This is a genomic window from Streptomyces sp. NPDC008317 (genome assembly GCF_042955955.1).
GTDB lineage: Bacteria > Actinomycetota > Actinomycetes > Streptomycetales > Streptomycetaceae > Actinacidiphila.
This window is the reverse complement of sequence record NZ_JBIBFQ010000007.1, coordinates 1-114,744: the sequence shown is the minus strand read 5'-3', so window position 1 is coordinate 114,744 and position 114,744 is coordinate 1. Positions and strand designations below refer to the sequence as shown.

Annotated in this window: 98 protein-coding genes and 1 riboswitch; of the genes, 59 read left to right on the top strand and 39 right to left on the bottom strand. The window is 72.6% G+C overall.

Translation table 11 applies throughout. The features are described from left to right. Positions 1-214 precede the first annotated feature (214 nt). The 3 genes from ACFY9V_RS23140 to ACFY9V_RS23130 are packed head-to-tail and all read left to right on the top strand — an operon-like array spanning position 215 to position 5,308. Entirely contained in the window at positions 215-1,153 is a 939-nt protein-coding gene (locus ACFY9V_RS23140) for an ATP-binding cassette domain-containing protein (RefSeq protein ID WP_391162667.1), read from the top strand. Then, entirely contained in the window at positions 1,150-2,547 is a 1,398-nt protein-coding gene (locus ACFY9V_RS23135) for an ABC transporter permease (protein WP_391162666.1), read from the top strand. Before ACFY9V_RS23140 ends, ACFY9V_RS23135 begins: the two co-directional genes overlap by 4 nt. A 4-nt stretch (positions 2,548-2,551) precedes the next feature. Then, complete coding sequence (locus tag ACFY9V_RS23130) at positions 2,552-5,308, top strand: alkaline phosphatase family protein (protein WP_391162664.1); 2,757 nt, start codon at positions 2,552-2,554, stop codon at positions 5,306-5,308. Positions 5,309-5,394: 86 nt separating this feature from the next. On the opposite strand, the gene ACFY9V_RS23125 is transcribed toward ACFY9V_RS23130, so the two are convergent. Next, the gene (locus tag ACFY9V_RS23125; RefSeq protein WP_391162663.1) at positions 5,395-5,802 is read right to left on the bottom strand and encodes a PH domain-containing protein; all 408 of its coding nucleotides are present in this window, start codon (positions 5,800-5,802) and stop codon (positions 5,395-5,397) included. A gap of 231 nt (positions 5,803-6,033) precedes the next feature. Here ACFY9V_RS23125 and ACFY9V_RS23120 point away from each other — a divergent pair, with 231 nt between their 5' ends. Then, positions 6,034-6,705 (top strand): GDSL-type esterase/lipase family protein, encoded by a 672-nt coding sequence (locus tag ACFY9V_RS23120; protein WP_391162661.1) that lies wholly within the window; start codon positions 6,034-6,036, stop codon positions 6,703-6,705. A 43-nt stretch (positions 6,706-6,748) separates the two neighbouring features. On the opposite strand, the gene ACFY9V_RS23115 is transcribed toward ACFY9V_RS23120, so the two are convergent. Beyond that, complete coding sequence (locus ACFY9V_RS23115) at positions 6,749-7,612, bottom strand: LysR family transcriptional regulator (protein WP_391162660.1); 864 nt, start codon at positions 7,610-7,612, stop codon at positions 6,749-6,751. Between the two features lie 91 nt (positions 7,613-7,703). Between ACFY9V_RS23115 and ACFY9V_RS23110 the strand changes: the two genes are divergently transcribed. Beyond that, positions 7,704-8,441: an SDR family NAD(P)-dependent oxidoreductase gene (locus ACFY9V_RS23110; RefSeq protein WP_391162659.1), complete on the top strand. Its 738-nt coding sequence runs from the start codon at positions 7,704-7,706 to the stop codon at positions 8,439-8,441. Between the two features lie 35 nt (positions 8,442-8,476). Here ACFY9V_RS23110 and ACFY9V_RS23105 read toward each other — a convergent pair whose 3' ends face one another. Beyond that, positions 8,477-9,163 carry a TetR/AcrR family transcriptional regulator gene (locus tag ACFY9V_RS23105; RefSeq protein WP_355334974.1) on the bottom strand — a complete coding sequence of 229 codons (687 nt, stop codon included), beginning with the start codon at positions 9,161-9,163 and terminating at the stop codon, positions 8,477-8,479. Positions 9,164-9,357: 194 nt separating this feature from the next. Then, a riboswitch (guanidine-III (ykkC-III) riboswitch) is annotated at positions 9,358-9,428 on the top strand. Positions 9,429-9,460: 32 nt separating this feature from the next. Between ACFY9V_RS23105 and ACFY9V_RS23100 the strand changes: the two genes are divergently transcribed. Then, positions 9,461-9,781: a multidrug efflux SMR transporter gene (locus ACFY9V_RS23100; RefSeq protein ID WP_188280976.1), complete on the top strand. Its 321-nt coding sequence runs from the start codon at positions 9,461-9,463 to the stop codon at positions 9,779-9,781. A 17-nt stretch (positions 9,782-9,798) separates the two neighbouring features. On the opposite strand, the gene ACFY9V_RS23095 is transcribed toward ACFY9V_RS23100, so the two are convergent. After that, on the bottom strand, positions 9,799-10,575 hold the full coding sequence (locus ACFY9V_RS23095) for an SDR family NAD(P)-dependent oxidoreductase (protein ID WP_391162657.1): 777 nt from the start codon (positions 10,573-10,575) through the stop codon (positions 9,799-9,801). 205 nt (positions 10,576-10,780) lie between these two features. Between ACFY9V_RS23095 and ACFY9V_RS23090 the strand changes: the two genes are divergently transcribed. From ACFY9V_RS23090 to ACFY9V_RS23035, 12 genes are all read left to right on the top strand, one after another. Next, on the top strand, positions 10,781-11,683 hold the full coding sequence (locus ACFY9V_RS23090; protein ID WP_391047806.1) for a helix-turn-helix domain-containing protein: 903 nt from the start codon (positions 10,781-10,783) through the stop codon (positions 11,681-11,683). Positions 11,684-11,804: 121 nt separating this feature from the next. After that, positions 11,805-13,949, top strand: coding sequence for a glycoside hydrolase family 27 protein (locus ACFY9V_RS23085; protein WP_391162656.1), 2,145 nt, complete (start codon positions 11,805-11,807; stop codon positions 13,947-13,949). A gap of 173 nt (positions 13,950-14,122) precedes the next feature. Continuing rightward, entirely contained in the window at positions 14,123-15,415 is a 1,293-nt protein-coding gene (locus tag ACFY9V_RS23080; protein WP_355334962.1) for an ABC transporter substrate-binding protein, read from the top strand. A 1-nt stretch (position 15,416) separates the two neighbouring features. Continuing rightward, entirely contained in the window at positions 15,417-16,352 is a 936-nt protein-coding gene (locus tag ACFY9V_RS23075; RefSeq protein WP_355334961.1) for a sugar ABC transporter permease, read from the top strand. Next, complete coding sequence (locus tag ACFY9V_RS23070; protein WP_391162655.1) at positions 16,349-17,281, top strand: ABC transporter permease subunit; 933 nt, start codon at positions 16,349-16,351, stop codon at positions 17,279-17,281. The genes ACFY9V_RS23075 and ACFY9V_RS23070 overlap by 4 nt, the downstream gene beginning before the upstream one ends. Next, the gene (locus ACFY9V_RS23065) at positions 17,278-19,428 is read left to right on the top strand and encodes an alpha-galactosidase (RefSeq protein ID WP_391162654.1); all 2,151 of its coding nucleotides are present in this window, start codon (positions 17,278-17,280) and stop codon (positions 19,426-19,428) included. Before ACFY9V_RS23070 ends, ACFY9V_RS23065 begins: the two co-directional genes overlap by 4 nt. Before the next feature lie 97 nt (positions 19,429-19,525). After that, positions 19,526-20,284 carry an SDR family NAD(P)-dependent oxidoreductase gene (locus ACFY9V_RS23060; protein ID WP_355334955.1) on the top strand — a complete coding sequence of 253 codons (759 nt, stop codon included), beginning with the start codon at positions 19,526-19,528 and terminating at the stop codon, positions 20,282-20,284. Between the two features lie 69 nt (positions 20,285-20,353). Then, entirely contained in the window at positions 20,354-21,181 is an 828-nt protein-coding gene (locus ACFY9V_RS23055) for an FCD domain-containing protein (RefSeq protein WP_391162653.1), read from the top strand. Continuing rightward, positions 21,178-22,323: a galactonate dehydratase gene (gene dgoD / locus ACFY9V_RS23050; protein ID WP_391162652.1), complete on the top strand. Its 1,146-nt coding sequence runs from the start codon at positions 21,178-21,180 to the stop codon at positions 22,321-22,323. Before ACFY9V_RS23055 ends, dgoD begins: the two co-directional genes overlap by 4 nt. Continuing rightward, entirely contained in the window at positions 22,317-23,189 is an 873-nt protein-coding gene (locus ACFY9V_RS23045; protein WP_391162650.1) for a hypothetical protein, read from the top strand. The genes dgoD and ACFY9V_RS23045 overlap by 7 nt, the downstream gene beginning before the upstream one ends. A gap of 117 nt (positions 23,190-23,306) precedes the next feature. Then, a complete protein-coding gene (locus tag ACFY9V_RS23040) occupies positions 23,307-23,960 on the top strand; it encodes a bifunctional 4-hydroxy-2-oxoglutarate aldolase/2-dehydro-3-deoxy-phosphogluconate aldolase (protein WP_391047789.1) in 654 nt (217 codons plus the stop codon). A 91-nt stretch (positions 23,961-24,051) separates the two neighbouring features. Then, complete coding sequence (locus ACFY9V_RS23035) at positions 24,052-25,029, top strand: PfkB family carbohydrate kinase (protein WP_391162649.1); 978 nt, start codon at positions 24,052-24,054, stop codon at positions 25,027-25,029. Here the strand turns inward: ACFY9V_RS23035 and ACFY9V_RS23030 are convergent. The 3 genes from ACFY9V_RS23030 to ACFY9V_RS23020 form a co-directional block, all read right to left on the bottom strand. Continuing rightward, complete coding sequence (locus tag ACFY9V_RS23030; protein WP_391047784.1) at positions 25,016-25,165, bottom strand: hypothetical protein; 150 nt, start codon at positions 25,163-25,165, stop codon at positions 25,016-25,018. The two genes, ACFY9V_RS23035 and ACFY9V_RS23030, sit on opposite strands and share 14 nt — an antisense overlap. 525 nt (positions 25,166-25,690) lie before the next feature. Beyond that, complete coding sequence (locus tag ACFY9V_RS23025) at positions 25,691-27,025, bottom strand: MFS transporter (protein WP_391162648.1); 1,335 nt, start codon at positions 27,023-27,025, stop codon at positions 25,691-25,693. A 100-nt stretch (positions 27,026-27,125) separates the two neighbouring features. After that, entirely contained in the window at positions 27,126-27,788 is a 663-nt protein-coding gene (locus tag ACFY9V_RS23020; protein ID WP_391162647.1) for a class I SAM-dependent methyltransferase, read from the bottom strand. 75 nt (positions 27,789-27,863) lie between these two features. Between ACFY9V_RS23020 and ACFY9V_RS23015 the strand changes: the two genes are divergently transcribed. Next, the gene (locus ACFY9V_RS23015; RefSeq protein ID WP_391162645.1) at positions 27,864-28,589 is read left to right on the top strand and encodes a TetR/AcrR family transcriptional regulator C-terminal ligand-binding domain-containing protein; all 726 of its coding nucleotides are present in this window, start codon (positions 27,864-27,866) and stop codon (positions 28,587-28,589) included. 32 nt (positions 28,590-28,621) lie between these two features. On the opposite strand, the gene ACFY9V_RS23010 is transcribed toward ACFY9V_RS23015, so the two are convergent. From ACFY9V_RS23010 to ACFY9V_RS23000, 3 genes are all read right to left on the bottom strand, one after another. After that, positions 28,622-29,104, bottom strand: a complete 483-nt coding sequence (locus ACFY9V_RS23010) for a VOC family protein (RefSeq protein WP_391162643.1) — start codon at positions 29,102-29,104, stop codon at positions 28,622-28,624. Positions 29,105-29,209: 105 nt separating this feature from the next. Then, positions 29,210-30,613 carry a Si-specific NAD(P)(+) transhydrogenase gene (gene sthA / locus ACFY9V_RS23005; protein ID WP_355334926.1) on the bottom strand — a complete coding sequence of 468 codons (1,404 nt, stop codon included), beginning with the start codon at positions 30,611-30,613 and terminating at the stop codon, positions 29,210-29,212. 172 nt (positions 30,614-30,785) lie between these two features. Continuing rightward, complete coding sequence (locus ACFY9V_RS23000; RefSeq protein ID WP_391162642.1) at positions 30,786-31,940, bottom strand: ROK family protein; 1,155 nt, start codon at positions 31,938-31,940, stop codon at positions 30,786-30,788. A gap of 333 nt (positions 31,941-32,273) precedes the next feature. On the opposite strand from ACFY9V_RS23000, the gene ACFY9V_RS22995 reads away from it, so the two are divergent. The 3 genes from ACFY9V_RS22995 (at position 32,274) to ACFY9V_RS22985 (ending at position 37,992) form a co-directional block, all read left to right on the top strand. After that, on the top strand, positions 32,274-34,415 hold the full coding sequence (locus tag ACFY9V_RS22995; protein ID WP_391162641.1) for a fibronectin type III domain-containing protein: 2,142 nt from the start codon (positions 32,274-32,276) through the stop codon (positions 34,413-34,415). Between the two features lie 118 nt (positions 34,416-34,533). After that, positions 34,534-36,741, top strand: coding sequence for an alpha-galactosidase (locus ACFY9V_RS22990; RefSeq protein WP_391162640.1), 2,208 nt, complete (start codon positions 34,534-34,536; stop codon positions 36,739-36,741). A gap of 240 nt (positions 36,742-36,981) precedes the next feature. Next, positions 36,982-37,992, top strand: coding sequence for an alpha/beta hydrolase (locus tag ACFY9V_RS22985; protein WP_355334916.1), 1,011 nt, complete (start codon positions 36,982-36,984; stop codon positions 37,990-37,992). 79 nt (positions 37,993-38,071) lie between these two features. Here ACFY9V_RS22985 and ACFY9V_RS22980 read toward each other — a convergent pair whose 3' ends face one another. Together ACFY9V_RS22980 and ACFY9V_RS22975 are read right to left on the bottom strand one after the other, a co-directional pair. After that, positions 38,072-38,767, bottom strand: a complete 696-nt coding sequence (locus tag ACFY9V_RS22980) for a DUF2071 domain-containing protein (RefSeq protein WP_355335765.1) — start codon at positions 38,765-38,767, stop codon at positions 38,072-38,074. A 125-nt stretch (positions 38,768-38,892) separates the two neighbouring features. Continuing rightward, entirely contained in the window at positions 38,893-39,309 is a 417-nt protein-coding gene (locus tag ACFY9V_RS22975; protein WP_391047763.1) for a cupin domain-containing protein, read from the bottom strand. A gap of 22 nt (positions 39,310-39,331) precedes the next feature. Between ACFY9V_RS22975 and ACFY9V_RS22970 the strand changes: the two genes are divergently transcribed. After that, positions 39,332-39,862, top strand: a complete 531-nt coding sequence (locus ACFY9V_RS22970; RefSeq protein WP_391047761.1) for a GNAT family N-acetyltransferase — start codon at positions 39,332-39,334, stop codon at positions 39,860-39,862. A 214-nt stretch (positions 39,863-40,076) separates the two neighbouring features. After that, on the top strand, positions 40,077-41,261 hold the full coding sequence (locus ACFY9V_RS22965; RefSeq protein WP_391162639.1) for a SpoIIE family protein phosphatase: 1,185 nt from the start codon (positions 40,077-40,079) through the stop codon (positions 41,259-41,261). On the opposite strand, the gene ACFY9V_RS22960 is transcribed toward ACFY9V_RS22965, so the two are convergent. Then, complete coding sequence (locus ACFY9V_RS22960; protein ID WP_391162638.1) at positions 41,235-42,011, bottom strand: GNAT family N-acetyltransferase; 777 nt, start codon at positions 42,009-42,011, stop codon at positions 41,235-41,237. The two genes, ACFY9V_RS22965 and ACFY9V_RS22960, sit on opposite strands and share 27 nt — an antisense overlap. A 99-nt stretch (positions 42,012-42,110) precedes the next feature. Continuing rightward, the gene (locus tag ACFY9V_RS22955; protein ID WP_391162637.1) at positions 42,111-42,569 is read right to left on the bottom strand and encodes a deaminase; all 459 of its coding nucleotides are present in this window, start codon (positions 42,567-42,569) and stop codon (positions 42,111-42,113) included. A gap of 184 nt (positions 42,570-42,753) precedes the next feature. Between ACFY9V_RS22955 and ACFY9V_RS22950 the strand changes: the two genes are divergently transcribed. Both ACFY9V_RS22950 and ACFY9V_RS22945 read left to right on the top strand, forming a co-directional pair. Next, positions 42,754-45,372, top strand: coding sequence for a polysaccharide lyase family 8 super-sandwich domain-containing protein (locus ACFY9V_RS22950; RefSeq protein ID WP_391162636.1), 2,619 nt, complete (start codon positions 42,754-42,756; stop codon positions 45,370-45,372). 297 nt (positions 45,373-45,669) lie between these two features. After that, positions 45,670-46,488 (top strand): hypothetical protein, encoded by an 819-nt coding sequence (locus ACFY9V_RS22945; protein WP_391162935.1) that lies wholly within the window; start codon positions 45,670-45,672, stop codon positions 46,486-46,488. Here the strand turns inward: ACFY9V_RS22945 and ACFY9V_RS22940 are convergent. Both ACFY9V_RS22940 and ACFY9V_RS22935 read right to left on the bottom strand, forming a co-directional pair. Continuing rightward, the gene (locus ACFY9V_RS22940; RefSeq protein ID WP_391162635.1) at positions 46,451-47,581 is read right to left on the bottom strand and encodes a sodium-dependent transporter; all 1,131 of its coding nucleotides are present in this window, start codon (positions 47,579-47,581) and stop codon (positions 46,451-46,453) included. The two genes, ACFY9V_RS22945 and ACFY9V_RS22940, sit on opposite strands and share 38 nt — an antisense overlap. A 109-nt stretch (positions 47,582-47,690) precedes the next feature. Then, a complete protein-coding gene (locus tag ACFY9V_RS22935) occupies positions 47,691-48,536 on the bottom strand; it encodes a hypothetical protein (RefSeq protein ID WP_391162633.1) in 846 nt (281 codons plus the stop codon). 102 nt (positions 48,537-48,638) lie between these two features. On the opposite strand from ACFY9V_RS22935, the gene ACFY9V_RS22930 reads away from it, so the two are divergent. Continuing rightward, positions 48,639-49,307, top strand: a complete 669-nt coding sequence (locus tag ACFY9V_RS22930; protein ID WP_391124879.1) for a winged helix-turn-helix domain-containing protein — start codon at positions 48,639-48,641, stop codon at positions 49,305-49,307. Between the two features lie 14 nt (positions 49,308-49,321). Further along, entirely contained in the window at positions 49,322-50,746 is a 1,425-nt protein-coding gene (locus ACFY9V_RS22925) for an ATP-binding protein (RefSeq protein WP_391162632.1), read from the top strand. A 71-nt stretch (positions 50,747-50,817) separates the two neighbouring features. Here ACFY9V_RS22925 and ACFY9V_RS22920 read toward each other — a convergent pair whose 3' ends face one another. Both ACFY9V_RS22920 and ACFY9V_RS22915 read right to left on the bottom strand, forming a co-directional pair. Next, entirely contained in the window at positions 50,818-51,261 is a 444-nt protein-coding gene (locus ACFY9V_RS22920) for a BlaI/MecI/CopY family transcriptional regulator (RefSeq protein ID WP_355334889.1), read from the bottom strand. 33 nt (positions 51,262-51,294) lie between these two features. Continuing rightward, positions 51,295-52,071: a polysaccharide deacetylase family protein gene (locus ACFY9V_RS22915; RefSeq protein ID WP_355335760.1), complete on the bottom strand. Its 777-nt coding sequence runs from the start codon at positions 52,069-52,071 to the stop codon at positions 51,295-51,297. A 507-nt stretch (positions 52,072-52,578) separates the two neighbouring features. Between ACFY9V_RS22915 and ACFY9V_RS22910 the strand changes: the two genes are divergently transcribed. The 7 genes from ACFY9V_RS22910 (at position 52,579) to ACFY9V_RS22880 (ending at position 60,407) form a co-directional block, all read left to right on the top strand. Further along, positions 52,579-56,160 (top strand): choice-of-anchor D domain-containing protein, encoded by a 3,582-nt coding sequence (locus ACFY9V_RS22910; RefSeq protein ID WP_391047743.1) that lies wholly within the window; start codon positions 52,579-52,581, stop codon positions 56,158-56,160. A gap of 352 nt (positions 56,161-56,512) precedes the next feature. Then, entirely contained in the window at positions 56,513-56,935 is a 423-nt protein-coding gene (locus tag ACFY9V_RS22905) for a hypothetical protein (RefSeq protein WP_391162934.1), read from the top strand. Further along, positions 56,932-57,738, top strand: coding sequence for a transcriptional regulator (locus ACFY9V_RS22900; protein ID WP_391162630.1), 807 nt, complete (start codon positions 56,932-56,934; stop codon positions 57,736-57,738). Before ACFY9V_RS22905 ends, ACFY9V_RS22900 begins: the two co-directional genes overlap by 4 nt. 103 nt (positions 57,739-57,841) lie before the next feature. Beyond that, the gene (locus ACFY9V_RS22895) at positions 57,842-58,243 is read left to right on the top strand and encodes a roadblock/LC7 domain-containing protein (protein WP_391047738.1); all 402 of its coding nucleotides are present in this window, start codon (positions 57,842-57,844) and stop codon (positions 58,241-58,243) included. A 161-nt stretch (positions 58,244-58,404) separates the two neighbouring features. Further along, positions 58,405-58,779 carry a hypothetical protein gene (locus ACFY9V_RS22890; protein WP_355334877.1) on the top strand — a complete coding sequence of 125 codons (375 nt, stop codon included), beginning with the start codon at positions 58,405-58,407 and terminating at the stop codon, positions 58,777-58,779. A gap of 253 nt (positions 58,780-59,032) precedes the next feature. Further along, positions 59,033-59,479, top strand: a complete 447-nt coding sequence (locus ACFY9V_RS22885) for an ATP-binding protein (protein ID WP_391162628.1) — start codon at positions 59,033-59,035, stop codon at positions 59,477-59,479. A gap of 157 nt (positions 59,480-59,636) precedes the next feature. Continuing rightward, positions 59,637-60,407: a beta-glucanase gene (locus ACFY9V_RS22880; RefSeq protein WP_391162626.1), complete on the top strand. Its 771-nt coding sequence runs from the start codon at positions 59,637-59,639 to the stop codon at positions 60,405-60,407. Positions 60,408-60,422: 15 nt separating this feature from the next. Here the strand turns inward: ACFY9V_RS22880 and ACFY9V_RS22875 are convergent, their stop codons facing one another. Together ACFY9V_RS22875 and ACFY9V_RS22870 are read right to left on the bottom strand one after the other, a co-directional pair. Further along, positions 60,423-60,758: an STAS domain-containing protein gene (locus ACFY9V_RS22875; protein ID WP_355334871.1), complete on the bottom strand. Its 336-nt coding sequence runs from the start codon at positions 60,756-60,758 to the stop codon at positions 60,423-60,425. Between the two features lie 167 nt (positions 60,759-60,925). Continuing rightward, entirely contained in the window at positions 60,926-61,642 is a 717-nt protein-coding gene (locus ACFY9V_RS22870; protein WP_391047731.1) for an SDR family oxidoreductase, read from the bottom strand. 127 nt (positions 61,643-61,769) lie between these two features. On the opposite strand from ACFY9V_RS22870, the gene ACFY9V_RS22865 reads away from it, so the two are divergent. Next, positions 61,770-62,381: a TetR family transcriptional regulator gene (locus tag ACFY9V_RS22865; RefSeq protein WP_391162624.1), complete on the top strand. Its 612-nt coding sequence runs from the start codon at positions 61,770-61,772 to the stop codon at positions 62,379-62,381. A gap of 40 nt (positions 62,382-62,421) precedes the next feature. On the opposite strand, the gene ACFY9V_RS22860 is transcribed toward ACFY9V_RS22865, so the two are convergent. From ACFY9V_RS22860 to ACFY9V_RS22845, 4 genes are all read right to left on the bottom strand, one after another. Beyond that, complete coding sequence (locus ACFY9V_RS22860; RefSeq protein ID WP_355334863.1) at positions 62,422-63,258, bottom strand: carbohydrate ABC transporter permease; 837 nt, start codon at positions 63,256-63,258, stop codon at positions 62,422-62,424. 1 nt (position 63,259) lies between these two features. Beyond that, complete coding sequence (locus tag ACFY9V_RS22855) at positions 63,260-64,153, bottom strand: sugar ABC transporter permease (RefSeq protein ID WP_355334860.1); 894 nt, start codon at positions 64,151-64,153, stop codon at positions 63,260-63,262. Beyond that, a complete protein-coding gene (locus ACFY9V_RS22850; protein ID WP_391162622.1) occupies positions 64,150-65,409 on the bottom strand; it encodes an extracellular solute-binding protein in 1,260 nt (419 codons plus the stop codon). The genes ACFY9V_RS22855 and ACFY9V_RS22850 overlap by 4 nt, the downstream gene beginning before the upstream one ends. Positions 65,410-65,660: 251 nt before the next feature. Further along, positions 65,661-66,041: a MerR family transcriptional regulator gene (locus ACFY9V_RS22845; RefSeq protein WP_355334854.1), complete on the bottom strand. Its 381-nt coding sequence runs from the start codon at positions 66,039-66,041 to the stop codon at positions 65,661-65,663. Between the two features lie 189 nt (positions 66,042-66,230). Here ACFY9V_RS22845 and ACFY9V_RS22840 point away from each other — a divergent pair, with 189 nt between their 5' ends. Next, entirely contained in the window at positions 66,231-67,169 is a 939-nt protein-coding gene (locus ACFY9V_RS22840) for an alpha/beta hydrolase family protein (RefSeq protein WP_391162618.1), read from the top strand. A 143-nt stretch (positions 67,170-67,312) separates the two neighbouring features. Here ACFY9V_RS22840 and ACFY9V_RS22835 read toward each other — a convergent pair whose 3' ends face one another. After that, on the bottom strand, positions 67,313-67,906 hold the full coding sequence (locus ACFY9V_RS22835; protein WP_391162616.1) for a TetR family transcriptional regulator: 594 nt from the start codon (positions 67,904-67,906) through the stop codon (positions 67,313-67,315). A 122-nt stretch (positions 67,907-68,028) separates the two neighbouring features. On the opposite strand from ACFY9V_RS22835, the gene ACFY9V_RS22830 reads away from it, so the two are divergent. After that, positions 68,029-69,057, top strand: coding sequence for a zinc-binding dehydrogenase (locus ACFY9V_RS22830; RefSeq protein ID WP_391162933.1), 1,029 nt, complete (start codon positions 68,029-68,031; stop codon positions 69,055-69,057). Here the strand turns inward: ACFY9V_RS22830 and ACFY9V_RS22825 are convergent. Beyond that, entirely contained in the window at positions 69,041-69,715 is a 675-nt protein-coding gene (locus ACFY9V_RS22825) for a Type 1 glutamine amidotransferase-like domain-containing protein (protein ID WP_391162613.1), read from the bottom strand. The genes ACFY9V_RS22830 and ACFY9V_RS22825 overlap by 17 nt on opposite strands. Before the next feature lie 90 nt (positions 69,716-69,805). Next, a complete protein-coding gene (locus ACFY9V_RS22820) occupies positions 69,806-71,839 on the bottom strand; it encodes a heavy metal translocating P-type ATPase (RefSeq protein WP_391162610.1) in 2,034 nt (677 codons plus the stop codon). Positions 71,840-71,933: 94 nt separating this feature from the next. On the opposite strand from ACFY9V_RS22820, the gene ACFY9V_RS22815 reads away from it, so the two are divergent. Next, positions 71,934-72,320: a metalloregulator ArsR/SmtB family transcription factor gene (locus ACFY9V_RS22815; protein ID WP_391162608.1), complete on the top strand. Its 387-nt coding sequence runs from the start codon at positions 71,934-71,936 to the stop codon at positions 72,318-72,320. 53 nt (positions 72,321-72,373) lie between these two features. On the opposite strand, the gene ACFY9V_RS22810 is transcribed toward ACFY9V_RS22815, so the two are convergent. Beyond that, entirely contained in the window at positions 72,374-72,961 is a 588-nt protein-coding gene (locus ACFY9V_RS22810) for a DUF664 domain-containing protein (protein WP_391162606.1), read from the bottom strand. A 31-nt stretch (positions 72,962-72,992) separates the two neighbouring features. After that, complete coding sequence (locus ACFY9V_RS22805; protein WP_391162603.1) at positions 72,993-73,670, bottom strand: methyltransferase domain-containing protein; 678 nt, start codon at positions 73,668-73,670, stop codon at positions 72,993-72,995. A gap of 2 nt (positions 73,671-73,672) precedes the next feature. Between ACFY9V_RS22805 and ACFY9V_RS22800 the strand changes: the two genes are divergently transcribed. Continuing rightward, positions 73,673-74,005, top strand: coding sequence for a hypothetical protein (locus ACFY9V_RS22800; RefSeq protein ID WP_391162601.1), 333 nt, complete (start codon positions 73,673-73,675; stop codon positions 74,003-74,005). Between the two features lie 19 nt (positions 74,006-74,024). On the opposite strand, the gene ACFY9V_RS22795 is transcribed toward ACFY9V_RS22800, so the two are convergent. Next, entirely contained in the window at positions 74,025-74,426 is a 402-nt protein-coding gene (locus ACFY9V_RS22795; RefSeq protein WP_355334838.1) for an ATP-binding protein, read from the bottom strand. 406 nt (positions 74,427-74,832) lie between these two features. Here ACFY9V_RS22795 and ACFY9V_RS22790 point away from each other — a divergent pair, with 406 nt between their 5' ends. Further along, positions 74,833-75,324, top strand: a complete 492-nt coding sequence (locus ACFY9V_RS22790; RefSeq protein ID WP_355334835.1) for a peptidylprolyl isomerase — start codon at positions 74,833-74,835, stop codon at positions 75,322-75,324. A gap of 250 nt (positions 75,325-75,574) precedes the next feature. After that, positions 75,575-76,609 carry an alcohol dehydrogenase catalytic domain-containing protein gene (locus ACFY9V_RS22785; protein WP_391162599.1) on the top strand — a complete coding sequence of 345 codons (1,035 nt, stop codon included), beginning with the start codon at positions 75,575-75,577 and terminating at the stop codon, positions 76,607-76,609. A 77-nt stretch (positions 76,610-76,686) separates the two neighbouring features. Here the strand turns inward: ACFY9V_RS22785 and ACFY9V_RS22780 are convergent, their stop codons facing one another. Then, positions 76,687-78,180, bottom strand: coding sequence for an MFS transporter (locus tag ACFY9V_RS22780; RefSeq protein ID WP_391162932.1), 1,494 nt, complete (start codon positions 78,178-78,180; stop codon positions 76,687-76,689). Positions 78,181-78,406: 226 nt separating this feature from the next. Between ACFY9V_RS22780 and ACFY9V_RS22775 the strand changes: the two genes are divergently transcribed. Beyond that, positions 78,407-78,820, top strand: coding sequence for a MarR family transcriptional regulator (locus ACFY9V_RS22775; protein ID WP_391048211.1), 414 nt, complete (start codon positions 78,407-78,409; stop codon positions 78,818-78,820). A 43-nt stretch (positions 78,821-78,863) separates the two neighbouring features. Here ACFY9V_RS22775 and ACFY9V_RS22770 read toward each other — a convergent pair whose 3' ends face one another. Then, positions 78,864-79,697, bottom strand: coding sequence for a phosphotransferase (locus ACFY9V_RS22770; protein WP_391162597.1), 834 nt, complete (start codon positions 79,695-79,697; stop codon positions 78,864-78,866). 214 nt (positions 79,698-79,911) lie between these two features. Between ACFY9V_RS22770 and ACFY9V_RS22765 the strand changes: the two genes are divergently transcribed. From ACFY9V_RS22765 to ACFY9V_RS22750, 4 genes are all read left to right on the top strand, one after another. Beyond that, positions 79,912-80,658: a DUF4232 domain-containing protein gene (locus ACFY9V_RS22765; RefSeq protein ID WP_391162595.1), complete on the top strand. Its 747-nt coding sequence runs from the start codon at positions 79,912-79,914 to the stop codon at positions 80,656-80,658. A 3-nt stretch (positions 80,659-80,661) separates the two neighbouring features. Further along, positions 80,662-81,342 (top strand): class F sortase, encoded by a 681-nt coding sequence (locus tag ACFY9V_RS22760; protein ID WP_355334824.1) that lies wholly within the window; start codon positions 80,662-80,664, stop codon positions 81,340-81,342. A 183-nt stretch (positions 81,343-81,525) separates the two neighbouring features. Continuing rightward, on the top strand, positions 81,526-82,029 hold the full coding sequence (locus ACFY9V_RS22755) for an RNA polymerase sigma factor (protein ID WP_355334821.1): 504 nt from the start codon (positions 81,526-81,528) through the stop codon (positions 82,027-82,029). Further along, positions 82,013-82,867, top strand: a complete 855-nt coding sequence (locus ACFY9V_RS22750) for a DUF4232 domain-containing protein (RefSeq protein WP_391162592.1) — start codon at positions 82,013-82,015, stop codon at positions 82,865-82,867. The genes ACFY9V_RS22755 and ACFY9V_RS22750 overlap by 17 nt, the downstream gene beginning before the upstream one ends. Before the next feature lie 36 nt (positions 82,868-82,903). On the opposite strand, the gene ACFY9V_RS22745 is transcribed toward ACFY9V_RS22750, so the two are convergent. The 4 genes from ACFY9V_RS22745 to ACFY9V_RS22730 form a co-directional block, all read right to left on the bottom strand. Continuing rightward, a complete protein-coding gene (locus ACFY9V_RS22745; RefSeq protein WP_391047703.1) occupies positions 82,904-83,176 on the bottom strand; it encodes a hypothetical protein in 273 nt (90 codons plus the stop codon). After that, on the bottom strand, positions 83,173-84,879 hold the full coding sequence (locus ACFY9V_RS22740) for an FAD-dependent oxidoreductase (protein WP_391162590.1): 1,707 nt from the start codon (positions 84,877-84,879) through the stop codon (positions 83,173-83,175). The genes ACFY9V_RS22745 and ACFY9V_RS22740 overlap by 4 nt, the downstream gene beginning before the upstream one ends. Beyond that, on the bottom strand, positions 84,876-85,532 hold the full coding sequence (locus ACFY9V_RS22735) for a ferric reductase-like transmembrane domain-containing protein (protein WP_391162588.1): 657 nt from the start codon (positions 85,530-85,532) through the stop codon (positions 84,876-84,878). Before ACFY9V_RS22735 ends, ACFY9V_RS22740 begins: the two co-directional genes overlap by 4 nt. 479 nt (positions 85,533-86,011) lie before the next feature. Next, positions 86,012-86,647: a TetR family transcriptional regulator gene (locus ACFY9V_RS22730; protein ID WP_355334808.1), complete on the bottom strand. Its 636-nt coding sequence runs from the start codon at positions 86,645-86,647 to the stop codon at positions 86,012-86,014. A 494-nt stretch (positions 86,648-87,141) separates the two neighbouring features. On the opposite strand from ACFY9V_RS22730, the gene ACFY9V_RS22725 reads away from it, so the two are divergent. After that, entirely contained in the window at positions 87,142-87,807 is a 666-nt protein-coding gene (locus ACFY9V_RS22725; protein ID WP_355334806.1) for a response regulator transcription factor, read from the top strand. Here ACFY9V_RS22725 and ACFY9V_RS22720 read toward each other — a convergent pair. The 3 genes from ACFY9V_RS22720 to ACFY9V_RS22710 form a co-directional block, all read right to left on the bottom strand. Next, a complete protein-coding gene (locus ACFY9V_RS22720; protein ID WP_391162586.1) occupies positions 87,787-89,265 on the bottom strand; it encodes an amino acid adenylation domain-containing protein in 1,479 nt (492 codons plus the stop codon). The genes ACFY9V_RS22725 and ACFY9V_RS22720 overlap by 21 nt on opposite strands. Then, entirely contained in the window at positions 89,262-90,395 is a 1,134-nt protein-coding gene (locus ACFY9V_RS22715) for an acyl-CoA dehydrogenase family protein (RefSeq protein WP_391162584.1), read from the bottom strand. The genes ACFY9V_RS22720 and ACFY9V_RS22715 overlap by 4 nt, the downstream gene beginning before the upstream one ends. A gap of 122 nt (positions 90,396-90,517) precedes the next feature. Next, the gene (locus tag ACFY9V_RS22710) at positions 90,518-91,231 is read right to left on the bottom strand and encodes an alpha/beta fold hydrolase (RefSeq protein ID WP_355334797.1); all 714 of its coding nucleotides are present in this window, start codon (positions 91,229-91,231) and stop codon (positions 90,518-90,520) included. Positions 91,232-91,531: 300 nt separating this feature from the next. Here ACFY9V_RS22710 and ACFY9V_RS22705 point away from each other — a divergent pair, with 300 nt between their 5' ends. The 11 genes from ACFY9V_RS22705 to ACFY9V_RS22655 all read left to right on the top strand — a co-directional run. Beyond that, complete coding sequence (locus ACFY9V_RS22705; RefSeq protein ID WP_391162583.1) at positions 91,532-91,825, top strand: phosphopantetheine-binding protein; 294 nt, start codon at positions 91,532-91,534, stop codon at positions 91,823-91,825. Positions 91,826-91,941: 116 nt separating this feature from the next. Further along, positions 91,942-93,285, top strand: a complete 1,344-nt coding sequence (locus tag ACFY9V_RS22700) for an NAD(P)/FAD-dependent oxidoreductase (protein ID WP_355334791.1) — start codon at positions 91,942-91,944, stop codon at positions 93,283-93,285. Then, a complete protein-coding gene (locus tag ACFY9V_RS22695; protein ID WP_391162582.1) occupies positions 93,285-102,185 on the top strand; it encodes a beta-ketoacyl synthase N-terminal-like domain-containing protein in 8,901 nt (2,966 codons plus the stop codon). Before ACFY9V_RS22700 ends, ACFY9V_RS22695 begins: the two co-directional genes overlap by 1 nt. Next, entirely contained in the window at positions 102,182-106,894 is a 4,713-nt protein-coding gene (locus tag ACFY9V_RS22690; protein WP_391162581.1) for a beta-ketoacyl synthase N-terminal-like domain-containing protein, read from the top strand. The genes ACFY9V_RS22695 and ACFY9V_RS22690 overlap by 4 nt, the downstream gene beginning before the upstream one ends. Before the next feature lie 64 nt (positions 106,895-106,958). Then, a complete protein-coding gene (locus tag ACFY9V_RS22685) occupies positions 106,959-108,596 on the top strand; it encodes an FAD-dependent oxidoreductase (protein ID WP_355334782.1) in 1,638 nt (545 codons plus the stop codon). A 36-nt stretch (positions 108,597-108,632) separates the two neighbouring features. Continuing rightward, positions 108,633-110,285, top strand: a complete 1,653-nt coding sequence (locus tag ACFY9V_RS22680) for an NAD(P)/FAD-dependent oxidoreductase (RefSeq protein WP_391162580.1) — start codon at positions 108,633-108,635, stop codon at positions 110,283-110,285. Continuing rightward, positions 110,275-110,859, top strand: coding sequence for a flavin reductase (locus ACFY9V_RS22675; protein ID WP_391047680.1), 585 nt, complete (start codon positions 110,275-110,277; stop codon positions 110,857-110,859). Before ACFY9V_RS22680 ends, ACFY9V_RS22675 begins: the two co-directional genes overlap by 11 nt. Before the next feature lie 2 nt (positions 110,860-110,861). Continuing rightward, positions 110,862-112,691: an AMP-binding protein gene (locus ACFY9V_RS22670; protein ID WP_391162579.1), complete on the top strand. Its 1,830-nt coding sequence runs from the start codon at positions 110,862-110,864 to the stop codon at positions 112,689-112,691. Positions 112,692-112,725: 34 nt separating this feature from the next. Continuing rightward, entirely contained in the window at positions 112,726-114,327 is a 1,602-nt protein-coding gene (locus ACFY9V_RS22665; protein ID WP_391162578.1) for a carboxyl transferase domain-containing protein, read from the top strand. Beyond that, a complete protein-coding gene (locus tag ACFY9V_RS22660) occupies positions 114,324-114,554 on the top strand; it encodes an acyl-CoA carboxylase epsilon subunit (protein WP_391047672.1) in 231 nt (76 codons plus the stop codon). The genes ACFY9V_RS22665 and ACFY9V_RS22660 overlap by 4 nt, the downstream gene beginning before the upstream one ends. A gap of 106 nt (positions 114,555-114,660) precedes the next feature. Next, the coding region (locus ACFY9V_RS22655) for a biotin carboxylase N-terminal domain-containing protein (protein WP_355335748.1) at positions 114,661-114,744 on the top strand (84 nt) is incomplete at its 3' end.

The following is a 114,744-nucleotide window of genomic DNA, read 5'->3' as shown; positions in this document are numbered from 1 at the left end:
GTCGACCCGGCGGATCACGTTGTTGGCCGAGTCCGCGATGTAGTCGCGGAAGGCGCCGTCGCGGTCGTCGGCGCGGCGGCGTGCGGCGGCTCGGGGCGGGGCACGCGTGCACCGCGAGCGGGTCTCCTGTCGTTCTTCCAGCGTTCAACTCGTAGTCCATGACGGCGCATTGTGCTGTCCCTAGGGTCCCTGAGGGCTGTGAAAGAAGGGACTCATGGACACTCTCCTTGCTGTCCGGGCTCGTGGGATCACCAAGTGCTTCGGTGACGTCGTCGCCCTCGACGGCGTGGATCTGGATGTCGCGCAGGGGCGGATCCACGGCCTGGTCGGACCGAACGGCGCAGGCAAGACCACGTTGTTGGGCCTGCTCCTGGGCCTGGCCGTCGCCGACGCCGGGCACCTCGACATCCTGGGCACGCCGATCGGCCGGCTGCTCGCCGCTCCCGAGGGGGTGGCCGGATTCGTGGACGGGCCGGGGCTGTACCCCTCGCTCACCGCCCGGCAGAATCTGGCCGCGCTGGCCGCCCTGCGCGGACGCGCCGCGCGGACGGCGGGGATCGACGACGTACTCGACCAGGTCGGCCTCACCGACGTCGCCGACGACAAGGCGCGCGGGTTCTCCCTCGGCATGCGGCAGCGCCTCGGACTCGCCGCGGCCCTGCTCACCACACCCCGGCTGCTCGTCCTCGACGAACCGTCCAACGGCCTCGACCCGGCGGGGAAGAAGCACGTCCACGGTGTCCTCACCCGGCTCGCCGCCGAGGGCGCCGCCGTCGTGCTCTCCAGCCACCGCATGGACGACCTCGAAGCGCTGTGCTCCGACGTCACCATCCTCGCCACCGGAAGGACCGTCTTCTCCGGCCCGCTGGGCAAGCTGGCCGCCGAGAGCCGCGAACTCGACTACCGGCTGCTGACCTCGGACCAGCGGGCCGCCAGCCGGCTGGCCCATGACACGGCCGGTGTGCGTGTCGTGGACGAGGCCGCGACATGGCGCGGCGCCGACGTCCTCGTCGTCCGCGCGCCGACGCCGGCCCTGGACGACCTGGTGGCGCGGATCGTCCGTGACGGCGTCGCCGTACGAGAGGTGGGCCCGGTGCAATCGCCCCTCGAAGCCGCGTTCCTCGCCCTCACCGAGCAGGAGGCGGCCCGATGACCGCGACCGTGTCCGCGACCGACCGCCCGGCTGACGGCCATGACGCCCATGACGCCCACGACGACGGGGCCGGAGTCCGCCGCGTCTCGGTGGCCCGCGCCTACCGCTTCGAACTGGTCAAGCTGGTGTCGCAGTGGCGCATCCGCCTGCTGGTGCTCGCCTGCTGGATCGCGCCCGCGCTCTTCGTCGCCGCGGTGAGCCAGCAGAGCACGCTCCCCTCCGACACCCTCTTCGGCCGCTGGATGCATGCCACGGGGTGGGCCGGATCGCTGGTGGTGCTCGGCTTCTCCGGCACCTGGGCGCTCCCGCTGCTCACCTCGCTGGTCGCCGGGGACGTCTTCGCCTCCGAGGACCGGCTCGGCACCTGGCGGCACCTGCTGGTGGCGGTCAGGTCGCCCGGGCGGATCTTCGCCGCGAAGGCACTGGCCAGCCTCACCGTCATCCTGCTGCTCGTGGCCGGGCTGGCCGCCTCCGGCGTGGTCGGCGGGCTGCTGTCGGTCGGCAACCACCCGCTGGTCGGCCTCGACGGGCACCTGCTGGCGCCTTCCGACGCCGCGCGGGACGTCCTCCTCGCCTGGGCCTGTGTCGTCGCGCCGACCCTCGCCCTGGCCGCGATCGGACTCCTCGGGTCGATCGCGCTGGGACGGTCCCCGATGGGTCTGCTCCTGCCCGCGCTCGTCGCGCTCGCGATGCAGCTCGCCCAGATGCTGCCGCTGCCCGTCGCCCTGCGCCTGGCCCTGCCCGGCTACGCCTTCCTCTCGTGGAACGGTCTGTTCACCAGTCCGGGACAGCTCGAACCGCTGCTGATCGGCATCGCGGTGAGCGTGGTGTGGGCCGTGGTCGCGACGGGACTCGCGTGTCTGCTCTTCCTGCGCCGCGATTTCACCGACCTCACCTCCGACGGCTCGGGGCGCCGTGCCGTCACCGCCGGACTCCTGCCGCTGACCGGCCTGTTGGCCGCGACCTTCGCGGTCATCGCCGTGGCGACCCCGTCGACGGGCTCCGGAATCGACCAGGACAAGATCCAGCGGTCGGTGGCCACCGCGTTCGCCCACCTCTACCGCGTCCAGGCCGGCGACCTGAACCGCCCCGACGTGACGGAGGAGCACCTGCGCGTCACCGCGGCGTGCAACAGAGGCGGGGGCCAGGTCGCCGCCGAGGGTCCGGGCAACGACTGGCGCTGCGTCGTCACCTGGCATCTCCCCGACGTCACGGCCGCGGGGACGGCTGTCTACCAGCTCGACGTCACCGCGGACGGGCGGTTCGTGGCCGACGGCGACGGGCCGAAGGAAGTCAACGGCTACTTCCTCGTGCGCACCCCCGTCGGGGACGCGCCGAACCCGCTCTGGCAGTTCGACGGCAACGTCGAACTGCTCCACTCCTCGAAGGGATGACTCCATGCAGGTAGCTCGCCGCCGAAGGCGTACCGAGAAACCGGAGTTCAGCATTTTCGGCAAACGCGTCGGACGCCGGGCGGTCCTGGTGACGTCGGGCGTCAGCGCCCTCGCCCTCGCCGCCACCGGCACCGCGTTCGCCCAGACGCACCAGTTCGGCACCGAGCAGGTCGGGCAGACCACCGACCGGGGCCAGGTCATCTCCAGCGACCAGTACATCGCCCCGTACGGCGAGCGCCTCGTCGTCAACAACGGCAAGATCATGTCGTCCACCGTCAGCCCGGACGGCACCCACCTGGCGGCCGCGGTCACCGACGGCGGGATGGCGCTGTCCGTCGTGGACCTGAAGAGCTGGAAGGTGCAGCAGCTCATCGGCAACTCCGCCGCGGCCGATCTGCGGATCAGCGGCAATGACGTGGGACAGGAAAGCCCCGCGTACTCGCCCGACGGCTCGCAGTTGTGGCTCGGCCAGACCGACGGATACACCAAGTTCACCGTGAACGCGGACGGCAGCCTCGCCCACCCGACGGCCGTCAAGATCCCCGCCGACGGTCCCCGGCACGCGCTGGCGAGCGCGGCGGTCTTCTCGCCCGACGGCGCCACCGTGTACAGCGTGGTCAACGGCCAGAACCGCGTGGTCGCCATCAACGCCGCGACCGGATTCGTCCAGCGGAGCTGGCCCGTCGGCAACGCCCCGCGCGGCATCGCCCGGGTCGGCGACAAGCTGTACGTCAGCAACGAGGGCGGACGTCCGGCGCGTCCCGGCGAGACCACCATCAACTCGTACAACACCCAGGTGGCCGCCGACCCGGTGACCGCCGCCACCACGACCGGCACGGTCAGTGTCATCAACCTGGCCAAGCCCGACGCCGCGCCGGCCAGCATCACCGTCGGGCTGCACCCGACCGCGGTCTACGCCAAGAAGGGAGCGGTGTTCGTCACCAACACCGCGACCAACGACGTGTCGGTGATCAGGACGGCCAACGACAAGGTCGTGCAGACCATCGCCACCCGGCCGTGGCCCGAGGCGTCGGTGGGCTACGAACCCGACGCCGTGACCCTCACCGACGACGGGCACCTCCTGGTGACGCTCGGCCGCGCCAACGCCGTCGCCGTCTACCGCTACACGACCCCGCAGGAGCCGGTCAGTTACGTCGGACTGCTCCCGACGGACTACTTCCCCGCCGAGATCGCGACCGTCGGCAAGCAGGTGGTCGTCTCCAACACCCGTGGCGTGGACGCCCGTCGGCCCACCACCGCCGCCGGGCACGGCACCCACGACACCACGTCGAGCGTGCAGCACTTCACGCTGCCGAACGACCGTGTCATCGCGTCCCAGACGGCCAAGGTCTTCCGGCAGAACGGCTGGACCAACGGCTCGCTCAAGGAGGCCGCGTCCAAGGGCCACGCGAAGCCGGTGCCGGTCCCCGCGCGGCTCGGCGACCCCTCGACGATCAAGCACGTCTTCCTGATCGTCAAGGAGAACCGGACCTACGACCAGATCCTCGGCGACCTCCCGCAGGGCGACGGCGACCCGGCGCTGACCCAGTTCGGCGAGAACGTGACACCCAACCAGCACGCGCTGGCACGCCAGTTCGGGCTGTACGACAACACGTACGACATCGGCACCAACTCCGCCGAGGGCCACAACTGGCTGATGCAGGCGGACAATCCGGAGTACACCGAGTCCTCCGCCGGTGAGTACCTGCGCAGTTACGACACCGAGGACGACGCGCTCGGCCACCAGCGAAGCGGATTCCTGTGGACCGGCGCGCAGGCGGCGGGGAAATCGGTGCGGGACTTCGGCGAGTTCCAGCAGTTCCTGGCCAAACCCGCCGACGCGAGCTGGCAGAACCTGTACTGCGACGCCAAGACCATGGACGCCACCGGGAAGGACACCGCCTACCCGCTGGACTCCTCCTCGCCGATCCCGTCGCTCAACGCCGTGTCCGTGCCGGGCTTCCCGAAGTTCGACACCAGCGTCCCCGACGTCTACCGGTACCAGATCTGGAAGCAGGACTTCGAGAAGAACGGTCCGGCGAACCTGAACATGTTCTGGCTCTCCAGCGACCACACCGGCGGTCCCGCGAGCCCGGCCGCGCAGGTCGCCGACAACGACCTCGCGGTCGGCAAGATGGTCGACGAGATCTCGCACAGCCGGTACTGGAAGGACTCCGCCATCTTCGTGGTCGAGGACGACTCCCAGGCCGGTCTCGACCACATCGACGGCCACCGCGCCCCGATCCAGATCATCAGCCCGTACGCCCGGCACGGCGTCGTCGACAACCACTACTACTCGCAGATCACGATGATCCGCACCATCGAGCAGATCCTCGGGGTCCACCCGATGAACCAGAAGGACACGGCGGCCAGCCCGATGACCGCGGCCTTCACCAAGAAGCCCGACCTCGCGCCGTTCAACGCGCTGGCCAATCGCACCTCGCTTACCGACGGTCTGTCCACCCCGCCCTCCTGCGGCGTCGACACCCCGGCGGCGCAGGACCCCAACGCGGCGGCGGTGCCGGCGGCGGCGGTCCCGGCTGCCGAGAAGCGGCTCGCGGACCAGTGGGACACCTGGAAGTCCCAGCAGCGCCTGACCGGCCCCAACGCCGTGCCCGACTACGCCAACCCGGCGCAGATGAACCACCTCACCTGGTACCAGACGCACAACTGGACCAAGCCGTACCCCGGCGAGGCCAGGATCTTCGCGCCGGACGACGTACCGGGCGCGTACATCCCGTCGTCGGAGAACGACGGCTGACGGTCCGAGCCGGATCGATCGCGAGAGGGCCCCTGGCCGGTGTCACCGCCGCCCAGGGGCTCTCCAGTCGTCCTGCCGTCTTCCCGTCAGCGGGAACGCGAGATCCGCTCCTCGGCGCCGTAGCGGTGCTCCTGGTCGCCGTCCATCGCCTCGTAGATGGTCCTCTTCAGACCCTCGGGGTCGGGAATGTGCTTCAGGGTCAGCAGGCCCTGCTCGGAGGCCGACTCGATCTTGAGCGTCCCGCACCGGATGATCCGCTCCCACAGGGAGGCGGCGAACGAGATGTCGTTGATCCGGGCCAGCGGGATGCTGCGCCCGGTCTTGTTCACGAAGCCGACCCGCGTGTGGACCCGCTTGGTGGTCAGGATGTAGAGGGTGCCGCGCCACTTCATGAGCGGGATCAGCCAGAACCACAGCGACACGAGCGCGGCCACACCGAGCACCGCGTACCTGGCGGCGTCCGTCCAGCTCTTGCCGGAGGGCAGCACCCACATACGTTTCCGCCCCCCGCCGGCCACGTCGCGGCGCGGCCGGTGCCGCCGTGCTGTGTGTCGAACCCGCTGTCTACCGCCGTTGGTACCGGCAGGTGCGGACGGAATCCGGCTGGGCGGGCCGCTGGTCGGCGGGTGGCCGGTCGCGAACGGGCAGGTCGGGGACCGTACAGTGGGCGATCCGAACGGTGGTACGAACAGCGCAACGCGTGTCGGCACGGGAAAGGCCCGATCATGACGTCCCCTCTGAGCCCGCAGGTCAGCCCGAATCTCGTTCCGGACGACGGTGTCGTGCTCTTCATCGGCGACAGCATCACCGACTGCGGTCGTGACCTGGACGCGCCCGACTCCCTCGGCGACGGCTACGCGGCGATGGTGGCCGAGCGGTACGCGGCCGGGCACCCCGGCTCGGGGGTCCGATTCGTCAACCGTGGCATCAGCGGCAACCGCGCGGTCGATCTGCGGGGCCGCTGGGACCGGGACTGCCTGGCGGTCGGCGCCGACGTGGTGTCCGTGCTGGTCGGGATCAACGAGGTGTGGCGCCGCTTCGACAGCGACGACCCCACCTCCGACGAGGAGTACGAGGACCACTACCGCACCGTGCTCGGCCAGGCCGCCGACCGGGGCAGCGCGCTGGTGCTGATCGAGCCGTTCGTGATGCCCGTCAGCGAGGACCAACTGGCCTTCCGGGACGACCTGGACGGCAAGCTGGCGGTGGTACGGCGACTGGCCGCCGACTTCTCCGCCACCCTCGTCCCCGCCGACGCGCTGATGACGCGGGCCGCCGCCGACGCCGGTCCCCGCAAGTGGACCGACGACGGCATCCACCTGACCCCGGACGGTCACGCCCTGCTCGCCGACGCCTGGCTCACCGCGGTCGGAGCGGCGCTCCCCGAGCGGGCCTGACCTCCGCGCCCCGGCCGCTTGCCGGTCGCCAGGGCCACCCGGCTCACAGCCGGGTGGCCGTGCGGACCAGGGCGGCGAGGGGGAGGGAGCGGCTGTGGGCGGGCCAGGCGATGTGGGTGACGACGGGCGGAGCGTCGCTGAGCGGGACGGCGGTGTGCTCGGCCCACAGCCAGGCGCGGGCGGAGTCGGGGAAGACGGCCATGGTGCGGCCGAGGGCGATGAGCTGGGCCAGTTGCGTCTGGTCGTGGATCTCGGGGCCAGGGCCTGGGGGATATGTGCCGTCGTGGGCCCAGCGGGCGAGCGGGAGATCGGGGAGGTCGGTGACGTCGGCCAGCGACAGGACCTCGCGCGTGGCCAAGGGGTGCCCTGCGGGCAGGATGGCGATCTGGCCCTCGGTCATCAGTTCCTCGCTGTCGAATCCGGCGAGGGAGTTGAACGGCTTGTGCATGAGCGCCACGTCGGCGCGGCCGTCGCGCAGCATCTCGCCCTGCTCGCACGTGCCGCTCGGCAGCACCTCGATCTCGGCGGCGTCCGGCTCGGCCGCGTAGGCGTCCAGGAGCTTGTGCAGCAGCTCGTGGGACGCCGCGGCCTTCACCGCCAGGACCAGACGGTCGCGGGCCCCGCCCGCGCGGTCGGCGTCACCGGCCCGGCGGGTACGGCGCGCGGCGGCGGCCGTCGCGTCCAGGGCCGCGCGGCCCTCGTGCAGCAGCACCTGACCGGCGCCGGTCAGAGCGACCCCGCGGCGGTCGCGGATCAGCAGCGTGACGCCGAGCCGCCGTTCGAGCTGCTGGATCGCGCGGGACAGCGGTGGCTGGGCCATGCCGAGGCGCTCGGCGGCGCGGCCGAAGTGCAGTTCCTCGGCGACCGCCGTGAAGTACCGAAGCTCGCGGATCTCCAAGGTGTCCATGACCCCAGCGTATGTGTGATACCTGCCGGGTATGACAGAGCACCGTATCGGTGTTGGATGCGCGGCCCGGCCGCGGGCGAGCATCGACGGTATGAGCGAAACGAAGATCGCGCTGGTGACCGGCGCGAACAAGGGAATCGGCTACGAGATCGCGAGCGGCCTCGGCGCCCTCGGCTACCGGGTGGGCGTGGGAGCGCGTGACGGGGGCCGCCTCGAAGCCGCCGTCGACAAGCTGCGCGCCGCCGGGGTGGACGCCTTCGGGGTGCCGCTGGACGTGACCGGCGACCGCAGCGTCACCGACGCCGCGGAACTCGTCGAGCGGCGGGAGGGCCGCCTGGACGCCCTGGTCAACAACGCCGGTATCTCAGGACCGACGGGGCCGGGGGGGACGCAAGACCCGACGACGCTCGACCTCGACCTGGTCCGCACGGTCGTGGAGACCAACGTCCTCGGCGTCATCCGCGTGACCAACGCGATGCTGCCCCTTCTGCGGCGCTCCGCGTCGCCGCGCGTCGTCAACGTCTCCAGCAGCGTCGCCTCCCTGACCCGGCAGGCGGACCCGGACGTCGAGATCGGCCCGGTCATGGCGGCCTACTCGCCGACGAAGACGTTCCTCAACGCCGTCACCGTGCACTACGCCCGGCAGTTCGCCGGTACGAACATCCTGATCAACGCCGCCTGCCCCGGCCTGGTCGCGACCGACTTCACCGGCTTCCTCGGCCCCCGCACCCCCCAGCAGGGCGCGGCCACCCCCATCCGCCTCGCCACCCTGCCCGACGACGGCCCGACCGGCGGGTTCTTCGAGGACGCCGGCGTCGTCCCCTGGTAACGGCTTCCAGCACCGAGTCCCGAGGGTGCGCCGGGTCAGCCGGTGACGGCCTCGGCCGCGAGGGCGTCCTGCGCCGTGCCGCGCATGCCCGCGACGATCATGTCGACACCGCGCCGGTAGTACGCGTCGTTGCTCGCGCACGACAAGAGCGCGTCGGCGGCGGCCACGACGTGCGGGTACCGGTCGGGGGAGAGGTCGAGCAGGCTCGCCTTCTTCGCGCTGACGGCCTCCTCGCGGGACTCGGGGTCCAGGGCCGGATTGCTGCGGCCGGGCTCGGTGATGACCAGGGTCACCAGCGAGCACAGCGCCTGACCGGCGGTCTGCGCGCCCTGCTCGACCGGCAGACCGGCCGCGGAGAGCAGCGCGAGGGTGCGTTCGGTGACGACGAGACCGGGCTCCGAGGCGAAGATCCGGGTGATCACCAGACCGGCGGCGTTGGGGTGCGGGCGCAGCGCCGCGAGGAAACCGCTCAGCAGGTCGTTCATCTGCTCGTGCCACGGCCGCTCGTCCGGCTCCGGGACCCGGACGTCGGTCAGCAGCCGCTCGGTGACCGCGTCGAACAGCCCGTCCTTGTCCGGGAAGTGCCGGTACAGCGCCATCGGCGTCACGTCGTGCTGCTGGGCGACCCGCCGGATGGTGACGGCTTCGAGACCTTCGCTGTCGGCCACGGCGAGCGCGGTGGAAATCAGCTCGTCCCTGTTCAAGCGCTTGTGAGCCGCCACGGGTCCCGCCACCTCCTGGTCGACAGCCTGAGCGACACCGGATTCCTCGCCGCCGCCACTACGCAGCGTACTGCGTATACAGCCGCGAACGGTGCCGCCGAGGATCAAGGTATACGCCGTACGCATACGGGGTGTGCCTCCGGGACTGTCCCGGAAACGGCGGCCGGTCCGCACCTCGGCCGGTGGCCGTATTGCCGGAATTTGCTATGGTCGGATGAGTACCCGACGAGCGCGTCGTACCGGGACCCTGCAAAGACGGCGCACCCCCGTAAGCACGAAACCCACGGAGGTGCCCTCATGGCATGGGTCCTTGTTGTTGTCGCAGGTCTGCTCGAAGTGGCCTGGTCGATCGGAATGAAGTACACCGACGGCTTCACCCGTCCCGTCCCGAGTCTGCTGACCGGCGCGGGCATTGTGGCGAGCATGCTGATGCTCTCCCAGGCGGCGAAGACGCTGCCGATCGGTACGGCGTACGGCGTCTGGGTCGGCATCGGCGCGGCCGGTGCGGCCGTGGTCGGCATGGCGGTGCTCGGCGAGCCCACGACCGCCGCCCGGATCTTCTTCGTCTCGCTGCTGCTGGTCGCCGTGGTCGGTCTGAAGGCGACCTCCGGCCACTGACCGGCGCTGCCGACGGGTCAGCTCGGCTGGCCCGTCGGCATGACGGTGACCTGCTGGATGTTGACCCGCGGCGGCAGCGTCGCGATGAAACCGACGGTCCTGGCGATGTCCCCGGCCTCCAGGAACTCCATCGACCGCCGGGCGCCGTCCAGCCACTCCAGCGCGCCCGCGTCCGTGACGTGGGTCTGGAGTTCGGTGCCGACGATGCCCGGCTCCAGGGAGGTGACGCGCACGTTCTTCGGGCCGAGTTCGACCCGCAGATTCGTGGACAGATGCGTCACGAACGCCTTCGTCCCGCAGTAGACGGCGAAGGTCGGGAAGATGTTCCGCGCGCCGATGGACGAGGTGTTGATCAGGTCGGCGACGCCGCGCTCGGCCGCGGCGGCGATCAACTGCGGGGTGAAGGCGCCGATCGCGTTCATCAGGCCCTTGACGTTGAGGTCGATCTGCCGCTGCCACAGGTCGGTGCGCAGCTCCTCGATCGGCGAGGGCAGCATCACGCCCGCGTTGTTGAACAGCAGGTCGGCGCCGCCCAGTTCGGCCGCGACCCGGTCGGCGGCGGCCAGCAGGGCTTCCGTGTCGGTGACGTCGACCGGCAGGGCCAGCGCGGCGCCGCCGTTCTTGGTGATCCGGGCGACCAGGTCGTCCAGCCGGTCGGTGCGGCGGGCCAGCACCGCGACCTTCGCGCCGAGTTCCGCCAGGTGCTCCGCCGACGCCTCGCCGAGACCGCTGGAGGCGCCGGTGACGACCGCCACCCGGCCGGTGAGGGGCTTGCTGATGTCGTGCGCGGACATGGCTGTCCACCTTTCGTGTTCGGTGTGATGCGGCGGCGGACCCTCGGTCCGCCTGCCGTCCAGCACACCACCCGGGCAGCCGCCGCGGAGCGCCGAAAAGTGCCCTGAGCAGGCAGGTAACGGCCTGACCCGCACCGGCGAGGCAGGTACTGACAGGGCCAGTCACGACGCGCGCGGCCCGCGCGCCGCCCGCCACACTGGGGGTATGGACCGCAGCACCGACACCGCCGACTTCCTGCGCTCGCGCCGGGCCCGTATCACCCCCGACGAGGCGGGACTGCCCGCCGACGGCCGGGTCCGCCGGGTGCCGGGGCTGCGCCGCGACGAGGTGGCCCGGCTGGCCGGGGTGAGCACCGAGTACTACACCCGGCTCGAACAGGGGCGCGGCGGGAACCCGTCCCCCGAGGTGCTCGACGCGCTCGCCCGCGCGCTGCGGCTCGACACCGCCGAGCGCGAGCACCTGACCGACCTGCTGACCCGCAGGCCCGCAGGTTCCCGGCACGCGCCGAGCGGACCGCAGCGGGTTCGGCCGGGACTCCATCTGCTGCTCCAGACGCTGGAGCACGTGCCCGCCTTCGTCCTCGGCCGCCGCACCGACGTGCTGGCGTCCAACCGGCTGGCCCGCGCGCTGCTCGTCGACTTCGACGCGCTGCCCGCGACCCGCCGGAACATGGCCCGCTACTACCTGCTGGACCCCGAGGCGCGCGAGCGCGTCGTCGACTGGGAGCAGCTCGCCGCCGAGACCGTCGCCATGCTCCGGCTGGAGGCCGGCCGCTACCCGAACGACCGTCAGCTCGCCGACCTGGTCGGTGAACTCACCCTGCGCTCACCGGAGTTCACCACGTGGTGGAACGACCACCGGGTGCTGCGCCGCACCCATGGGATCAAGCGCTACCGCCATCCCGTGGCGGGGGACCTGGAGTTCTCCTACGAGTCGCTGCAACCGCCCGGCGATCAGGACCAGACGCTGTGCGTCTACACCGTCGAGCCGGGCTCGCCGAGCGCCCAGGCGCTCCAGCTCCTCGGCAACTGGACGGCGCCCGCTCCGGAAGGGCGCGACGGCGGCCGGGGAAGCGGTCAGGACAGCGACCCGGAGCTGCAAATTTAAGTTAATTAGGAATTATCGTTGACAGGGTTCGGGACCGCCGCCACAGTCTTCGTCGTGGCGGCGGTCCCCGGTGTTCCGGGAGGCGGCCGTCCGCGTATCCCCAACTCTCGGGAGACCCTTCATGACTTCGCATCGTTCAGGGACGGCGCGTGCCCGGCGCGCCGTGGCGACGGCGGGAGCGGGCGTACTGCTCGCGGTCGCGGTGCCGGGGGCGGCGCATGCCGACGCCCCGGCACGTACCGCCGCCGACGGCGCCCCCGCCTTCTACGACAGCGGCCTCGCGCCGACGCCGTACATGGGCTGGAACACCTACTACGGCCTCGGCGCCCCCACCGAGGCCCAGGTCAGAAGCGTCGCCGACCACCTCGTCAGCAGCGGTCTGCGCGACAGCGGCTACGACATCGTGTGGCTCGACGGCGGCTGGCAGGCCGACACGCCCCGCGACAGCGCCGGACGCCTGACCGCCAACCGGGACCGATTCCCCTCCGGCATACCGGCGTTGGTGACCTATCTGCACCAGCGCGGACTCAAGGCCGGCATCTACACCGACGCGGGCGACTACGACCCGGCGAACTGCGGGCTCGGCAGCCGCGGCCACTACCGGCAGGACGCCGACCAGTTCGCCGCCTGGAAGATCGACGCGGTCAAGGTCGACTTCCTGTGCGGCATCGCGGAAAAGCTCGATCCCGGCCCGGCCTTCAAGGAGTTCAGCGACGCCGTCGCGAAGTCCGGCCGCCCGATGATCCTCAACCTGTGCAACCCGCTCACCGACGACTGGGGTCTGCCGCACACCCCGGCGCAGGACGCGCACAACGCGTACGTGTACGGGCCGACCGCCGCCGACTCCTGGCGCAGTGGCACCGACATCGCCTACGGCACGCCGACCGCGGACGAGTGGCCCAATGTGCTGCGCAACATGGATGCCAACGCCTGGCACCCCGAGGCGCAGGGCCCCGGCCACTACAACGACCCCGATTATCTGATCCCGATGCGGAAGATGCCCGACGGCTCGTACGAGCTGACGCAGGAGGAGTCCACCACGCAGCTCGTGATGTGGGCGGAGATGGCCTCCCCGCTGGTCATCGGCTCCGACCCGCGCACCCTGCCCAAGGCGATGCTCGACACGCTGCGCAATCCGGAGATCCTCGCCGTCGACCAGGACCCGCTGGCGATCCAGGGCGTACGGGTGGCCACGGACGCGACCGGCGACGTCTACAGCAAGGTCCTCCAGGGCGCGGGCCGCCGCGCGGTCGTCCTGCTCAACCGCTCGGACCGGCCCGCCGCGCGCACGGTCGACTTCGCCGCCGCCGGGCTGACCGGCAACGTGGCCGTACGCGACCTGCGGGCGCGCGCCGACCGGGGCACGCGCACCGGCTCGTACACCGTCACCGTCCCGGCCCACGGCACCGCCTTCCTGAAGCTCACCGGGCGCGACGACGCGCCCGGCGTCACGCTCGGCGGCCGGTCCACGGCGAGCCCCGCGCTGGTGCGCGACGGCGCCACGCTGACCGCGTTCACCCGTGGCGACGGCGGCGAACTGCGGGTGCGCACCGGCCGGGACGGTCACTGGCCGGCGCGTACCACCGACCTCGGCGGCCCCACCCGCGGCCGGTTCCTCGGCGACCCCGCCGCGTACGGCAGCGCGGGCGGCCGGATCGACGTGTTCGTGCGCGGCACGGACGGCGCCGCGTACCGGCGGACCTACGAACACGGCCGCTGGGGCGGCTGGCAGAGCCTGGGCGGGCGGCTCGCGGACGCGCCGACCGTCGCCTTCGACGGCCCCGACCGGTGGACGCTGTTCGCCACCGGGAGCGACGGCACGGTCCGCAGCCGCGGCCCGCGCACCGGCTGGACCTCGATCGGCGCGCCGGACGGACTGGCGCTGTACGGACGGCCGTCGGCCGTCGCCGACGCCGCGGGCCGGATCCATGTGGCGGTGCGCGCCGCGGACGACGCGGTGTGGACGCGGGTGCGCGACACCTCGGGCGCCTGGTCCGGCTGGTCGTCGCTGGGCGGCACCATCAGTGCCGCGCCCACGCTGGTCACGGCGGGCGGCACCGTCCAACTGCTCGCGCGGGCCTCGGACTACACGCTCTGGCAGCGCGGGTACGACGCCGCGAGCGACACCTGGTCGGGGTGGTACCCGCGCACGGCGTTCGTGAGCGGGGCGCTCGACGGGTCGGCCGGGGCCACGGCCGGGGCGGACGGGAGCGTGCTGGTGGTCTTCCGCGGGGTGGGCGGAGCCGTCCGCCAGAGCACGCTCTGACAGGTCGAGTACGGCGTCCGGTGCGGGATCGCGCACGGGCCACGGACGTGCCTAAGTAAATAAATTAGGAATTAATCTTGACGGCGCTCCGCCGTCACGACAGTCTGTACCAGCCGAACGAGGGCCCGGTCGTCAGGGGGCCGGGCCCCGTTCCGTGGGCGTAAGGGAGTCCCATGAACACCTCGCAACCCAGCCGCCGCCGGTTCCTCGCCGGTGCGGGCGCCGTCGGCGCCGCGGCGATGATGAGTAGCTGCGTCACCTCCGGCTCGTCCGGTGCCAAGACCCAGTCGGGCAAGGGCCCGGTCACCCTTCAGTCCAACCTGTCGTCCCCGCAGGCGAAGGCCGCGATGCAGGACCTCGTGGCCGCGTACAACAAGCAGGGCGACGGCAAGGCCAAGCTGAACACGGTCGCCTCTGAGACCTTCCGCACCCAGCTCCCGACGTACCTCACCTCCGGCAACCCGCCGGACCTGCTCACCTGGTACCCCGGCTCGGTCGCGGACTCGTACGCCAAGAGGAATCTGCTGCTCGACGTCGGCGACATCTGGGCCGAGCCGGAGCTGTCCGGCTACTCCAAGGCGCTCCAGACGCTGTGCACCTCCTCGTCGGGCCAGAAGGTGTTCGTGCCCGCCACGTACTACTGGTGGGGCGTGTTCTACCGGAAGTCGAACTTCGCGAAGTGGGGCGTCCAGGAGCCCAAGACCTGGGACGAGTTCATGGCCCTGTGCGAGACGCTCAAGTCCAAGGGCGTCGCGCCGATCGGCCTCGGCGCTGGCGGCGGCACCGCGTGGGTCGCGTCGTCCTGGTTCGACTACCTCAACATCCGTATCAACGGCGCCCAGTACCACCGCGACCTGCTCGCGGGGAAGCACCGCTTCGACGACCCCGAGGTCCGCAAGGTCTTCGACAAGTGGGCCGAGGCGCTGCCGTACTTCGACCCCAACGGCACCGCGCTCGCCTTCCAGGACGCCACCACGGCGCTGCTCCAGGGCCGCACCGGGATGATGCTGATCGGCACCTTCTTCGCCGACTCCGCCCCGAAGGGCGAACTGGACGACATCGACTTCTTCCGCTTCCCGGTGATCGACGCCAAGATCCCGATGGCCGAGGAGGGCCCCACCGACGGCTACTTCGCCAGCGCCCGCACCGGCCACCGGGACGAGGTCAAGGACTTCATGCGGTATCTGGCCACCGCCCCGGCGCAGGAGACCTACATCAAGGGCTCCTCCGGCACCGCGCTGCCGACCAACCCCAAGGCCAAGGACAGCGGCACCCCGCTGGTGAAGAAGGGCCGCGCGCTGATCGAGAGCGCCGCCGAGGTCACGCAGTTCTTCAACCGCGACTCCAGCGACGCCCTCCAGCCGACCGCCGACACCGCGCTGACGAAGTTCCTGGCCAAGCCCAAGGAGATCGACTCGATCCTCACCACCTGGCAGCGGGACGCGCAGAAGATCTGGAGCCAGTGAGATGGCGGTGCTCACCGCGACCCGCGCGGACCCGGGCAAGAAGCCGGGGAAGCCGAAGAAGCGCAAGCAGGCGACCCGGGTCCCGCCCGTCGTCCTCGCCTTCGTCCTGGTCCCGCTGCTCGCCGAGGGCTTCTGGGTCTTCTGGCCCGCCCTCCAGGGCTTCTACCTCTCGCTGACCAAGTGGGACGGGGTCTCGGCGCCGCGCTTCATCGGCCTGGGCAACTACCGGGAGATGGTGCACGACAGCGTCTTCCACACCGCCGTGCTCGACACCGTGCTGTGGCTGGTGCTCTTCGGCGGCCTGTCCGCCGCGCTCGGCCTCGGCGCGGCCCTGCTGCTCCAGCAGGAGCGGCGCGGGGTCGGCTTCTACCGGGCCGCGCTCTTCCTTCCCGTGGTGTTCTCGCTGACCGCGACCGCCCTGGTCTGGCAGGCGATGTACCAGCCGGACGGCCTGATCAACCACACCCTGTCCGGCCTCGGACTCGGCAGCCTCACCCACCCCTGGCTCGCCGACCAGGACACCGCGTTCTACGCCGTGATCGTGCCCGCCCTGTGGCGGCAGATCGGCTACGTGATGGTGCTCTACCTGGCCGGACTCAAGGGCATCGACCCGATGCTCTACGAGGCCGCCAAGGTCGACGGCGCCTCCCGCTGGCAGCAGTTCCGGCACATCACGCTGCCGCAGCTCAGCAGCGTCAACGCGGTCGTGCTGTCGGTCATCATCATCGACTCGCTGCGCTCCTTCGACGTGGTGTGGGCGCTCACCCGCGGCGGCCCGTACCACTCCTCCGAACTGCTCAGCACGTACATGTACTCCACCGCCTTCCAGTCCCTGCGGCTCGGCTACGGTTCCGCGCTCGCCGTCGTGATCTTCGTGCTGGCGTTCGGCGTGATCGCGTCGTACCTGGTGCGCGCCTTCAAGGAGGCCGACTCATGACCGTCACGCACGCGGGCGCCGACGCGGCGCCGACCGCGGACCGTACCGGCGAGGACGCGGGTGCCGGTGCGAAGGCCGCGCGCGGCGGGAGCCGTCGGCCCGACCGGCGCCGCGCCTGGGGGACCGCCGCCTTCCACACCGGCGCGGGACTGCTGTCGCTGATCTGGCTGATCCCCATCGTCGTCGTACTGGTCACCAGCACCCGCTCCTTCGACGACATCGCCGCCAACGGCCTCGGCGGCCTGCCGCACTCCTTCACCCTCGACGGCTTCCGCCAGGCGTGGGTCGACGGCGGACAGCAGCGCGCGCTGATCAACAGCATGCTGGTGTCCGTCCCCACCGTGCTGGTCTCGCTGCTGCTCGCCTCGATGGCCGCCTTCGCGCTCAGCCGGTACGACGTGCCGCTGCGCCGCGTACTGCTGCTGGTGATGCTCAGCGGCAATCTGCTGCCGCCGCAGATCCTGCTGATCCCGGTCTCCAAGCTCAGCGAGCAACTGGGCTTCTACGACTCGCTGTACGCCCTCATCGGCGTCCAGGTCGGCTTCGGCGTCGGCTTCTACGTCTTCGTGCTGCACGGCTTCATGCGGTCCATCCCGCCGGAGATCCAGCAGGCCGCCGTCATCGACGGAGCGGGCCCCTGGCAGATCTACACGCGGATCATCCTGCCGCTCGCCAGGCCCGCGCTCGCCGCGCTCACCGCGCTGTCGTTCACGTGGATCTTCAACGACCTGCTGTGGGCCATCACCGTGCTGCGCACCGACAGCAAGATGCCGATCACCGCGTCGCTGATCGGCCTCCAGGGCCAGTACGTCTCCATGTGGAACGTCATCGCGGCCGGTTCCGTGATCGCCGCCGCCCCGACCGTCATCGTCTTCCTCCGATTCCAGCGGCACTTCGTGGCCGGACTCAACCTGGGAGCAGTCAAGTGACCCCGTCCGCAACGCCGTCGGCCGCACCGTGGCTGCTGCGCACCGACACCACCACCTACGCCGTCCGCCTCGGCGGCGACGGGCGGTGGGCCGAGGTCGCCGCCTGGGGCCCGCACGGCGCCGAGACCGGCCCGTCCCCGCTGGACTGGTCGCGCCGCACTCACTACATCACCCCCGCCGACGCCGCCCCGGCCGAATACCTCCCCCAGGGCATGCGTCCCTTCGGCGGCGCCGACCTCGTCGTACGCCGCCCCGACGGCGAACGCGGCGTGTGGTGGACCTTCGAGCGCGCCACACAGGACGACGACCGGTCGCTGCGCCTGGACTTCACCGACGACCACCTCGGACTGCGGGTCGCGCTGCGCTACGAGACCGTGTCCGGCACCGACGTACTGCTCCGCTGGACCGAGCTGACCTGCACGGGACCGGACGAACTGCGCCTGGAACGCCTGGACTCCGCCGCGATCAGCGTCCCCGTCACCGACGGCGAGGGCGCCCGGCTCACCTACCTCACGGGCCAGTGGTCGCAGGAGTTCCAGCGCACCCAACTCGACCTCGTCAGGGGCCGGTTCGAGATGGCCTCCACCCAGGGAGTGCCGGGCCACGCCTACGCGCCCTGGCTCGCGGTCCAGGACGCCGCCGCCCCGCAGGAGGGCGACACCCCCACCTACGGCATCGCGTTGGAGTGGTCGGGCAACTGGCACATCACCGCGGACGCGGAACCCGGCGGGATCGTCCGCGTACGCGCCGGACGGCTGCCGCACGAGGAGTCCGTCCGCCTCGCGCCCGGCGCCACGCTCACCACCCCGCGCGTCGCCTGCGCCTTCAGCCCGGAAGGGCTCGACGGACTGACGCGGATCTGGCACGCGTACGAGCGCGCGCTGAGCGGCGAGCGGCTGCACCGTACCCGCAAGGTGCAGTACAACTCCTGGGAGGCCACCGGCTTCGACGTGGAGGCCGACGCGCAGCTCGAACTGGCCGCCGTCGCCGCCGACATGGGCGTCGAACTCTTCGTCGTGGACGACGGCTGGTTCCGCGGGCGGCGGGACGAGACCGGGGGACTGGGCGACTGGACCCCGGACCCGGCCAACTTCCCCGAGGGATTCGACGGCTTCATCGAGCGGGTCCGCGCCACCGGCATGGACTTCGGCCTGTGGGTCGAACCGGAGGCGATCAGCCCGCGGTCCGAGCTGTACGCCAAGCACCCCGAGTGGGTGTACCGGATCGACGGCCGCCCGGCGACCCTCGTCCGCGAGCAACTGCTGCTCGACCTCGGCCGGGTGGACGTGCAGGACTTCGTGATCGCCACCTTGGACCGGCTGCTCGGCGAACACGCCGTCAGCTACCTCAAGTGGGACATGAACCGCCCGCCGACCGAGCGCGGCAGGCCCGACACGGGACCGGCCGCGGGCCAGGACCTCGACGCCGACCACGTCGCCGGATACCTGCGGGTCCTCGACCACCTGCGCGCCCACCACCCGCACGTCACCGTCGAGGGCTGCGCGGGCGGCGGCGCCCGCATCGAACACGCCACGCTGGCCCGTACCGACGTGGTCTGGCCCAGCGACAACACCGCGCCGCTCGACCGGCTCGCCATCCAGTACGGCTATCTGCACGCGCACGCCCCGCACACCATGAGCTCCTGGGTCACCGACGCGCCCGGCGTCTTCGACCCGCGGCCCCGCTCCCTGGCCTTCCGCTTCGTCCTCGCCATCGCGGGCGTGCTCGGCATCGGCGCCGACATCCGCGCCTGGACGCCGGAGCAGCGCACCGAGGCGGCGGGCTGGATCGCCCGCTACAAGGAGATCCGCGACGTCGTCCACCACGGCACGGCCCGGCTGCTGAACGGCCCCGCCGATCCGACCTGCGGTGTCCAGTACGAGGAGCGCGGCGGCGCGCGGGTCGTGGTCACCGCGTGGAGCACCGGACGGCTCGACGGCGCGCCGCTGGTCCCCGGACGCGCCTCGCGGCTGCGGCTGCGCGGCCTGGACCCCGCCGCCCGCTACACCGACACGGCGGACGGGACGGTGTACAGCGGGGCGTATCTGCTCCACAGCGGCCTGCCGTTCGGCTGGACCGGTCGACACGACGCCGAACTCGTCGTGCTGGCGCGGCAGGAGGCCGCCGACGGCTCCGGGCGTCACTAAAGTCGCGGGAGGCCCGGACCGGTCCGACCGCACCGAGCGACCCGACCGCACCGACCGTACCGACCAGCCCCACCGTACCGAGGAGCAGGACCAGCACATGAACGCAGCACTCCGCTTCGCCGACAAGGTGGCCGTGGTCACCGGAGCCGCTTCCGGGATCGGCGCGGCCACCGCAGAACGGCTCGCGGCCGAGGGCGCCGCCGTGGTCCTCGCCGACATCGCGGCCGACCGCGCCGAGGGCGTCGCCGCGGGCATCCGCGAGGAGGGCGGCCGGGCGGTGTCCGTACGGGCGGACGTGTCCGACCCCGAGGACTGGGAGCGGATCGTCGCGGTGGCGCACGCCTACGGCCCCGTGGCGGCCCTGGTCTCCAACGCCTACACCGTCGACGTGGCCCCGGCCCACGAGATGTCCGTCGCCTCCTGGGAGCGTCAGCTCGCGGTCAACCTCACCGGCGGCTTCCTCGGCTTCCGGGCGCTGCTGCCCGACCTGCGCACCGCCCGCGGCGCCGCCGTCCTCACCTCCTCCGTCCACGCGCACAAGGGCATCCCCGGCCACCCCGCCTACGCGGCGGCCAAGGGCGCGCTGCTGTCGCTGAGCGGCCAACTGGCCGTCGAGTACGGGCCCGAGGTCCGGGTCAACGCGGTGCTCCCCGGTCCGATCCTCACCGCGGCCTGGGACCGGGTGCCCGAGGAGGACCGGGCCCGCAGCGTCGCGGAGACCGCGGCGCGCCGCTTCGGCCGCCCGGAGGAGGTCGCCGCGGCCATCGCCTTCCTCGCCTCGGACGACGCCTCGTACATCACCGGTTCGAGCCTGCTGGTGGACGGCGGCTGGAGTGTCACCAAGGCCTCGGCCTGACCGCCGCCGACCACCATCGCCGTACCTCACCCGGGGTACCCCACCCGACCTGGAGAAAGGCAGAACGACATGACGCCATACGCGCGCCGCGGAGTGCACGGGCAGACCGTGGAGACTCTCGCGCGCCGGGTGCTCAGCGGCGAGATCCCCGAAGGGGCGACACTCGATCTCGTGGCGTTGCAGAGCGAGTTGGACGTCAGTCTCACCGCGCTGCGCGAATCGCTGAAGGTGCTGGCGGCCAAGGGGATGGTCGACGCGCGGCAGAAGCGCGGCACCTTCGTCAGAGCCCGCGCCGACTGGAATCTGCTGGACGCCGACGTGCTGCGCTGGCAGTTCGCGGGCGGCACCGGCACCGGGGCCGACCTGGGGCTGCTGCGCAGCCTCGGCGAGGTCCGCGGGATCGTCGAACCGGCCGCCGTACGGCTGGCGGCGGTGCGCCGTACCGACGGGGACCTGGTCGCGCTGGACTCCGCGCTCACCGCGATGGGTGAGGACGAGGGCGGCGCCGCGCACGCGGTCGAGGCCGACCTCGCCTTCCACCGCGCCCTGCTCGCCGCAACCCACAACGAACTGCTGGAGCGGATGGAGATGGTGATCGAGTCCGGTCTCGCGCACCGCGACGAGATCGTGCACAGCTCCCCGCACGGCCAGGACCCGGTGCCCAGCCACCGGGCCGTCCTCGACGCGGTACGCGACCAGGACCCGGACGCCGCCGAGCGCGCCATGCGGGCCCTGCTCGACCAGGCCGTCCGCGACCTGGACCTGGTGCACGGCTCGGGCGCCGAGGCGGTCGAGGGGTCCGGCGGGTCCGGCGGGTCCGGGACAAGCGGGGCATCCGAAACGGCGCGGGCATCCAAGGAATCCCAGACCTCCACGGCTTCAGAGGCGGCGAAGTGAAGATAGTGCGCGTCGAGACCTTCCTCGTACCGCCCCGGTGGCTGTTCTGCCGGATCGAGACAGACGAGGGCGTCGTCGGCTGGGGCGAACCCGTGGTCGAGGGGCGCGCCGAGGTGGTGCGCGCCGCCGTCGACGTGCTGGCCGAGTATCTGATCGGCCAGGACCCGCTGCGGATCCAGGACCACTGGCAGGTGCTCACCAAGGGCGGCTTCTACCGCGGCGGCCCGGTGCTCTCCAGCGCCGTCGCCGGTCTCGACCACGCGCTGTGGGACATCGCGGGCAAGACGTACGGCGCCCCCGTGTACGGCCTGCTCGGCGGTCCGGTCAGGGACGCGGTCCGGGTCTACGCCTGGGTCGGCGGCGACGAGCCCGCGCGGCTCGCGGAGGACGTCGGCGCGCAGGTCGAGGCGGGCTTCACCGCCGTCAAGATGAACGCGGCCGGCCGCACGTCGGCGCTCACCACGCCCGCCGAGACCGCCGCCGTCGTGGAGCGGGTGGCCGCCGCGCGCCAGGCGCTCGGCCCCGGACGCGATGTCGCCGTCGACTTCCACGGCCGCTTCACCGCCGCGGGCGCCCGGCGTGTCCTGCGTGAAATCGCGCCGCTGCACCCGCTGTTCGTCGAGGAGCCGCTGCTGCCGGAGCTGGGACATCTGCTCGGCGGCCTGGTGGCCTCCACCGAAGTACCGATCGCGACCGGTGAACGCCTGTACGGGCGTGCGGAGTTCCTGCCCGCGCTCACCGCGGGCATAGCCGTGGCGCAGCCGGACCTCTCGCACGCCGGGGGCATCACCGAGGTGACGCGGATCGCGTCGCTCGCCGAGACGTACGGCGCCCAACTCGCCCCGCACTGCCCGCTGGGGCCGATCTCGCTCGCCGCCAGCCTCCAAGTCGCCTTCTGCACGCCGAACTTCCTCATCCAGGAGCAGAGCCGCGGCATCCACTACAACAAGGACGCCGACCTGCTGTCGTATCTGGTGGACACCGAGCCGTTCCGCTTCGTGCACGGCCAGGCGCTGCGCACCGGGCTGCCGGGGCTCGGGATCACCGTGGACGAGGCGGCGGTACGCGCCGCCGACCGCGGTGGGCACGCCTGGCGCAATCCGGTGTGGCGGCACGCCGACGGGTCGTTCGCGGAATGGTGACAGCGCTGACCGGGGCGGCGCTTCCCGTACGGATCGTCACCGACCTTGCGCACGGCGGCCGTTGGACGTCGCTGCGGGCCGGGGACCGTGAATGGCTCTGGCACCGGGACGAGCCGCGTCGCGCGGGCGCCGCGCCCGGTGACGCCTTCGCCGACGCGGGCGGTGTGGAGGAGTGCCTGCCCACCGTCCGGGGCGTCCCCGACCACGGCGACGTGTGGTCGCGCCCCTGGCGGCGCGAGAACGGCGCAGATGGCGCGGATGGCGCGGACCGGGTCGACCACCCCGACTTCCGGCTCACCCGGCGGATCGGGGGCGGCCCCGGCGGCGGCGCGGTGGTCGACTACCGGCTGACCGCCGCGCCCGGCTACCGCTTCCTGTGGGCCGCCCACGCGCTCCTCGACGTGTCGCGGGACGGCCGGATCGAACTGCCGCCCGGCGCACAGGCCCTGCACTACCCGGACGGGGGTGCGCGGCGCGAGCCGTTCACCTGGCCGTCCGCCGGGGGCACGGGCGACGGGACGCGTACCCGCTTCGACCTGCTCGGGCCCGACGACGGTACGGCGAGCGGCGCGGTCGTCGAGGCCGCGACGGTGACCGTGCACGACGGGACCGACCGGCTGCGGTTCGCGCTCGACGTGGCCGGTCAGCCCGCGTCCATCGCCCTGTGGCGGAATCTGGGCGGCTTCCCCGAGGGCGCGCCGTACCGCTCGATCGGCGTGGAGCCGATGCTCGGGCGGGTCTTCGACCTGGCGACGGCGGGGGAGGGGGACGCGGCCCGCGTTCCTGCGAGCGGCGAGGTCCGCTGGCGGCTCACGGTCACGGCCGCCGGCGCTTCCGCCGCCGCCGCGTCCGCCCCGGGCCGCTGAACCCTCGACGGGATCGGCTGACCGTGTCCGGCTCACCGCGACCGGCTCACCCCGACCCCACCGCCCGCCCCGGCCCCACGCCGTCCGAATCACCGCAACAGGAAAGGAACATCACCCGTGGACCTGCTCACCGCGCTGCGCGCCCACCGCCTCGTCGCCATCGTGCGCGGCGACGACGAGGACGCGTCGCTGCGCACCGTACTGACCCTGGTCGAGGAGGGCGTCGCGCTGGTCGAGGTCTCGCTCAGCGGCCGGAACGCGCTCGGCGTCATCGCCGCGGCCCGCGCCGCCCTCGGCCCCGACGCGCCGCTCGGCGCGGGCACCGTCCTCACCGAGCAGGACGCCAAGGACGCGCACCGCGCCGGGGCCGACTTCGTCGTCACGCCCGCGGTCGGCGAAGGCGTCAGCGCCGCACGGGAGTTGGGCCTGCCCGTGCTGGCCGGAGTGATGACGCCCACCGATATCGTCACCGCGCGGCGGCTCGGCGCCACCGCGCTCAAGCTCTTCCCCGCCGAGCAAGCGGGCGGCCCCGGCTACCTCCGCGCCCTGCGCGGCCCCTTCCCCGACCTGCCCTTCGTGCCCGTCGGCGGCGTCGACATCCCGGCCGCCCGCGCCTACTTCGCCGCCGGAGCCCTCGCGGTCGGCGTCGGCTCGCCCCTCATCGGCGACGCGGCGAGCGGCGGCAGCCGGACCGCACTCCGCGCGCGGGCCAGGGACTTCCTCGCCGCCGTCGCGGAGACGGACGCGCCGAGCGCGCGGGCCGCGCGATGACCGGGAGTACGACGGGACGGGGGCATCGCCCGGCGCCGTCACTCGCCATGACCGGACGGGGCCCGCGCCGTACCCCCGCGAGGAGACTGCCGTGATCGGGATCGGCGGCCCCGTCGCCTGCCTCGGGGAGACCATGGTCGCGATGGTGCCGGAGACCGGTGAAACGCTCGCGGAGGCACGGCGGTTGCGGGTGGAGGTCGCCGGGGCGGAGTCGAACGCGGCGATGTATCTGGCCGACCACGGGGTGGAGGCCCGGTGGGTGTCGGCGGTCGGTGACGATCCGTTCGGGCGGCGGATCGTGGCCGAGGTCGCGGCGTGCGGGGTGGACGTCGGCGGCGTCACGACCGACACGGGGCGGCCGACCGGGGTGATGGTGAAGAGCCCCGGCGGGCAGGGCACCCGCGTGCACTACTACCGGCGGGGGTCGGCCGCGTCCGCGCTCGGGCCGCGATCGCTGGCGGCCGAGGCCGTACGCACCGCGGGGCTGCTGCACCTGACCGGCGTCACGGCGGCGCTGTCGGACTCCTGCCGCGACCTGGTGGACGCGGCGCTGCGCGGCCCGCTGCCGGTCAGCTTCGACGTCAACCACCGGCCCGCGCTCTGGCCGGACGGCGCGGCGCCCGGCGTCCTGCGCGACTTCGCCGACCGCGCGGACATCACCTTCGTCGGCCTGGACGAGGCCCAGGAACTGTGGGGCGCGCACCTCGCCGACGTCGCCGACGTACGCGCCCTGCTGCCGGGCCCGCGCGTGCTGGTGGTCAAGGACGGCGCCCGCGCCGCGACCGCCTTCGACGGCGCGACGGCGCACACCGTGCCCGCCCGCGCCGTCGAGGTCGTGGAACCCGTCGGCGCGGGCGACGCCTTCGCCGCCGGATTCCTCACCGGCCTGCTCCGCGGCGAGCCGCCCGTCCGCGCGCTGCGCCTCGGCCATGTCACCGCGGGCGCGGCCCTGCGGGTCCCCGGCGATCACGGCCCGCTGCCGGACCCCGCCCGTATCGCACACCTGCTGGACGCCACCGAGGCGCGGTGGGCCCCGGCCGCGTCCCCGGGCGGCGTCACCGATAGCTGACGGTGACCTGCTGACGCACGGACCTCTGCGGAACGGTGACGGTCACCTTCCCGGCGGCGGCGTCCCACGCCCAGGCGCTCCTGGCCACCGGGACGCCGTCCACGGTCACGGACTTCGGCGCGGTGGCGTTGGTCACCGGCACACCGGCACACCGGCACACCGGGCCTCCGAGCCTCCTCGGCCAGGGTGTACGTGTACGGCAGCAGCGCCTCGCTCGAGCGGGTGTCACCGGTGAAGTGCACGGTGGTGCGCTTGTCGGCCCACGGCCCGGTCACGAGCCCGGCCCTGCCGCCGTAGCCGCCGGTCTGGAGTGAGCCGTACGCGCGCGAGAACCCGCTGGGTGAACGGGGCGCCGCCGAAGCCGTCACGGCCGACGGCGTTGAAGGTCGGCGCGTCCAGGAACGCGGTGTCGCCCGCGTACGCGGTGCGGATCAGCGTGGGGGAGAGGACCTCGAACCGCGCTCGAGACCACGGCGTCGGTTCGACGTCGGGTCATGTCTGGTTGTGGGTCCGCTGGAGCGCATTTCTGTTCGTGCGCTGACAAGTCGACGATGACAGATCCGGCGCCGCGAGGGGAGTGTGCCGACTGGCGCGAATGGGGTTGGTGCAAAGAGCTGATGCGAGCGGATGTACCCGGCGGGGCGCACCGGCTGGTGAGCCGTCAGGGGGCGGTCTGCTCGCGCAGCGGGCCGGTGTCCTTCGCGGGGTCGGCCGCCGGGGCCGGGGTGCCGGAGTCGTAGCGCCAGAAGGAGCGGGCCAGCGGCGCGGCGAGTGCCACGACCGCCACGCAGGCGAGGCCGCCAATTGTCCAGGACAGCCCGGCGCCCAGCGCGGCGGCCATGGTACCGGCGCGCAGGTCGCCCAGCCGGGGGCCGCCGGCGACGACGACGGTGTGGACGCCCTGCATACGGCCTCGCATCTCGTCGGGGGCGTAGGTCTGGAGGAGCGTCTGGCGCAGGACCGCGCTGATCAGGTCGGCGGCGCCGGCCACGGCGAGGAGCAGGACGACCAGCCAGAGCTGCCGGGCCAGGCCGGAGACGGCGACGGCGGCGCCCCACACCAGCACGGCGCCGGTGAGCACCACGCCCTGCCGCCGGATCCGGCCGATCCATCCGCTGGCGAGCCCGGCCAGGACGGAGCCGATCGGGATGGCGGAGTAGAGCAGTCCGACCGAGCCGCCGAAGCGGGCGTCCGCGACGGCGGGGAACAGCGACCGCGGCATCGCCAGCGTCATGGCACAGATGTCCACGAAGAAGCTCATCACCAGCACCGGCCGCCCGCCGATGAAGGACAGCCCGTCCCGTACCGACCGCAGACCCAGGCGGCCCGCGGAGCCGTCCGGCGGAAGTCGGGGCAGCCGCAGCGTGGAGTGCAGCGCGGCCGTGAACAGCACGGCGTCCGCGCCGTACGCGTACGCGAAGCCGTGCGGGACGGTGACGAGGACACCGGCGATCAGCGGGCCGACGACCTCGCCGACCGTGCCGATCACGTAGTTGAGGGTGTTCGCGGCGGGGATCAGGCCGGGTTCGACGATGCGCGGCACGATCGCGCCGCGCGCGGAACTGGCCATCGCGAACCCGGCCGACTGCGTCGCGACCAGGGCGAGGATCAGTCCGACATTGCGCAGGTCGAGCAGCGTCTGCGCGAGCAGCGCCAGCGTCACCGTCCAGGTGCCGAGCGAGGACCACAGATACAGCGTCCTGCGGTCGACGGCGTCGGCGACGGCTCCGCCGTAGAGGCCGAAGACGATCAGCGGCACCAGACCGGCGAAGCCGACCATGCCGACGGCCAGCGACGAGTGCGAGATCCGGAAGACCTGGACCGGCACCGCGATCTGGGTGAGCATCGAGCCGACGAACGACGTGCCCTGGCCGATGAAGAGCCGCCGGAAGGCGGGCAGGGCCAGCGGGCGGGTGTCGATGGCGTGGTCGGCGAGCAGCCGCCGCGCTCCGCGAGGGCTCGGCTGCTCCGCGCGCTCCACGGCGTCGCCTTTCATCCGCCTCTGCTTTCCGGGCCGCCGCGGCCCTCTTCCCGTTGCCGTCCGCCGGGGGCCCCTGCCCGGCCGTTCGTCCTGCCGGGCCCCTTGCCGCCGCGGCTCACAGACGGCAGCTGATCTCCATGCCGTCCTCGACCGGGAAGGTGACGCTCTCGTAGCCGTTGCGCGGATCGCGGACGTAGTCGAGATACGGCGCCAGGTCCGTGAGGTCCACGTCGTCGGCCACGACGAGGGTGCCCGGCGCGAGGCGCGGTTCGAGCAGCCGCAGGACGGGCAGACAGAGGTCCTTCCAGCCGTCGAGCAGCAGGAAGTCCACCGGACCTGACAGTTCGGCGAGGGTGTCGCGGGCGTCGCCTTCGAGGACGGTGACCAGTCCGTCGAGACCCGTCTCGGCGAAGGTCGCGCGGGCCGCGGCGGCCTTGTCCGCGCTCAGTTCGGTGCTGATCACCCGCCCCGCGCCGTTGTCGCGCACCGCGGCGGCCAGGTGGAGGGTGGAGATCCCGAAGGAGGTGCCGAATTCGACGACGGTGGCCGGGCGGACGGCCCGGACCAGGCTGTACAGGAGTTTTCCGCCGTCGGCCGAGATCGGCATGTAGACCTCGGCGTTGGCGTCGGCCAACTCCCGCGGCGTCGCCGGGGCGAAGCCGTCGGGCCACGCGGCCCGGATACGGCGGCGGGTCGCGTCGTCCTGCGCGGCCCGGTCGAACATCGCGGTCAGGGCGGAGACGACCCGGGGGTCGCGGAGGGTGCTGGTCGCTGTCATGGGCTCTAGAGTAGACGCACCGTTGCGTTGCGTCTAGAAGTTGCCGACCTACCCCGGGACCCGGAGGATGCAGACATGGAGCGAGGGAGTTCGGTCGCCGACGGCGCCAGGGGCGCCGAAAGCGCTGGGGGCGCCGAGAGTGCGGGCGGCACGGAAGGTGCGGGGGGCGCCGGGGCTGACGCCGACCGGACGGCGCGGCACCACGGCAACCGGCACGGGCGCAGCGAGCAGGCGCGGATGGCCGTACTGGAAGCCGCCGACGACCTCCTGGTCGAGAAGGGCTTCGCCGGTGTCACCGTCGAGGGCATCGCGGCGCGGGCCGGGGTCGCCAAACAGACCATCTACCGCCGCTGGAACACGAAGACCGACATCCTTCTGGACGCCTTCCTCCAGGACGCCGCCGAAGCCCTCGCCCCGGCCGACCACGGCGATCTCGGCGCCGATCTCCGCGAGCACCTGGGCCTGCTGGCCGGCTTCCTCACCGCGTCAGACGCGGGCGCGGTCTTCCGGGCCCTGCTCGGGCACGCGCAGCACGACCCGGAGTTCGCGGCCGTGCTGCGCGCCCGCTATCTCGACGAGCAGCGCCGCCGCGACCGGCTCCCGCTGGAGAACGCGGTGGGCCGCGGCGAACTCCCCGCCGGTCTCGACCTGACGGCCGAGGTCGACCGGCTCGTGGGGCCGATCTACCACCGCGTCCTGGTGACCGGGGACCCGGTCGACCGGGACTTCACCGACCGTCTCGTGGACGATTTCCTGCGCCGCCACCCCCGTGCCCGTCCCGCGTCGGACGGCGCTTCCTAGCGGCGCGTGGTACGTCCTCCCGTCGGCGTCCCTCAGGCTCCGGTGCCGTCGGCGGCGGCCTTGAGCGCCGCCAGGTCGATCTTCTTCATGCCGAGCATCGCCTTCATCGCGCGCTGGCCGCGCTCCGTGTCGGGGTCGTTCAGCATCGCCACCATGCCGGTGGGGACGACCTGCCAGGACAGCCCGTACTTGTCCTTGAGCCATCCGCACGGGCCCTCGGAGCCGCCGCCCTCGGTGAGCCGGGCCCAGTAGTGGTCGACCTCGGCCTGGTCCTCACAGGTGATCAGCAGCGAGACGGCCTCGGTGAAGGGGAACTCGGGGCCGCCGTTGATCGCGATGTACGGCTGGCCGTCCAGCTCGAACGCCACGGTCAGTACGGTGCCCGCCTCGCGCGGACCGGCCTCGCCGTAGTAGGTGGTGTCGGTGATCCGCGAGTTCGGGAAGACCGAGACGTAGAACTCGGCGGCTTCCTGGCTCTCGGTGTCGAACCAGAGGTTGGGGGTGATCCGGGGCATCGCGGTCTCCTCGCGTCAGGCTGTCGTCGGCGCCCGAGCGCCGCCGTTCACCTTTATGACCGGCCGCCCGCCGAAAACTCATCGGCGACACAGCACCCGCGCGGCTCAGTCCCCCAGCCGGTCGATCTGCCGGATCTTGTTGGTGACGTCGAGCGCCGCGACCTTGTAGGACTCGGCGAGCGTCGGGTAATTGAAGACCGCGTCCACGAGGTAGTCGACGGTGCCGCCGCAGCCCATCACGGCGTGGCCGATGTGGATCAGCTCGGTGGCGCCGGTGCCGAAGCAGTGCACGCCGAGCAGCTTGCGGTCCTCCGGCGAGACCAGCAGTTTCAGCATGCCGTGCGCGTCACCGATGATCTGGCCGCGGGCCAGCTCGCGGTAGCGGGAGACACCGACCTCGAACGGCACCAGTTCGTCGGTGAGCTGGTCCTCGGTGCGGCCGATGAAGCTGACCTCGGGAATGGTGTAGATGCCGATCGGCTGGCCGTCCCGCATCGCGTGCACCGGTTCGCCGCAGGCGTGGTACGCGGCGGTCCTGCCCTGCTCCATCGAGGTCGCGGCCAGCGCGGGGAAGCCGATGACGTCACCGACGGCGTAGATGTGCGGGACCGCGGTGCGGAAGTGCTCGTCCACCGATATCCGGCCGCGCTTGTCGGCTTGCAGACCGGCCTTGTCGAGGTCCAGCTCGTCGGTCAGACCCTGCCGTCCCGCCGAGTACATCACCGCGTCCGCGGCGATCTTCTTGCCGCTCTCCAGCACCGTCAGGGTGCCGCGCTCGTGCCGCGAGACCGCCGCGACCGTCTCGCCGAAGCGGAAGGTGACCGCGAGATCCCGCAGGTGGTACTTGAGCGCCTCGACGATCTCGGCGTCGCAGAAGTCCAGCATTCCCTCGCGCTGCTCCACCACGGTGATCTTGCTGCCGAGGGCGGCGAACATCGACGCGTACTCCATGCCGATGACCCCGGCGCCGACGATCACCATGGACCGCGGCACCCGCTCCATGCTGAGGACGCTGTCGGAGTCCAGCACCGTACGGTCGTCGAACTCGACGCTCGCCGGGCGCGCGGGCCGGGTGCCGGTGGCGATCACGATGTGCTCGGCCGTCACCAGCCGGTCCTGGCCAACCGCGTCGCGCACCGCGACGGTGTGCTGGTCGACGAAGCGCCCGGTGCCGGAGAGCAGCGCGACCTGGTTCCTGGAGAGCTGACTGCGGATCACATCGACCTCGCGGCCGACCACATGCTGCGTCCTCGCGGTCAGGTCCGCGACGGTGATGTCCTCCTTGAGCCGGTAGCTCTGGCCGTACAGATCCCGCTGGTTGAGACCGGTGAGGTAGAGCACCGCCTCCCGCAGCGTCTTGGACGGGATCGTGCCGGTGTGGATCGACACCCCGCCCAGCGAGTCCGCGCGGTCCACCACCGCCGCCCGCCGTCCGAGCTTGGCCGCCGCGATGGCCGCCTTCTGACCACCAGGACCTGAACCGATCACCAACACGTCGAAGTCGGGCACACCAGCGAGTGTGACAGTCGGCGGCCCGCCCCGGAAGGCTTTGCCGAACAGGGCCGCCCGCGGGCGTAGTCGCGCTGCCGCCGGTCCGCTACGTGACCGGCCGCCCCGCCCGCTGCCCGCCCCGTTCCCCGAACCGCTGCTCGCCCGGTTCCCCGACCCGTAACCCGACCGGCTACGTGACCGGCGCGAAGAGGTGCTGCGCCGCCACGGCCGCGCCGCCGCGCGCCCACTCCTCGAACGGCAGCGGGCGCAGCAGCAGATCGCACTCGGCGGCGGCGCCGAACGCCTGGGCGGCGAAGGTCTCGCGGATCTGGTCGGCGAACAGGTCGTAGGTCGCCACGCCCTCGCCGGAGATGATGATCCGCTCGGGGCCGATCAGGTTGGCGACCGAGGCGATGGCGAGGCCGAGCGCGTGCCCGGCGCGGGAGAACACGGCGCGGACCGCCTCGTCCCCGGCGTGCGCCAGCCGTACCGCTTCGGTCATCGTCAGCCCCGGATTCCCCGTGGCCTGCCTGGCCTGCTCGGTGATGGCGTGCGTGGACGCGACGGCCTCCACACAGCCGGTGTTGCCGCAGGTGCAGGTCCGCTCGGTGCCGCCGACCGGCAGGTGGCCCACCTCCCCCGACACGCCGTGAGCCCCCGACACCACACGCCCGCGGATGGAGAGTCCGCAGCCGATCCCGGCGCCGACGGTGATCAACGCGAACGAGTCCAGGCCCGCGCCCGCGCCGAACCACTGCTCGGTGACGGTCAGCGCGCGTACGTCGTTCTCGATCACCGTCGGTGTGCCGGTGGCGGTCTCGACGAGCTGAGCCAGCGCGACCCGGCGCCAGTTGAGGAACGGCGAGTACTGCACGATGCCGGTCTGCCCGTCGACATCGCCGGAGATGGTCACGCCGATGCTGTGCACGTCCTCGCCGTGCGCGGGCCCGGCCGCCGCGCGCAGCCGCTTGACCAGCCGGGCGATGGCCAGCACCACGGTGCCGACGTCCCGCGAGTCGAGGGTGACCCGGCGTGCCACGAGCGGCTTGGCCGTGAGATCGGCCAGTACGCCGATCAGCTCGTCCGCGGTCACCTTGACGCCGATGAAGCGGGCCCGCTCCGGGCGTACCGCGATCAGCGTGGCGGGTCTGCCGGTCGCCCGCTTCGGGGCCGGGGTGCTCAGCTCGGTGATCCAGCCGTCGCTCAGCAGCGGCGCCGTCACTTTGGTGACGGCCCCCGCGGACAGGCCGGTACGTCGGCCGGCCTCGGCCCGGGTGAGCGGCCCGTGGGCGAGCAGGGTCTGGAACACCAGGGCGGCGGCGGGCGGCTGATCGGCAAGAGTCACGTCTCCGACCCTACCTTTCCGCTGGAAGGTAAGGGAAGGCGAGAATGGCGCGAGGGGTGCACAGGATTCACAGAATCCGCCGGGAAACCAGGTGGTGACTATGTTGACGCTGGAAGGAAACTCTGGCTACAGTCGCCGCACTCCACAGCCGAACGGGGTCCGGGACGGCCCCGAACGGCAGGAGCGCGACCGGCGTTCCTCCCCTCCGGCCGCGGCCTGCGCACGGGGCGGCGTCCCCTCGGACCGCCCCGCGGGCGCAGGCGTCCACGCCAACCAACCCTCCTCGTCACCCGGCCCCGCCGTGCCCGCGCACGGTGCCGAGATGGAGCAGTCATGGCACCTTCCGATGGACCCGTACGCCTCAGCGCCCGTGCCGCCCGCGCCAGGGGCGGCGCCCGGAACGCCGTCCTCCCCGCCCTGCTGGCGGCCGGAGCGCTGATCGCGGCCTTCGCCGTACCGGCGTCCGCGTCGGCGCCCGCTGCCGCGCCCGGCTCCGCACCCGAGTCCGTACAAGCCGCCGTCTCCCGAGCCGCCCCCGCTCCCGACTCCACCCCGTCCTCGATCCTGGCCGCCAAGCCGTACATGGGCTGGAGCAGTTGGAGCCTGGAGTCGACCAACTTCCCCGGCTACGGCGGGATGAGCTGGCTGACCGAGGCGCATGTGAAGCAGCAGGCCGATGTGGTGGCCAAGAAGCTCAAGTCCCACGGCTACGAGTACATCAACATCGACTCGGGCTGGGTCGGCGGCTTCGACCACTACGGCCGTCCGATGCCCAATGCCACGACGTTCCCCGACGGACTGAAGGGCCTGGCGGACTACGTGCACGCCAAGGGCCTGAAATTCGGCGCCTATCTGGCCGTCGGGCTCTACTTCGACGCGTACAACGACGGGAAGTCGCCGGTCTACGGGGCACCGGGCTGTACGACCAAGGACATCGTCTACCCGGACCTGCGCAAGACCAGCGGCTGGGACGACGTCTCCTACCAGATGGACTTCTCCAGCCCGTGCGCCGCGAAGTACATCGACTCCGTCGCGGCCCAACTGGCGGGCTGGGGCGTGGACTTCCTCAAGGTCGACGGCGTCGGCCCCGGCTCCAACCAGGGCGACGCGGCCCACGACAACATCCCCGACGTCCAGGCATGGCACGCCGCGCTCCGGAAGACCGGCCGTCCGATGCAGTTCACGGTGTCCTGGTCGTTGAGTCATGACCGGGCGGACGTGTGGAAGCGGAACTCCAACGGGTGGCGGGTCGACACCGACGTGGAGTGCTACTGCGACACGCTGGTGACCTGGGACAACTCCGTCAAGCAGCGGTGGAACGACGTCGTCCAGTGGATCGACGACGCAGGCCCCGGCCACTGGAACAACCTCGACTCGCTCGACGTCGGCGCAGGCGCGATGGACGGCCTCACCGACGCCGAACGGCAGACCTACATGACGCTGTGGGCGGTCGAGTCCGCGCCGCTATACTCCGGCGACGACCTCACCCGACTCGACCCCTACGGCCTGAAGCTCCTCACCAACGACGAGGTGATCGCGGTCGACCAGGCGGGCAACCCCGCCAGGCCCGTCAGCCAGACCACCGACCAGCAGGTCTGGTACGCCCGCAACACCGACGGAACGTACACCGTCGCCCTGTTCAACCTCGGCAGCGCACCCGCCGACGTCACCGCGGACTTCGCCGACCTCGGCATCACCGGCAAGGCCGCCGTCCGCGACCTGTGGAGCCGCACCGGCCTCGGCAGCGCCTCGGGCCACCTGACGAAGAACCTGCCCCCGCACGGCTCCCGCCTGTTCACCCTCACCCCCGCCAAGAAGACCCCCGGCCCCGGCACGCCCCTCGGCGTCCACGGCACCGCGTCCACCGCCACCACCGTCTCCCTGGCCTGGAACCCGGTGAACACCGGCCCCGCCACCACGGGATACGACGTGTACGTCAACGGCCGCAAGGCCACCTCGACCGGCAGCACCTCCGCCACCGTCACCGGCCTCACCCCCGCCACCGGCTACACCTTCACCGTCACCGCCCACGACGCCAAGGGACGCCACTCCGCGCCCGGCAAACCGGTTCCGGTCACCACCCCCGCCCCCGGCGGACGCGTCACCTACGAGGCGGAAGCCCCCGCCAACACCCTCACCGGAAACGCGAGCATCACCGACTGCCCCGCCTGCTCCGGCGGAAGGAAAGTCGGCAACCTCGGCGGGGACAGCGCGGTCGCCATCAACCACGTGACAGCGCCGAAGGACGGCACCTACCTGCTCACGCTCGGCTACGCGGACGGGTCCTCCGGCCGCACCGCCGTGGTCACCGCGGGCGGCTCGTCGTTCCAGCTCCCGCTGCCCGGCGGCAACGACAACAACTGGGGCGTGGCGCGGTCCGTGACCGTGCCGGTCCACCTGAAGGCGGGCGACAACACCGTCACCTTCGGCAACCCGGCCGACTACGCCTCGGACGTCGACCGCGTCACCGTCTGACCCCGGTCGCCGTCCCGCGGTTGGGGTGCGGCAGCCGCCACGGCTGCCGCACCCCACCGGCGGCGCCCTGGTGCCCGATGACGATGATGGTCACCGGACCTGCGGAAAGGACTCATTCATGACCACCATCCCCGCGCGGATCGTCACCCTGCGCGCGGCAGGCGCCGCCCTCGTCGTGGAGCTCGGCGAGCCGGTGCCCAGAGTCCTGCACTGGGGCGCCGACCTCGGCGATCTCTCGGACGCCGACCTCGCCGCGCTGAGCCTGACCGCCGAGGGCGCGGTGCTCAACAACTCCCTCGACGTCCCGCGCCGGTTCACCGTCTGGCCCACCGAGGCCGACGGCTGGTCCGGCAGCCCCGCCCAGCAGGGCCACCGGGCGGGCACCGCGACCACCCCGCGGCCGTCCCTGACCGGCGCCGAGCAGTGCGAAGTGCCCGGCGGCGGCGGTGAGTTGGTGATCCACCTGCGGGACGAGGTCAGCGACCTGGCCGTCACCGTCACCTACCGCCTGGAGCCGTCGGGCGTGCTCGGGGTGCACGCCGAGCTGACCGCGGGGCAGGCGGCGGGCTCCAACACGGACCCGGCGCCGTACGACCTGTCCGCGCTCGGCCTGCTGCTGCCGCTGCCCGAACGCGCCGGTGAGGTACTGGACTTCACCGGCAAGTGGAGCAGGGAACGCTCCCCGCAGCGCCGCCCGCTGCACTACGGCTCGTACGTCCGCGAGGTCCGGCGCGGCAAGCCCGGCGTCGACTCGCCGTACCTGCTGACCGTCGGCGTGCCCGGCTTCGGCTTCCGGGACGGCGAGGTGTGGGGCCTGCACGTCGGCTGGAGCGGCGACCAGCGGTATCTCGTCGAGCGGCTGCCGGAAGGCGCGGGCAGCGACCACGCCGTGGTGCTCGGCGGCGGCGAACTGCTGCGCGCGGGCGAGGTACGGCTGGCACCGGGGGAGTCGTACACCTCCCCGGTCTGCTGGTTCGCCTGGTCCGACGCGGGCCTCGACGGGCTCGCCGACCGCTTCCACACCCTGCTGCGCGCCCGCCCCACCCACCCGGCCACCCCGCGCCCGCTGATCCTCAACAGCTGGGAGGCGGTCTACTTCGACCACGACCTGGACCGGCTGCTGCGGCTGGTCGACCGGGCCGCCGAGGTCGGCGTCGAGCGCTTCGTCCTGGACGACGGCTGGTTCAAGGGCCGCCGCGACGACACCGCGGGCCTCGGCGACTGGACGGTGGACGCGACCGTCTGGCCCGACGGCCTGACCCCGCTGGCCGACCACGTCCGCTCCCTCGGCATGGAATTCGGCCTGTGGGTCGAGCCGGAGATGGTCAACCTCGACTCCGACCTCGCCCGCGAGCACCCGGGCTGGATCCTCGGCCCCTCGGCGGGTCTCGGACCCAGCTCCCGGCACCAGTACACGCTCGACCTCGCCAACGAGGACGCCTGGCAGTACCTGCTCACCTCGCTCGACACCCTCGTCGGCCGGTACGGGATCGGCTACCTGAAGTGGGACCACAACCGCGAGCTGCACGAGGCGGTCGAGCGCGGCCCCGGCGGCGTCGACCGGCCCGGAAGCCGCGCCCAGGTCCTCGCGCTGTACCGGCTGATCGACGCGCTCAAGGCCCGCCACCCGGGCCTGGAGATCGAGAGCTGCGCCAGCGGCGGCGGCCGGATCGACCTCGGCATCCTCGCCCGTACCGACCGGGTGTGGGCCTCGGACTGCAACGACCCGGTGGAACGGCAGACCATCCAGCGCTGGACCGGCCAGCTGCTGCCGCCGGAACTCTTCGGCGCGCACGTCGGCCCCACGCCCAGCCACACCACGAGCCGTCCCGGCACCGACACCTTCCGGATGGCCACCGCCCTGTTCGGCCACGCGGGCATCGAGCAGGACCTCAGCCGCTGCACCCCCGAGGAGCTGGCCCGGCTCACCCACTGGTCCGCGCTCTACCGCGAGCAGCGCCCGCTGCTGCACTCGGGACGGGTGGTCCGCGCCGACCTCGCGGGCGGCGCCGTCCTGCTGCACGGCGTCGTCGCCGCCGACGGCTCGGCCGCGCTGTACGCGTGGGCCAGGATCGCCACCTCGCCCGAGGGCCAGTCGGGCCGCGTCCGGCTGCCGGGCCTCGACCCCGCCATCGCCTACCAGGTCCGCGTCCGCACCGAGATCGGCCTGCCCTCCTTCCACCAGACGACCGCACCGCCGTGGCTGGCCCGCGCCCTCGAGGGCTGGCTGCCGCTGCCTGGCGCCGTCCTGGCCACGGCGGGAATCCCCATGCCCACGCTCGACCCGGAGCACGCGATGCTCATCGAGGTGCGCACGGCACCCTGACCCGGCGGACCGGCGGACCGGCGGACCGGCGGACCGGCGGACCGGCGGACCGGCCGGCCGACGGGCGTACGGACCGGGGGAGCCCATTGGGGGAGGCATTCGTACCCCAGGTGTACGAATGTCGAATCCACCGGCGCAGGCGGCACGGCGAACCGCCCTCGAACGGGTCACGGACCCGCACGGAGGCGGTTCGCCCTGTTAGGCAGGAGTCGATGCCCGCCATCGAACCCTGGAGTCCCCTTGTCCTTCGCCACCGCTGCCCGCGAGGAGCCGACCGCCTGCCTGCCCGGCCCGGTGCCCGCCCAGAGCGACGGCGCCACGGCGCGGCCATTCGCCCGGATCAGTGAGTGGCATCTGGAGTACGAGGGCTTCCGGTACACCTGCCGGATCAGGCACCACGAACGGCCGGTCGACGCCCCCCTGCTGATCCTCGGCGGCTCCTCCCAGGACCGGCACTCGTGGATGCGGCACGAGCAGCGGATCGGCACCGCGGCCGACGTGATCACCGTCGACCTGCCGGGCTACGGCACCGCCGACTTCCTCCCGGCGTTCTACGGCATCGACTTCCTGGCCGCCGTCGTCCGGCATCTGCTGGACGAGCTGGTCGTGCCCGCCGTCAACCTCGTCGCGGCCTGCTTCGGCGGCGCCGTCGGCCTGCGCTTCGCCCAGCACTACCCGGCGCGGGTCGAGCGGCTGTTCTTCGTCGGCATGACGACCCGGATCCCGCCGGACTACGCGGCGGCCATGGAACGCTGGGACGGCATGATCGACCGCGGCGAGACCGACCGGATCGCCCGCGAGCTCACCGACCGCTTCATGTCCCCGCCCGGCACCGGCCGGGTACGCAAGCACGCGGCCGTCGCCCGCCTGGTGTACGGCGGACTGATCGGCCAGGACGCCGAGCAGTTGCGGAAGTCCGCCGAGCACAACAAGCGGCTGATGCGGCACGAGTGGTACCGGCCGGAGCCCGTACCCGCGGTGCCCAGCCTGGTCGTCACCGGCGAGTACGACACGCTGTGCACCCCGGAGATGGGCCGCGAGGTCGCCGCGGTGCTGCGCGCGGCCACCTTCCTGACCATCGATGAGACCGACCACCTCGCGCCGGTCGAGCGGATCGCGGACTTCGCCGACCTCGTCACCCGCTTCTGCGCCGGCCACCCGCTGGACGACCTGCCGTACTGCAGCGCCCCCGAGTCGGCCGCGGCCGGCACGCTCCGGGAACCGGCCGTGGCCTGGCGCGGCCGACCGTAAGACCGGCGGTATGAGCGACTGTAAAGCCCGGCGATGATGACCGGCGGTGACGGGAGTCCGAAAGGGCAGGGGACCCGCGCTACGGGGTCGGGATGCCCGCGGGCTTGTTCGGCAGGCCGAAGCGGACCGGGACGCCGGGGGAGTACAGCACGCTGACCGGGTCCCCCAGCGGCCGGGCCAGACCGGCGGCCGTCACCACGTCCTCGTCCAGGGACAGCAGCTCGGCGCGGTGCAGCGGCCAGCGCGGATGGGCGTTGGGCAGATACACCGGCCGCCCGAAGAAGGCGTTGTGCATGCCCCAGCGGGCGGTGAGGAAGTGTTCGAGTTCCGTGGGCTCCGCCACCGGCTCACCGATCCGTACGCTCAGCGAGGCCCGCGCGCCGCGCGGCCCCGGCCAGCGGCGGGAACTGGTGTACGTGATGGTGTCGGCGTCCCGGCGCACCGACATCCGCGACCACAGATAGGGCAGCCGGAAGACGCCCCGGCCCACGACGACCGGTATCAGCCGGGACGCGTCCAGCGACCGGAACACCACACCGCGCCGCCCCCGCTCGTCCACCGAGTACAGCCGCACATTCGTCTCGGGGAAGGTGCCCAGATACGGCACACCGGGCAGCCGGAACCAGCCGACCCGGCGCATGCGGAAGGCGACCAGACCCACGTACGTGACGCCGTGCAGGGTGTCGGGCCGTACGCCCGGCGGCAGCAGCGGTGCCACCAGCCCAGGCTCCACCGGCCAGTGCACGAAAGCCAGGTCCAGCCACCACTGCGTCATCAGCGGCTCGGCCGCGGCGCCGGGCGGCGCCTCGGCCACGATCGGCTCCGCGTCGGCGGGGATGGTGGACACGCCGTCCAGCATGCCACCGCCGCGTCACCCGCCCGGCTCCGGGGGACGGCCGGTCAGCTCGGGCGGTAGCGGATCTCCAGCATCAGACAGCCCGGGCCCGTGCGGTACGGGCCGTGCGGCATGCCGGGAGGGCGGGAGGCGAAGTGGCCGCTGGCGAAGGTCTTCCCCAGGGTCAGATCCTCCAGCTCGCCTTCCAAGAGATAGACCTCCTCGTAGTAGGCGTGCCTGATCACCCCGGCGGCGGAGGTGTCGAGCCCCGGCTCCCAGCGTGCGAGCCGGGTCAGCTCCGCGCCGTCGGCGGCCGGGTCGGCGGACAGCACGCGCTCGCTGACGCCCGGCGAGCCCTCCGCCGGGGTCCACGGGATGTCCGCGGCGGCGAGGAATTCGTGTTCGTCCTTCACGGGGGAGACCTCTTTCAGCACGGGTACGGGGGTGCGGGCGCCGGCCTCGAATTCGGTTGACCGACGCATGCGGCCGGTATAGCAATGCCGGGTGATAGAAGGCGAGAAAATCCAGCTCAGAGCCAGGATCGAGAGCGATGTCCCGGTGCTCCACGCCGAGTTGCAGGACGACGTGGTGGGCAGGTCCCGCTCCGACTCCCGCCCCTGGCGCCCCATATCGCCGGGCACGGCGGACTCACCGTACGCGGTGAACGGGCTTCCTCCGGAGGTGGTCGTCTTCTCCGTGGTGGAGACGCGGACGCGGGAGCTGGCGGGCGCGGCCTCGATGTGGGGAATCGACACCCACAACCGGCTCGCCCACCTCGGGATCGGTCTGCGCCCCGCCTACCGCGGTCGCGGCCTCGGCACCGACGTCGTGCGCGCGCTGTGCCACTACGGCTTCGTCGTGCGCGGTCTGCACCGGATCCAGCTCGAAACCCTCGCCGACAACACCGGGATGATCACCGCGGCCACACGCGCCGGATTCCGTGTCGAGGGAACGCTGCGCCGGGCGGCCTGGGTGTACGGCTCCTTCCTCGACGAGGTGGTCCTCGGGCTGCTCGCCGACGAGTGGACCCCGTAGGGCGGACTCACCGCGTCCGGCTCATGGACGTACGGTCAGTCGGTCAGTCGGTCAGTCGGTCAGTCGGTCAGTCGGCCGGTCAGCCGGTCGGCCGGGGAGACCGGCGGACGGCCGCGCGGCGCGGTTCACATGCCCTCGCGTACGCGGCAGGAAGCGGCCGACCCGCCTGGTCGGGAAGACGTATTGTCCGATATGCCCCGTTATGCTCGACGGTGTGAAGACGATCCGATCCCGCTGGCGCTCCTGGTGGCCGGACGTCCGATGGGATCCCGTCCTCCTGACCCCGCTCCTGCTGACCGTGATGATCATAGTGGTGGCGCTGGTCACTCCGACCGACTTCGCGATCAGCCGCCTGCTGCCCGCCGCTCCCGCGCTCGCCGCCTCCATGTGGCCGGTGCGCCCGACCGTCGCGCTGGGCGTAGTGGCGACCGCCGTGGTGGTCGGCGACTCGTTCATCATCGACTCCCCGAACATGCTGTTCACGGCCGGGGCGATCGCCGTGGTCACCGCCGCGGCCGGATACGCGGCGCACAGCCGGCTGCACCGCGAGGAGACCCTCACCCAGGTCAGATCGGTGGCCGACACCGCACAGGCGGTCGTCCTGCGGCCGGTGCCGCCCCGTGTCGGGAACGTGGACGTCGAGACGCTGTACGTGGCCGCCGCCGCGGAGGCCCGGATCGGCGGCGACTTCTACGCGGCGGCCGACACCCCGCACGGCGTACGCCTGCTCATCGGCGACGTCCGCGGCAAAGGGCTGAACGCGGCGGGCGCGGCCGGGGCGATCGCCAACAGCTTCCGCGACGCCGCCCACGACGAACCCGACCTCGCGGCGGTCGCGCGCAGGCTGGACAGGAGTGTGGTCCGCTACAGCGCGTCGATCCCCGGCGGCGACGCGCCCGAGCGCTTCGCCACCGCCCTGTTCGTCGAGATCCCGGCCGACGGCGGCCACGCCGTCCTCCTCAACTGCGGCCACCCGCCGCCGCTGCTGCTGCGCGGCGACCAGGCCACGTCCCTCGACCCGAGCGCCCCGTCACCGCCCTTGAACATGGCCGTGCTGATCGGATCCGACTACCGCATGGACACCGTCCCGCTGGTCCGCGGCGACCGGCTGCTGCTCTACACCGACGGCGTCATCGAGACCCGCGACGACACGGGCGCGTTCTTCTCGCTGCGCCGATGGGTGAGCGGCAGACCGCCCGTGGAGCCCAGGGAACTGCTCGACCAGCTCCGCGCCGAGTTGCTGCGCTTCAGCGACGGACAGCTCGACGACGACATCGCCGCCGTGCTCGTACGCTCCCGCGCGGGAGCGTGCGAATCGCGCGGTTCGGGCAGCGCGGACGGCTCGTCCGGCTCAGGTGGCGGCTCACCCGGTTCACGCGGCGCGGGTGAAGACGTGTGAGCGGCCGATCGGGGTGAAGCCCCGCCGCGCGTACCAGGTGCGCGGCCAGTCGTCCGCGTCCGCGATCAGGAACAGCAGCGGGCACCCGGCCGCCAGGTGCACGGCGGTGGCGAGATTGACGTCCGCGTAGCCGCGCCGCTGATGCGTGGTCGCGGTGACGACCTCCTCGATCTGCGCGATGCCCTCCGCCGGGTCGAGGTAGAGGTCGGTCCACGCGCCGACCGCCCCCTGCTCGTCCCTGACCGCCAGGAAACGCACCTGGTCCGCGCCCCGCAGCCGGGCGGCGCGGCGGTCGGTGAGCTGGCGCAGCACCTCGTCGTCGGCCTTCGGCAGCCACTGCCGCGTCTGGCGCAGCACGGCGGACCGCAGGGCCCGCGGCGTGACGGTCTCGGCGGCCGGGTCCGGCGCGGGCGCGGGACCCGAGTGCCGCATCACCAGTTCCGTCTCGTGCTCGTAACCGGCCGCGAGCAGCGTCGGCGCGCACAGCACACCGAACTCGTCGTCCAGCACCGAGATCCGGCGGTGCGGCAGATGGGCGAGTACGGCGTCGGCGAACGCGGGCAGCTCGTCCACCGCCACCGGTCCCTCCACGACGATCTGATTGTGCTCGTGGGAGGCGGCGTACGCGCCGTTGAGGACCGCCGCGCCGCCGGGGAACTCGACGACGCACCGGGCCTGCCGCCGCTGGAAGGCGGCGCGGAAGGACGCGATGCGGTGCAGATCGACGGCGGAGACCTCGACGGCGGGCATACCGCCCAGTCTAGGAACACCTGGTCACGGCGCCGCAAGCGCATTTCCCGCCGCCCGCGCGCCGTACCGCTGCCTGGGGGAGGCGCGACCGGTCGGCCGTCACTCCCCGATGTCCTCGTACCAGAGCTCGGGCCGCGCCGCGATGAAGTCCCGCATGAGCGCGACGCAGTCGGGGTCGTCCAGCAGCGTGATCCGCACGCCGTGCTCCGCGAGCCAGTCGTGGCCGCCGGAGAAGGTGCGCGCCTCGCCGATCACCACATGGCCGATGCCGAACTGCCGGATCAGTCCCGAGCAGTACCAGCACGGGGACAGCGTCGTCACCATCGTCGTGCGCCCGTATCCGCGCAGCCGTCCGGCGGCCCGGAAGGCCGAGGTCTCGCCGTGCGCCGACGGGTCGCCGTCCTGCACCCGGCGGTTGTGCCCGCGGCCCAGCACGTGCCCGTCCTGGCCGAAGAGGGCCGCGCCGATCGGGATGCCGCCCCCGGCGAGCCCGGCGCGGGCCTCCTCCAGGGCCGTGGCCAGCATCGTTGTCGGGTCCGGGGCCGCCGCGTCAGTCATGTGCCCACTGTGGCCGCGGGGGAGCGCCGCCGCAATGCCGTCGGCGGCGGACGGCCCGAGGTGCGGAACCGGTCCCTTCCCCCGTGGCCCGGCGCGGACGCCGTGCAAGGGTAGTGACAGGCGTGGCCCGCGTTGCTTCAATGCAGCAAGCGCTTTCCGTCCCCGTTTCCCTGGAGCCGCCGCCGTGCCGATATCCCGTCGTGTCCTGCTCTCCTCGGTCCCGGCGGCGAGCCTGACGGCCCTGGTCGCACCCTTGCGCGCGCGAGCCGCGGACGGCCCGGTCCCGGCGGGCGGCGCGCACGGCGCGAGCGCGGACCAGGCGGCGCTCGTCGCCAACACGGTGGCGGTCTTCGCCGGTACCGCCGAGTCCAACGTTCGCCCCGAGGTCGCCGCGAAGCTCACCGCGATCGAGGCGACCGCCCGCGCCAGGCTGGCCGCGCTGGGCACGGCAGGAGCGCACCAGCTCTTCGGCGGCCTGACGCTCGGCACCAGCGACACCAACCTGACGACGTCGTTCCAGTACCTGTACGAGACGGCGCTCGCGACCCGCGTACCCGGCGCGCCCGGCGGTCCGGGCTCCGGACTGCGCGACGACGTGGCCGTGCAGCGGCGCGTCATCGACGGCCTGGCCTTCCTCTACGACGGCTACTACGGCGACCAGGCGAAGGGCTACTACGGCAACTGGTTCAACTGGGAGATCGGCATCTCCACCCACCTCACCAAGACGCTGCTGCTCCTCCAGGACGCCCTCGCCGCCTACCGGCCCGACCTCACCGCCGCGTTCGTGGCCGCCATGGACGCCTATCTGCGCAATGGCGAGGACGGCGACGTCGACCTCGACTCGCGCTTCCACACCGGCGCGAACCTCGCCGACATCACCACCAACCGCATCCTGCAAGGCGCGGTCCTCGGCGACGACGCCCGCACGTCCAAGGCCGTCGCCGACCAGTTGACGGTCTTCGCCACGATCGACCCGTACGGCCTGCGGCACGGCGTCACCGACGGCTTCTACGCGGACGGCTCCTTCATCCAGCACGCCTCCGTCGCCTACACCGGCTCGTACGGCACCGGGCTGCTGAGCCGCGTCGTGCAGACCGTCCGGATGCTCGACGGCACCAGCCATGTGCAGGGCGACGACCTGATCGGCGTCGTGCAGGGCTGGATCGCCGAGGGCTTCGCCCCGCTGATCTTCGAGGGGTGGATGACCGAGATCGTCAAGGGCCGCGCGATCTCCAGGACCACCACCGGGTACGCGGACGTCGCCACCGTCGTCGAGGCCGTCACCGGAATATCCGCCTACGCCTCCGCGAACGACGCGGCGGCGCTGGCCGGTTACGTCCGCTACGTACGGCAGACCTCGCGGGCCGCCCTCGACCCGGTCACCTTCGTCTCCCCGACGACCGTCGTCCGCTACGCCGACATCCTCGCCGACACCTCGGCCCCGGCGCGCGACCTCGTCCCGGCCGCGCACCACGCGGCCCTCAACTCCATGGACAGGACCGTCCACCGCCGCCCCGGCTACGCCTTCGCGCTGGCCCGCAGCTCGGCCAGGATCAGCAAGTACGAGTACATGAGCGGCGAGAATCTGCTGCCGTGGTTCCAGGGCGACGGCGCCCACTACCTCTATCTCACCGGCCAGGACCAGACCCGCGCCTACGGCATCGACTACCTCACCGCCGTGTCGCCCTACGGCCTCGCGGGCGTCACCGCCCCCGTCGAGACCCGGCGCAGCGTGCCCGAGCTGTACGGCACCGCCTGGTACGACAACCCCGACCAGGGCTTCACCGCCTCCTCCGAGTCGCAGAACACCTACGTCTACTTCCCGCGCGCCACCAACGCCCTCTCCGGCGGCGCCACCCTCGGCGCGTACGGGACGGCCGCCTTCGTGCAGTCCGACGACGCCGCCTACGCGGCAGAGCGGGCCGGGCTCCTGCCGGACGACTTCGTCGTCTACCGCAACGCGGACGCCACGAAGTCCTGGTTCATGCTCGACGACGAGATCGTCGTCCTCGCCGCCGGAGTCGGCGACGGCGCGGGCCGCGCGGTGACCACGACGCTCGACACCCGGATCGCCGACCCGGCGGACCCGGTCACCCTCACCGGGCGGCTGCGCGACGGCGCCCCGTGGTCCGGCACCGGCACCGCGCCGCTGGCCTGGCTGCGCTACGCCGACGCGGGCCAGGGCACGGCCGTGGGGTACGTCTTCCTCGACGGCTTCGAGGACCGGCGACAACCGGACCGGGGACACGGGCGGTCCGGACCGCGCACCACCGTCGCGCTGGACACCGTCGCCCGCAGCCGCCGCGTCGTCCGTACCTCCAACCCCGACACCACCGTGACCAAGCAGGTCTTCGCCGTCCGCGTCGAGCAGGCCGCCGGAGCGCGGCCGGTCTCCGTGGCGTACGCCCTGGTCCCGCACGCCACCGAGGCGCGTCTGCGGTCGTACGCCCGCGGCCCGCTGTCGGTGGTCGCCAACTCCACGGCGGCGCAGGCGATACGCCACCGCGACCTGGGCCTGCTCGCCGTCAACACCTTCACCGCGGGTTCGCACCACGCCGAGCGGCTCTCCGTCGAAGGGCCCGCGTCCGTCCTGCTGCGCGAGGACCGGCGCGGCGTGGTCTCCCTCGCCGTCGCCGACCCGACCACGCAGCGCGACCGGATCACGCTCGTCCTCCGGGGCCGTCCGCTGCGCGCGGTCACCGCCGACGACGGCGTGCGCGTCTCCCGTGTGCCCGGCGGCACCCGCGTCGAGGTGACCACCCGGCACGCGTACGGCCGCAGCTTCACGGCCACGCTGCGCTGACCGCCTGGCCCGGCCGGTCCCCGGGAACCGCGGCGACCGCCGCGGGCGCTGTGCGTCGCGGGTCCCGGTAAGGGGTCGGCAAAGGATCGGCGCGGACCGCCCGCGTGTCCGATTCGCCCGCATGCCGTTCGTCTACAGTCGTGTAGTCGTCGGCCTGTCGGGGCTCGCCGCCCTGGTCGGCGCGTGCTCGGGGCCGTGCTGTGCGGAGAGCGGAATCGGCCTGCGCGCCGGGAGAGTTGCGGTCCTGTGGAACAACCTGTGGAGCAGCGGTCCGCGCGTGCGCGGACGGTCGGAGCGGTGCCGTACGAGTCGGCGGGCGCCGGTCCCGTACGGCACCGGCGGACGGGGCGGAGCGGCCTCGCGGTCGGCGGCGCCCTGAGCAAGGTGCCGGAGGTGACCGCCTGGTTCTGGCTGACCAAAGTGCTCACCACCGGCATGGGCGAGACGACCTCGGACTTCCTGGCCCGCGCGCTCGGCCCGGTCGTCGCGGGCGGCCTCGGCCTGATCGGCCTGGTGGCGCTGCTGGTCGCCCAGTTCCGCGCGCCGCGCTACTCGCCGTGGATCTACTGGTCGGCGATCGTCATGGTCAGCGTCTTCGGCACCATGGCCGCCGACGTCGTGCACGTGGTGGCCGGGGTACCGTACGCGGTCTCCACGGTGGCCTTCTCGCTGATCCTCGCGGCCGTGCTCACCGCCTGGTACGCCAGTGAGGGGACGCTGTCCATCCACAGCGTCCGCACCCCGCGCCGCGAGGCGTTCTACTGGGCGACCGTCCTGACCACCTTCGCGCTCGGCACCGCGGCCGGCGACCTCACCGCGGGCAGCCTGCACCTGGGCTACTTCTCCTCCGGCGTCGTCTTCGCCGTCCTGATCGCCGTACCGGCGCTCGCGGGCCGCTTCCTCGGGCTCAACGCGGTGGCCGCCTTCTGGTGGGCGTACATCCTCACCCGCCCGCTCGGCGCGTCCTTCGCCGACTGGATGGGCGTACCCCTCCACCGCGGCGGCCTCGGCTGGGGCACGGGACCGGTCAGCCTGGTGCTCGCCGTCCTGATCGCCGCGCTGGTGGGCTTCCTGGCGGTCAGTCACCGCGACCTGCCCGCGAACGCGGGCGCGTAGCACCGGACGTGACGCGCGGTCGCCCGCGCCGCCGCCGGGATCCGGCGGCGGCGCGGGGGCCGAGGAAGCTGTCCACCGCCCCCGCGCCGAATTTCTGCACGATGCTGTACGCCAGCACCGGCATCAACACCTGCGGATGCGCGGGAAGATGAGTCGCCGCGAGCACCGCGCTCGCGCTGCTGTTGTTCATCCCCGAGGCCAGCGTGATCGCGACCGTGTCGGCCCGGTCACTGCGCAGACCGCGCGCCAGACCCCAGCCGACGGCCAGCGCCGCGAGGCACGCCAGGGCCGCCACACCGACCGACGCGGCGATGAACGCCACCTGCGGGTGCCGCAGTTGACCGCCCAGCGCGCCGCACGCGTTGGCGTACGTCAGCAGCAGTGACGCCAGCAGCGCGGCCAGCTTCAGACCGGGAAGCGCGCGGTCCCGCCGCTCCCGCGACGTCATCCGCTGCGCCAACAGCCCGGCCAGGCACGGCGCGACGACCCCGGCCAGCGCGAAGGCGCCGCTGCTCGCACCGGCCATCCGCCCCAGATCGTGGGCGTAGTGGCCGTGCGCGAAGACGGCGGCCATGGAGAGCGTCAGCGGGGTGGTCAACGGGCTGAGCAGCGTGGAGGCGAGCACGATGCCGACCACCAGCGCGTGGTTGCCGCCCGCCCGGCCGCCCCAGACCGTCGCGCCCCCGGCCACCGGCATGGCGCCGACGAGCGCGATCCCGGTCAGCAGCCCGCTGCCGCCGTCGGTGTCGGGCGAGAACCGCAACAGTCCCGCCAGCAAGGGCAGGACGAGCAGCGGCACGGCCGCGTTCACCGCCGTACCGGTCATCAGCGCCCCCGGGCGCCTGGCCAGCGCGGGCAGCCGCCGCACCGGCACCTGAAGGGCCGCCGTGAACAGCACGAACGCCAGTAGCGCCGAGGGCGGCGACAGCGCGGCGGCCGGTACGCCGACCCCGCGCGGCGCGCTCCACCGCAGGTGCCGTAGCCACAGACCGGCGGCGGGAGCGACCGTCGCGACGGCGTAGGCCAGGGCCATCAGCCAGGTCAGGGACCGTTGGACGCGCGCGAGGGCGCGGGGGACGAAGGGAGCACGCACGGGCTGTCGTTCCTGTCTGCTGCGATACGGCACGGGGGACCGGGGGACGCCGGTGACCGGCGCGGGCCGCGTATCAGCGCAGACAGGACGGTGGCAGCCGCGTACGTCATCAGGCGGTTTCCGCCGCCCGCCGGTCCTGCTGGGCGGGCTCGTCCAGCGGCGTGTGCGGTGCGGGCCGCTGGTCCTTGCGGGTCCGGGTCAGATAGACGACCAGCGCCAGGATCGTGGCCAGGAACAGTGCGCTGGTGCCCACCGTGCCGAGGCCGAGACCGCCGTCCGCGCGCGGCTGCGAGAGGTAGTCGCCCAGGGACGCGCCCAGCGGCCGGGTCAGGATGTACGCCAGCCAGAACGCGAGCACGGCGTTCAGCCGCAGCCGGAAGTGCGCCAGCGCGACCACCGCGATGACCGCGCCGAAGGCGAGCGCGGAGAGCCAGTAGCCGAGGTTCATCCGCTCCGCGACCAGGTCGCCCGCCGCCGTGCCCAGGGCGAAGGTGAACAGGATCGCCAGCCAGTAGAACGCCTCACGGCGCGGGGTGCGGATGCTGTGGATCGACAGCGTCCGCTCGACGGCGAACCAGAGCGCGAAGGTCGCCGCCAGGACGACCGCGAAGACCGCGGTCGTGGTGGTCAGCGCCACCCCGAGGTTGTCGGTCAGATTGTCCGTGACCAAGGTGCCCACCACGCTGATCAGCACCACCGCGAGCCAGTACACGCCCGGCACGTACCGCCGTACCCGGAACTGCGCCACCAGGGCCGCCACCAGCAGCACCGACATCACGTACGTCGTGTTCGTCAGGCCCATGTGGAGATTGGTGTTGAGATAGTCCGCCGCGGTCTCGCCGACCGTGGTGCACAAGACCTTGATCAGCCAGAAGTAGACGGTGACTTCCGGCACCTTGTTGAGCATCGTGCGCACCCCGGGCGCGGAGCCCGAGCGTTCCATGGTCGTTGTCATGCCGCGCAGGCTGGCACGCGGCGCCTGAACACAACCTGAGCGCCGCCCCGCCTCCGGCCGCCCGGCCCTTCCCCGACGTGCCCGGTCGTCAATACTGGGCCCATGACCGCCCACTGCGTCCTGATCGTCGAGGACGACCACGGACTGCGCGACGTCCTCGCCCGCGGCCTGCGCGAAGAGGACTTCGAGGTGCTCACCGCCGCCGACGGCGCGAGCGCGCTGCGTACGGTCGGCCCGCGCGTGGACGCGGTCGTCCTCGACGTCGGCCTGCCCGACTCCGACGGGCGGGACGTCTGCCAGGCCATGCGCGCCGTCGGCATCGAGGCCGCCGTGCTCTTCCTCACCGCGCACGACGCGCTGCACGACCGGCTGTCGGGCTTCTCCTCCGGCGGCGACGACTATCTCGCCAAGCCCTTCCACCTGGCCGAGCTGACCGCCCGCCTGCACGCGGCGCTCCGCCGCGGCAACCGCGTGGCGGCCCGCGAGGTCGAGGGACTGCGCCTGGACCCCGTCACGCACGCGCTGTCCGCGGACGGCGGCGCGGCCGTACCCCTGACCCCCACCGAATTCCGCATCCTGGCCTGCCTGATGGCCGCGCCCGGCGCCGCCGTACGACGGCACAGCCTGGTACGGGCGGCGTGGCCGCACGGCGCCCAGGTCAGTGACAACACCCTCGACCAGTACGTGTCGCGGCTGCGCCGCAAGCTCCGTGAGACGGGCAGCACGCGCGGCATCGACACCGTGCGCGGCATCGGATACCGGTTCGCGTGAGGCCGCCCGCCCGCGTGAGACGTCCGGGCCGGGCGGAACGCCCGAGCCGCGCCGGGCAGCAGCCGCGCGCGGGGCGGCCGCGCCGCCGGGGTCTGTCCGGCACGCTGCCCGCGACCCTGCGCGGCCGACTGGCGCTGCTCGCCCTCGTCACCACCGTGCTGTGGGTGGCGCTGCTCACCGCCGCGTTCAACGTCGCGCTGCACGAGATACTGCGCCGCCAGGCCGACGACCTGCTGCGCACCCGCGCCGCGGCCGTCGCCGCGACCGTCGACATCCGCGCCGACGGGACCATCGCCGTCCGGGAACCGGGCGACGACGGCGCGCTCGACAGCGGCATCTGGATCTACCGCGGTGCCCACGTCGTCGAACGCCCCGCCGCTCCCGAACCGCTCCAGCGCCGCGCGGACGCCCTCGCGGGCGAGGGGACCCGATTCGCCGACACCTCCACCCCGCGCTCGACCCGGCTGTACGCGATGCCGTTGAGCAGCAGGGGAGTTCAGGTCGCCACCGTCGTGGCCGCCGCGAGCCTGGAGCCGTATCTGCTCACCGCCCGTTCGGCGCTGGCCGGTTCGCTCGGCCTCGCCCTGCTGCTGGTCGGCGGCGTCTACCTCGTCACCCGCATGGTGATCGGCCGCGCCCTGCGCCCGGTCAGCACCATGAGCGACCAGGCGTCCCGCTGGAGCCGGTACGGCGCGGCGCAGCGCTTCGGCGCGCGGGAGGCCAGGCCCGCGGAACTGGCCGCGCTGGCCGCCAATCTGGACCAGCTCCTCGACCGCCAGGCGGCCGTCCTGCGGCACGAACAGCAGCTCACCGCCGAGCTCTCCCACGAACTGCGCAATCCGCTGGCCCGGATCACCGCGGAGACGGACTGGCTCACCGCCCGCCCCCGCACCGCGGACCAGTCCTGCTCCTCCCACCAGGCCATCGCCGCCGCGGCCACACAGATGGCGCAGATCTGCCGGACACTGCTCAGCGAGGCCCGGCAGCCGTCCGCGGCGGCGGCGGGCCGCTGCGCCGCCCTCGACGTCGCCCGCGCGGTCGCCGACCGCAGCCGCGCCGAACACCCCGAGGCGCCCCCGGTCACGGCGTCCGGCGAGCCGGTGGACGTCGGCGTCACCCCCGAACTCCTCGAACGCGTCCTCGCCCCGCTGCTCGACAACGCCCGCCGCTACGCCGCCCGCGCGATCGCCCTCGAATGCGTCCGACTCCCCGACGGCGCGCGGGTGTTCGTCGCCGACGACGGCCCCGGCGTCCCCGCCGAACACGCCGAGGCCGTCTTCGAGGCGGGCCGCCGCTTCGGCTCGGAGACGGACGCCCACGACGGCGCCGGGCTCGGCCTCCCCCTGGCCCGCCGCCTCGCCCGTGCGGCGGGCGGCGACATCACCCTGGTCCCCGCACCGCGCGGAGCCCGCTTCCAGGTGACACTCCCGCCGGGCTAGGGTCCGTTCCGCGGATCACGAACAGCCCCCGGCCCCTTCGGCCCTGGCACGCCCGCCCGTGCCCGGCGTCGTCAGGACCGGCGGCCGCGCGGGCGCCGCGCCGGGCGGGTGCCGGGAGCGGCGCCGGTGGCCTGCCCCGAGGCGTGATCGCGCAGCAACCTCTCCAGCAACCTCTCGTCCTCCGCGGGCAGTTCGGAGACGAAGCGGGCCAGGACGGCCGCGCGGTCGCCGCCGGCTTCCAGCAGGTCGCGCATGCCGGCCGCCGCGTGGCCCGCCTCGTCGCGCACGGGGGAGTAGAGGTAGCCGCGTCCGGCGCGCTCGCGGGTGACCAGGCCCTTGTCGTGGAGGCGGGTGAGGATCGTCAGGACGGTGGTGTAGGCGGGTTCGCCCGCGACCTGTTCGCGTACGGCGCCCGCCCCGGCCGGCTCGCCGACGGCCCACAGCGCCGCGAGGACTTCGCTCTCCAGCTCGCCCGGCGCGCGTCGCCCGGCGGCCGGGCCTTCCTGCTCGGCCACGCTTCCCGCTCCTTCGTAGGAATCCTCACGGTACTACGGCACGACCTGGCCGCCCCGGCCCCGGCCGCCCGACCAACCGGCCACCGCGAGACCCCCGTGATCGCGCAACGGGCCGACCGTCAGGCCGCGTTCCTGACAGAAGTCGAGAAGGCGGGGGAGCGCCCCGAGCGTGTTGCGCCACGACCCGGTGGCCGAGGCGCAGTCGGAGTCGTGGAGCAGGACGGTGCCGCCGCCGCGCAGGTCGCGAGTGACGGTGTCGAGGACGGTCCGCGGCGTCGCGCGCCCGCGCCAGTCCTCGCCCCAGGCGGTCCACAGCACCGGCGTGAGTCCGAGGCGGCGGCAGGCCAGATGCGTACCGGCGGTCATGACGCCGTACGGCGGCCGGTAGAGCGTCGGCGCGCCGCCGGTGAGGCCGCCGACGAGGTCGCGGGCGCGGGCCAGGTCCTCGTACGTGGTCCAGGGGCCGCGCAGCAGCGCGGGCCGGTGGGTCCAGCCGTGGATCGCGACCTCGTGGCCCGCCTCGTACATCTCCGTGACGAGGCCGGGGGAGCGGACGGCCATCGAGCCGAGCAGGAAGAAGGTGGCCCGCACGCGGCGGGTGTCGAGCAGTCGCAGGAAGTGCGGGGTGGACAGGTGGTCGGGGCCGTCGTCGAAGGTGAGCGCCACGCTGTCGGGCCGTCCGCGTCCCGACAGCCGCGGCATGAGCCGGTTGCGCAGCGGCCCGAAGGTCGACAGCGCGGGCCCGGCGTACGCGGCGGCCAGCGCGGACGCGGCCACCGCACCCGTGCGCAGGACGGTACGGGCGACGATCCGCCGGTCGGAATGAGGAGTCACGGTGATCGGCCTCCTTGCGGGTGTGGGCAGCGGGAGCCGGGCATGCCGGACCCGCGCCCCGCGGTGACCTCGGCGGACGGCCCCGGCCGGGGGCTGCCCGCGAATCTACTACACGTTGTAGAAGGTGGGCGAGGTGCCCGTCGATCGGAGGGCGCGCGGGGCGAGCGGCGGCGGTCTCCCGAATCCACGGACGGGCAACATTGGATCTTGCGAGAGAAAGTAGAGATTGAGCAAAGATAAGTTCGTATATTGCGCTGCCGTGTCCACGACATTACGGTTCCCCTTGCGCCGTCACCCCCCACCCGCCGACCGCTTCAGCGCAACGCCCCAGTCGCCATCCCCTTCACCGCCACCGCGACGGGCCGTGTCCCAGGCCCGCTCCGGCGTCGGCGGCCCAGCTCCGCGTCACCTCGCTTCCCCATGCCCTCGTACGGCTGTCCGCACGGCGCAGGTCCGGCATTCCGTGTCGAAAAGGAGCAGACGTTGTTCCAGCCCATCAGATCCCTGAGGCGCACCATCGCCGTGGGAGGCACCACCGCGCTGATCGCCGCCGCGGGCGTCATCGCCCTCGCGGCCCCACCGGCATCGGCCGCCGCAGCCACCGGCGGCAGCGGCGCGAGCCTTCCCTACGTCGAGGTGCAGGCGGAGAACTCCGCCACCAACGGCACGGCCATCGGCCCGAGTTTCGCCGCGGGACAGCTCGCCGACGAGGCGTCGTACCGCAAGGCGGTGACCCTCTCGGGCAGCGGCAAGTACGTCACCTTCACCACCCCGGTCGCCACCAACTCGATCGACTTCCGCTACAGCATCCCCGACGGTTCGGGCGGCTCGGTCTACACCGCCCCGCTGTCGTTCGCGATCAACGGCGCCGCGCAGCCCGACTTCACCCTCACCAACGCCTATAGCTGGTACTACGGCAGCTACCCGTTCACCAACACACCGGGCAGCAACCCGCACCACTTCTACGACGAGGTCCACCGGCTGCTCCCGCAGACCTATCCGGCCGGCACCACCTTCACCCTCCAGACCAGCGGCTCCAGCGCCGCCACCACCATCGACTTCGCCGACTTCGAACAGGTCGGCGCCGCCCTCCCGCAGCCGTCCGGCTCGGTCTCGGTGACCAGCCAGGGCGCCGACGCGACCGGCGCCGCCGACAGCACGGCCGCCTTCAACGCGGCGATCAACGCGGCGGGCCCCGGCGGCACGGTGTGGATCCCGCCGGGCACCTTCAAGATCCCCCGGCACATCACGGTCAACAACGTCACCGTCACCGGCGCGGGCATGTGGTACTCGACGGTGACCGGCGCGGCGCCCGGCTTCTACGGGCTCGGCGAGCCCGACAGTTGCGGAGTCGGCGGCAACCGCGGGGTGAGCAGCAACGTCCACCTCTCCAACTTCGCGATCTTCGGCCAGGTCGGTGAGCGCAACGACTGCGACCAGGTCAACGGCATCGGCGGCGCGATGAGCAACTCCACCGTCTCCAGCCTCTGGATCGACCACCTGAAGGTCGGCGCCTGGATGGACGGGCCGATGGACAAGTTGACCCTCAGCGGTCTGCGGATCCGTGACACCACCGCCGACGGCGTCAACTTCCACGGCGGAGTGACCAATTCGACCGTCACCAACAGCGAGATCCGCAACACCGGCGACGACGGCATCGCCACCTGGGCCGACGCCGCGCTCGGCGCCGACGCCAACGACACCATCTCCAACAACACCGTGGAGACCCAGATCCTGGCCAACGCCATCGCGATCTACGGCGGCCACGACAACACCGTCAGCGGCAACCTCGTACGGGACACCGGACTCGCCCAGGGCGGCGGCATCCACGTCGGCCAGCGCTTCACCTCCACCCCGGTCGGCACCACCACGATCTCCAACAACACCCTGATCAGGGCGGGCAGTCTCGACCCGAACTGGCAGTTCGGCGTCGGCGCGCTGTGGTTCGACGGCAGCCAGGGCGCCATCACCGGCCCGATCAACGTGACCAACGCGCTGATCCAGCAGAGCCCCTACGAGGCGGTGCAGTGGGTCGAGGGCACCGTCAGCGGGGTCAGCCTCAACAACGTGACCATCGCGGGCGCCGGCACCTTCGCCCTCCAGGAACAGACCGGCGGCGCCGCGAAGTTCACCAACGTCACGGCCACCGGCATCGGCGCCAGCTCACCGATCTATAGCTGCGAGGGCAACAACTTCACCGTCACCGACGGCGGCGGCAACTCCGGCATCAGCGGCACCCCGTTCTGCGGCGGATTCCCCACCCCCGTCTTCCCGCCCTACCCGGCGGAAGGCGTGACCGCCAGCCCGAGCGCGCTCAACTTCGGCTCGGTCGCCACCGGTTCGACCAGCGCCGCCCAGACCGCGACGGTCACCAACCCGACCGGCTCGGCCGCCTCCGTCTCCGCCATCACCACCAGCGGTGACTTCTCGCAGACCAACACCTGCGGCACCTCCATCCCGGCCAACGGCTCCTGCACCGTCAGCGTGAAATTCGCGCCGACGGCGACCGGCGCGCGTGCCGGGACACTGACCGTCGGCGCCGGCGGCAACACCAGCACCGTCGCCCTGTCCGGCACCGGCACCGCGCCCGGCCCGATCCTGGGCACCAACCCGGCGAGCCTGTCCTTCGGCGGCACGGTCGTCGGCGCGACGGCCGCCCCGCAGACCGTCACCGTCACCAACTCCGGCACCACCACGGCCACCGTCTCGGCCGTCGCGGCGACCGGCGACTTCACCCAGACCAACAACTGCTCGTCGCTCGCGGTCGGTTCGTCCTGCGCGGTGACCGTCACCTTCAAGCCGACGGCCGGCGGCACCCGTAACGGCACGCTGACACTGACCAGCAACGCCAACAACAGCCCGACCACGGTCGCGCTCAGCGGCGCCGGAATCGACAGCAGCACCGACATCGCCGCAGGCCGCCCGGCCACGGCGAGTTCCGCCAACGGCACCTTCGTCGCGGGCAATGTCACCGACGCGGACGCGTCCACGTACTGGGAGAGCGCCAACGGCGCCTTCCCACAGTGGGTCCAGGTCGACCTCGGGCAGAACTACGCCGTCGGCAAGGTGACCTTGCGGCTCCCGCCGTCCACGGCGTGGGCCACCCGTACCGAGACCCTGTCCGTACAGGGCTCCACGGACGGCACCTCGTTCAGCACCCTGTCGCCGTCCGCCGCGCAGACCTTCGACCCGAGCGCCAACAACAACACGGTGACCCTCACCTTCCCCGCGGCCACCGCCCGCTACGTACGGATCAACGTCACCGCCAACTCGGGCTGGAGCGCCGCCCAGTTGTCCGGCCTCCAGGTCTACCCGAGCGGCGGCACCAACCCGTCGTCCGCGACCTTGTCCGTCACTCCGACCTCGCTCACCTTCGCCTCCCAGGCGCCCGGCACCACCAGCGGCGCGCAGAGCGTGACGGTGACCAACACCGGTACGGCCGCCGCGTCGATCAGCTCGGTCACCGCCTCCGGGGACTTCTCGCAGACCAACACCTGCGGCACGTCGCTCGCGGCCAACGCCAGTTGCTCGGTCGCGGTGAAGTTCACCCCCACCGCCTCCGGCACCCGCACCGGCACCCTGACGATCAGCGGGAACGCCTCCAACAGCCCCACCACCGTGGCGCTGACCGGCACCGGCAGCGGCACGGTGAGCACCAACCTGGCGGCGGGCAAGGCCACCAGCGAGTCCAGCCACTCCGACGTCTACGGGTCCTCCAACGTCACCGACGGCAGCCAGAACAGCTACTGGGAGAGCGCCAACAACGCCTTCCCGCAGTGGGTCCAGGTCGACCTCGGCTCCGCGCAGAGCGCGAGCAAGGTCGTCCTCCAGCTCCCCGCGGGCTGGGGCGCCCGCAACCAGACGCTGTCCCTGTCGGGCAGCACCGACGGCAGCACCTTCACCACCCTCAAGTCCTCGGCCTCCTACTCCTTCGACCCCGCCTCCAACAACACGGTCACCCTCACCTTCACCGCGGCCACCGCGCGGTACTTCCGGGTGACGGTCACCGCCAACTCCGGCTGGCCCGCCGGGCAGATCTCCGAATTCCAGGTCTGGAACACCTGACCCGGACTGACCTCCTCCGACCCGACCCGACCCGACCGGACCGGACCCGACTCGACTTCCTCCGACCCGGCCCGACCCGGCCGGCGTCCCTGAGTACAACCGGCCGGCCCCTCGCGTGCGATACGCGAGGGGCCGGTGGCGCTCCGGGGACGGCGACCAAGCGCGGACGGCCGGACGGAGGGGGAGCATTTTATGCCCAGTGCGGTCATGTACCGCTGGAAATTGCCAGAAGTCCTTCGCGCGAGTGCCACCGTGCGTAACGTGACGGTCACTGCCGATCCGTCGGCGGGCCAACAGCGGCCTCACGCAGGGGAGTCGGGTGTCCGGGATAGACGAGTGCCTGCGCGAGGCCATGACGCTGCCGGGAGCCCGGGGCGCCGCTCTCGTGGAGTGGATCAGCGGGCTCTCCCTCGGACAGGTCGGAGACGCGCCGGGCGGTGACCCCGAGACGGCGGCGGCCGAGACCGCGGAATTCGCGCGCATGGCCGTGGAGCACTCGGCGTTCGAACCGGCGGAACCCCTCGGCTCACCGCGCGGCGGCACCACGGGACCCGCCGCGCCCGCCGCTGCCTCAGGACCCGCAGACACCGCCAAGGGACTGCCGGTCGAGGACGTCATCGTCGTCACCCGCACCGGCTACCACCTGCTGCGCTTCGTCGAAGCGCCCTTCGACGGCGGGGTGTTCCTGCACCTGTGGCTCGACCGCGAGCACGCCAACCTCGCCCTCGCCATGATGCGCGTACGCGACCTCGCCGAACGGCTGGTGCTGGCATGACCGGGCCGCTGTCACCGATGCTGCTGCGCCTGGCCGAGGAGGGCGCGACCGGCGCGCTGCTCCGGGACAGCGGGGCGCTCTACCTCGCGGACGGCGTCGTGGTGCACGCCGAGAGCCCGGCCACCCCCGGCATCGACGTCCTGCTGACCGCCGGCGGCCGACTTCCCGTCGAGGTGTGGCAGGAGGCGGTGGACGCCGCCGGAGCCCGCTGCCGGACCGCCCGCCACCTCCTGGAACACCGCAGGATCTCCGCCGCGGAACTGGAGATCAGCCACCTCGGCGCGCTCTACGACGCCGCCTTCTTCGTCCTCGCCGCGGGCAGCGGCCCCACGCGCTTCCGGCACGGCGTCGTCCACTGGTTCGGCCCCGTGCGCCCGGTGCGGGTGGCCGAGGTGGAGCGCGAGACCCGCCGCCGCCGCGGACTCCTCGACGCCCTGTGGCCGTATCCGCAGCTCGACACCGCCCCCGTCGTCCGCCGCAGGGCCGCGTGCCTGCCGCCCGTACCGCGTCGGCAGCGGGCCCTGCTGGACCTCGTGGACGGGGTACGCACCCCGTCCGCCATCGCCACCGTGCTCGGCAGGCCCACCTTCCACGCGCTGGTCGACGTACGGCGGCTGGCCGCCGCCGGGCACTGCGAGACCCCGCGGCGCGCGGCACCGCCACCCGGGCAGGGGCGGCCACCGGGACGGGCACAGGAAGCCGCATCCGCACCGGCCACCGCGGACCGCGCCGGGTACCTGCCGGGACCTCCCGACGTCGGCACGCTCCGCAGGGTCCTCGACGCCTTGGAGGCACGACCGTGAAGCGCACTCCCGCCCGCAGGACCGGGACCGCACAGATATGAGGCGCGTCGTGCGACAACGCGCCGACAAGAAGGTCGGAAGGAGAGAGGAGAGAAGGAATCTGATGGCGCAGGAGGCCGAGATACGCGAGGAACTGCGGCGGCTGCGGGCCCGGCTGCCGCACGCGACGGGCGCGCTCGCCGCGGGCGTCGACGGCATGGTGCTCGCCCAGGAGGCGGACACCGTGGAGGCCGAGGGAGTGGCGGCCCTCACCGCCGCGGCGCTGGGCGTCGGCCTGCGGCTGACCGACACCGCGTCCCACGGCCCCTTCCGGGAACTGCTGGTCCGCGGCGAGCAGGGATACGTCGCCATCTACGCCGCGGGCACCGCCTGCGTGCTCACCGTCCTGGCCGGACCGCAGGTCAACGTGGGCCGGCTGCACATGGAGGCCCGCCGCTCCGGCGCGCACATCGCGCACCTGGTCGACGGCGACCCCGAGCCACGGGAGGACGCCCCCACACCATGACCACCCGACCCACCCGGACCGGCGGCGCCCGCCACCGCGCGCCCACCGCCCCCGACGCGGCAACGGCATCGACCGTATCCACCCCATCGACCGTATCCGCCGCGTCCACCGCATCCACGTCAGCACCGCACATGAACCGACCGGAAGGAAGCCCAGCCATCATGGCCAACACCGAAACCGCCCTCAAGGACGCGATGACCTCGATCGACGGCGTCATAGGCGTCGCACTCGTCGACTACACCAGCGGAATGGCGCTGGGCACCCTCGGCGGGGGCAAGGAACTCGACCTCAACGTCGCGGCGGCCGGCAACACCGACGTCGTCCGTGCCAAGGCGCGCACCATGGAACTGCTCGGCCTCAAGGACGAGATCGAGGACATCCTCATCACCCTGGGCTCGCAGTACCACCTGATCCGGCTGCTCAAGGGCCGGGGCAAGAACGGCCTCTTCCTGTACCTGGCGCTGGACAAGTCGCGCGCCAACCTGGCGATGGCCCGGCACCAGTTGAAGCGGATCGAGAACGACCTGGAGCTGTGACCGGGCCGTCGCGCCCGTACGCCGTCGGCCGTGCCCACCGGGCCGCCTGGAGACGGCCGTCCCGCCGGGCGGCCGTCTCCGCGCGACATCCGTTCACGGCCCGCTCACCACCTGCCCGTTCCCCGAGCGCGCCGCCCGTCCGAGGCCCGCGTCCGGCCCGGAAGGAGAAGCCGAAAAAAGGATGGGTGTGAAGCGACTGGGGTGGGGCAGAAGCCCTGACGGTTGTGCCGGACAACCGGACAGGGGCAAGAACATGCGTTCCAGCGCGATGGCCGTGAACGGCCCGCATCAGCAGGCCGGGCAGGACATCTGGGCGGGAGCCGCGTACGACGGCGAGACCGGATCGATCGCGGCGGCCCGCGCCCTCACCGCCGACTTCCTGGCCGGTGTGACGGGCGGGCGCGCCCAGCCGATCCCCGCGGTCGTCGTCGCCGACGCGCAACTCGTGGTGAGTGAGCTGGTGACCAACGCGTGCAAATTCGCGCCGGGTCCCTGCGCGCTGAACCTGGAGATCCAGGGCACGGATCTGGTGATCACCGTGTGGGACACCGACTCGTCGATGCCGCTCGCGCGCGCGGCGGAGCCCGGCAGGATCGGCCAGCACGGCCTGGAGATCATCCTCGCGGTCTGCGAGGGCTTCGACGTCCGGCGCGAGCCGGTGGGCAAGCGGATCAAGGTGCGCGTCGCCCTCGGAGCGTGAGCGCCTGACCCGGTCAGGGGGCGTGGGCTGACGCGTTACGCGCCGCCCGCGCTTCCGCACGCTCCTTTTCTCGAGCCGCGCGGTGATCTTCACTGGGTACGGAGCGAGCTGCCCGCCTGAACTCTCGGCCGGATCTCGCCGAGCCACCAGGAGCACCGTGACCACCGGCCAGGACGCGGCTCAGCCGCCCCCTCAGCAACCGACCCCTCATGACCCGCCGCAGGCCCCGCCGCACGGTCCGCCGCCGCCCCGGCGCCCCCGGCGCGTGGTCTTCGACGCGCCCTTCACCGATCGCACGGCCTGGGCGGCGGGCCGCACCTCCGCCTATCCGGAGAGCGGCCGCAATCCCGGCGACAACAAACTCGACCAGATCGGCCCCGCCTACGCCCCCACCGCCGGGGGTGTCTTCCGCGCCCGGCGGGCGCCGGGCGGCGTCTGGCACACCGACCTGGTGTCGACCGAGTACGCCCCCGGCGGCTTCGAGCTGCTGCCGGGCGACGAACTCACCGCCACCTGCGTGGTGCACGCCCCGCAGGGCGCCTGGCCCGCGATCTGGACCTGGGGCCGCGACAGCGACGCGGGCCGCCCCCAGCCGGGCCACGGCGAGATCGACCTCTTCGAGTACCACCCCACCAACCCGCGGCTGCTCGAACTGTCCAACCACGTACGCCCCGGCGGGTTCGAGGCGGCCGACGTGATCGCGCCGGGCCGCCCCTTCGCACTCCGGGTCCGCTTCGACGCCGACGACGTCTGCTGGTCCATCGACGACGAGGTCGTCTTCCGCGACGGCCACGGCGTCGGCCCCGCCTGGCGCGCCTGGCCGGTGGTGAACATCAGCGTGTCCGCGGGCGCGTACGGGCACACCCCGCCCGACGCGCGCACCAGCCTGCTGCACTGGGAGTGCGCCGGACTCACCGTCACCCGCTGATCCGGACCCGGTGGCTCACGCCGTCGCCCGCAGTGCCTCCTCCGCCGTCGAGTACACCTTGAGGACGCGGTCCACGCCGACGATACGGAGCAGCCGCGCCAACTGCGGCGGCACGGCGGCGACTCGCAGGTCACCGTGCTGGTGGATGCTCAGCAGCAGATTGAGGAAGCTGGAATCGGCGAAGGTGATCCCGCTGGCGTCGAGCACCAGCACCCGGCCGGCCTCGGCCGCCTCGGTCAGCTCCTGCCGCAACGGCCCCAGCGTGTCCGCGTCGAGGTCGCCGTGCGGGGTGACAATGCGCGGGAGGTCGCCGACGACCGGATCCCTATGCGCGTCGTGGTGTGTCGACATATGACAAGTATGTCCAGCGTCACGGGGGAGAGGAAAGAGCGGATCAGGGCGAACCCGAGTGCGCCCCCGTCGACGCGCGCCGGTGGAGCCCGATCCCAGGTCAGAAACTGATCGCAAGCGGTCGGAACCAGTCGCAAACCGATGGGCCCGCGGCGGCGGACCGTCCGCTAGGCGGAGCGGGCGTGGATCCCCATGCCGCCGGAGACGATCAGATTGTCGCCCGTGATGTAACCGGCGGCGTCGGAGGCGAGGAAGGCGACCGCCTCGGCGACATCGGCGGGGGCTCCGACGCGGCCGAGGGGAACGTCCTCGCCCCACGCGGCGACCGTCTCCCGGCCGATGCCCAGCTTGCCGTACGCGGGAGTGTCGATCAGGCCGGGGCTCACCGCGTTGACCCGGATGCGGCGCGGGGCCAGTTCGATGGCGAGCGAGCGCATCAGAGGCAGCAGCGCTCCCTTGGCGGCGGTCATGGCCGCGCCGAGCCCCTCGCCCGCGCCGATGGTGAACACCACGGACGCGCCCTCGTTCAGCAGCGGGAGCGCCTTCCGCAGGGTGAAGAAGTTCCCCTTGACGTTGATGTCGAACAGGGCGTCGAAGGCGGCCTCGTCGGTGGACTCGATCGGTCCGGGCCGGGAGATGCCCGCGTTGAGATGGAGCAGGTCGAGGGAGCCCAGGTGCCCGCGCGCCCGCTCCACCGCCTGGTCGATGTCGGTGAGCGAACCGGCGTCGGCCCGGATGGCGACCACGTCGTGCGGCAGGCCGGAGCTGTCGACGCTGCCGAGGCCGGTGACCATGACGCGGTAGCCGCGCGCGTGGAGCAGTTCCGCGGTGGCCTTGCCGATCCCGCTGGTGCCGCCGGTGACGAGTGCTGTCTTCGCTGCCACGGTCGCTCTCCTTGTCGACGCGTGGGGCGCGTGGACGGCCCCACTGATTGTCACCGTACGCCCGTGTGGCAGTGACTGCCAAATATCGTGTGAATGCCACGATGGCAGGCCGCGCTAAGGTGATGTCATGACGCAGGGAACAACGGGCGACGGGCCGGCCGCGCCCACACTGTGGGACCGGACGCGGCAGCTCGCGGCCCGGGAGATCCTCGACACCGCCCTGCGGCTGTTCACACGGCAGGGGTACGACGAGACGACCATCGCGCAGATCGCCCGCGAGGCCGGTGTCTCGCAGCGCACCCTCTTCCGCTACTTCGGCACCAAGGAAGACCTCGTCGGCGGCAGCCAGGAGCAATTCGTCACCCTGCTGACGGAGACCGTCCGCGAGCAGCCCGCCGACGCCGACGCCTGGCAGACCCTGCGCGCCGCCCTCAAGGCCGCGCTCTCCGTCCACACCGGTCCCGAACAGGCCCTGGAGCGCTTCCGCCTGATCCACCGCACCGACTCGCTGCGCGCCGCCTACCTCGGAAAGCGCGTGCGCTGCCAGGAGGAACTGCTCCCGCTCCTCGAAGCCAGGCTGGCAGCCTCGGGCGCCGACCGAGTACAGGCTCGCGCCGTCCTCGCCACGGCCTTCGGCTGCTTCGACGCCGCCACCGCGACCTGGATCGAGGGTGACGGCGAGGGCGACATCCTCGACCTCTACGACCGCGGCCTGGCCGCGGTCCGCGACGTCCGCTGACCGGCTCGCGGGCGTACCGCCGCGACTCCCCGGCGGGGGCTCAGTCGTCGATGCCGGAGCGTTCGATGCCCGCCACGATGTGCCGCTGGAGGAGCAGGAAGACCAGCAGCAGGGGCAGGATCGACACCGCCGCCGCGACGAACAGCTCGTGGATGTTGACCACTTGGGCGGTGGTGAAGGTGGACAGCGCCACCTGCACCGTCCAGGACGACGTGTCCTGGCCGATGACCAGAGGCCACAGGAAGGCGTTCCAGGCGCCGATGAAGACGATCGTGGACACGGCCGCGAAGACCGGCCGGGAGTTGGGCACCACGATCCGCCAGTAGGTGCGCCAGTAGCCGAGTCCGTCGACCTTCGCCGCGTCCTCCAACTCACCGGGAAAGCCCAGGAAGTACTGCCGGAAGATGAAGCAGGCGAACGCCGAGAAGATCGTCGGGATGATCAGGCCGCGCAGCGTGGAGATCCAGCCGAGCGAGGACACCAGTACGAAGCTCGGCACGAAGGTGACCGCGGCGGGCACCATCAGCGTGCCGAGGATCGCGTAGAACACCTGGTTGGACCAGCGGTACGGGATACGGGCCAGTCCGTATCCCGCCAGCGACGCCAGCACCACCGTGCCCACCGTCGTGGTGACCGCGATCATGGCCGAGTTCAGCAGCGACCGGGCCATCGGCACCGCCGGGTCGTCGAACAGCTCGCGGATGTTGGACCACTGGAGGTGGGTGGGGAAGAACGTCCAGTCCGGCGAGGTGATGTCCTGCTCGGCCGACAGGCCGTTGCGCACCAGCAGGTAGAACGGGATCAGGAACAGCAGCGCGAGTACCACGAGCAGCACCAGGCGCACCGCCCGCCCGAATCTGAGCAGGGCCTGCTCCATGTCAGTCCTCCCTCCTGCCGAGCCCGAACCAGCGGGCCTGGACGACGGTGACCACCGCGATGATCAGCGCGAGGACGACGGCGCCCGCGCTGCCCACGCCCAGGTTCTGCCCCCGCCCGAGCGCGGTGGTGTACAGGTACACCAACGGCGGCCGGGCGTACGGCGGATAGCCGCGGGAGTCGCTGAGCAGGTTGTAGAACTCGTCGAACGCCTGGAAGGCGTTGATCACCAGCAGCAGCGCCACCGCCACCGAGGTGGCCCGCAACTGGGGCAACGTGATGTGGCGGAAGACCTGCCAGCCGGGCCGCGCTCCGTCCACCGCCGCCGCCTCGTACAACTGCGCGGGGATGCGCTGGAGTCCGGCGAGGAAGAGGATCATGTAGAACCCGGCCTGCAACCACAGCCGTACGGTCACGATCACCAGCCAGTACCACGGCGGGTGGGTGGTGGACAGCCACGCCGTCTGGTCGGCGCCGAACCAGCCCAGGACGGTGTTCGCCAGGCCGAACCGCACACCGTTGAAGATCGACAGCTTCCAGATCAGCGCCGCCACCACATAGGAGCAGGCGGCCGGCAGGAAGAACACCGAACGGAAGAACGCCTGCGCGTACCGGAGCCGGTTCACCATCAGCGCCAGGGCGAGCGAGAGCGCGTAGGTGGCGGGCACGATGAACAGCGCGAACACCCCGAAGGTGCGCAGGCTGTCGGTGAACGCCTGGTCGCCGAGGACGTCCGCGTAGTTGCCCAGGCCCACGAAGCGGTGCGGGGACACCGTGTTGTGCGCGTCGAAGAAGCTCAGATAGACGCTCCACAACAGCGGCACGTACGTGAACAGCGCGAGCCCGGCGGCGAATGGTCCGACGAAGACCCAGAACCACAGAGTGCGGTGTCTCACGACTTCTTCCGGACCCGCTGCAATTCGGAACTGGTCTTGCGCACCACCGACTTGAGCTCCGTGTCGGGGTTCGCGCCGTCCTTGATGATGCGGCTCAGCGCGTCCTGGTACGCGGTCTGGCTGGCCGGTGTCCACAACAGCGGCTGCGAGAAGCCGTGGTCGGTGGCGTACGAGACGGCGTCGGCCGCCGCGCCCTCCCGCAGCTTGGCCGCCTTCTTCGCCAGCGAGATCCGGGCCGGGATGTGGAAGCCGTAGGAGAGCGCGAAGTCCTCCTGGTACTCGGTCCTGTCGATCCACAGCCACTTGATGTACGCCTTGGCCTCGGCTTGGTGCTTGCTGCGGGAGTTGACGGCCGAGCTGTACGCGCCGACCGGCACCGTGGGCTTGCCCGCCGCGCCGTCCTTCGGGAACGGCAGCACCCCGAAGTCGTCCCCCAGGGCCTTCTTGACCGCGGGCAGCGCCCAGAGTCCGGACCACTGGAGCGCGGTGAGCCCCTGGATGAACGCCGAGGGGTCGGACCAGTCGGTCGGCGCGCCCAACAGCAGCGACTTGTCGGCGTAGAGCCGGTGGAACTTGGCCAGGGTGCGGGCGGCGGCCGGGTCGTCGAAGCCGACGGTGCCCTCCGGGGTCACCAGGCTGAGCCCGGCGGCGTAGAGCGGTGTACCGCCGAGCACCCCGGCGCCGCCGTCGTTGCCCAGGAACAGCCCCTTGACCTTCTTGGTGGTCAACTTCGCCGCCGCGTCGACCAGTTCGTCAAGCGTGGTCGGCGGCGCGATGTTCGCGGCAGTGAGCAGGCTCTTGCGGTAGTACAGAAGCTGCATGTCAATGACCTGCGGGACACCCCAGATCCTGTCCCCGTACGTCGTCACCACGGCCGGGTTGAAGTCGGCCTTCACCGGGCCGACCAGGTCGGTGACGTCGACCACTTGACCGCCCTGGATCTGGTCCAGCGTCGGGCCGCCCTCGAAGACGTCCGGTCCCGACGAGGTGAGCAGCGCCGCGGCGGTCTGCTGGTCGTAGTCGCCGGGCCGCCACTGCACCTTGACGTTCGCCGCGGTGTACGCGTCGGCGTACCGGCGCACCGCCTGCTCCGTACCCGCCTCGCCGTACTGGTGGTACCACTGCTGCAAGGTGACCTTGCCGCCCTTGCCACCCCCGTCGTCCCGGCCGCTGTTCGACCCGCAGGCGGCGGCCAGCGCACCGGTCAGGGCCAGGCTGCCTCCGGTACCGAGCAGTTGTCTGCGGCTGAACGTCACTGCGTATCCCCCTAGTCAGAGTGGGTCCCGGCGATCTTCGCGCCGGACCATGCACCAACCATGCAGGGGAATTACGACAGCGACATTGCGCGAACGTGGCGGCACCCTGGGTGGCGGGGCGGGCACTCTGCGCGGTCGTCCGCGTGGCGCGTGGGTGCCCCCGTCGCACCCTGGAATCGCACCAGGCCGCTTGTCAGTCGGCGGGCGATGGGGGGGATGAAGAGTGCCACCGCGGGACCGGCGCGACACCGTTAGCCGGACGTGTCCTGTCGGCAGGACGCGCCGGTGCGCAGGTTCACGGAGGCGCCGGCGATGACCGAGTCGAGCCGGTCGCGGGTGTGTGTCAGATCCGCGATGTGCCGGTCGATCTGATCACGCTCGACCGTGAGGCGATCCAGAAGCTCGGGCGTGGCCCGGCCGTCGATGACGCAGGGCGTGAGCGCGGCGATGGTCTTACTGGACAGACCGGCCGCGTACAGCTCCCGGATCAGATTGATCCGGTCGACCGCGGCCTCCGCGTAGTGGCGCTGGCCGCTGTCGCTGCGCTCGGAGACCAGCAGATCCTGCTCCTCGTAATACCGCAGCGCCCTGGTGCTGACGCCCGTGCGACGAGCCAGTTCCCCGATGCGCATGTGCCACTCCACGTCCCTGCGATCCGCGTCACAGCCACTTGCCTTTGACGTCAACGTCAGGTTTTAGCGTAACCAATGCGCCCTTCTCCCGGAGTTTTCTCCCGGAGGGCCCCGCTTCCCGAGCCACCGCACGCCCGCCCGCACGCACCTCCGCACCTCCGCACGCCCGCACCTCCGAAAGAGACCCGCATGACCACGTATTCGGCGACCGGCCTCACCGGCCCCGCGCCCACCCCGACCGTCTCGGTCAAGCCGCTCGTCCTGCCCGCCCCGCACCGAGGCGCGGACCTGCGGGTACGGATCTCCGCCCCGGTCACCGGCACCCGCCTGCCGATCGTGCTGTTCGCGCACGGCTTCGGGTCCGACCTGGACGGCTACGGGCCGCTGGTCGACCACTGGGCCGCGCACGGCTTCGTGACCGTCCAGGCCACCCATCTGGACTCCAAGCGCTTCGGCCTCGCCGGGGACGACCCCCGTACGCCCGACCTGTGGCGCTACCGCGTCCAGGACATGAAGCGCGTCCTGGACGAACTCGGAACGCTGGAGGCGTCGGTGCCGGGCCTGGCGGGCCGGACCGACCACGGCCGTGTCGTCGCGGCGGGACACTCCTTCGGCGGTCAGACCGCGGGCATCCTGGTGGGGCTGCGTGTCAAGGACCCGCGGACCGGCCTCGCCGAAGACCTGTCCGACCCGCGGGTCATGGCCAGCGTCCAGCTCGCCACCGCGGGCAAGGGCGGCGCGGAACTCACCCCCTTCGCCCACGAGCACCTTCCCTGGCTCCGTGACCAGGACTTCTCCCACATCACCGCCCCCGGACTCGTCGTCGCGGGCGACCAGGACGACCTCCCCCTCTCGACCCGGGGTCCGGCGTGGACCACCGACCCCTACACGCTCAGCCGAGGCGACAAGAGCCTGCTCACCGTCCGCGGCGGCGAGCACTTCCTCGGCGGCATCTCCGGCTACCGGTCGGCCGAGACCACCGACGAGGACCCCGGCCGCGTCGCTCTCGTCCAGCAGGTCACCCTCGCCTACCTGCGCCACATCACCGGCGACGACCACACCGACTGGGAGACGGCCCGCTCCGTCCTCGCCGCCGCCCACCCCCTGGGACACCTGGAGTCCAAGTGACCCGTACGGCGCCGGGCCGCCTCCGACGATCGCGGCGACGCCGCTGATCCGCTGACGGCCCGCTCCTGTGCGGCGGCATCGCCGAGCCCGCGTGGACGGTGACACGTGCGGACCAGCCCGTCGCGGACCCCGGCGCGACGGCCTCAGTTGAGGACCGGGGGGCGCGGCTGCCGGCCGGTGTCGGCGCTGTCCGCGCTCGTGAGGATCGCGCTCGCGATCACGTCGAAGAGGTGGTCGGCGCGGGGGACGAGGGAGGGCTGGTCGCCGAGCCAGGCGAGCATGGCGACGAGGGCGAACAGGTCGGCGCCGTCGATGTCGTCGCGTGCCACGCCCGCGGCCTGGGCGCGGGTGAGGAGCCGCGCTCCGGCCGCGCGCAGGGTGACGCACGAGGCGTGGAGCGCGGATTCGGTGTCCTCGATGGCGGCGGCCATCAGGACGGTCACACCCCGGTACTCGGTCGTCCAGGCGACGCAGTCGCGCAGCCACGAGACGAGGGCGTCCTCGGGTGACCCCTGTGTCTCCAAGTCGGCCGCCCGCGCCGTCAGTTCGCGGAAGCTCGTGTGGAGCAGGGCTTCGAGCAGGGCCTCCCGGGTGGGGAAGTGCCGGAGCAGTGTCGCCAGGCCCATGCCTGACCTGCGGGCGATGTCGCGCAGCGAGACGTCGACACCGTGCTCGGCGATGACGGCACCCGCGACGTCGAGCAGGTGGTCGCGGTTCTTCCTGGCGTCGGCGCGCATGGGTCCCTCTTGACTATCCGGATCAGTGGTCCATATATTCGGATCAGTGGTTCGGATAGGTGGACCACTGATCCGTTCAGCGTATCCCCCGGTGGGGGCAGGAGGCGACGATGCCGACGACGATGCCGTCAGACACGATGCGGGCGATCCGGCTGCACGAGCACGGCGGCCCCGAGGTGCTGCGTGAGGACCGGGTGCCGATCCCCGAGCCGGGACCGGGCGAGGTGCTCGTCCGCGTCCACGCGGTGGGCGTCAATCCTCCGGACTGGTACCTGCGCGGCGGGCTGACCTCGGTGCCGGGGGAGCCCGAGTCGACCGTCAGGCTGCCCGCCGTTCCGGGAACGGACGTGTCGGGTGTCGTCGAAGCCGTCGCCCCGGACGTGGACGACCTCGCCGTGGGCGACGAGGTCTTCGGTCTTCTGCGCTTCCCCGGCTTCCACGGCAGCGCATACGCCGAGTACGTGGCCGCGCCCGCGTCGGACCTCGCGCGCAAGCCGTCCGGCATCGACCACGTGCACGCCGCCGGGGCGCCCATGGCCGGGCTCACGGCGTGGCAGTTCCTCATCGAGGCAGGACACGACCACCCCTCGCCCTTCCAGGCGGCGCGGCACCGCCCGACGGCGCTCGACGCCGACAGCAAGGTGCTCGTCAACGGCGCCGCGGGCGGCGTGGGGCACTTCGCCGTGCAGTTGGCGAAGTGGAAGGGCGCGCATGTCACCGCCGTGGCGTCCGGCGCGCACGAGGCGTTCCTGCGCGATCTCGGCGCCGACCGGTTCATCGACTACACCAAGAGCCGTCCCGAGGAGCTGGTGCACGACGTCGACCTCGTACTCGACGCCGTCGGCGGCCCCGACAGCAGGCGGTTCCTGCGCACCCTCAAGCGCGGGGGCGCCCAATTCCCCGTGCTTCCCGGGGACTTCGACGCCGAGGAGACCGCGACGCTGGGCGTCACCGTCTCGACCGCCCAGGTCCGCTCGAACGGCGCGCAACTCGCCGAACTGGGACGCCTGCTCGACGCGGGCACGGTACGCGTCGCCGTCGACAGCACCTTCCCGCTCGCCCGCGCGCGGGCGGCGCACGAACGGGCCGCCCGCGGACACCTCCAGGGCAAGATCGTGCTCACGGTCGAGCAGGTCACGACGCCGCGTTGAACAGCTTCCAGTTCCCCTCGGAGACGATCTCGACGCCGTCGTCGGTCACCTTGATGGCGGTCTGGTTGTCGATGGCGTACGCCGGGGCCTTGATCGAGGCGGCCCACCGCTCCGCCTCGGCCATGGTGTTCTCGGGGCAGCCCGGACTGTCGAGGTGCGGGAAAAGGGAGAAGTCGACGACTCCCAGGGCGCGGTCGTCACCGGTGGGCGGCTGCCAGGCGACGAAGTGCTCCCCGACGCGGGGAGTCAGCACCATGCTCCCGGCGCTGAGCCCCACATAGACCGTGTCGTGCAGCGAAGGGAACAGGTCGGCCAGGCCGGACTCCCGCATCCAGTGGCACAGGTACAGCGCGTCGCCGCCGTTCACCAGCAGGACGTCCGTCTCCCGGACCCAGGAGACCCACCGCTCCTTGTCGATGCCGGGCAGCGCCGTGAGCTCCAGTACGCCGACCGACTTCCAGCCCAGCCCGGTCATCGGGTGAAGGGACTGTCCGCTGATGAAACGCCACGGCCCGCCCGGATCGCCGTACGGGCCCCCGTACCCGGCGGTGGGAATGCACAGGGCGTTGGCCTCGGCGATCGGTTTGCCCAGGAGATCGAGGAGCGCCGCCAGAATGCTGGCGTTCTTGACACCGGAGTCGGTAAGGAGAAGCTTCATGACGCCCCCGCACTGATCGCTCTGTGAAAGTGAGCGAGCGACGCTAACACACCCGCTGTCGGCAGAGCAGGCGCGCGGAGACCGCTCGCCTCACGGCTGGGTCCAGGCGGTGTCGCGCAGCAGCCGGAGGCCGTTGAGGGCGACGACGAGAGTGGAGCCCTCGTGGCCCGCGACCCCGAGCGGGAGCGGGAGAGTGGCGGTCAGGTCCCAGACGGCCAGGGCGGCGATGAAGACCGCGGCGATCGTCAGATTCTGGATCACCAGACGGTGGGCGGCGCGCGAGAGCTTCACGACGGCCGGGACGGTGGCCAACTCGTCGCGGATCACCACGGCGTCGGCGGTCTCCAGCGCGAGGTCGGACCCGGCCCTGCCCATGGCGACGCCGGTGTGTGCGGCGGCCAGCGCGGGCGCGTCGTTGACGCCGTCGCCGACGACCAGCACCTTGCGACCGCGTGCCTCCCACGCGCGTACGGCCGCTGCCTTGTCCTGCGGCAGCAGGCCGGCGCGTACGTCGGTGATGCCGACCTCTGCGGCCAACTGCCGGGCGGCCCGTACGTTGTCGCCGGTCAGCAGGACCGGGGGGAGGTCGGTCATACGGGCGAGGGCGGCGACGGTGGCGGCGGCGTCCGGGCGCAGCCGGTCCGCGATGCCCAGCACTCCCAGCGGCGTACCGTCGCGCAGCACCGCCACGGCCGTACGCCCGGCGGCCTCCACCTCCCGCACTGCCTCGCGCACCCCGTCCCGCAGCCCGCCCTGCGCCGCCTCGCCGGTCCCGAGGGGGAGGAGGCGGCCGGGGGAGCCGACCTGGACCGTGCGGCCGCCGACGGTGGCCGTGACGCCCTGGCCGGGGGCCGAGGTGAAGCCGTCGGCGGCGGACAGCGGAAGGCCGCGCTCGCGGGCCGCGTCCACCACCGCGCGGGCCAGCGGGTGTTCGCTCGGGTGCTCGGCCGACGCGGCGAGCCGGAGCAGGGCGTCCGCTTCGAGGCCGCTGCCGGGCAGCGGCCGGATGTCGGTGACGCGGGGCGTCCCCTCGGTGAGCGTGCCGGTCTTGTCCAGCGCGACGCTGTCGGTCTGCCCGAGGCGCTCCATCACGACGGCCGACTTGACGAGAACCCCGTGCCGGCCGGCGTTGGCCATCGCGGACAGCAGCGGCGGCATCGTGGACAGGACGACCGCGCAGGGAGAGGCCACGATCATGAACGTCATCGCGCGGAGGAGGGCCGGTTGGAGCGCCGCGCCGAAGGCCAGCGGGAGCGCGAAGACGGCGAGCGTGGCGACGACCATGCCGATCGAGTAGCGCTGCTCGACCTTCTCGATGAACAACTGGGTGGGGGCCTTGGTCTCGGCGGCCTCCTCGACCATCCGCACGATCCGGGCGATCACCGAGTCCGCCGGATCGCGCTCGACGCGTACGCGCAGGGACCCGGTGCCGTTGACGGTCCCGGCGAACACCTCGTCCCCGGCCTGCTTCACCACCGGCAGCGGCTCGCCGGTGATGGTGGCCTGGTCGACGTCGCCGGCGCCGTCCAGGACCACGCCGTCGGCGCCGACGCGCTCGCCGGGCCTGACGAGGATGACGTCCCCGACCGCCAGCCGCGCGGCCTCGACGCTCTCCTCGGTGACGACACCACCGTCGGCACCGAAACCACCGACACCACCGTCCGTGCCCTCCGGCCGGAGCCGGGTCGCGGTGGCGGGCGCGAGGTCGAGCAGTCCGCGTACGGAATCGGCGGTCCGCGCGGTCGCGACGGCCTCCAGGGCGCCGGAGGTGGCGAAGATGACGATCAGCAGCGCCCCGTCGAGTACCTGGCCGATCGCGGCGGCGCCGAGCGCCGCGACGACCATGAGCAGGTCCACGTCCAGCGTCCTGTCCCTGAGCGCCTTCAGGCCCTGCCAGCCCGGTTCCCAGCCGCCGGTGACGTAGGTGGCGGCGAACAGCGGACCCCATGACCAGGCGGGGGCGCCCAGCAGGTACGGGGGAAGCGCGAGCAGGAACAGGGCGAGCGCCGCGCACGCCCACCGTGCCTCCGGCAGTGCGAGGACGCGCGTGCGGCGGCGCGGAAGAGCCGGTCGCGGACGCCCCGCGGAGACCGGTGCGGGCCGCCGGTCCAGGACAGAAGGCATGACAAAACAACCCTTCACGGGCGGACGAGGTGACAGCCCCCACCGTACAGGAACATCTGAACAGGTCTTCAGTTGTCATCCGTATGATGGGGGCATGGGCCATGGAAACGACGCCGCCGGCACCGCCACCCCGCGCGAGCGTCTCGACGCGGTCGGCGCCGCCGACGTCGCCGCCACCCTCCAGGCGCTCGCCACGCCCTCGCGGCTGCACATCCTGGCCCGGCTCCAGGAGGGCCCCTGCGCGGTCGGCGACCTCGCCGACGCCGTGGGCATGGAAGCCTCCGCCTGTTCCCACCAACTGCGCCTGCTGCGCAACCTCGGCCTGGTCACCGGCGAACGCCACGGACGCTCGATCGTCTACGCCCTCTACGACAACCACGTCGCCGAACTGCTCGACCAGGCCCTCTACCACGTCGAGCACCTGCGCCTGGGCATCCGCGACCGCCCCGTGGACCTGCCGGAGGCGGTCGCGGCCGACTGAGGCCGCGCGCGTGCCGTGACGCCGGGCGGTCGGTGAACGACGGTCCTACCGCCTCACGCGTCGGCCTCCCGGGCCGCCCGCTCCAGGCGGTCACGGTGGTTCTCCCACCAGGCCGCGTCGCCCGGCGGCAGGCTGCCGTTGTTCTCGTTCATGCCCACCGCGCCGTCGGTGAGTTCGCGCAGGATGTCCGCGTGCCCCGCGTGCCGGTGGGTATCGGAGATCACCCGCACCACGGCGTGATGCAACGTCACCTCGTCCCGGCCGTCGGGCCACCACGGCACCCGGCCGGTCGCGTCCAGGGCCAGCGCGTCGATCGTCGCGTCCGCCTGGGCCCACGCCCGGTGGTAGAGGCCCACGATGTACTCGCGTGACTCGTCGGCGGCGGCCCACATGTCCGCGTTCGCCTCGGCCCCCGCGTCGAGCCAGGGCAACGGCTCGCCCGACGGCCGTCCGAAGGTGTCGCCGAGGTAGCCGAACTCCACGCTGGCCACATGCTTCACCAGGCCCAGCAGATTCGTGCCGGTCGGCGTCATCGGGCGGCGCACTTCGTACTCCGAGAGCCCTTCCAGCTTCCACAGCAGGGCGTCGCGCGCGGACTGGAGGTAGAAGCGCAGGTCGGTCTTGGCATCCGTAACGGTCATGCGGCCAGTCTCGCGCCCGCCCGACCACCGGTCACGCCGTTTGCGCCGTCGGTGCGGGGCCCGCGCCGGGCGGCGGTTCCGCGACGCCGACGAGGAACCCGGCCCTGGTACGGACGCTGACCGACCACTTCAGCGCGGTGAGGGCGTCGGTGAGCGTCCGGGCGTCGTGAAACACCTTGACGATGCGGTACCGACCGCCGTCGTCGGTCCTGCGCAGCGCCGCCGGGGTCGCATGGCCGGTGAGGACGTCCTCGTACGTCGCCGCGCCCGGGCCGTCGTCGACGAAGACGGCCCTGCCGCCCGGGGCGAGCGCGGCGGCGACGGTGCCCCAGAACCCGGGCAGCCGGGCGGGCGGGACGTGGGAGAGCCAGAAGGCGAAGAAGACCGTGTCGTAGCGGCGCGGCGGCTGCCACGCGAACACGTCGGCCTCGACGAACCGGACGGTGGAGGACGCGGTACGGGTACGGGCGATGGCCAGTACCTCGGCCGCCGCGTCGACCGCCGTCACCGACCGCGCCCGCGCCGCGAGCCTCGGGGTCCACTGGCCCGTCCCGCAGGCCAACTCCAGCACGTCCCCGGTGATGGGGAGTTCGTCGACCACCTCCAGCAGGTCCCGCAGCTCCTGGTACTGCGCGTAGGTCCGGTCGTACTCGCCCGCCCGCGCCCGGTAGTACGCCATCTGCTCCGCCACGAGGGCGTCGTCGTCCATGGGTGGGTCCTCTCGTCCGGTTCCCGCCGGAGCCGGGTGGGCTCCGCTCGTCGGCTGGTCTCCACCTGCACTGTCGACCTTCACCTCCGGTCAAGGTCAAGGGTCCCGGCATCAGCCACTCGCCGTGGCAGGGCCGCCACACCCTCGCCCGGCACGTCGCCGACCCCGTACGGGGGCGGCGGCGGGCGGCGCGGGACGCTCTGCGGCGGCGTCCCGTCAACTGGGCCATGAACGCCGAACTCGGCGCGGAAGGCCGCGCGGACCCACTGGACGGTCACATCGGCGAGCCGCGCGCCCACCTGGGGCGATTCGTGCACGCCGCGGCGGAGGTGTAGGCCGCCGCGCGCGCCGGGTTCAGTACAGCGGCAGGATGAGGGTGATCCGCTTGCCGCGCGGGGTGCCGTCGGGCGCGGGGTCGTGCGGGGTGACGGTCACCCGCAGGGCGAGCTGCTGGATCAGACGCCAGCCGAATCCGCCGCCCACGTAAGGGGCTTCGGTGCCCGGCGGGCGTTCGGTGAGGCGGGGGAGCGCGGGGCTCAGGTCGTCGATGCTCACCTCGACGCCGAGCGGTACGAGGCGGGCCTGGCAGTGGGTGATACCGCCGCCGTGCACGATGGCGTTGGTGGCGAGTTCCGAGGTGGCGAGCACCGCGTCGCCCATGGCTCTGGGATCGCACGGCTCGGGGTCGGCGGCCACGGTCTCCCGCACCAGAGCGCGTACGGCGGCGGCCGTGAAGGGGGCCCGAAGCGCTCGCATACCGGTGGGGGGCGTTTGCGTGGAGCGCTGCCCACCACCCGGCGGCGGCCTGTCAGCGGCCATCTGATCTCCAGGAATTCGACATCGGGTCGCAACGGACGGCGACGGTCCGGGGAGGTCGCCCGCGGTGCGCGGTGACACCTGCGGACGTTTTTCCCAGGTCTGTCGTCAACGGGGCGTCTTGCCGACGTGCCATGACCGAAACGCATCCGGCACAGTTCGGACCCGCGCAGTTTGCCACCGGTCGCACGGGCAAGGCGACGAGGTTGACCCGGTCGGCCTTCCTAGGGCCCCGGTCGCCCCCGGAGGCCCTGGGGCACCTCCGGTACGGCTGTGACCTGCGGATCTGCCGTGTTGGGCCGCTCTGGGCGCGGCGTCTCCCGCTGGGGATGCAAGGATGGTGCCCATGGACAACGTGTACTTCGACATCTCCATTGACGGCGCTCCGGCCGGTCGGATCGTCTTCCGTCTCTTCGACGACGTCGTGCCCGAGACGGCGCGGAACTTCCGTGAGCTGGCCACCGGCGAGCACGGCTTCGGCTACGCGGGCTCGGCGTTCCACCGGATCATCCCGTCCTTCATGCTCCAGGGCGGCGACTTCACCAGCGGCGACGGCCGCGGCGGCAAGAGCATCTACGGCAACAAGTTCGCGGATGAGAACTTCAAGCTCAAGCACGACCGCCCGTTCCTGCTGTCGATGGCGAACGCCGGGCCGAACTCCAACGGCTCGCAGTTCTTCGTCACCACCGTGGTCACCGACTGGCTCGACGGCAAGCACGTCGTCTTCGGCGAGGTCGTCGAGGGCGAGGAACTGGTCAAGCAGATCGAGGGCAAGGGCTCGCGCAGCGGCACGCCCTCCGCCAAGGTCGTCATCTCCGCATCCGGCACCGTCGCGTAAGCACCCCACCAGCGACCTCGTAGGCCCGAAGGCCCCCGGCGACCCGCCGGGGGCCTTCCGCGTTCGCTGAGCGGGGCGGGCGGGACCGGGGGAAAATCGAAGAGCCGGGAGCGGGGTCCCGGCGGTGGGACCGGGAACCGAAGCGGGGGAGCGAGAGCCGGAGAGAGGTCACCGAATGTCGACATCAGCAAGCCCTGAAGGGACGACGGCCACGACTCGGCCCGGGACGACAGCGGAGCCGCAGGCCGAGATGAAGGCGGTTCAGTACCGCACCGTGGGCGCCGCCCCCGAAGTGGTGACCGTCCCGCGCCCCGAGCCGGGCCCCGGCCAGGTGCTGCTCAAGGTCACGGCGGCCGGGGTGTGCCACTCCGACATCGCCGTCATGAGCTGGCCCGCCGAGTCCCTGCCCTTCGCGCTGCCGCTCACCCTCGGCCACGAGGGCGCGGGCACCGTCGCCGCGCTCGGCGAGGGCGTCGGCGGCCTGGAGCCGGGCGAGTCGGTCGCCGTCTACGGCCCGTGGGGCTGCGGCGGCTGCCTGATGTGCGCGCAGGGCAAGGAGAACTACTGTCTGCGCGCCGAGGAGCTGGGCATCCGCCCGCCCGGCCTCGGCGCGCCCGGCGCCATCGCCGAGTACATGATCGTCGACGACCCTCGGCACCTGGTGCCGCTCGGCGACCTCGACCCCGTCGCCTCGGTGCCGCTGACCGACGCGGGCCTCACGCCGTACCACGCGATCAAGACCTCGCTGCCGAAGCTGGTCCCCGGCAGCACCGCCGTCGTCATCGGCACCGGCGGCCTCGGCCACGTCGCCGTGCAGCTGCTGCGCGTGCTCAGCCCGGCCCGCGTCATCGCCCTCGACGTCAGCGAGGAGAAGCTGGAGCTGGCGCGCGCGGTCGGTGCCCACGAGACCGTCCTGTCCGACGCCGACGCGGCCGACCGGGTCCGCGCGCTGACCGACGGCGTCGGCGCCCAGGCCGTCTTCGACTTCGTGGGAGCCGCCCCCACGGTCGCCACCGCCACCGCGTGCGCCGCCGTCGAGTCCGACGTGACGATCGTCGGCATCGGCGGCGGCAGCGCCACGGTCGGCTTCGGCACCGTCGCCTACGACGCGGCCGTCCGCGCCCCCTACTGGGGCTCGCGCGCCGAGCTGATCGAGGTGCTCGACCTCGCCCGCTCCGGCGCGGTCGAGGTCCACGTCGAGACGTACTCCCTGGACGACGCTCCGCTCGCCTACGAGCGGCTGCACGCCGGGAAGATCAACGGCCGCGCGGTGATCCTGCCCTGAAGGTCGACCTCACGTTGAGCTTCTGGGACCTTCTGGGACCTCCTGAGATCTTCGGACCGGGTACGGCCGAGGACCGCTCAGACCGGCTCGTCCGCCGGCGCCGGTGCCGGGACCTTCGCCGTACCGCCGCCCGTGGCGCGCACGTGGCGCGCCGGGATGAACGCGGCGATGAACAGCGCCGCGACGGCCGCGCCGCAGGCGACGGCGAAGGCCACCCGGAAGCCGCTGAGCGAGGGCAGCGGCGCGCCGTGGTACGTGGTGGTCATGTGGGCGAGGATCACGCCGACGACCGCGCTGGACGACGAGGTGCCGATGGACCGCATCAGGGTGTTGAGCCCATTGGCGGCGGCGGTCTCCGCCAGCGGCACCGCGCCCATGATGAGCGCGGGCATGGCCGCGTAGGCGAGGGCGATCCCGCAGCCGATGACGGAGGCGACGACCACCACCTGCCACACGGCGTGGGTGAGGAACAGGCCGAGCCCGTAGCCGACCGCGACGACGGCCATGCCGATCATCAGGGACACGCGCGGGCCGCGGGCCGCCGAGATCCGCGCCGACAGCGGCGACACGGCCATCATCACCAGCCCGGACGGGGCCAGGCACAGACCGGCCACGAGCATGGACCGGCCGAGCCCGTACCCCGTCTCCTCGGGGAGCTGGAGGAGCTGGGGCAGGACCAGCGACATCGCGAAGAGCGAGAAACCGGCCATGACGGAGGCGATGTTGGTGAGCAGCACCTGCGGCCTGGCCGTCGTGCGCAGATCCACCAGCGGCGCGCTGGTGCGCAGTTCGAACATGCCCCAGCCGACGAGTACGACGACGGCCGCGGCCAGCAGTCCCAGCGTGGTGCCCGAGGCCCAGCCCCAGTCGCCGCCCTTGGAGATCGCCAGCAGCAGGCAGACCAGGCCCACGGACAGCCCGATCGCGCCCGGCACGTCGAACCGGCTCGGCGTGCGCACCGGGGACTCCGGCACGAGGAACAGGACCAGCGCCATCGCCGCCACGCCGAGCCCCGCGGAGGTGTAGAACAGCGCGTGCCAGTCGGCGTGCTGCGCGATCAGCGCGGCGCTGGGCAGGCCGAGCGCGCCGCCGATGCCCAGCGACGAGCTCATCAGCGCCATCGCGGAACCGAGCCGTTCCGCGGGCAGTTCGTCGCGCATGATGCTGATGCCCAGCGGGATGACGCCCGTCGCGCCGCCCTGGAGCGCCCGGCCCACGACCATCGGGACCAGCGACGAGGTGAAGGCGCAGACCAGCGAGCCGACGACCAGCAGACCGAGGCTGAGCAGCAGGACGCGGCGCTTGCCGTACATGTCGCCGAGCCGTCCGGTGACCGGGGTGGCGACCGCTCCGGCGAGCAGGGTCGCGGTGATCACCCATGAGGTGTCGGAGGCCGAGGCGTGCAGCAGGCCGGGCAGTTCGGGCAGCAGCGGGACGACCAGCGTCTGCATGAGGGCGACCACGATGCCCGCGAAGGCCAGCACGGCGACGACCGCGCCACTCGCGGGCCGGTGGACACCGGCGGTGTGACCGGCTGCCGGTATGCCGGTGCCGCTTGCTGAGTCGGACATGTCGTCGCCTTCGGTGGGGGTCGTCGGGCCGCGGGCCGTGGACGACGTGGGCAGGGAGATGTGCATGATACATAGGATGTGCGTCATGCACATTGCCCAGGTCGTGGGTACTCTCGGGAGGCGGGAGCACGGACGTCACGGCGCGCGCCCCGGGTTCGTACGTCCCACGTCGTGCGTCCATACGTCATGCGGAGGCGGTGTGCTGGAGCGGCTGGAGCGGGAACTGATGCTGGTGGCCCGCCACCATGTGCTGACGCGCCGGGACAGCTCGGCCGAGCGGCTGGACAAGTCCGCGTATCTGCTGCTCGCGCGCCTCGACTCGGAGGGCCCGATGTCCATCGGACAGCTCGCCGACGCCTTCGCGCTCGACACCTCGACGGTCAACCGGCAGACCGCCGCCCTCCTGAGGGCCGACCTCGCCGAGCGCGTCCCCGACCCCGACGGCGGCCTCGCCCGCAAGCTCCGCATCACCGAAGAGGGTGCCAAACGGCTCGCGGCCGACCGCGCGTTCTACATCGCGGGCATCGACAGCGTCCTGACCGACTGGTCGCCGCAGGACGTGGAACTCCTCAGCGACATGCTCGCCCGCTTCAACCGCAGCATCGAGTCCCGCGAAGGGCGGCAGTGGCCGCGGCCGTGAGACCGCGCTCGGCGGGCCGTCCACGCGAGGGCCGTACGGCCGGTCAGCCGAGCAGGGCCAGCAGACGGCCCGCCTGCCGCCGCGCCGTACCCGGCGGATTGCGCCGGGCGGCGGGATCTCCCGAGGCCAGGTCCTCGAAGGACAGCAGGAACAGCCACACCAGCGCGATCAGCCGTCGGCAGTCCCGCAGCCGTACGGTCTCCGCCGCCGTCAGCTCGACGTGCGACAGGAACGCCGTGACGTCCAGCGGGTGTTCCACCCAGCTCGCCACATGCTCGGTGATCTCCGCCAGTTCATAGGCGCGGTCGCTGCGGCCGGAGTCCTCGAAGTCCACGACCCGCACACGCGAGCCGTCCCAGAGGTAGTTGGCGAGATTGCCGTCACCGGGGCCGAAGACCGCGGGCACGGCGGTCTGTTCCGTACGGTCCAGGCCCGACGCGTCCAGCCAGGCGAGGCCCGCGTCGACAGCGGCCCCCACGGCCGCGTCCACCCGTCCCCGCACCCGCGGCGCCCAACCGCGCAGCCGCGCGCCGAGTTCCGCCGGGCCTTCCGGCCGTACGGGCACCCGCGCGAGGACGTCGGCGGGCAGCGCGCTGTGCAGCGCGTTCACCGTCCGCGCGAGACGCGTCAGCCGCTCGCCGTCCAACGGCGCGCCCCGGAGCGGCGCTCCGGGCAGCAGGGACATCGAGACCACAGGCCCCGCGTCGCCCAGGTCGCAGGAGTACGGCCGCGGCGCCAGCCCCGGCGCGTGCCGGTCGAGCAGCGTCAACGCCCGCCACTCGCGCACGGCGCGCTCGTGGGCCGCGGCCGGGAACCGCTTGGTCACGCCGCCGGCCGCGAACGTCACCGCGTGCGTGCCCCACTGATGCGCGCCCATGGCAACCGATCCTGCCAGGCCCGCCGTTGGACCCGCCGGGAGGCGGCGCGGGAAACGCCGTGCGCGAAGTGCCGCCGCTCGCCGCTCGATTGATTTGGCAATCTCTTTACAACCCGGCGCCACCCCGCGTCGTCTCTCCCCTGCGAATCCCCTTACGGCCCGGCCGGCGCTCGTTCCGGAGCGCGGCAGCCGGGGGGAGAAGGGAAGACCGGACATGCGCATGAGTTCACTCGCCGTCGGCGCCGCCGCGCTCTCGACCGCGGCCAGTTTCGCCGTACTCGGAGCGTCCCCGGCGACCGCCGTCGCCCCCGCGAGCGACACATCGAGCACTCCGATGTGCGCCACCTCCCAGCTCACCGCGTCCCTCGGCGGTGAGGACGCCGGAGCGGGCAACCTCTACCGCTACCTGGTGCTGACCAACCACAGCGGCACCACCTGTCACCTCACCGGATTCCCCGGCCTGTCGCTGCTCGACGCGAGCGGCAAGCAGATAGGCGCGCCCGCCACCCGCGAGCACAACGGCTACGCGGCGGTCGTGCTGCGCCCCGGCGGCAAGGTGAGCGACACCATCCACACCATCAACCACCAGGGCACCTGCCTGCCGACCTCCACGAGCCTGCGGATCTACCCGCCGGGGAACAAGGCGTCGCTGGTCTTCGCGGGGAAGATCACCAACTGCGACAACCAGTTCTCCGTCACCCCGCTCGTCGCGGGCACCAGCGGCAACCCCTCCAACTCCGCGCCCGCGCCGACGCCCACCACCACGTCCTCCGGCTCCGGCTCGCAGGTCACCGCCGTACCCAGCGGCGCCCCCGACACCGGCCTCGCCGAGACCGCGCACTCCTCGGGCACCCACGACAAGGACACCCTCGCGCTGGCCGGCGCCGGTGTGCTGGCCGTCGGCGCCCTCGGCCTGGTCACCGGGATGCGCCGCAGGTCGCACGGCCGGGCACAGGACTGACCGTTGCCGACCGTCACCTCCCTCAGCCGTTCCGTCCCGGTACGGGCCTGGTGCGTGCTCGCCGCCGCCGTACTGGTGCTGCTGAGCGGCTGCCAGTCCGACCCGCCCGCTCGGGCCACCCCGGGCGGGACGGAGCGGACACCGTCCGCCTCGGCGTCCGCGACCTCGACGCCGTCGTCCGGCGGCACGACCCCGGCGACCACCGGGGCCGTACCGCTGGCCCGCTCGGTCCCGGTCCGGCTGCGGATCGCGGCCATCGGCGTCGACACCCCGGTGATGTCACTGGGGCTCAACTCCGACGGCACCGTGGCCGTACCGCCGATCGAGGCGCGCTCGCCCGCGGGCTGGTACAGCGGCTCGCCGACGCCCGGCGTCACCGGACCCTCGGTGATCCTCGGCCACGTCACGGTCGGACAGTACGGCGACGGCGTCTTCCGCCACCTGTCCGAGCTCGCCGCCGGCGACCGGATCGAGATCGGCCTCAAGGACGGCGCCACGGCCGCCTTCACCGTCGACTCCGTCCAGACGGTCGCCAAAGCGCGATTTCCGACGGACCGCGTGTACGGGAACGTCGACCACCCCGCTCTGCGTCTCATCACCTGTGGCGGCACCCGGATCACCGGGAGCGGCTATCAGGACAACGTGATCGTCTACGCGTCCCTGTCCTCGGGAGCGGGAACCTGAACAGGACCCCGCACCCGTCCGCCGTCCGGACACCGACCGCTCGTACGCACCGGACCCGGTCCGCGCGTACGTCACCGGCACCGGCCCCGATCCGGGGCCGGCGCGGGGCGGGCGGCGCCGGGCGGCCCGGGAGGTCTGCCCCGGCGCCACCGGGGCAGACGACGATCACCACGAGGACGACGAGTGAGGAGAGCGGCCATCCGGTCCCAAGAGCGCGCGGCCGCCGAGCTGTTCGAGGCCGTCTATCCGCGCCTGGCGGGCTGGTGCCGCCGTCTGGTGGACGACGACGGGACCGCGCACGAGATCGCGTCCGAGGCCTTCACCCGGCTGTGGGCGCGCTGGACCAAGGTCGAGGAGCCCAGCGGATACCTCTATGTGACCGCGGCCAACCTGGTCAGGGACCACTGGCGCAGACTGGAGCGGGAGCGCCGCGCCATGCGCCGATTCACCACGGAGGAAGCCGTGAAGGAGCAGCAGGACAGCAGCGACCCCTCGGTGCGCATGCTCGTCCAGTCCCTCCCGGAGCGACTGCGCGACCCGGCACTGCTGTACTACTACGCGGACCTGCCCGTACAGCAGGTGGCCGCGCTGCTCGGCCGGAACGAGGGCACGGTCAAGGCCGACCTGCACGCGGCCCGCGAACTGCTGCGCGCCAGGCTGGGGGAACACCATGACCGGACTGTCTGACGACGGTCCCGGCGGGGAGCCCTTCGACCCGCTGGAGCCGCTGCTGCGCCCGCCCGCGGTCTATCTGCCGCCGCCCGCGGGCTCGTTCGAGCTGATCCGCCGCCGCGCGGCCAGGCGCCGCCGCTCCCGCGCGATGGTCGGCGGCACGCTCGCCGCCGCCGTCATCACCGGTGCCTTCTACGTCGCCGGCACGCTCAACAGGGACGACTCGCAGGAGGTCGTCCCCACACCGGCCAACAGCAGCGGGCCCGTCACCACGGCCCCCGGACCGACGACCCCGCCCGTCGTGCCGCCGCCCGCGCCCACCCCGACGCGGACCACGCCCACCAAGGGCCCGGGCGACGGTACGACCGTCACGTCCGAGCCGTCAGGGACCACCCCGCCCACCTCGCCGACCAGCACCAGCACCGGCACCGATTCCGCCGCCACACCGCTGTGCACGGCCGCGCAGCTCACCGCCTCCCTCGGCGACGGCGACGCGGGCGCGGGCAACCTCTACCGCTACCTGTTGCTCACCAACCACAGCGATGCGGTCTGCCATGTCACCGGCTTCCCCGGCCTGTCGCTGCTGGACGCGAACGGCAAGCAGATCGGCGCCCCCGCCACGTACCAGAATCTCCCGCACGGGCCCGTCGTGCTGCGGCCCGGCGAGTCCGCGAGCGACACCATCCACACCGTCAACCAGCAGGGGACCTGCCTGCCGACCTCCACGAGCCTGCGGATCTACCCGCCGGGCAGCAGGGCGTCGCTGGTCTTCCCGGGGAAGATCACCAACTGTGACAACGAGTTCGTGGTCACCCCCTTCACCGCGGGCACGACGGGCAACCCGCCGTCCTGACGGGGACGGCGGGGGTCGGTCCGCCCCGGCGCCGGCTCAGTGCACGTCCGGCGGGCTGGAGGTCGCGGGCGGCATCGAGTAGGTGGGGGACGCGGGGGAACCCGAGCGGACGCCCGGCGGTTTGCTGGGCGGCATCGGCGCCGCGGTGATCAGCACCCTGCCGTACGCCGCCATCGCCGCCGCCATCACGAGCAGGATCATCAGCCAGCGCAGGTGCAGCCGGGCGGGGACGCTGAGCAGCCACGACAGCATCCCGCCGGACAGCAGCAGCCCGGAACGACTCCTGCGGTTGACGCCGCGACGGCTCATCGGCGCCCCCTCCCGCCGGTGGGCCGGGTATGGGGCAGAGTGCGTCCGATCTGGTCGCGGTAGCGCAGGAGTTCCAGCGGCATGTCGAAGGCGACGGCCGCCACGATCTGCGGACCGTACGCCGTCTGCCGGGAGTAGCGGACGAGGAAGCGGTCGGAGCGCATCGAGCCCGCCATGACCTCGGTGTCCGTGCCGAGCGCGGGGATGCCCACCGCCTGGATCCGGATGCCGTGCTGTTCCGACCAGAAGCGCGGCACCGGAGTGAAGCGCGCCGCGCGTCCGGGGCCGCGCAGCAACGAGTCGGCGGCGTGCTGCCCCATCTCCACGGCGTGGATGAGGTGTTCGACCCGGCGCGGCTCGGTGTCGAACCGCGGGTTCGGCCAGCGGGCCACGTCCCCGGCCGCCACCACATGCGGCGTGGTCCTGCCCCACTGGTCCACCGCGTGGCAGGTCGGCCCGCAGAGCACGCCGTCGGAGATCTCCAGACCGCTGCCCCGCAGCCACTCGGTACGGGGCTGCCCGCCGAGACCGAGCACCACGAAGTCGCAGTCGAGGACCGCGCCGTCGTCGAGCCGCAGCCGCAGCCCGTCGCCGTGGTCCTGCCAGTCGGTGATCTTCGTGCCGAGGCGGACGTCGACACCCGCGCGGCGCTGGAGCGAGCCGACCACCGCGCCGACCCTGGTGCCGAGCACCCGGCGCAGCAGCGGCGCGCTGTGGACGACCAGCGTCACGTCCATCCCGTTCTCCCGCGCGGTGCAGGCGAGTTCGCAGCCGATGAAGCCGCCGCCGAGGATCACCACCCGACGGGCGCGCGCCGTGTGCATCGCCCGCCGTATCGCCGCCGCGTCCTCGATCGTGCGGACGGTACGGACCCGGTCGCTGAACACCGGCGCCTCGGGCAGCCGCTTGGCGTCCACACCGGTCGCCACCACCAGCCCGTCGAACGGCAGATACTCCCCGCCGCGCAGTTCGATCGCGGACTTCGCCAGGTCCAGCCCCGTCATCCGGGTGTCGAGCAGCCAGTGCGCGTCCAGCGCCGCGTCCGCCCGGAAGGGCAACTGCTGTTCGGCGAGCCGGCCCGACAGATACTGCTTGGACAGCGGCGGACGGCTGTACGGCCGGTGCGGCTCCTCGCCGACCATCACCAACTCCCCGTCGAAACCGCGCTCCCTGAGTCGGGTCGCGGCGCTCAGCCCGGCGAGCCCGGCGCCCGCGACGACGATCCGCCGCAGGCTCGCCCGCGCCGCGGAGCCGCTGCGCAGCGGCCTCGCCGCCCGCCGCCCGATCGCGGCGGGACCGCCGGACGGGCTCTGCCCGCCGTGGACGGTGATGGCCTGCATCGGGCAACACCGCACCGCCTGGCGGGCCTTGGCCGCGTAGTCGGCGGGTACGCTGCGCGTGTAGTGCAGCGAACCGCTCTCGGCGATCCGGAAGACCTCGGGCGCCTCCTGCTGGCAGATGCCGTAGATGTGGCACCGGTTGTTGTCGACGCTGATCCGTACCGGCTCCGCCTCGGGCACCAGTACGGGCCTGGCGGGCGCGAACGACTCGGCGGCGATGGGGGCTTGGGGGAGCGGCGGCGCGGTGCGCGCGGGCGGGCGGCCCTGGTGGACGACGACCGGTGTGGTGGGCCGTGCGGCGGGGGACTGACCCGGTGGCCAGGGCGCCGGGGGGACACGGCCCGGGGGAGGCGGCTGGATCATTCGGCGGCTCCCGGCCTGCCGAGGTAGGTGCGCTGTCTGAGCCGGGAGCGGGACGGGAAGGCGCGGATCAGGAAGGCCAGCAACACCGTGCCCGCCCCGGTGGCGATGCCGACCGACACCAGATTCAGATGGCGCGGCTCCGGGTGCACCAGGAAGACGTGCAGCCAGATCAACCCAAAGGCCACATAAGCGAACTGATGAGTCCGCAGCCAGCGGTGGTAGCCCAGTCTGCGCTGGAGCCACACCGAACATCCCACGGCGATGGCCAGTTCGGTGCCGAGGATGCCGAAGCCCACCGGGAGCCGCTGCACACCGCCGGTGAACGGCACGGTCAGCTCACGGCCGCCGATCCGCCAGACCGGTTGGTAGAGAAAGGTCGCGCCGTGCACGACACCGAAGATCATCGCCGAGAGCGCCAGCGTCATGTGCGCGCCGTAGAAGGTGGCCCGGTGGACCGCGTGCTGCAGGAATCTCAGCCGCAGCAGCACACCGAGGACGACGGTGGCCACCATCAGCACATACGCGATCAGAGCCGCGAGTCTCGCGATCTTGTGGACGCCCATGTCGTAGGGCAACTGCTTGTCGTACGCGTCCAGCGGGGAACCGGGGATGGGAGCGGCGGCGGAAGTGCCGCGCGCCAGGAGCAACCCCACCGTGAAAAGCACCAATACCGAGAAAAGCACCAGCAGAAGACGGGAAGCACCGCTGAGCGCGGGGGCCTTATTACGGCTGTCGAATGCCGCGACCGTGACCATATCCTGTGACTCCTCGTATCGACGCGACTGCGACACGCGCAGGGCGAAGACCTGGGGCGATACCCGGAGTCGAGCTGTCCCGTTACCATTTTGTGCATTCGCCGATGAATGCGGCAAAGGTGTTCGGGGCAGGCTTCTCTTCGGGCCCTTTCCCCTGAAGGACACGCTGCTTGGCGGCAGACGCTACACCAAGATTCGCGCGCGGTCGATGCATGGCCAACGGGCCCCGGGCCGACTCGATATGGCGCTAAATCACCATTGTGACGGCGAATCACCGGCCCGGATCGCGTAGCTCGCGTAAAGGCTTTGCGCGGCGACGGTGAATCACGAACCGGTGTACTGCGCGGCGAATGGTGAAGGACCGGGCCGGGCGCGGCTCAGCCCGCGCCGCCAGGACGGTCGGCCGTGCGGGGGAGCGGCAGGTCGCCGGTGAGGGAATTCTGGATCACCGGCGCGTACACGGCGATCAGCGACGGCGTGCTCGCGGATGCCAGCGGCTCGACGCGGATGATGTAGCGGGCCATGACCAGACCGATGAGCTGAGAGCCCAACAGGGCGGAGCGCAAAGCGCGTTGTGGCTCGGCCAGTGCCTGGGCCAGCGGGCCGAGCACTTCGCGGCCGAGGAATTCCCGCAGGATCCCGGCGGCCGTCTCGTGCGAGACCGCCGACCGGATCACCGCCAGCAGCGCGTCGTGCCGCTCGGCCGACTCCCACAGGCCGAGGACCGTCGTCAGCAGCCGCTCGCCCGAGGTGGCGGGATCCCCGGCGAGCACCGGCAGCAACTCCATCGGGCGCACCGCCTCGTGGACGGCGGCGGCGAACACCCCTTCCTTGGACCGGAAGAAGTGGTGCACGAGCGCCGCGTCGACCTTCGCTTCGCGGGCGATGCCGCGCACCGTCGTCCGCTCGTAGCCGTACTCGGCGAATTTCAGCCGCGCCGCCCGCAGGATCGCCTCTCTGCTGCCGCTGCGGCCCGGCCGTCGGCCGGGCCGTCCGGTGACCGCCTCTCCCATGACCGCCGCCCTGTCACGCAAATTCACCGTTCGGTGATTTATGAGAGTAGCCTCGGCGGGGTGAAACGCCAACCACCCGCCGGCCGTGCGCCGGCCACCGCCCGCGCCGCGGGCGCGGACCGCGTGCGGACCGGGCGCCGGTCCGGTCCGGCGCCGACGCGGCCCGGCCGCCCGCCGGGCGCTCGACACGCCTCGCCGAACCCGGAAGAATTACCCGCGAGGGTCGCTTGAAACCTCTTTGGGGCGCAAACGGGCGACCTGTCCGCGAGGGGAGTTTATCGGCGCGCCGTGACCTGTGCGGCGGCTCGGGGCATTGCCCGAAAGGGCTATAGATTTAACTTTCAATCATAACGAGCTCAAATGTTCCATGTTGATGCTGGTCAGGCGTGCGTGCTAGAGTCGAAATAACGTGCTGTTTGCTGAAGGTCGGGGGCTCGATGCTTCAGGATGGGATCACGAGAGTTCTTCTCGTCGACTCCAGAGCGGTTTCCCGTGTGGGACTCAGTGTCCTGCTGAGCAGGGAAACCGATCTGGAAGTCGTGGGCGAGGTTGCCGATATTCGGCACGCTCTGCCCTGCGTGGCAAGGTTGTCTCCGCATGTGGTGATCATCGACGCGCTGGATGTGGCGCCGGATGTTCCGCATGCCATCCAGCAGCTCATCGTCGGCGGCGCCGACGGCTGCCCTAAGATATTAGCCCTGGTCCAGAGCCTGGAGCAGTGCGCTCAGCACTGGCAGGCGGCCGGTGCCAGGGGTGTGCTCGACAGTCAGGCGAGTCCGGAGCGGATCATCGCCGCCGTCCGGATGGTCGCCGCCGGTTACCGACTGGTGATTCCCACCGTCGGCGCCGCCACTGCCGCCGCCACCGCGGCGGCCATCACGCCGGAACCGCCGCAAGCGGAAACATCGGAGACCGATCTGGTGTCCAGTGGAATAACCCGGCGTGAGCGCGACGTGCTCCAGCTCATCATCCGCGGCTATTCGAACGCGGAAATATCAGAAGCACTTTTTCTGAGTGAGAGCACCGTGAAATCACACGTTCAGCGCATGCTGGACAAGCTGGCTCTGCGCAATCGAGTACACGCCGTTATATATGCTTATGAAAAAGGAATTGTCAGAGCCGGCGGCAATTTAGAATCTTTAGTCGGTACCAGTATGTGACACCATTTTCGCGACCTGGGAACGGTCTTTCTTGCCGTTCCCGGTTCGGGGTATCTCGTCGAAAAGGCTGAGGCTGTCGACGAGCATGTAGGTGGGGAGCCGTTCGGCGCTCCACCGCTTGAGCGCGAGCAGGCCCGGAGCGCTGTCCGGGGCCGGGACCACCACGGCGTGCAGCCGTGCCGTGAGCCCGGTCCCGAGCACGACCACGGCCACGTCCCTGACCTGCGGGTGCAGGCTCAGGACGCTCTCGATCTCGCCCAGTTCCACCCGGTGACCGCGGATCTTCACCATGTGGTCGCGGCGCCCCAGGTACTCCAGCATGCCCGCGTCGTCGTACCGCACGAGGTCGCCGGTCGCGTACGGGCCGCTCTGCGGCGGATGGCCCCAGTACCCGAGCATCACCGTGGGGCCCGAGACCAGCAGCTCCCGCCCCGCCTGGCCCGCGACCTCGGGGCCCAGCTCCAGGGTGTCGCCCGAGCAGACCGCGCCGATCGGCAGGGCGCCCGCGCGGTCGAGATCGGCGGCGCAGACCTCGTACGACGTACAGACATTCGTCTCGGTCGGGCCGTACCAGTTGAGCAGCCTGACGTCCTGCCAGGCCGCGCGCAGCCGCCGCACATGGGCGATCGGGAACGCCTCGCCCGCGAAGACGCAGGCCCGCAGCGCGCGCGGCGGCGGCCCGTCCAGCAGCCCGCCCTTGGTGATCATCAAGGTGAGCGCCGACGGCACCGAGTACCAGACGGTGATCGCGTGCTCGTCCATGAAGCGGACGAGCTGGGCCGGCGCGTAGGCCAGCGCCTCGGGCACCAGATGGACGCTGGCGCCCGCCAGGAACGCCGCGTAGAGGTCGAAGACCGACAGGTCGAAATTGAACGGCGCGTGGTTGGAGAGCCGGTCCGAGGGGACCAGCCGCAGATCGGCCGCCGCCCACCGCACGAACGCCAGCGCGTTGAGGTGGCTCAGGCACACACCCTTGGGCTCACCGGTCGAACCCGACGTGAACAGGATGTATGCCGGATCGTGCTCCGAGCCCTCGACCGGCGACGGTACGGGCTGGCCCTCGCCCGTCGCCAGCAGGTCCGCGAAGGTACGGCAGGGCGCCGCGTCCCAGCCCGCGTCGGCCGCCGCGTCCGCGCCGTCCTCGTCGGTCACCACCAGCGCGGGGGCGCAGGCCGTGACGATCCGCGCCAGCCGCGACGGCGGGTTCGAGGACGCCACCGGTACGTAGACCGCGCCGCCGCGCAGGCACGCCTGCATCAGCGCCACGACGTGCAGGCTCTTCGCGCTCCACAGCACGACCCGGTCGCCCGGCCGCACCCCGCTCGCGGCCAGCGCCGCGCCGTAACGCGCCGCGAGCGCGTCCAGTTCGCCGTAGGTCAGCCGTCCGTCGACGGCGTCGACCGCGAGGGAATCCGGCGCCCTGCGGGCGGCGGCGGTGACGAATTCGTGCAGCCTCACAGTCCCAGCTCCTTCGCGACGAGCTCCTTCTGGATCTCCGAGGTACCGGAGAACAGCACGCTCGGCACCGCGTCCCGCAGCGCCGCCTCCATACCCGACTCCGACCGGTATCCGCGACCGCCGAGAATCCGTACGGCGTCCAGCGCGCTCTGCACCGCGGCCTCGGAGACGGCGAGCTTCGACAGCGCCACCGGCAGGGTCGCCCTGCCGCCGCGGTCCATCTCCCAACAGGCCCGGTAGAGCAGGAGTCTGGCGCTCTCCAGCCGCAGCTTCATGTCCACGATGCGGTGCGAGACCGCCTGGAAGCCGGAAATGCGACGGCCGAACTGCCGCCGCTCGCGGGCGAATCGGACGCACTCCTCGACCAGGCGGTCCATCAGGCCCAGATAGCCCGCGAAGAGGCAGGCGCGCTCCCAGCCCATGGACGTCTGGAAGATCGTCGCGCCCATCCCCTCGACGCCCAGCACCTGGTCGTCGGGGACGAAGCACTCCTGGAAGGTCACCGTGCCCGCCAGGCAGGAGGACAGACCCATCTTCTCGAAGGGCTCACCGCGCAGCACCCCGGGGGCGTCGGCCGGCACGACGAAGGCGGTCTGGCCGAGGTGTCCCGAGTCGGGGTCGCTGGTCGCGTACGTGACCAGGACGTCGGCGGCCGGGCCGTTGCTGACGAAGCTCTTCTCGCCGTCCAGGACGAATCCGCCGGGCACTTCGGTCGCCGTCACCCGCAGCCGCGAGACGTCGGAGCCGGACTCCGGCTCCGTCATGGCGTTGCCCGCGATCATCCGGCCGGACGCCAGCTCCGGCAGGAAGCGCTTCTTGAGGTCCGCGCTGCCGAACTCCGCGATCGGCACGGCGCAGGCGAAGAGGTGGGCGCTGGCCGCGAAGACCAGCCCGGTGTCGTGGCAGCCGCGGCCCACGGCCTCGATGACCCGCGCGGTGTCGAGCGCGCCGAGGCCGTCCCCGCCGTACTCGGCGGGAAGACAGGCGCCCAGGGCGCCGATCCGGCCGAGTTCCCGCCAGTCGGACCGTTCACCGGGGCGCCGCGGACGGTCCGCGGGGAACGCGTCGGCGGCCCGGCGGACGGTCTCCTCGTACCGCGCGGTCTGCTCGGTGCTCCAACTGAAGTCCACGCTGGCTCCTGCATCGGGAGGGGGGAGGGAAAGACGGAAGGCGGGGTGCTGCGCTCAGGGCGGGGGCTCGGGGCTCAGGGCTGGGGCTCGGGGCCGAGGGCCCCGCGCTCAGGGCTCGCGGATCACATCGCGCCCACCGTGAGCAGGTCCGCCAGCGCGGAGCGCAGTTCGGCGCTGGCGAGCATCATGTGGCCGCCCCTCACGGTGGTGACCCGGCACGGCCCGGTGGTCTCCGCCGCCCACGCGGCCAGCCCCGGCGCGTCCACCACCGGGTCCAGGTCGCCGGCGAAGACATGCACCGGGCAGGACAGCGGCGGCAGTTCGGTGGGACGGCGGTAGGTCTCCGTCATCCGCAGGTCGGCGCGGAGCGGCGGAAGGAACAGGTCGAGCAGTTCAGGACTGTCCTCGACGGCGGGCAGCGCGCCCTCCAACGTCCGCAGGCCGCTCAGCAGTTGGGCGGGCGGAGCGTTGTGCAGCGGCGGCAGCGCGTGCGGGGTGCGGGGCGAATTGCGTCCCGAGACGATCAGGGCGGCGGGCGGCCCGACCAACTGCGAGAGCCGGTGAGTCAGTTCGAAGGCGACCACGGCGCCGAAGCTGTGCCCGAACACCGCGTAGGGTCCCTCGATACCGGGTGCCAGCTCGGCCGCGAGGGTACGGGTCAGCGTGCCGATGTCCTGGGCGAGCGGTTCGCGCCTGCGGCTGCCGTGGCCCGGCAGGTCGACCGGGCGGACCCGCGCCACCTCGGCGAGGCCGGGCCGCCACGCGTGGTACATCACCGCGCTGCCGCCGGCATGGGGCAGGCACAGCAACTGGGGCCGTAGGGCGGGAAGCAGCACGGCCGCGGACCTCCTGTGATCGGGCGCACCGGATGGTCCCTCGATCCTCGCCGTTGCGGCGGCACGGGGCCACGGCCGTGAGTACTCATCATTAATGAGGACCCGCACGTGAAGCGGAAGCGGCGCCTCCCCCGTAAGTACGCACTTCGGGGCGTGTGTGCGCGGGCGTAATTCATCAGGTCTGGTGAAGTCCTCCGGCGGCGCCCGTAGCTACGTTTGGGGCCCTGGCCGAGCCGACCGCGACTTCGTGGAGTCGGGGGTTCCGCCGTGTCAACCCCGGACTCCGGAAGGTCGCTACGCATGTCCGACAGTTCTGATCCGCAGCTCGGCTACGACGAAGTCCTCGCGGAGCTGAAGGAGTTCGTCGAAACGCGATTCCTGCCCGAGGGCGAGGAGGGAATCGAGCCCGATTCCCCGCTGCTCCAGCTCGGAATCCTCACGTCGCTGAACACCACCGAGCTGATCGCCCATATCCACGACAAGTACGGGCTGTTCATGCCGCCCGAGTACATCGTCGGCAGGAACTTCAAGAGCCTGGACGCCATCAGCAAGCTCGTGGTCCGGATCCAGACCGACCCCGCCGCCATGGCCTGACGCTCTGTCCGACGCCGCTGTGCCGCCGCCGCTTTGACGCGGACGCGAACCGCCCGACCGGAAGCGCGGCCCGTGCCGAGGCAGGGCCCGTCCGATCCGACTCAAGAGGAGCAGTCTTGTCCGCAGTCGACTATGACATCGGGATCATCGGTGGAGGCCCGGCAGGCTCCACCGCGGCCTCATACCTGACCAGGGCCGGACTCACCGTCGCGGTCTTCGAGGGGGAGACCTTCCCCCGCGAGCACGTCGGCGAGTCACTGGTGCCCGCCACCACCCCCGTACTGCGCGACATCGGCGCGCTCGACCTCGTCGAGCAGGCCGGATTCCCCCGCAAATTCGGCGCGGCCTGGACGTCCGCGGCACCGGCCGGCATCCCCACCATGGGCTTCGGCGGCCTCTCGCACGGCCTCGGCGCCGCCGAGATCGAATTCGACGAGCGCGACCAGCCCGGCGTCCTCCAGTCCCACACGTACCACGTGGACCGGGGCAAGTTCGACCAGCTCCTGCTCCAGCACGCCGCCTCCTGCGGCGCGAAGGTCTTCGAGAACACCCGCATCGGCAGCGTCGACTTCTCCGGCGAGCACCCGGTGATCCACCCCGTCCGCGACAAGGACACCGGTGTCACCGTCCGCATGGTCGTGGACGCCAGCGGGCGCGGCACGATGCTCGGCCGCCAGCTCAAGCTCAAGGTCCCCGACCCGGTGTTCAACCAGTACGCGGTGCACACCTGGTTCGACGGCCTGGACCGCACGGCCCTCTCGCACGACAAGAAGAAGGCCGACTACATCTTCATCCACTTCCTGCCGCTGACCGACACCTGGGTCTGGCAGATCCCGATCACCGACACCATCACCAGCGTCGGCGTCGTCACGCAGAAGAAGCACTTCACCGCCTCCAAGGACGACCTGGAGGGCTTCTTCTGGGAGTGCGTGGGAAGCCGCCCCGAACTGCGCGCCGCGCTCGAGGACTCCGAGCGCGTGCGCCCCTTCAAGGCCGAGGGCGACTACAGCTACGGCATGAAGGAGATCACCGGCGACAACTTCGTGCTGATCGGCGACGCCGCGCGCTTCGTGGACCCGATCTTCTCCAGCGGCGTCAGCGTCGCGCTCAACAGCGCCCGCATCGCGACCAAGGACATCATCGCGGCGGCGGAGGCCGGGGACTTCAGCAAGTCCCGCTTCACCGAGTACGAGCGGACGCTGCGGCGCGGGGTGAGCAACTGGTACGAGTTCATCTCCATCTACTACCGGCTGAACATCCTGTTCACCGCCTTCGTGCAGGACCCCAGGTACCGGCTCGACGTCCTCAAGATGCTCCAGGGCGACGTCTACGACGACGACGAACCGCGCGCGCTCGCCGCGATGCGGAAGATCGTCGCCACGGTCGAGAACGATCCCGACCACCTCTGGTACAAGCACCTGGGCAGCCTGTCCGCGCCCTCAGCGGCGGCGCTGTTCTGATGACCGATCAGGCCCCGGAGGCGGTGGCGATCATCGGTGCCGGCTGCCGCTTCCCGGGCGGCGTGGCGGACCTGGCCGGATTCTGGCGGGTGCTGCGGGACGGCACGGACGTGATCACCGAGATCCCGCCGTCCCGCTCCGACCTCGCCCGGCACTACGACCCGGACCCCGACGCGCCAGGCCGGACGTACACGCGCTGGGGCGGTTTCATCGAGGACGAGACGCGTTTCGACGCGGAGTTCTTCGGTATCGCCCCGCGCGAGGCCCGGCAGATCGACCCGCAGCAGCGGATGCTCATCGAGGTCGCCTGGGACGCGCTGGAACACGCCGGGATCGTCCCCGGCAGCCTCGCCGGCACCCGTACCTCCGTCTTCTCCGGCGGCCTGAGCGTCGACTACTTCCTGCGGCACTCCCGCGAGGCGGGCGTCCGCGGCATCGACCCCTGGTACGCCTCGGGCAAGGAGGCCAGCTTCGGCCCCGGCCGGCTGTCGTACCTGCTCGGCCTCAACGGCCCGAGCGTGGCGCTGAGCACCGCCTGCTCCTCCTCGCTGGTCGCCGTGCACCTCGCGCGGCAGAGCCTGCTCACGGGGGAGTCCGACACCGCGCTGGTCGGCGGCGTCAACCTGCTGCTCTCCGCCGAGCTGACGGTGTTCATGTCCAAGGTCGGCGCCATGGCCAAGGACGGGCACTGCAAGGTCTTCGACGCGGCGGCCGACGGAATCGTCCGCGGCGACGGCTGCGTGGTGCTCGTCCTCAAGCGGCTGACCGACGCGCTCGCCGACGGCGACCGCGTGCTGTCCGTGATCCGCGGCTCCGCCGTCAACCACGACGGGCACAGCGCGGGACTGACCGTGCCCAGCGCCGCCGCCCAGCAGTCGCTGCTGCGGGACGCCCTGGCCGCCGCGGACGTACGACCCGACGAGATCGGCTACGTCGAGGCGCACGGCACCGGCACCCCGCTCGGCGACCCCATCGAGATGAGCGCGCTCGCCCGGATTCTCGGCGAAGGACGCGACGCGGAACACCCGCTGCTGGTCGGCTCGTTGAAGACCAACTTCGGGCACACCGACGGCGCGGCGGGCGCGGCCGGGCTCCTCAAGGCGGCACTGGCCGCACAGCACGGCGAGATCCCGCCGCATCTGCACCTGGACCGGCTCAACCCCGGTATCCGCTGGGACCGTTGGCCGGTGCGGGTGCCGACGGACCTCACCGCGTGGCCGGACGGCGGCGGGCGGCGACTGGCCGGCGTCAGCGCCTTCGGGCTCAGCGGCACCAACGCCCATGTGATCGTCGAGGCACCGCCCGCGGTCGCCCCGCCCGCCGAGGCGGCACAGGACCGGCCGTCCCGGCTGCTCCTGCCGGTCTCCGCGCGCTCCGGCGCCGCGCTGCGCGAACTGGCCCGTGCGCACCGCGACCGGCTGCTCGACCAGCCGGAGGCCGAACTGGCCGCGTACGTCACGGCGGCGGGCACCCGGCGCACCCAGCACGGCGAGCACCGCATCGCCGTCACCGGCAGGACGGCCACCGAACTCGCCCAGGAACTCGGCGCGTTGCTGGAGACGTCTCTCGACACCGCCGTGCCGGACCTGGCGGCGGAAGAGCGAGGCGGCGCGCAGTGGGGCGGCACGGACGCCGGGGACTTCGGCGACCCGGGCGACTCGGGCGACGACCTGCCGCAGGTCTGCTTCGTCTTCTCCGGGCAGGGCGGCCAATGGACGGGCATGGGCCGCGAACTGCTGGCCCACGAGGACGCCTTCCGGACCGAACTGACCCGCGTGGACGAGCTGATCGCCGCGGAGGCGGGCTGGTCGGTGATCGGCGAACTGACCGCGGACGCCGAGCACTCCCGGCTGACCCGGACCGAATTCGCCCAGCCTGTCGTCTTCGCCGTGCAGGTGGCCGCCGCCGCGCTCTGGCGCTCCTGGGGCGTGGAGCCCGCCGCCGTCATCGGGCACAGCATGGGCGAGATCGCCGCCGCCCACGTGGCGGGCGCCCTCACCCTCACCGACGCCGTACACGTCATCGTGCACCGCGGACGCCTCCTCCAACGGGCCGAGGGCGGCGGCCGGATGGCCTCCGTGGCCCTCCCCGAAGCCGACCTGCTGCCGCTGCTCGCCGCATACGGCGACGACGTGACCGTGGCCGCCGTCAACGGTCCCGCGAGCACCGTCGTCTCCGGACGCACCGAGGCCGTCGAGGCCCTGGGCGCCGAACTGGCCGAGCTCGGCCACGGCTACCGCGCGATGCCCGGCGAATACGCCTTCCACAGCGCGCAGATGGCGCCCTACCAGGACGAACTCGTCGCCATGCTCGGCGAGATCACCCCGGCGAAGCCGCGCGTGCCGGTCCACCTCACCTGCGAGCCGGGCGCCGAGGGCCCCTTCGGCGCCGACTACTGGGGACGCAACCTCCGCCAGCCGGTCCGCTTCTCCGCCGCGCTCGGCCGCGCGCTCGACGCCGGTCACCGCCTCTTCGTGGAGCTGGGCCCGCACCCGGTGCTCGCCCAGCCCGTCGTCCAGAGCCTGGAGGACCGGGGAGTCGACGGGCTCGTCGTCCCCACCCTGCGCCGCGACACCGACGACGTCGCCACCGCGCGCACCTCGCTGGCCAGGCTCTACGCCGCCGGGGTCGACATCCGCTGGCCCGAGGTCAATCCGGGACCCACGGCCGTCACTGACCTGCCCGGCTACCCGTGGCAGGGCGACAAGCTGTGGTTCGACATCCCCGCGCCCGACGCGAACGCCGATGCCGACACCCTGCCGCGACTGAGCGCACTGCACGGTGAGTTGAAGCTGTACGACGAGGCCGGGCGGCTCGTCGCCGAGACCGTGGGACTGCGCCTGAGCACACCGGGCGCGCCGCTGTCCGAGACGGCGCCGCCCGCCCTGCCCGCGCCGGTGGACGCCGCTCCCGCCACCGCTCCGGCGACCCCGGCGCGCCCCAGCCGCGACCAGCTCGCCGACCTGGTCGCGGACGCCGCCGCGGAGGTGCTGGGGCTGGCCTCCGGCACCACCGTGGCGCGCGGTCGCGGCTTCACCGACCTCGGCATGGACAGCCTCGGCGCCGTCGAGCTGTGCAAGGTGCTGGAACGGTCCGTGCCGCTGAGGCTGCCGAAGACCGCGGCCTTCGACCACCCCACCGTGCGGCGGTTCGCCGACTACCTCGACGGCCTGCTCGGCGACGCCCCGGCTCCCGCGCCCGCCGTGGCCCGCACGACCGACACGGCGGCCGTGTCCCGTACGACCGACACGCCCGCGGCTCCGTCCGCGCCGACCGGCACGCCCGGCGCGCCCGAGCCGATCGCCGTCATCGGCGTCGGCTGCCGCTTCCCCGGCGGCGCCGAGGGCCCGGAGGCCTACTGGCGGCTGCTGACCGCGGGCCGCGACGCCGTACGCCGCGCCCCCGACGGCCGCTTCGACGACCCGCGCGTGTGGTGGGGCGGCTTCCTGGACGACGACCCGGCGGGCTTCGACGCGCCGTTCTTCCGGATCCCGCCGCGCGAGGCCAAGGTGATGGACCCGCAGCAGCGGATGTTCCTCGAAGTGGCCTGGGAGGCGCTGGAACACGCGGGCGTCCCGCCGACCTCGCTCGCCGAGTCCCGCACCGGGGTCTTCCTCGGCATGAACTCCACCGACTACGCCCAGATCGTGGGCAGCCACCCCGACAACGTGGACGCCTTCTACGGCACCGGCACCTCCTTCAGCGCCGCCGCCGGCCGTCTGTCGTACCTGCTCGGCATGCGCGGCCCGAGCCTGGCCGTCGATACCGCCTGCTCGTCCTCGCTGGTCGCGGTGCACCTCGCGGTGGCCAGCCTGCGCTCGGGCGAGAGCGACCTCGCGGTCGCCGCGGGCGTCAATCTCATCCTCGGCCCCACCATCCACCGGGCCAGCGACGCCGCCGGGGCCCTCGCGGCCGACGGCCGGTGCAAGACCTTCGACGCCACCGCCGACGGATACACGCGGGGCGAGGGCTGCGGAGCCGTCATCCTCAAGCCGCTGTCCGCCGCCCGGCGCGACGGCGACCGGGTCCTGGCGCTGATCCTCGGCTCCGCCGTCAACCAGGACGGCGCCAGCAGCGGCTTCACCGCCCCCAACGGTCCCGCGCAGGAGACACTGCTGCGCGCCGCACTCGCCGACGCCCGCGTCGGCGCGGACGACATGGACTACGTCGAGGCGCACGGCACCGGCACCCCGCTCGGCGACCCGATCGAACTGCGGGCGCTCGGCGCGGCGTTGGCCGGACGGACGGCCCAGCAGCCCTGCCTGGTCGGCTCGGTGAAGACCAACATCGGCCACCTGGAAGCCGCGTCCGGCATCGCGGGACTCATCAAGACCGTCCTGGCCCTGCGGCACGAGACCGTGCCCGCGCACCTGCACTTCACGCGGCCGAGCCCCGACATCCCCTGGGACGAACTGCCCCTGGACGTCCCGACCGAGGCCCGCCCGTGGGCCCGCGGCGAGCGCCGCAGGGTCGCCGGGGTCAGCGCCTTCGGCTTCAGCGGCACCAACGCGCACATCGTGCTCGCCGAGGCCCCCGCGACCGACGCCTCCGACGTCCCCGATGCCCCCGGTACCTCCGACGCGGACGACGGCGCGGCCCTGACCGCTCGCCTCCACGTCCTGCCGCTGTCCGCCGCGTCCCCCGCCGCACTGCGCGACCGGGCCGCCGCCCTGAGCTCACTGCTCAGCGCCGAGCCGGACGGCGACGCGACACGGGACGCGCACGGCGCGGAACCGGCCGCCGTGGCACGGACCCTGGCCGTACACCGCTCCCACCTCGACCACCGGCTGGTCGTCGTGGGCCGCGACCGCGCCGCGCTCGCCGAACGACTGACCGCCGTCACCGACGGTGACAGCGTCCCCGGCACCGTCCTCGGCAAGGCCGCCGCACGCGCACGCGGACCCGTCTTCGTCTTCTCCGGACACGGCTCCTACTGGCCCGCCATGGGCCGCTCCCTGCTGGCCGCCGACCCGGTGTTCCGGGACGCGATCGCGGACTGCGACGCCGCGCTCGCCCGCCACCTGGACTGGTCGGTGCGCGAAGCGCTGGAATCCGCGCGCGAGCCTTCGAACGAACTCGACCAGCAGATCATGCTCTTCGCCACCCAGTACGGCCTGACGGCGAGCTGGCGCGCCCTGGGCGTCGAGCCCGCCGCCGTGCTCGGCCACAGCATGGGCGAGGTGTCGGCCGCCCTGTGCGCGGGCGCGCTCGACCTGGCGCAGGCCGCGGAGATCATGGTGCGCCGCACCCACCTGCTGCGGGCCCTGGTCGGCCAGGGCGGCATGGCCGTGGTCGGCCTCGACGCCGACCGCACCGAGGACGAACTGGCACCGTACGGCGACCGGTTGTGCGTCGCCGTGGTCAACAGCCGACAGTCGACGGTGGTGTCGGGAGAGACGACCGCACTGGAGGAACTGGGCGCCCGAATGCGCGCGCGCAACGTGTTCTTCCGTGCGGTCAACGCCGGCGGCCCGGCCCACAGCCCCTGGGCCGAGCCGCTGCGCGAACAGCTTGTACACGCCCTGACCGGCCTGGCCCCGGCCGCCCCGCGCCTGCCGATGTACTCCTCGGTGGACGGCGCTCCGCTCGCCGCCGACACCCCCCTGGACGCCGCCTACTGGGGCCGGAACCTGCGGCAGACCGTACGGTTCGCCGACGCCGTACGGGCAGCGGCGGCGGACGGACACGACACCTTCGTGGAGCTGTCCGCCCACCCCATCCAACTCGTGCCCATCGAGCAGGAGTTGCGGGCCGCGGGCACCGACGGACTGTTCGTGCCGTCACTGCTGCGCGACCAGGACGGCCCGGAGTCGCTACTCACCGGGCTCGGCGCCCTGCACGTCGGCGGCCAGGCCGTGGACTGGCCGCGGCTGCACCCCGGGAACGGCCCGCTCGCCGAGCTGCCGACCTACCCGTGGGAGCACAAGCGGTACTGGGTCGACCAGCGCGACGCCGCCCCCGCGAACAAGGGCGCCCACCCGCTGCTGACCCGCGACGTCCGCACCCCGTCGGGCCGCGTCGTGGAGACGGACCTCGACGCCCGTACCGCCACCCGGCTCGGCGCCGAACCCGTGGGCGCCGCGCTGCGGGTGCCCGGCGCCACCTGGCTGGAGCTGGCCGTCGCCGCGGCCGGGACCGCCTTCGGCCCCGGCCGCCCCGTCCGCCTTGAGGACATCACCCTCGACCGCCCCCTGCTGGTCCCGGCCGACGGCTCCGTCACCACCCAACTCAGCCTGGAACGCACCGCGTCGGGCGACCGGCCGGGCCTGGCGCTCACCTTGTGGGAGCCCGCCACCGACACCGCGCCGCGCCCCCGCAGCCTCGTCTCGGGCCGCGCCCTGCCAGGACGCGCGCCGTCCGACACCGCTGCGGACGCCCCGCCGCACCCGCGCGGCCCGGTCGACGAGGCCCTGCGCGCCTGGGTGGCCCGGCACGCCACCGGGGACTGCGCGCCGACCCCGGAATCGGCCCGGACCGCCGACGGCCGCATCGAACTCGAACTGCGGCTGCGCCCGGCCACCATGCGCTGGCACCTCGCCCCCGACCTCCTCGAACTCGCCCTGCGGCTGCCCGCGTTCCTGCTGTCCGCCGACCCCGCCGACCCGTCGCCGCTCCCCGCCTCCCTCGACAGCCTCACCCTGTACGCGGCCCCCGACGACCGCGTCCTCGTCACCGCCGCCCTGCGCCCCGACACCGCGGGCGACCCGACCGCCGACATCCGCCTGACCACCCCCGAGGGCCGGCCGCTCGCCGAGATCACCGGCCTGCGCCTCGCCCCGCCGCGAGGCCGCGTCCTCAACCAGGAGGAGACCGCGCGCCTCACCACCAGCCTGTACGTCCTCGGCTGGCAGGAGCGCCCGCTGACGGTCCGTCAGCCCGAGCAGCGGCCGGCCGAAACCCCGGCTCGGCTCGAAGCCGGGACTCCGCAGCGCGGCTTGACCGCCCATGTCCCCGCCCAGCGGGACGGCCTCGGCGCATCGCGGACCGAGGACGACCCGTCCACAGCCGCCGGGGGAGCGGGGGCGCCCCTGACCGGACCCGTCACCGTCGTCCTCGCCGACCGCGGCGGCGTCGCCGAGGAACTGGCACGGGCACTGGCCGCACAAGGGCGGCCCGCGACCCTGCTGGCGGCCGACGGCGAGCCCGACGCCGTACGGCAGCGACTCGCGGACGCGCTGCGGGAGTTGCGCACCGGGCCCGGCTGCCGGGACGTCGTGCACCTCGGGGCGCTGGACCTGCCGGAGCGGGACGAGCCCGACCCCCTCGCCGTGGCCGACGCGTGCGCGGGGGTGACGGCGGTCGCCTCCGTGACGGCGGCGGTCGCCAGCGGCGCACGCGTGCTGTACGTGACGCGGGGCGCGGTCGCGGTGGACGAGCTGGAACTGCCCGCCGCCGCACAGGCACCGCTGCGGCAGTCCGCGATCGTCTCCGGCGTGGAACGCCCCACCGCCTGGGGCGCCGCGCTCGACCTGGACCCGCTGACCTCGGGTGTGGCGGAGGACGCGGCGGCCGTCGTGGCCGAACTGCTCGCCCACGGCGCCGACCGCGCCGGAGGCGAGGACGTCGAGGACCAGATCGCGCTGCGCGCCGGCCGCAGGCTCACCGCCCGGGTGCTGCGCGCCCCGGCCCCGCCGCCGCTGTTCGAGCCGGTCGAACTGGCCGCCGACCGCAGCTATCTGGTGGCGGGCGCGGAAGGACCGCTGCCCGACCGGGTGGCCGCCTGGCTGACCGCGCGCGGCGCGGGCCGCACGCTGGTCGTGCCCCGCGTGGAGGACGCCAAGCAGGCGACCCGGCTGATCGAGGACGAGGCCGCGGCCGGACACCCCGTCGCGGGCGTGATCTGGCTCGGCGTCGGCTGGAATCTGCCGATCGACCAGGAGCCGACCGCCGCCGCGATCGCCGAGGCGGTCGAGGGCCGCGCCCGCGGCGCGTGGCTGCTGCACCAAGCAGCGCTCGACACGCGTACCGACCTGGACCTCTTCCAGGTGTGGGGCACCGTGGCGTCGGCCTGGGCGGCGATCGGGGCGGGCGTGCAGGCCCCGGTGGACGCGCTGCTCACCGCCCTCGCCGGGCACCGGCGCGCCCTGGGCCTGCCGGTCTGCGCCATCGCCTGGGCGCCCTGGCTCGACGTGGATCTGCTGGACCGCGACAGCGCCAACCGGCTGACACGCAGCGGCATGCGCCTGCTCCCGCCCGGCATCGCCGTGGAACTGCTCGACCGGATCACCGCGGCGGGCCTGACCGGCGCCGCCGCGGCCGACGCCGACTGGGGCCTGCTGCTGCCGCTCTACCAACAGGCCCGCCCCTGGCCGCTCTTCGACGCCCTGGCCGCCGAGGCGGCGGCTGCGCCCGGTGACTCCGGCGCGCTGCTGGACAAGCTGCGCTCACTGCCCGACGCGGCGCGCGGCGATCTGCTGCTGGAGTGCGTCCTGGAGGAGGTGGCGGTGGTGCTCGGCCTGGACGGACCCGGCGAACTGGAGCCCCGGCAGGGCTTCTTCGAACTGGGCCTGAACTCCATCACGGCGCTGGAGATGAAGGTACGGCTGGAGCGCCGCTTCGGCAGCGCGCTCCCCGCGACCCTCGCCTTCGAATACCCGACGGGCGACGCCGTGGCCGGATTCCTCGCCGCCGAGGTGGTCGGCGGATCGGGCGACGAGCGGTCTGACGCGCCGCAGCCCGCCGCCGACAGCGTCACCCGTACCCAAGACACCGGACGCGCCGAGAACGCCGCGACCACCGGACGCGCCGAAAGGACCGAAGGCACCGCGGACAACGCCACCGTCACCGGCGACCTCACCGATGAAGACGACTACGACGACCCCGACGACGCGGACCTCTTCGCCCGTCTGGACGCCGAAGTCGCCGCCGTGAACGCCCTCATCGAGGGAGACAAGCGATGAACCAGCCCACCGACGGTGCCGGACCCCGCACATCGGACCGTACGCCGGAGCGCGCACCGGACCAACGGTCCCGCCTCGCCCAGGCATTGGAGACCATCGGGCGGCTGCGCACGATGGTCGAGGACCAACGGGCCGCGCTGCACAGCCCGGTGGCCGTCATCGGCGTCGGCTGCCGCTTCCCCGGCGGCGCCGACTCGCCCGAGCGCATGTGGGACCTGCTGCGCGACGGCGTGGACGCCATCGGCCCCTTCCCGCGCGACCGTTGGGACACCGACCCGTACTACGACCCCGACCCCGAGGCGCCCGCGAAGGCGTACGTCGTGGAAGGCGGGTTCCTGGACAGCGCCGACACCTTCGACGCGCAGCTCTTCGGGATCGCGCCGGGCGAAGCACTCGGAATGGACCCCCAGCAGCGGATCGCGCTCGAAGTCGCCTGGGAGGCGCTGGAGCGGGCCGGCATCCCGCACGACTCGCTGGACGGCTCCCGCACCGGCGTCTACATCGGCGCGAGCACCAGCGACTACGTACGGCTGCGGCAGCAGTACGGCGACCCGGCCGCGATCGACGGCTACCAACTCCTCGGCGAGAACAGCTTCATCGCCGGACGCATCGCGCACACCTTCGGGCTGCGCGGACCCGCGCAGGTCGTCGACACCGCCTGCTCCTCCTCACTGGTCGCCGTCCACCAGGCGTGCCAGGCCCTGCGCCTGGGCGAGACCGATCTGGCACTGGCGGGCGGGGTCAACGTCATCCTGTCCCCGTACGGCTTCGTGCTGGTCAGCAAGGCCGGGGCGGTCTCGCCCGACGCCCGCTGCAAGGCGTTCGACGCCTCCGCCGACGGCTACGCACGCGGCGAGGGCTGCGGCCTGGTGGTGCTCAAGCGGCTCAGCGACGCGGTGGCCGACGGCGACCGGGTGCTCGCCGTCATCCGGGGCAGCGCCGTCAACCACGACGGCCACGCCAGCGGCATCTCCGTACCCAGCGGCAAGGCGCAGCAGGAGGTCATCCGCGCGGCCCTCGCCGACGCGGGAGTCGCCGCCGACCGGATCGGCTACGTCGAGGCGCACGGCACCGGCACCGCCCTCGGCGACCCCATCGAACTGCGCAGCCTGGAGACCGTCCTCGGCACCGGCCGTTCGGCGGATCACCCCGTCTACGTCGGGTCGGTGAAGACCAACGTCGGCCATCTGGAGGCGGCGGCGGGCATCGCCGGGCTGATCAAGAGCGTGCTGGCCGTCGGCCACGGCGAGATCCCGGCGAGCCTGCACTTCCGCACGCCCAACCCCAACGTCGACTGGGACGCGCTGCACCTGCGGGTCGCCGCCGAGCACACCCCGTGGCCGTCCGACGGGCAGCCGCGCACCGCGGGCCTCAGCTCGTTCGGCGCCAGCGGCACCAATGTCCACCTCGTCATCGAGGAACCGCCCGCCATGACCACCGAGCAGCCCGAGCCGGACCCGCGGCCGGGGCGGCAGGCAGAAGTGTTCGTCGCGTCGGCCCGCAGCGAACCGGCGCTGCGTGAACTCTCCCTGCGCTGGGCCGACTTCCTGCGCGCCAACCCGGCGACCCCGCTGGACTCCGTGGCCCGCACCATCGCCGCCGGCCGCTCACCGCAGCAGGTCCGCGCCGCCTTCACCGCCCGCGACACCGCCTCGCTCGCCGACCGGCTGCACGACTTCGGGACCGGCGACGGCGGTCCCGCCCCCCGCCGCGCCCAGGCCGCGCACCGCGTGAAGACCGCCTTCATGTTCACCGGCCAGGGCGCCCAGTTCGCGGGCATGGGACGGGAGTTGTACGAGGCCGAGCCGGTGTTCCGGCAGGCTCTGGAGCGCTGCGCCGAGATCGTCGACCCGGTCCTGGACCGACCGCTGCTGGAGGTCGTCCACCCCGTCGAGCCCGACGGCTCGCTCGACAGGACCGGCTACACCCAACCCGCGCTGTTCGCCGTCGAATTCGCGCTCGCCGAGCTGTGGGCGTCCTGGGGCGTCCGCCCCGCCGCCGTGATCGGCCACAGCGTCGGCGAGTACGCGGCGGCGTGCGTCGCCGGAGCGGTGGACCTGGAGGACGCGCTCGGGCTGATCGCCCTGCGGGCCCGGCTGATGGAGTCGGTGACCGCGCCCGGCGCGATGCTCGCCGTACAACTGGACGCGCAGGCCGCCGAGCGGGCCATCGGCTCCCGCGCCGACCTGGTCGCCGTCGCCGCCGTCAACGGGCCCCAGGACACGGTCCTTTCCGGCGATGCCGACGCCATCGCGGAGATCCGGGCGGAGCTGGCCCGCGAGGGTGTGACCGCCAAACCGCTGACCGTCTCGCACGCCTTCCACTCGCCGCTGCTCGACCCGGTCCTCGCCCCGCTGGAGGAGGCGGCGGCGAAGATCACCTTCCGTGAGCCGCGCGTCCCGCTGATCTCCAACCTCACCGGCCGGCCGCTGGACCGCGCCACCCTCGCGGACCCCGGCTACTGGGCCCGGCACGCCCGGCAGCCCGTCCGCTTCCACGACGGCGTGCTGGCACTGCGCGAGACCGGCGTCGGCGCCTTCGTGGAGATCGGCCCCGGCCGGACCCTGCTCGGCCTGGCCGCCCGCGCCCTGCCCGACCCCGACCTGCTGTGGCTGCCGTCCCTGCGGCGCGGCCGGCCCGAGGCCGAGCAGGTCCTGGGGAGCCTAGGCGCGCTGCACGCCTGGGGTGTACCCGTCGACTGGTCGCGGGTGCACCCGGCCACCGCCGACCGGCACGTGCCGCTGCCCACGTACGCCTTCCAGCGGCTGCGACTGAACTTCCCGCTGGCCGACGGCACCTCTCCGGTACTGCCAGGGCCCGGCGGGGCGGTCGCGGACCCCGAAGCCGGGGACTACCCGCAGTACGCGGTGGAGTGGCACCGCTCGCCGCGCGCGGGCCGCGCCGCGGATCCGGCCGGGCGCACCCTGCTGTTCACCGACACCACGGGGGTCGGTGAGCGGCTGGCGGCGGAGCTGTCCTCGCTCGGCGGGGAGTGCGTGCTGGCCAGGATCGGCGACGGTCCGGCCGGGCTGCCGGGCGCCCGGAGCGTCCCCGCGGGCGATCCCGCCGCGCTGCGCGCGCTGCTGGCCGACGTCGGCCCGGTCGACCGGATCGTGCACCTGGCGGCCCTCGACGCGCCCGGCGGCGACAAGACCACCGTCGAGGACCTGGCGCGGGCCCGTGTGACGGGACCCGAGACCGTGGTGCACCTGATCCAGGCGCTCGCCGAAGGAGCCGCCCAGGCGCCTCCCGGCTCCGCCTCCGAAGCCGCCACCGCCGGGGCCCGGCCGCCCCGGCTGTGGCTGGTCACCCGCGGCGCGCAGGCCACCGGCGAGGAGGAGGCCCCCGAGGGCCTGGCGGGATCGCTGCTCACCGGCCTCGCCAAGGTCGTCTCGCTGGAACACGCCGACCTGTGGGGCGGGGCCGTCGACCTGGACCCGCAAGGCGGCGCGGCCGACAGCGGCGCCGCGGAACTGGCCGAGGAACTGCTCCTCGGCGACGAGGACGACGAGGTCGCCTACCGCGGCGGCGCCCGCCTCGTCCCCCGTCTGATCCGCTCCGGCCCCCCGGCCGACGACGCCCCGCGCCTCCAAGTGACCGGCGACGGAAGCTACTTGATCACCGGCGGGCTCGGCGGCCTCGGGCTGACGCTGGCCGAGTGGCTGGTCGGCCTCGGCGCCCGGCACCTGGTCCTCACCGGCCGCGCGGGCTTGCCCCCGCGTCAGAGCTGGGACGACCCGGCGCTCCCCGCGCCCGTCGCCGAGCGGGTCGCCGCCATCCGCGCCCTGGAGACCGAGGGCGCGCGGGTGACCGTCGCCGCCGCCGACGTGGGCGACGAGGCGGGCATGGCGGCGGTCCTCGCGGACATCGCCGACAGCGGGCAGCCGCTGCGCGGCGTCATCCACGCCGCGGGCCTGGCCGGGGCGCAGAACATCGCGGAGGCCGACCCCGAGTCGCTGCACGCCGTGCTGCTGCCCAAGGTCGAGGGAGCCTGGACGCTGCACCGGCTGCTGGACGGCACACCGCTGGACTTCTTCCTGCTGATGTCGTCCATCGCCTCCGTGTGGGGTTCGGCGCACCTGGGCGCGTACGCCTCGGCCAACCGCTTCCTCGACGCGCTCGCCGCCTACCGCCGCGGCACCGGCGCCACCGCGCTCAGCGTGAGCTGGGGCCCCTGGCGGGTGGCCAGCGGCCTGGGCGGCGACGAGCTGATGGCCCGTCTGGAGGCCCTGGGGCTCCGGGCGATCGACCCGGAGACCGGGCTGCGGCACCTGGGCCCGCTGCTCGCCTCCGACACCGCGCACGCCGTGGTCTCCGGCGCCGACTGGACGACGCTCGGCCCGCTGCTGGAATCGCGCCGCGCCCGCCCGCTGCTGACCGAGGTCCGCGCCGACAGCGCCGGTCCCGGCCAGGACCAGGGTCCCTCCGAACACCTGCGGGCCGTCCTGGACGCGCCCGCCGACCAGCGCGAACCGCTGCTCGACGGCTACGTCAGAACAGTCCTCGCCGACCACCTCGGCGTCGCGCTCACCGAGATCACCGACGACATCAGCCTGCTCGACCTGGGACTGGACTCGCTGGGGGTGACGCAGGTCATCGCCCGCTACCGCGCCGACCTGGCCCTGCGCCTGGAACCCCGTCCCTTCTTCGAGGAACCGGCCGTCCACTGGGCACGGCTGCTCGCCGCCGAGGTCGCCCGTCAGCACTGACCCACCGATCCGGCTGCACCGGCCGAAGCCCCAGGACACACCGCCGTATCCCAGGAGGTCGCAGATGAACACCCGCCACGACGTAGCCATTCTCGGCGCAGGCATCGCCGGTTCGATCCTGGGCGCCGTACTCGCCCGCAACGGCGCCAAGGTGCTGCTGCTGGACGCCGGCACCCACCCGCGGTTCGCCATCGGGGAGTCCACCATCCCCTACACCTCGGTGCTGATGAAGGTCGTCAGCGCCCGCTACGACGTGCCGGAGATCGCCCACCTCGCCAGCTTCCAGAGCGTACGCAAGCACGTGACCGGGGCCTGCGGCGTCAAGCGCAACTTCGGCTTCGTCTACCAGCGCGAGGGCCAGGCCCAACGGCCCGACGAGGTCAACCAGTTCGTCATCCCGAAGATGCTGCACACCGAGAACCACTTCTACCGGCAGGACATCGACGCCTACATGGCGTACACCGCCGCCTCCTACGGCGCGGTCCTGCGGCAGCAGACCCGGATCCAGGACGTCGACATCGACGGCTCGGGCGTCACCTTGACCACCGACCGCGGCGAGACCTTCCAGGCCCGCTACGTGGTCGACGCCAGCGGCCACCGCTCCCCGGTCGCCGAGCACTTCGGCCTGCGCGAACAGCCCACGCGCTTCAAGCACCACTCGCGCTCGCTGTTCACGCACATGGTGGGCGTCACCCCGTACGACGACGTCATGCGCAACCCGTCGCAGTACGGCAACCCCAGCCCGTGGCACCAGGGCACCTTGCACCACGTCTTCGACGGCGGCTGGCTGTGGGTGATCCCCTTCGACAACAACAAGGGCGGCACCAACCGGCTGTGCAGCGTCGGCCTCACCCTGGACCCGCGCCGCCACCCGCGGCCCGACGGCCCGCCGCAGCAGGAATTCGACGAATTCCTCAGCCGGTTCCCCGACATCGCACCGCAGTTCAAGAACGCCCGCCCGGTCCGCGAGTGGGTCTCCACCGGCCGGTTGCAGTACTCGACCACCAGCACCGTCGGCGACCGCTTCTGCATCACCGCGCACGCCGCCGGATTCATCGACGCGCTCTACTCCCGCGGCCTGACCAACACCCTCGAAGTCGTCAACGTCCTGGGCTACCGGCTGCTCGACGCGATCCGCGACGACGACTTCTCCCGCGAACGCTTCGCCTTCGTCGAGCAGTTGGAGCAGGGCCTGCTCAGCGCCAACGACGACCTGGTCAACAGCTCCTTCATCGCCTTCCGCGACTACGAGATGTGGAACGCGGTCTTCAGGACCTGGGCGATCTCCACCGTGCTCGGCACCTTCCACCTCGAAGGCGTCTACGACCGGCTGCGGCGCGGCGGCGACACCGGCCCGCTGCGCGAGATGGAGCACTCCAAGTACCTCGGCTCGCCCTTCCCCACCCACGACGGCTGCAACGAACTGCTGCGCCACACCACCGCCGTCAGCGAGCAGGTGGAGAACGGCACCATCACACCGCAGGAGGCGACCCGGCGGCTGTTCGCGCAGCTCTCCGCCGCCGACTTCATCCCGCCGCCGCTCAACCTCGACAAGCCGGGCAACCACTTCTTCCACGCGACCCCCGCGCGCATGGCGCGCACCGTCGCCTGGGCCCGGACCAAGGCACCCGCCGACATCGCGGGCACGGTGACCCACGCCATGCGCGGCTTCGCCATGGAACGCGTCGCGCACGGCGGCTGACCCATCCGTATCCGACCCGAACAGGTGATGGGCACCATGAGAACCGACCCCGACCACATCGGAGACGACCAGCGTGACCCGGACGTCACCGTCCTGGGCACCGGGATCACGGCCACCTCGCTGGCCGTGATCCTCGCCCGGCACGGCCTGCGCGTCCTGCTGCTCGGCGAGCACGACACGTCCGGCAGCGAGCCGGGTGAGATGACGCTGCCGTGCACCTCGTTCCTCTACGAGGTGATCGCCGAGCGCTTCCGGGTGCCGGAGATCGCGCTGCTCGCCGACGCGGGACGGGTCGGACGCGAACTGTCGTACAACTGCGGCGTGCAGCGCACCCTCGGCTTCGTGCACCACCACGAGGGCGCCGGGCACCGGCGGGCCGACTCCCTCCAGTTCAACATCCCCTCGGAGCACGGCGAGAGCCGCTTCTACCGGCCCGACCTGGACGCCTGGATGCTCGCCGCGGCCGTCGGGTACGGCGCCCGGGTACGGCAGCGGGTCCGGGTCGACAAGGCCGTCGCCGAGGACGACCGGGTACGCCTGACCCTGACCTCGGGCGAGGAGATACGCACCCGCTTCGTGGTCGACACCGGCGGCCCCGACTCGGCCGTGGCCCGCGCGCTCGGCGCCGAGCGGGTCTCCGGGGGCACCGGCACGCGGGTGATCGGCGCGCACGCCGTCGGCGTACGGCCGTACGAGCGGGTCGCGCCGGTCCTCAAGGGTTCGCACCCCTGGTCGCAGGGCACCTTGCACCACGTCTTCGACGGCGGCTGGATACAGGTCGGCCACTTCCGCAACGGCTCGGGTACGCCGGCCGGCTCCGCGCTCGCCACCGTCACCCTGTCGCTGGACGCCGCCCGCTTCCCCCGGCAGGGGACCGACGGCTGGGAGGAGATCCTCGCCCGCGCCGCCCGTCACCCGGCCGTCGCCGCCCAACTCGCCGACGCCCAGCCGATGTTCTGCTGGACGGCCGACTCCGGCCAGTGGCACGCCTCGCGCACCGTGGGCGACCGCATGCTGCTGCTCGACGGCTCCGCGCTCGGCGGCGACCCGGTCCTCGGCCGCGACCTCTACACCTCCGCCCAACTCGTCTACTCCGCGGCCTCCGACATCCTCGCCGCGGCCAGGGACGACGACTGGTCGGCGGGCCGCTTCCGCTATCTGGAGCGATTGCAGCACGGCATGGCGGACCGTCAGGACCGCCTGGTGGACGCCGCGTTGACCGCCAGTTCGCACCCCGCGCTGTGGAGCGCGACGGCCAGGGTCTGGCTGCTGGGCACCATGTTCGACGCGCTCTCCCTCAAGCGGAGCGCCAAGACGATGGCGTCGGGCGCCGCCGAGGCCGCCCTCACCTCGCTGCGCGCCGACCCCGCCACCGGTGTCTGCCACGAGACGCTGCCGGAATACCGCGAGCTGCTCGACTTCACCCTCGCCGCCTGCCGCGACACCGCCGAGGGCCGCGCCACCGCCCGCCAGAGCGCCGACCGGATCTTCGTCCGCCTGCGGAACGAACCGATGGTGCCGCCGATCTACGGCTTCGGCGACCCCACCGACCGCGAGTACGTCCTCACCACCCCGCAACGGGTGCGCACCCTGCTGTGGGCGCGCAAGGAAGCACCACCGGGAGTGCTGCGCCTGGTGCGGCCCTACGGTGCGCGCGGCGGCGGAAAAGACCTCGGCCATGACGACTGACCAGGAACAGGACATCCGACGCAGACTCGCCCACCTGGGGATCGTGGACATGGAAGCAGACACCGGAACCAAGAGGTTCCCCGCCCAGGCCCTGCCGCCGGAGCCGTCCGCCATGCGCCAGGTGTGCGGGCACTTCACCACCGGCATCACCGTCGTCACCAGCGTGATCGACGGGCAATGGGTCGGCGCCACCGTCAACTCCTTCACCTCCGTCTCGCTGGAACCGCCCCTGGTGCTGTTCTGCCTGCGGCACGACTCCCGGCTGCTGGCCGCCGTCCGCGCCACCGGGACCTTCGCCGTGAGCATCCTCGGCGCGGCACAGGGCCCGGTCGCCATGGGCTTCGCCGCACCGGGGCCGACCCGCTTCGACGGGCTGGACTGCCTCAGCGGCAGCGCCGGCGCGCCCATCCTGCGCGACGCCATCGGCTACCTGGAGTGCAAGGTCGCCGACGAGTACCACGGCGGTGACCACCGGATCGTGGTCGGCGCCGTCACCTCGCTGGGCACGCTGGAGGACGACGGCCCGCTCACCTTCTACCGCGGACGGCTCGCCCGGCTCGACAAGGAGCGCTGACCATGAGCATCGACCTGACGCGACAGCCCGTCGCCGAGGCCGTGCCCCCGTACCCCGACCCCTCCGCGCCGCTCGACCTGCGCACCCTGCCCGAGGTGCGCACCCTGGTGGACGCGCTGCGGCTGCGCGCCGCGACACGGCCGGACGACACCGCCTTCGTCTTCCTGCACGACGGCGAGGAGCCGCAGGACCCGCTGACCTACGGCGCCCTCGACGCCGACGCCCGGCGGCACGCCGTCGCGCTCACCGCCGCGGGACTCGCCGGCCGCAACGCCGTACTGCTCTACCCCTCAGGATTCGATTTCGTCCGCGCCCTGCTCGGCTGCATGTACGCGGGCATCGCCGCGGCGCCGGTCCAGGTGCCCAGCCGGGTCAGCGGACTCCAGCGGCTGCGCGGCATCGCCGACGACGCGGACACCCACGCCGTCCTCACCACGGCCGCCGTGGCACGCGAGCTGCGGGAGCGGTTCGGCGACCGCCCGGAGCTGACCGGCCTGACGCTGATCCCCACCGACGAACTGCCCGAGGACGCCGCCGGGGGCGCGGACCCGGAGCAGTGGCACGGCACCCTGCCGGGACCGGGCGACACCGCGCTGCTCCAGTACACCTCGGGGTCGACCGGCGACCCCAAGGGCGTGATGGTCACCCACGCCAACTTCATGGCCAACGCGCGGGAGACCGACGACCTGTGGCCCTGCGGTCCCGGCGCCACCGTGGTGTCCTGGCTGCCGCTCTTCCACGACATGGGCATGCTGTTCGGGATCGTGCTGCCGCTGTGGGCGGGCCCGACCTCGTACCTGATGACACCCGAGGCGTTCATCCGCCGCCCGGCCCGCTGGCTGGAGGCGATCTCGCGGTTCCGCGGCACGCACGCCGCCGCGCCCGGCTTCGCGTACGACCTGTGCGTGTCAGCCGCCGCGGAAGGCCGGATCGGCCCCGGCCTCGACCTGTCCAGTTGGCAGGTCGCGGGCAACGGCGCGGAACCGGTGCGCTGGCGGACCATCGAGAACTTCGCCGCCGCCTTCGCCCCCGCGCGCTTCGACCCGCGCGCGATGTGCCCCGGCTACGGGCTCGCCGAGAACACCCTGAAGGCCACCGGCGACCGCGTCGACCGGGAACCCGCCGCCCTGTGGGTCTCCGACGACGCCCTGCGGGACGGCGTGGTCCGGCAGGTCGACGCGGACGCGCCCGGCGCCGTGCCGATCGTCGGCTGCGGCGCGCCGGAGTCCGGGACCCGGATCAGGATCGTCGACCCCGCGACCCTGAACCCGCTGCCAGACGGCCGCGTCGGCGAGATCTGGATCAACGGACCCTGCGTCGCGGCCGGCTACTGGGGCCGCCCGGAGGCGAGCAAGGAGACCTTCTGGGCCCGCACCGCCCCCGCCGCCGACGACAGCCACGAATACCTGCGCACCGGCGACCTCGGCTTCCTCCACGACGGCACCCTGTACATCAACGGGCGGCTCAAGGACCTCGTCATCCGCGCGGGCCGCAACCACTACCCGCAGGACATCGAACTGTCCGCCGAGACCGCCGCCCCCGGCCTGCGCCCCAACTGCGCTGCGGCCTTCTCCGTGGACGACGGCAGCACCGAGAAACTGGTCGTCGTCGTGGAGGCCGACGGGCGGACCCTGCGCGAGACCGGTACGGAACGGCTGCACAGGCTTGTACGTGAGGCGGTCTGGGACAATCATCGGCTGGAGGCGGACGACGTACTGCTGGTGCGGCGCGGCACTCTGCCCAAGACCTCCAGCGGCAAGGTGCGACGCCGCGCCTGCCGACAGCTCTACACGGACGGATCGCTGGCCGACGCCGTCGTACGAAGCGGCTGACGTCCGGGCCCCGCGACGCCCGCACGGCCAGGTCATGACGCACCGAGGAGACACCGTGTCCGCAAGCCCAGGAAGAGGAACCACCGCCGAGCGGCTGTCCGAACTCACCCGCAGGCGGGCCGAGTCGGCGCGGCTGGCGACCGACGCACCAGCCGTCGCGCGCCAGCACGACAAGGGCAAGCTCACCGCCCGCGAACGCATCGACGCCCTGGTCGACCCGGGCAGCTTCGTCGAGCTGGACGCCATGGCCAGGCACCGCTGCCACGACTTCGGCATGGACCGCCAGCGTCCGCTCGGCGACGGCGTGATCACCGGATACGCCACGATCGACGGCCGCCGGGTCTGCCTGTTCGCCCAGGACTTCACCGTCTTCGGCGGCAGCCTCGGCGAGGTCTACGGCGAGAAGATCCTCAAGGTGATGGACCTGGCGCTGCGCACCGGCTGTCCCATCATCGGCATCAACGACTCGGGCGGCGCCCGCATCCAGGAGGGCGTGGTCTCCCTCGCCCTCTACGCCGAACTGGTCAAGCGGCACGTCCAGGCGTCCGGTGTCATCCCGCAGATCTCCCTGATGACCGGCCCCTGCGCGGGCGGCGCCGTCTACGCCCCGGCGATCACCGACTTCATCGTCATGGTCGAGGGCATCTCCCACATGTTCGTCACCGGGCCCGACGTGCTGAAGACGGTGACCGGCCACCAGATCGACCGCGAGGAACTGGGCGGCGGCTACAGCCACAACGCCGTCTCGGGCAACGCCCACCACCTCGCGCGCGACGAGAAGGAGGCGTTCGAGTACGTCCGCCTGCTCCTCGGCTACCTCCCGTCGAACAACATGGACGACGCGCCCGACTACGAGGTGCGCGCCGCGGAGGAGTACACCGCCGCCGACCTCGCGCTCGACGAGCTGATCCCCGACGAGGCCAACCGGCCCTACGACATGCACCAGGTGATCCACACCGTCCTCGACGACGGCGAGCTCCTCGAAACGCAGGAACTGTTCGCCCGCAACATCATCTGCGGTTTCGGCCGGGTGGAGGGCCGCAGTGTCGGCGTGGTCGCCAACCAGCCCTCTCACATGGCCGGGGCACTCGACATCGACGCCAGCGAGAAGGCCGCCCGCTTCATCCGCACCTGCGACGCCTTCCACATCCCCGTCCTCACCTTCGTGGACGTCCCCGGCTTCCTGCCGGGCCTGGAGCAGGAACGCGGCGGCATCATCCGGCGCGGAGCCAAGCTGATCTACGCCTACGCCGAGGCCACCGTCCCCATGGTCACGGTCGTCACCCGCAAGGCGTACGGCGGCGGGTACGGCGTCATGGGCTCCAAGCACCTCGGCACCGACGTCAACCTCGCCTGGCCCACCGCCGAGATCGCCGTCATGGGCGGCGAGAGCGCGGTCACCGTCCTGCACCGCCGCGCCGTCGAGCAGGCCGAGGACCCGGCCGCCGAGCGCGACCGGCTGCGCGCCGAGTACGAACAGGCGCTGTGCAACCCGTACGTCGCCGCCGAGCGGGGCTACGTGGACGCGGTGATCATGCCGCACGAGACCCGCGGGCAAGTGGCCCAGGCGCTGCGGGCGCTCGCCGACAAGCGGGTGACGCGGCTGCCGCGCAAGCACGGGAACATCCCGCTGTGAGCGGCGCGCGCGACCCCGACATCCGGGTGGTGCGGGGCGAGCCCACCGCCGAGGAGCTGGCCGCGCTGCTCGCGGTGTGGGCGGGCGCCGGCGCCGCGCTCGGTGACGAGCCCGCGGCGCGGCGGTCACCTTCGCGGCGATCGTGGCGGCGGGGCACGGTGCCCGCCCCGGACCGCGGCCCCGGCCAGTGGCGGCGCGGCGGCCGGAGCGGCGGCTGGACGCCGTGAGCGCGGCCGTCCGTCGCGCGGCCCCCTGACCGCCGCGGGGCGTCGGAGCCGGGAAGCCGCCGGAGTCGGGGAAGCCGAACCAGCCAAATGAGCCAAGGGAGCCATCGTGCGCAAGGTGCTCATCGCGAACCGCGGTGAAATTGCTGTCCGCGTTGCCCGTGCCTGCCGGGATGCGGGGATCGCGAGTGTG

What these genes read in the sequence shown, in the direction of transcription:
- ACFY9V_RS22780 (WP_391162932.1), bottom strand. Translation starts at nt 78,180, where the DNA reads ATGTCCGACTCAGCAAGCGGCACCGGCATACCGGCAGCCGGTCACACC.
- ACFY9V_RS22935 (WP_391162633.1), bottom strand. Translation starts at nt 48,536, where the DNA reads ATGACAACGACCATGGAACGCTCGGGCTCCGCGCCCGGGGTGCGCACG.
- ACFY9V_RS22845 (WP_355334854.1), bottom strand. Translation starts at nt 66,041, where the DNA reads ATGCGCATCGGGGAACTGGCTCGTCGCACGGGCGTCAGCACCAGGGCG.
- ACFY9V_RS22895 (WP_391047738.1), top strand. Translation starts at nt 57,842, where the DNA reads ATGGCGCAGGAGGCCGAGATACGCGAGGAACTGCGGCGGCTGCGGGCC.
- ACFY9V_RS23020 (WP_391162647.1), bottom strand. Translation starts at nt 27,788, where the DNA reads ATGACAGCGACCAGCACCCTCCGCGACCCCCGGGTCGTCTCCGCCCTG.
- ACFY9V_RS22730 (WP_355334808.1), bottom strand. Translation starts at nt 86,647, where the DNA reads ATGGGAGAGGCGGTCACCGGACGGCCCGGCCGACGGCCGGGCCGCAGC.
- ACFY9V_RS23110 (WP_391162659.1), top strand. Translation starts at nt 7,704, where the DNA reads ATGAGCGAAACGAAGATCGCGCTGGTGACCGGCGCGAACAAGGGAATC.
- ACFY9V_RS23070 (WP_391162655.1), top strand. Translation starts at nt 16,349, where the DNA reads ATGACCGTCACGCACGCGGGCGCCGACGCGGCGCCGACCGCGGACCGT.
- ACFY9V_RS23085 (WP_391162656.1), top strand. Translation starts at nt 11,805, where the DNA reads ATGACTTCGCATCGTTCAGGGACGGCGCGTGCCCGGCGCGCCGTGGCG.
- ACFY9V_RS22795 (WP_355334838.1), bottom strand. Translation starts at nt 74,426, where the DNA reads ATGCGAGCGCTTCGGGCCCCCTTCACGGCCGCCGCCGTACGCGCTCTG.
- ACFY9V_RS22805 (WP_391162603.1), bottom strand. Translation starts at nt 73,670, where the DNA reads ATGGACGACGACGCCCTCGTGGCGGAGCAGATGGCGTACTACCGGGCG.
- ACFY9V_RS22960 (WP_391162638.1), bottom strand. Translation starts at nt 42,011, where the DNA reads ATGCCCGCCGTCGAGGTCTCCGCCGTCGATCTGCACCGCATCGCGTCC.
- ACFY9V_RS22990 (WP_391162640.1), top strand. Translation starts at nt 34,534, where the DNA reads ATGACCACCATCCCCGCGCGGATCGTCACCCTGCGCGCGGCAGGCGCC.
- ACFY9V_RS23045 (WP_391162650.1), top strand. Translation starts at nt 22,317, where the DNA reads ATGGTGACAGCGCTGACCGGGGCGGCGCTTCCCGTACGGATCGTCACC.
- ACFY9V_RS23125 (WP_391162663.1), bottom strand. Translation starts at nt 5,802, where the DNA reads ATGTGGGTGCTGCCCTCCGGCAAGAGCTGGACGGACGCCGCCAGGTAC.
- ACFY9V_RS22770 (WP_391162597.1), bottom strand. Translation starts at nt 79,697, where the DNA reads ATGGGCGCGCATCAGTGGGGCACGCACGCGGTGACGTTCGCGGCCGGC.
- ACFY9V_RS22890 (WP_355334877.1), top strand. Translation starts at nt 58,405, where the DNA reads ATGGCCAACACCGAAACCGCCCTCAAGGACGCGATGACCTCGATCGAC.
- ACFY9V_RS22980 (WP_355335765.1), bottom strand. Translation starts at nt 38,767, where the DNA reads ATGACGCAGTGGTGGCTGGACCTGGCTTTCGTGCACTGGCCGGTGGAG.
- ACFY9V_RS22835 (WP_391162616.1), bottom strand. Translation starts at nt 67,906, where the DNA reads ATGCGCGCCGACGCCAGGAAGAACCGCGACCACCTGCTCGACGTCGCG.
- ACFY9V_RS23060 (WP_355334955.1), top strand. Translation starts at nt 19,526, where the DNA reads ATGAACGCAGCACTCCGCTTCGCCGACAAGGTGGCCGTGGTCACCGGA.
- ACFY9V_RS22745 (WP_391047703.1), bottom strand. Translation starts at nt 83,176, where the DNA reads ATGAGCCGTCGCGGCGTCAACCGCAGGAGTCGTTCCGGGCTGCTGCTG.
- ACFY9V_RS22790 (WP_355334835.1), top strand. Translation starts at nt 74,833, where the DNA reads ATGGACAACGTGTACTTCGACATCTCCATTGACGGCGCTCCGGCCGGT.
- ACFY9V_RS23090 (WP_391047806.1), top strand. Translation starts at nt 10,781, where the DNA reads ATGGACCGCAGCACCGACACCGCCGACTTCCTGCGCTCGCGCCGGGCC.
- ACFY9V_RS23055 (WP_391162653.1), top strand. Translation starts at nt 20,354, where the DNA reads ATGACGCCATACGCGCGCCGCGGAGTGCACGGGCAGACCGTGGAGACT.
- ACFY9V_RS22765 (WP_391162595.1), top strand. Translation starts at nt 79,912, where the DNA reads ATGCGCATGAGTTCACTCGCCGTCGGCGCCGCCGCGCTCTCGACCGCG.
- ACFY9V_RS22750 (WP_391162592.1), top strand. Translation starts at nt 82,013, where the DNA reads ATGACCGGACTGTCTGACGACGGTCCCGGCGGGGAGCCCTTCGACCCG.
- ACFY9V_RS23115 (WP_391162660.1), bottom strand. Translation starts at nt 7,612, where the DNA reads ATGGACACCTTGGAGATCCGCGAGCTTCGGTACTTCACGGCGGTCGCC.
- ACFY9V_RS22810 (WP_391162606.1), bottom strand. Translation starts at nt 72,961, where the DNA reads ATGACCGTTACGGATGCCAAGACCGACCTGCGCTTCTACCTCCAGTCC.
- ACFY9V_RS22830 (WP_391162933.1), top strand. Translation starts at nt 68,029, where the DNA reads ATGCCGTCAGACACGATGCGGGCGATCCGGCTGCACGAGCACGGCGGC.
- ACFY9V_RS22670 (WP_391162579.1), top strand. Translation starts at nt 110,862, where the DNA reads ATGAGCATCGACCTGACGCGACAGCCCGTCGCCGAGGCCGTGCCCCCG.
- ACFY9V_RS23095 (WP_391162657.1), bottom strand. Translation starts at nt 10,575, where the DNA reads ATGTCCGCGCACGACATCAGCAAGCCCCTCACCGGCCGGGTGGCGGTC.
- ACFY9V_RS22865 (WP_391162624.1), top strand. Translation starts at nt 61,770, where the DNA reads ATGACGCAGGGAACAACGGGCGACGGGCCGGCCGCGCCCACACTGTGG.
- ACFY9V_RS23140 (WP_391162667.1), top strand. Translation starts at nt 215, where the DNA reads ATGGACACTCTCCTTGCTGTCCGGGCTCGTGGGATCACCAAGTGCTTC.
- ACFY9V_RS22695 (WP_391162582.1), top strand. Translation starts at nt 93,285, where the DNA reads ATGACCGATCAGGCCCCGGAGGCGGTGGCGATCATCGGTGCCGGCTGC.
- ACFY9V_RS22690 (WP_391162581.1), top strand. Translation starts at nt 102,182, where the DNA reads ATGAACCAGCCCACCGACGGTGCCGGACCCCGCACATCGGACCGTACG.
- ACFY9V_RS23080 (WP_355334962.1), top strand. Translation starts at nt 14,123, where the DNA reads ATGAACACCTCGCAACCCAGCCGCCGCCGGTTCCTCGCCGGTGCGGGC.
- ACFY9V_RS22860 (WP_355334863.1), bottom strand. Translation starts at nt 63,258, where the DNA reads ATGGAGCAGGCCCTGCTCAGATTCGGGCGGGCGGTGCGCCTGGTGCTG.
- ACFY9V_RS23015 (WP_391162645.1), top strand. Translation starts at nt 27,864, where the DNA reads ATGGAGCGAGGGAGTTCGGTCGCCGACGGCGCCAGGGGCGCCGAAAGC.
- ACFY9V_RS23025 (WP_391162648.1), bottom strand. Translation starts at nt 27,025, where the DNA reads ATGAAAGGCGACGCCGTGGAGCGCGCGGAGCAGCCGAGCCCTCGCGGA.
- ACFY9V_RS22815 (WP_391162608.1), top strand. Translation starts at nt 71,934, where the DNA reads ATGGGCCATGGAAACGACGCCGCCGGCACCGCCACCCCGCGCGAGCGT.
- ACFY9V_RS22680 (WP_391162580.1), top strand. Translation starts at nt 108,633, where the DNA reads ATGAGAACCGACCCCGACCACATCGGAGACGACCAGCGTGACCCGGAC.
- ACFY9V_RS22665 (WP_391162578.1), top strand. Translation starts at nt 112,726, where the DNA reads ATGACGCACCGAGGAGACACCGTGTCCGCAAGCCCAGGAAGAGGAACC.
- ACFY9V_RS22675 (WP_391047680.1), top strand. Translation starts at nt 110,275, where the DNA reads ATGACGACTGACCAGGAACAGGACATCCGACGCAGACTCGCCCACCTG.
- ACFY9V_RS22995 (WP_391162641.1), top strand. Translation starts at nt 32,274, where the DNA reads ATGGCACCTTCCGATGGACCCGTACGCCTCAGCGCCCGTGCCGCCCGC.
- ACFY9V_RS22785 (WP_391162599.1), top strand. Translation starts at nt 75,575, where the DNA reads ATGAAGGCGGTTCAGTACCGCACCGTGGGCGCCGCCCCCGAAGTGGTG.
- ACFY9V_RS22975 (WP_391047763.1), bottom strand. Translation starts at nt 39,309, where the DNA reads ATGCGTCGGTCAACCGAATTCGAGGCCGGCGCCCGCACCCCCGTACCC.
- ACFY9V_RS22740 (WP_391162590.1), bottom strand. Translation starts at nt 84,879, where the DNA reads ATGATCCAGCCGCCTCCCCCGGGCCGTGTCCCCCCGGCGCCCTGGCCA.
- ACFY9V_RS23130 (WP_391162664.1), top strand. Translation starts at nt 2,552, where the DNA reads ATGCAGGTAGCTCGCCGCCGAAGGCGTACCGAGAAACCGGAGTTCAGC.
- ACFY9V_RS22875 (WP_355334871.1), bottom strand. Translation starts at nt 60,758, where the DNA reads ATGTCGACACACCACGACGCGCATAGGGATCCGGTCGTCGGCGACCTC.
- ACFY9V_RS22905 (WP_391162934.1), top strand. Translation starts at nt 56,513, where the DNA reads ATGACGCTGCCGGGAGCCCGGGGCGCCGCTCTCGTGGAGTGGATCAGC.
- ACFY9V_RS23100 (WP_188280976.1), top strand. Translation starts at nt 9,461, where the DNA reads ATGGCATGGGTCCTTGTTGTTGTCGCAGGTCTGCTCGAAGTGGCCTGG.
- ACFY9V_RS22955 (WP_391162637.1), bottom strand. Translation starts at nt 42,569, where the DNA reads ATGACTGACGCGGCGGCCCCGGACCCGACAACGATGCTGGCCACGGCC.
- ACFY9V_RS23010 (WP_391162643.1), bottom strand. Translation starts at nt 29,104, where the DNA reads ATGCCCCGGATCACCCCCAACCTCTGGTTCGACACCGAGAGCCAGGAA.
- ACFY9V_RS22885 (WP_391162628.1), top strand. Translation starts at nt 59,033, where the DNA reads ATGCGTTCCAGCGCGATGGCCGTGAACGGCCCGCATCAGCAGGCCGGG.
- ACFY9V_RS22900 (WP_391162630.1), top strand. Translation starts at nt 56,932, where the DNA reads ATGACCGGGCCGCTGTCACCGATGCTGCTGCGCCTGGCCGAGGAGGGC.
- ACFY9V_RS23120 (WP_391162661.1), top strand. Translation starts at nt 6,034, where the DNA reads ATGACGTCCCCTCTGAGCCCGCAGGTCAGCCCGAATCTCGTTCCGGAC.
- ACFY9V_RS22705 (WP_391162583.1), top strand. Translation starts at nt 91,532, where the DNA reads ATGTCCGACAGTTCTGATCCGCAGCTCGGCTACGACGAAGTCCTCGCG.
- ACFY9V_RS23135 (WP_391162666.1), top strand. Translation starts at nt 1,150, where the DNA reads ATGACCGCGACCGTGTCCGCGACCGACCGCCCGGCTGACGGCCATGAC.
- ACFY9V_RS22840 (WP_391162618.1), top strand. Translation starts at nt 66,231, where the DNA reads ATGACCACGTATTCGGCGACCGGCCTCACCGGCCCCGCGCCCACCCCG.
- ACFY9V_RS22820 (WP_391162610.1), bottom strand. Translation starts at nt 71,839, where the DNA reads ATGCCTTCTGTCCTGGACCGGCGGCCCGCACCGGTCTCCGCGGGGCGT.
- ACFY9V_RS22685 (WP_355334782.1), top strand. Translation starts at nt 106,959, where the DNA reads ATGAACACCCGCCACGACGTAGCCATTCTCGGCGCAGGCATCGCCGGT.
- ACFY9V_RS22775 (WP_391048211.1), top strand. Translation starts at nt 78,407, where the DNA reads ATGCTGGTGGCCCGCCACCATGTGCTGACGCGCCGGGACAGCTCGGCC.
- ACFY9V_RS23075 (WP_355334961.1), top strand. Translation starts at nt 15,417, where the DNA reads ATGGCGGTGCTCACCGCGACCCGCGCGGACCCGGGCAAGAAGCCGGGG.
- ACFY9V_RS22930 (WP_391124879.1), top strand. Translation starts at nt 48,639, where the DNA reads ATGACCGCCCACTGCGTCCTGATCGTCGAGGACGACCACGGACTGCGC.
- ACFY9V_RS22825 (WP_391162613.1), bottom strand. Translation starts at nt 69,715, where the DNA reads ATGAAGCTTCTCCTTACCGACTCCGGTGTCAAGAACGCCAGCATTCTG.